We start from the raw sequence: 115,343 nt of genomic DNA on the forward strand, positions 1-115,343 counted from the left end.
ATAGATTTAAGGGCTTCATATGGATTGAATTTGAATTGTTTATCCAATATTTACTCCATAAAATTTTTTATGTATATTATCATAAAATGTTTAACAATAAATAAAAAAAGGCTTAGAAATAACTTCTAAACCTTTTTTTAATAAAAATAATCAATTAATAATTATTATTCCATTGTTCCTGCTGGAACATGAACATTACCTTCCATAATTATTCTTGCACTTCTACTCATAGTTGCTTTATCAACAATAAATTTTCCATTCTCTTCTTTAATAACTGCACCAACTTTTAAAGTTCCTGATGGATGACCAAATTCAACAGCAGTTTTTTCTCCACCACCAGCAGCAAGATTTACTAAAGTTCCTGGAATACAAGCAGCAACACCAATAGCAACTGAAGCAGTTCCCATCATAGCATGGTGTAATTTTTGCATAGATAAAGCACGTACGTGTAAATCTATTTCGTCAGCTTTAACTTCTTTACCACTTGAAGTAGTGAAATCAGATTTAGGTGCAACGAAAGCAATTTTTGGAGTATGTTGTCTTGTTTCTGCTTCTTTTAAATCTGAAATTAATCCCATTTTTAAAGCAGCATAAGATCTAATAACCTCAAATCTAGCAAGTGCTTCAGCGTCATTATTGATATCAACTTGAAGCTCAGTTCCTTTATATCCAATATCAGCAGCGTTTACAAAACAAGTTGGAATTCCAGCAGTAATCATAGTAGCTTTAAATGTACCAATTCCTGGAACTTCTAAATCATCTACTAAGTTTCCAGTTGGAAATAACTCTTCAGAAGGATCAACTGGCTCAGCGAATTCTAAAACGATTTCTTCAGCTGGGAAAGCAACACCATCGATGTAATAATCACCCATTTCTTTAACCATTCCATTTTCCATTTTTACATAACATAGAATAGTTTTTTTGATATTTGCTTGCCAAATTCTCACACAACAAACACCATTTTCAGGTACATTATCAACTAATCCTTCTTTAATAGCAAAAGGACCAACAGCAGAACTTAAGTTTCCACAGTTTCCACTCATATCAACAAAATCTTTATCAATTGCAACTTGGCAGAAGTAGTAATCTACATCATGATTTGGAACAGTTGATTTTCCAACTAAAATAGCTTTAGAAGTCGAAGAAGTAGCTCCTCCCATACCATCCATTTGTTGTTTATAAACATCAGGAGAACCTACGATTCTTTGTAATAATCTATCTCTTTTTTTTGGATCTTCTTGTGCTTCTTTTGGTAAATCTGCAATATTGAAGAATGTTCCTTTAGAAGTTCCACCTCTCATATATGTAGCTTTTACTTTAAATTGTGGTTGATATGCCATTTATTTCCCCTTGTAAAAATTAAATAAAAAAATCTTTGATTTCTCTAGTTAAGTTTTAATACTAAAAAGCATCATTTGATGCTTTTTAGATATTTAATTATTTTGAAGATGCAATAACATCTTTAGCGAATTTTTGTAAGATTCCACCATTTTTGTAAACATCAACTTCAGCAGAAGTATCTAATCTACATAATACGTCGAATTTAACAACTTCACCGTTTGCTCTAGTCATAACAACAGTTAAGTCACATCTTGGAGTGATTTCACCCTCGATATCGAAAGTTTCAGAACCATCGATTGCATAAGTGTGTCTTGTTTCACCATCTTTGAATTGTAATGGTAATACACCCATTCCAACTAAGTTAGTTCTGTGAATTCTTTCAATTGATTCAGCAATTAATACTTCAACACCAGCAAGTCTTACACCTTTTGCTGCCCAGTCTCTAGATGAACCTTGACCGTAGTTAGTTCCAGCAATGATGATTAATGGTTGTTTTCTTTGAGTATAAGTCTCAATTGCTTCCCACATTCTTGACTCAACACCCTCAGGCATAATTTTTGTTAAAGAACCTTGTTTTACTGAACCATCTTCTTTTCTAACCATTTCATTGAATAATTTAGGGTTAGCTAAAGTAGCTCTTGAAGCTGTATGGTGATCCCCTCTATGTGTTGCATAAGAGTTTAAGTCTTCTACTGGTAATCCCATTTTTAAACAATATTCACCAGACGCAGATGTTGGTAAAATTGCATTAGATGGAGATAAGTGGTCAGTAGTGATATTATCTGGGAATACCCCTAATGGTCTCATATTTTTTAATGCTGGCATTTGCATATATTCATCTTCCCAATAAGGAGGTTTGTTAATATATGTTGATTGAGTATTCCATTTATAAAATGGTGAAGCAGATGTTCCAGTTAATCCATTTCTTGCAAACATTGGCTCATAAATAGCGTTATACATTTCTGGTCTAACACACTCTTTCTCAATTGCATCAATTTCAGCATCTGATGGCCATAAATCAGCTAATTTAATATCATTTCCATTAGCATCTTTACCTAAAGAATCATTTTCAATATCAAATCTTACTGTTCCAGCTAATGCATAAGCAACAACTAAAGCAGGAGATGCTAAGAATGCTTCTTTTACGTATGGGTGGATTCTTCCATCAAAGTTTCTGTTTCCAGATAATACAGCTGTTGAATAGATATCTCTATCAATAACTTCTTGTTGGATTTTTGGATCTAAAGCACCTGACATACCGTTACAAGTAGTACATGCAAATCCAACTACACCAAATCCTAATTTTTCTAATTCAGGTAATAATCCAGCTTCTTTTAAATAAACTTCAATTACTTTTGAACCTGGTGCTAATGAAGATTTAACCCATGGTTTTCTTGTTAATCCTAGTTCGTTTGCTTTTTTAGCAACTAAACCAGCAGCGATAACGTTTCTTGGGTTTGAAGTATTTGTACAAGAAGTAATAGCAGCAATTAAGATTCCACCATCTGGAATTAAATCACCCTCTTGAGTCCACTCTTTTACAATTCCTTCAGCTTTTAAAGTAGAAGTTGGAACTAATTTGTGTGGTTTAGAAGGACCTGCTAAAGATCTTGTTACTTTAGATAAATCAAATTGAATTGTTCTAGCATATGTAGCATCAGCAAATGCATCTGCCCATAAACCATTAGCTTTAGCATAAGCTTCAACTAATTTACATTGTTTTTCTTCTCTACCTGTTACTCGCAAATATGAAATAGTTTGATCATCAATAGCGAACATACCAGCAGATGCTCCATATTCAGGAGTCATATTTGCAATAGTTGCTCTATCACCTAAGTTAAGATATTTAATACCAGAACCATAGAATTCTAAGTATGCAGAAATTACGTTGTTTTCTCTTAAGAATGAAGTCATAGCTAATGCAATATCAGTTGCTGTAATACCTTCAGCTCTTGTTCCAATAATTTCAACACCAATAATTTCAGGTACTCTCATATAAGAAGGATTTCCTAACATTACGTTTTCAGCTTCTAATCCACCAACACCAACTGCAATTACACCAAGTGCATCTACGTGAGGAGTATGTGAATCTGTTCCAACTAATGTATCAGGAGATGCAATACCATCATTTAAGTGAACAACTGGAGACATTTTCTCTAAGTTGATTTGGTGCATAATTCCATTACCTGGAGGGATAACATCAACGTTATTAAATGCTTCTTTTGTCCAGTTAATAAAGTGGAATCTATCTGCATTTCTTCTATCTTCGATATCTCTATTTTTTTGGAATGCATCTGGATCAAATCCACCACACTCTACTGCTAATGAGTGGTCAACGATTAATTGAGTAGGAACTACTGGATTTACTTTTTGTGGATCTCCACCTTTATCAGCTACAGCTTCTCTTAATCCTGCTAGGTCAACAAATGCTGTTAATCCTAAAATATCGTGACAAATAACTCTTGATGGGAACCAAGGGAAATCTTTATCTGTTCTTTTTTCAATTAATTGTACTAATGAATCTTTTAAATCTTCAGAAGGACATTTTCTTAATAAGTTTTCTGCTAATACTCTTGATGTATAGTTAAGTTTTGCAAATGAACCTGGAGTAATATCTTCTACTGCAGATTTTACATCATAATACTTAACACCATCAACACCTGGAAGGTCTTTAAGATATTTTTCGTTTGTCATTTTTTATATCCATATAATTTTAGTTTTATGAGAATTTGGCAATTGCCACCAACATTTAAGAAGTCTCAAAATGAGACTTGCTTAAAATCGTTTTTATAAGTTTAATTATTTTCTATCTTCTAAAGATACGAAAGCTCTTGGCTCTGGTCCAGTATACTCAGAACTTGGTCTGATAATTCTATTGTTTGCTCTTTGTTCAAATGCATGTGCAGCCCATCCAGCAGCTCTTGACATAATGAATAATGGAGTATAGTATAATCTTTCGATTTCCATGTAGTGGTAAATTAATCCACCGAAGAAGTCGATATTATCTGGTAAACCTTTTTCAGCTTTTACTTTGTCTCTGATAGCTTTTGCAATATCAAATAATTTAGGGTCAGAAGTTTCTAACTCTTTTAATTCGTTTGCTAATTCAAATCCAACTGGAGATCTAGGGTCTACATTTCTGTATACTCTGTGTCCGAATCCCATGATTTTTTCTTTTCTTGCAAATAATTCATCAACTGATTTTAATGCATGATCAACATCGTCGAATTGTAATACGAATTTAATAGCAACTTCGTTTGCTCCACCATGTAAGTGACCTTTTAAAGTTCCAATACCAGTTGTCATACAAGAGTAAATATCTGATAAAGTTGAAGCTGTAATTCTATTTGCAAAAGTAGATGCATTAAATTCATGCTCAGCATATAAAGTTAACATAGCGTTCATAGCTTTTACTTCAACAGCTAATGGTTTAGTCTCTTTTAATCTTTCTAAAATGAAACCTGCAATTGTAGTTTCTTCAGATTTTAAACAGATTTCTTTACCATTTTTGTGCCAGTGGTGCCAGTAAACTAAAAATGATGGGAAAGCTCCTAATAATCTGATGATTTTAGCCATTTGGTCAGAAAAATCTTCAGCTTCAGGTTCAACACATCCAAGTGCAGAAGTTGCTGTTTTCATAACATCCATTGGATGAGAAGAAGCAGGAATTGCTTTTAATACTTCTTTAACAGAAATTGGTAATTCTCTTCCAGCTATAATTTTTCTAGTGAAATCTTTTAATTGAGCTTTATTTGGTAATTCACCAACTAATAATAAATAAGCAACCTCTTCAAAGTTAGCTTTTAAAGCTAAATCTGCGATATCGTATCCTCTATAGTTAAGACCGTTTCCTAATCCACAAGTACAAATTGCTGATTGTCCAGCTGTAACACCCGCTAATCCACTCATATTTTCTCCTTAGTTTTTATTCAAATGTAGTTTTGTGTAAAGCTAATTACTTAGCTTTACCTTTTGAAAATAATTCATCCATTTTTTGCTCATAAGCATGGTAATTTAACATATCGTATAATTCCATTCTTGTTTGCATTGTATTAAGAACACCTTCTTGTGTACCTTTATCTTTTAATTCTTGGTATACAGCTAAAGCAGCTTTATTCATTGCTCTAAATGCTGATAATGGATATAAAACCATTGCAATACCAACAGATGCTAATTCTTCAGTTGTAAATAATGGAGTTGCACCAAATTCAGTAATGTTTGCTAATACAGGAACACTCATTTGCTCTGTAAATTCTTTGTACTCTTTTAAAGTGTGAACTGCTTCTGCAAAAATAGCATCAGCTCCAGCTTCAACGTAAGCTTTTGCTCTAGCAATTGCTGCTTCTTGACCTTCAGATGCATGTGCATCAGTTCTAGCAATGATGTAGAAATCAGGGTCTAATTGTTTTTTAGCATCAACAGCTGCTCTAATTCTGTCACACATTTCTTCAGTAGATACTAATTCTTTATTTGGTCTGTGTCCACATCTTTTTGCAGCAACTTGATCTTCAATATGCATACCAGCAGCACCAGATCTAATAAATTCTTTAACTGTTCTAGCAACATTAAATGCATGTCCCCAACCAGTATCAGCATCAACGATTAATGGAGTATCACAAATAGAAGTAATTCTTCTAATATCAATACATACATCTTCGATCATTGTCATACCTAAGTCTGGTAAACCGTAAGAAGCATTTGCAATACCTCCACCTGATAAGTAGATAGCTTTATGTCCTACTTTTGTAGCTTGTAATGCTTGGTAAGCATTAATTGTTCCTACGATTTGTAAAGGAGACTCTTCTTTTAAGGCTTCTCTAAATTTTTTTCCTGCGCTCATACACATCCTTTAAATTTAAGTTGAATATCATTATACATAATTTATACATTTAAGTATTGTATGATTTTTGGAAGATAAATCACAATTTATTTAAAAAAAAATAAAAAATGTACAATATTTGTTTTTTTTGTAAAAAATGGTACAATATACAAAAAAACAATTTAAGGTTGCTTATGAATTATAAAAATTCAATAGAAAAATTTATAGAAATTTTTAAACGATCAAATTTAAGTATTTCAAAATTTGCTTCTATGATAAATAAGGATAGAAGAACTGTAACATCGTGGATTGATAATATTACAGATGTTGAGCCAAATAAAGAAATAAAGGATAAAATTTGTCAGCTTTTTAGATATCCTGATTATATTTGGGAAGACGGATGTAATGGAGAAGAGTTTTTAAAATCAATTACTCAAATACCTCAAAAAGAGGTAAGAATTATTGATGAGGATTATTATGGACGATTAAAATATATAATGGAAATGGAAAGAAATAGAAGATTTGTTATTCAAGCACAATTTCCAGGACCTATGTATAGAGATTCTGCTGTACAAAAAGTGTACAAAAGTACAACAAGTCCAGATATAGAAGAATTAAAACAAGCAAGAATTGATCAAATGTTAAGATATGATTATGACACAACTGAATGGTATTCAATAAAATCAATTTTATCTTTTTGTTTTGCTAGTATTGGGAACTTTTATACAAAAGAAGAAAAAATAAAAATATTAGAATTAATATATGAATTATTCAATAATAATTACAATAAAAAGCTTTTTTTATTTGATTCATTTTCAAGAAAAATTTATGGAATGGAAACTACATATATTTCAATAAATGTAAAACAAAAAATTCTATTTTTTAAATCTCCAATTGAATCAGTTTTTATAGAAATTAGAAATAAGTCTTTAGTTGAAAGAATGCATAAATATTATAGTTCTCCTATTGAAGCTCCTTCTCATGTTAATTTTTTAGAATCTGTTAAAATTATAAAAATATTACAAGATGCTTTAAAATATGGAAATGATATAAAGCAAGCTTATGAAGCAATAAATCGTGAGACAAATTATGGAGAACTTTTTTATAATAATCTAAGTATAGATTTACAAAAAGAGGTATCTTCTCCAAAATTTGGACAAAAAAGAAATTAAGGAATAGATATGAAAATAGTTATTTTAGATAGGGCAACTTTGGGATTTGATATAAATATTGATATTTTTTCAAAATTCGGAAAACTTGTATCTTATGATATGACAAAAAATGATGAAACAAAACAAAGAATAAAAGATGCAGATATAGTTCTTACTAATAAAGTCGTTATTGGTAAAGATGAAATGGATAATTCAAAAGTAAAACTTATCTGTATAACTGCAACGGGTATGAATAATGTTGATTTAGAATATGCAAAGCAAAAAAATATTCAGGTTAAAAATGTAGCAGGATATTCAACTTCTAGTGTAGTTCAAGTTGCTTTTTCTATGATTTTTCAAATAGTAACAAAACTAAATTATTACAAAAGTTATGTGGACGAAGGAAGTTGGCAGAAATCAAATATTTTTACTCATATAGATGAACCATTTTATGAACTAGATAATAAAAGAGTTGGAATTATTGGTTTAGGAGAAATTGGTAGAGATTTTGCAAAAAAAGCATCTGCTTTTAATTGCGAAGTTATTTATTATTCAACAAGTGGGAAAAATTCTAATAGTAACTATAAGCAAGTGAGTTTAGATGAGTTATTGAAAACAAGTGATATTATTTCTATTCATGCACCTTTAAATGAAAATACTAAAAATTTATTAAATTATGAAAATATGAAAAATATAAAAGAGGGTGCAATTTTACTAAATCTTGGTCGAGGTGGAATTATAAATGAATCTGATTTAGCAAAAATCATAGATGAAAAAGAGATTTATTGCGGAATTGATGTTGTTTCGGTTGAGCCAATTTTAGAAGAAAATCCACTTTTAAAAGTTTCAAATAAAAACAGACTTTTATTAACTCCACATATTGGTTGGGCAAGTGTTGAAGCTAGAAATAGACTCGTAAAAATGGTTGCTAGAAATATTGAAGAGACTACTTTTTAGTCTCTTTTTTACCAAAGAAAAATCTAAATATTTTTTGAAAAAAAGATAATCTCTTTTTTTCAATTTTTTCTTTTACCTCTTTTGATAAATTTTCCAAATTTTTTGGTCTATAAAGTGTTTCTTCTAAAATTTCCACTATTTTTTCTCACCTAAAAAATTTTGAAGTTCTTTCATGGCTTCTTCATTTTTGATTGTAAATTTAATCTCTATTCTTCGTGAAGCATCTTTATCTTCAACTCCATTTTTATCTAATATTAAATCAGAAGATGACCTTCCACTTGAATTTACATAAGTGCTTAAAAGTTTTCTATCAATAATATTTGATTCATATAAAAACTGCATAACAGCATGAGCTCTTTGTTGTGATAAAGCAAGATTTGAAAGATATGTTCCGTCACTATTTGTATGTCCTTCAATAGTTATGCTTTCAATATATTTTTTTATATCTTTATCTCCAAGAAGAGTAGTTAAATATTTTTTCAAAGTATTACTTAACTCTTTTTTAGACTCTTCTTTTAATTTATACTCATTTTGGTCAAATAAAATATTTGAAGAGAATTTTATAGCTCCACTTTTTTCATCTACGTTTATGGATTTACCAAGTTTTTCTCTTAATTTTGCAATAACATTTAATTTAATTCCTGTTAAGTTTTTGATTTTTAGTTTTGCAACATCAAATTCTTCAACCATTTTTTGATGAATTTGAGTTTGAACAAGTAATTTATCAGCAAGTAATGTTAACTCTTCATCTTTTAAACTTATCATATTTGTTTTATCTAAAAGTTCAGTTGAGAGTTTTTCATTTTTATCTTTTTCATCTTTTATATTTAATTCATACTCTAAAAGAAGTGATTTTAATTTCTCTATCTCTGTAAGATTTAAAGAGAGTTTTTCCTCTTTTTCTTTTAAATCTTTTGAAGTTTTATCTAATTCATTTTTTGTTGTTTCATATAAATTTTTTGCTTTTGCAAGTTCATAAAAAAGTTTTGATTTAGCCTCTTCACTTGAATTTAAAGCTGCTTTTTCTTTTTCTAGTGTATTTTGAGTGTAAATATATTTTATTACAATAGCACCAATAACCAAAATAAAAACAAATAGTAATCCTGCCATTAAATCAGCATAAGATATCCAAAAGTTTTCATCATTTTTTTGTTCTTTATTGTACATTTTTTACTACTTTGATATTTCTTTAAATTCTTTAAAATCTTCTAAGATTTTAGTAGTTTCTTCATCAATCATTTCAAGTGAAGTTTTTAGTTTATTTGTAATATTCTCATCATATTCTTCAATACCTTTTTTAAACTTCCACTCCAGTTTTTCCATATCACTTTTCATAGTTTCAATACTTTTTACAATATTTGAGTATATTGCTTTTAAGTTATCAGAACTTAGATTATGCATATGTGAATTTAATTTCTCAATATTGTTATTTAAAAGTTCAGCATTTAAAGCATATAAATCTTTTTGTTTTTCAAAACTTTTTATAGTTGTATGCATATTTAAAGTCATGTCTTTTAGCATAAGTGATAATTTTTCATTATTGTCTATATTTTCACTAATTTTAGAAGATAAAATAAACTCTTTTTTTAGTATCTCTTCTAATACATCAAATCTTTGTTCAATTGATGAGTTGATATTATCTAAGATATTACTTGAAGTTAATTGATTAAATACTTCGCTCATTTTTGTAAAGTTATCTAAATTACTTTTAATATGAATTGATTCAATATCAACTTTTGTCCAAAAGAAATGTTTAGTTCCCTCTTTTATAATAAATGAATCATGTTCAAATCTACTCATTCCTATTTTTTCAAAAAATGTCCACCAGATTGATAAAAAAATACCATAAATAGAAACATAAAAGGCAGTTCCTACTCCTCCTAAAAGTGTAGAAATCTCTTTTTCTAAATCAGCTGAGTTTCCAGAGTTAAAATCAGGCATACTAAAAGCTATAGATATAAAAGTTCCTAAAATACCAAGAGTTGGAAAAATTCCTGATGCAATAGAAGAGAAATTTGTATTTCTTAAATTACTTGTATAATCTTGTAAAAAGTCATCAACACTTCCATTTGCTTTAGTTGTACCACCAATAGTTAATAAATTTTTATTTATATACTCTTTTAAATCATAAGCTAATTCATAATATTGAGTTTTAAATTTACAAGATACAAAATAGGCATTGTGTTTTACAAAAAATAGATAAATAAAAAATATAAAACCAATTAATATAACACTATGCATTTCTACTTTTAAAGGTAAAACACTTAAATAACATAATAAAATAATTCCAAAAAGTGCTGCTGGAACTGTAAGTAAAATGAAAATTCTCGAAAGAGGTTTACAAGTTGTGTAGAATTTTGAATTTAGTTCAATAAAATCGTCATCTGTGAACATAAAATATTCCTTTTTGTTGTCAATAGTTTAAAAATGGAAGTTTATCATATTATTATCTTAAAAGATAAATTTTAATACGCTCATCTTAGAATATAAATATATTTACAAGAATTAAAGGGTAAAATAAAGATAAAATTAAAAAAAGAGTAAAAAATTATTATGTTTAAAAACTTTTTAATTCTGTTGTTTATTTTATGTAATGTTTCTTTTGTATTTGCTTCTACAAAAAAATATACAATTAGTGTTTGTACAACTTCCAATATGCAAAATGCCTTAACTTGTAAAAAAAGAGTGCTTAAAAGTATGAGTGGTGAAGTTTTTATTGTAAAACAAAATTATAATAGATATTTTACTTATTTAAATCTATATGATAGTTATCAAGAGGCTAAAAATGAGATGAAAAATCTCTCTTCTTATGTAAAAAAACAAAAAGCATATATAAAACAAATAGATTATGAAGAAAAAGAAGAACTTAAAGAAAAAGTTATTGAAACAGTAATGGTGAAAGAAGAGAGCATAGCTGAAGTTAAAGAAGAAAAGATAAAACCAAAAGAGATAATTCCTTTGGCTTCTTCTCTTCCTTTGCTTGAAGATTTGAAATTAGTTAGTTCTTATAGATTTGAGGAAGAAAATACTCAAGAAAATATAAAAGAACAAATAGAAGATAGCGTAAAAATAGAGCAGATGGAAGAGCCAAAAGATTTAATAGTTTCAAAAGAAGAGATTCAATATGTGGAAGAATTAAGACAAATTAGTATGGATGAATTTGATAAAGAGAATGAAAAACAAAAACAAATAATTAAACCTAAAGAAGAAAAAAAGCCAAAAATAACAGTTTCTCAAAATATTCAAAATAATTTAGAATCTAAAAAATATGATGTTTCAGATTATGAGCAGTTGATTATTGAAGTTGATTCAAGCACAAACTATATGACTATAAAAGCAAAAGTTGATGATAAATTAGAAAAAATCAAAAATTATAGAGTTTCTACTGGAAAAGATAGTGTAAAAAAACCTTTTGGTGTAGGAAAAGTATCTCAAATTTCTTTAAATCCTGTTTGGTATCCAACGCAAGAAACTAAAAAAACTTTCAAAAAAAGAGGAATAAACCTTCCTTCAGTTGTTCCTCCGGGACATAAATATAACTATATGGGTGCAGCTAAAATAAATCTTACTCATATTGTTGATGGGAAAAGTACATATAGAATCCATGGAACTTTAAATGAAAAAACAATTGGAACAAATGAATCAGCAGGATGTATTAGAATGAAAAATAGTGAAGTTGTAGAATTAGCAAATTTAATAAATCAATTTTCAAGTATGAGAAGTTTGAGTGATGTTAAAGTTGTTTTGAAATAGATGAATACAAAATACCAAATACTAAAAGATATTTTCGGACACGATAAATTTAGAAGTTTTCAAGAAGAAGTTGTTGATTGCATTCTTAACAAACAAGATATTTTGACAATTTTGCCAACAGGTGGTGGAAAATCACTTTGTTATCAACTGCCAACTCTTCTTATGTCTGGAACTACTGTTGTAATCTCTCCATTAATTGCACTTATGCAAGACCAGATAAAAGCACTAAATGATTTGAATATTAGTGCAGATATGATAAGTTCAGCAACTTCAAATGATGAAAATAGTTTCACTCTTCAAAAGCTTTTAAATGGCGAATTAAAATTTATTTATGTTGCACCTGAAAGGTTCACTTCAAATGAGTTTGTATCAGTATTACAGCGAATAAATATAAACTATTTTGTAATAGATGAAGCCCACTGTGTTTCGGCTTGGGGACATGAGTTTAGAGCTGAGTATAGAAATCTTGATAGATTAAAAAGATTTTTTCCAAATACTGCAATTTGCGCATTTACTGCAACTGCTACAAAAAAAGTTGAAGCTGATATTGCTTCTTCTTTGAATTTGCAAAATCCTAGACACTTTAGAGCAAAAACCATAAGAAATAATCTTGATATAAAAGTTGAGCCACGAATCGCAAATGGGAAAACACAAATATTAAACTTCTTAAAAACTCACAAAGGTTTATGTGGAATTATCTACACTTTTACAAGAAAAGAAGCAGAATCAACAGCAGAGTTTTTGAGTGAAAATGGATATAGTGCAAAAGCTTATCATGCGGGACTTAGTAGTGATAAAAAAGATGAAGTTTTTAATGATTTTGTCTATGAAAAAATAGATATTGTAGTAGCAACCATCGCTTTTGGTATGGGAATTGATAAATCAAATATAAGGTTTGTAATACATACAAGTTTACCTAAAACTTTAGAAAACTACTATCAAGAGATAGGTCGAGCAGGACGAGATGGTGAGATGTCTTATGTTTATATGCTTTATTCAAAATCTGATGAAGTAAAAAGAAAACTACAAATAGAAGAAGCCATAGACAACTCTTATAAACAAACAGCTTTAGATAAATTGGAGTTTATGTATAGATATTGTGTTAGTAATAATTGTCGTCATAAGATGATAGCAGGTTATTTTGAAGATGAGATAGAAGCTTGTAAAACTCTATGTGATAACTGTACAAAAGGTGAAGTTGAACTTATAGATGTAAGTGTTGATGCTCAAAAACTTTTAAGTGCCATTTATCGAACTGAACAAAGATTTGGATTAAATCATATTATTGATATTTTAAGAGGTTCAAAAAATCAAAAGATTTTAGAGTTTGGACATGAAAAACTAAATGTTTATAATCTAGGTGTTGAAAAGAGTAAAAATGAATGGATTGCAATCGCAGATAAACTAATAGATATAGAAGCTCTAAGTTTAGGAGAGTTTAGAGCTTTGAAAATAAGTTCTTTAGGTTTAGAAATTCTAAAAGGTAAAGAGAAACTTTTTATTGATAGTGATAAACTAGGAATTGCTTCAAAAATCCAAGAAGAAGAGACTGAGCTTACTTTTGATGAGTTGATTTATGAAAGATTTAGAACTTTACGAAAAGAGATAGCTTTACAAAGTGAAATTCCAGCTTATGTTATATTTGGTGATAAGACTTTAAAAGAGTTTGCTTTAAAACTTCCAATAACAAAAGATGAAATGTTAAATATAAATGGTGTTGGTCTTGTAAAATATGAAAAATATGGAGAAGATTTTTTGAATTTATCTAAAGAGATAAAAGAAGAATTCAAAGAAAAACTTGAACAAAAAGAGCCATTAAAAAAACTCACAAAAACATATCTTGAAACTTTTGAACTTTTAAATGAAGGAAAAAGTGTAGAGGAAATTGCACAAATTAGAGATTTGGGCTTAACTTCAATTCTGGGGCATATTTCAGTTTTATTTGAGCATGAAAAAATCTCAAAAGAGAAAAAGGAAGAGTTATTAAAACCTCTTGAAATTTCTAAAGAGATTAGAAACTGGATAGAAGAGGGATTAAAATTAGATACACTAAAAGAGTTAAGACAAAAACTTTATTTATATGAATATTTATCAAAGGAGTTGTAAATGAGATTTGAAGATATAGATTTTAATAAACTTTATATAGAACAGAAAGAGGCTTCAACTTTTAAACAAAAAAGTAAAGAAGCTTGGGATATAAAAGCTGATTCTATGAATAAAAGAGTTCACAAATCAATTTATAATGAACAGTTTTTAAAGCTTCTAAATCTTGAGAAAATAGATACTTTACTTGATATTGGCTGTGGAGTTGGAAACATATCTTTAAAACTTGCACCAAAACTTTCAAAAGTATATTGTTTAGATTATTCAACTAAAATGTTGGAATTATTAAATGAAAATGCAAAAAAACAAAACATCAATAATATTACAACAATAAATAAATCTTGGTATGATTCATGGGATGATATTTCTAATGCTGATTTAGTTATAGCTTCACGTTCTATGGAAGTAAAGAATATGAAAGAAGCTTTGGAAAAATTAAATAATAAAGCAAATAAAAAAGTTGTGATTTCATATAAAGTTGGTGGGTCGTTTGTAAGTGATGAGATATTAGATGTTTTACAAAAAGATATTATAAAAAAACCTGATTATATATATGTTTTAAATATTCTTTATAATATGGGAATAAATGCAAGTTTAAATTTTGTTCAAAGTGAAGGAAGAGGAACAATTTATACTTCAAAAGAGAAATTTATCGAATCAGTCTCTTGGAGTATAGGAAGTTTAAGATCTGATGAGATTAAAAAACTTGAAGATTATTATGATAATTTGGATGAAAATAAAAAATTTAAAGAGGACTTTGTTTCTTGGGCTATTATCTCTTGGGATAAATAGCTTTATTTCTCAAACCACTTTTTGTTAAAATCTTTTAAAGATTCGGGATAATATCTATGTTTTGGAATATTATTTATAATTAGTGCAATAATTAATAAAATAAAAGCTCCTGTTGTTACAGGAAATAAAATATATAAAAAACCTAAATCATGAATCTGTTCACTTCCAATAACAGCAATCAATGCTGTAGCTCCCCCTGGAGGATGTAATGTTAGTGTTAATTGCATCATTAAAATTGAAGTAGAAACTGCAACTGCTGAAGCAAAAAGTAAATTAAAAGAAAAAAGTTTAAAACAAATTACACCTATTATTGCAGAAATTAAGTGTCCACCTATTAAATTTCTTGGTTGAGATAGAGGTGAGTTTACTGCTCCATAAACTAAAACAGCACTCGCTCCAAATGAACCTACAAGCAAAGTTAGGTCTTTATCATTTAAAATATCACTATGAAAATATGAGATTGCTAAAATCCCTAAAAATGAACCAATCCACGACCAAATGAGATTTGATTTTTCTAGTGGTTCAGAATTTATTTTTTTGAATTGTTTAAAAAACTTTTGCATAGGGCATATTATCAAAAAATATTTTTTTGATAAATGACCTAAATCAAATTATAAGATATTTAATTGGTGAGCTAAATCAGCTGCTATTCTTTCATAATTTCTAACAGCTAAAAGTCTTTTTTGTCCATTTATTCCCACTTGTGCAACTTCATCTTTTGATAGATTTATGATATATTCTAACTTTTCTTTTATTGAATTTTCATTGAAATCACAAAACCATGCACTAATATTATCTTCAAAAATTGAACTATTATTTTCATTATCACTCATAATACAAGGAACTGCACTTGAATAATAATCCAAAACTTTCATAGGAGTTGAACTATTAAATAAAGCGATATTTGGAAGTACAGCTAAACCTATATCTGAAATAGCTATTAAATTTAGTAATTCCTGTCTTGTTTTTGCGTCATAAACTTCAATATTATCTTTTAATTTTGGAAAATCATCTAAAATAGTCTCTAAATATTCAGGGTCTTTTGTAGAAATCATAAGTTTATAGTTTGTACTTTTGATATTACTAAATGCTTTTAAAACCGTTTCAAATTCTCTTAATTTATCTAAAGTTCCTGCATAAAAAAATCTTTTTTCATCTTTTTCATGTTGAATATTTTCATGTAAATTATCAGGGTCAATTGCAGATGGAATTACAAATGTTCTTGTTTTTACATCTTTAAAATAGTCATTTTTCATTTGAAATGATGTAGGTAAAAAAATGTCACATTCATTTATCAGATTTATTTCTGTATAAGTTTGAATTTTATTTGAAATAATATCAAAAAGGGTTTTTTTATTATTTGCTTCATCTGTTTGAAGTTTTGCAATTCTTTTTGGAAAAGAGAGTCTAAATCCTACTTTGTAGTTATATTTATCTTTTCTTTTTAAAACCTCTTTTAGTAAATTAATATTATTTCTAACAACCACAAAAGAGTATTCACTTATATTTATGCCATTAATAGCAAGTTCATCAAGAAGATTTATTGATAAATTTTCAGGAACAATAATAGTACCATTGTCTTTTTTTTCTATTACTGTTTTTGATTTTGAAAAAAATATTGTATTTATATCAAAATGTTTATTTAAATATTTTTGAAATAAAGGTCCTATAAAACTATGGTCTGTATGTTCATTTTGATCAGTTACATATAAAAATTTATTCATTTTTTGCTCCTTATTATAAAAGAAAATTTTAACTGCAAAATGTTGCAATAAAGAAGCATTTATTTTAAATAATTAATAGAGTTTTCCATATAAGTCAATATGTGTTAAATAGACTCTTAAATCAAATTCAACTTGGTGATAAGAAGGCATCATAAAAGTGCAAAGATTATAAAAAGCTTTATCATGTTCTCTTTCTTTAAAGTGAGCAAGTTCATGAACTACAATCATTTGTAAAAACTCTTCGGGCATATTTTTAAATATGGTTGCAACTCTGATTTCATTTTTTGATTTAAGTTTTCCTCCTTGAACTCTTGAAACTATTGAGTGCATTCCTAAAGCATTATTAATTACATTTATTTTTCCATCGTACATTACTTTTGAAACTTGATATTTTTTAAAGTATTCGTTTTTAAAATCCATCACATAAGAGTATAAAGTTTTGTCATTTGTATAATTATGTGCAATTGGATATTTAGTTTTTATATATGAAGATAATTTTTCTTTTTCTATTAAAACTTTGATTTTATCTTGTAAATCTTTTGGATAGTGGTTTAAATATTTCATAGATAAATTATAAGCTTAATATTTCTAATGGATTTGGTTTATTATTTCGTATTATTTGTGCAATTTTATATTCTCTTTCTTTTTTTATAGAGCTGTAATTTTCCAAAATATCTTCATACCAAGATAATACTTTTTCATAGGTTTTACTTGCTAATGTAGAAACACCATCATCTAAAATATCTTTAAAATATTTTATCTTATCTTTTAGATATTCTTCTATATTATTTTCTTTGATTTTTTTAAAACCAAAAGATTTTCCTTCATCATCAATCTTTTCATCCCATGCAACAACTGATTGAATAGCAAAGGAACCAGTTATTGCAGCCATAAAAAGTACAGTCTCTTTTTCATCTTTTAAGGTTTTTAATTTTTCAAAAATAGCTTTATTAAAATCTTCATTATCACTTATTAAAGAAGTTGCCATAAAACTACTTACTTTGTAGCTAGAACGAATTAATGATGCATCATAAACATTGCCATTTTCATCCTCTTCCATTATAAGTTCTTTGAGTTTTTTTACTTCTTCGTAAGAAAGAGATAGAATCTCTTTTTCTGAAATATATCTATCTTCAACAATAGAAAAGATTTTATTTATTTCTTTTTCATTGAAAGAAACTTCTAGTTTAGATATAAGCTTATCAAAATCATCTCTTTTTATTAAATCAACACTTGATTTATCTGATAACTCTTTTTGACTTATATTTTCAATATTCAAAGCTGATATTAAAATATTATTTTTATCCATGACTTTTTTAGCTCATTTTTAATAATAATCTTAATCTATCGTATTCTTTATTATTATCAAAATCTTGTTTTGTATTTTTAGAACTAGTTTTTATTTCTTGAAGCATATTTGTGATATTGCTAAGTGTAGTATCAAAATTTGAATTTAAATTTGAATTTGATGGAGATGCTGTATCGTCAGATGCTTTTTTTATCACTTCTCCAATTCTATTTTTTTTAGCTTCTAATATCTCCATCTCTAATTGTTTAAGAGCAGCTTCAATATCTTTTATACTTATCTCTTTACCTGAATCTTTATCTTCTTTCATTTTTAGAATCTGTTTTAATCTTTCTTCAAATGCTTTTAATTCACCAACGGTAAAACCTGTTCTAAGAAGCGAAATAATATCTTCATAAAGACTTTGCGTTGAACTTTTATCTACGATTATATCTTTTTCTTCTGTTTTTTGTGTTGTAGTTTCATTTGTCGATTTTGTAGATGAAATTAAACTTTCGAAATCATTATTTTTTGTTTTTTCTAGATTCGATGTTTTATTAGAAGTATTGTAATTATTATTTGTAAAAGATGTTATTTGCATTTTGGTTTCTTTCATTTATTTTAATATAAAAAATTTTAAGAAAAAAAGAGGATTAAATCTCCTCTTTTATTTTCTCTAAATCTTTTATTTTTTCTAAATATTGTTCTTTTCTTGAAGTTACAAAATTTATTCTATCTTCATTTATTTCTAAATATTGTTCTTTTGAATATTTTACAATTTTAAATAAATAGTTTCTTTTAGACATTAAGAAATCTTCAATTTTTTCAAATCCAAAATTTGCTTTTAGTTTTGCAACAATTTCATCTTCTCTTGGATGAGAAACAGAGAATCTTGAAGGCTCTTTTTTATATAACTCTTCTGATTCAAATATTTGTTGCTCAAAATGAGCAATAGTAGCTTGTGTTGTTTGAATATAAGAGTAAGATAATGCACCATTAAAATAAGCAAATTTTTTTCTTAAAGCAGAAATGTTTTCTAAAATTGCCGTATGATATGTTTTTAATACATTTTCATAAACTTTTGCAGCAAAGTGTCTCGTATTTGAAAACTCTAAATCTGAAGCAATTTCTCTGTGTTTTCTTATAAGTTCATAAGGCTCTTGCCATTTAGCAACTTCATTTTTTATGATGTTATATGCATCTCTAAAAGCTTCATCAGAGTTTAGTTCAACATTTTTTAGAAGTTTTATAGATCTTTTAAACATTTTATCTATAGTTTGGTCATCATAAAATAGAGATTTATAAACTGCATCTGAATCAATCCAGAAAGTTTCATATTGGAATTTTTCGATTTTTTCACCTAAAAAACCTTTTGATTCCTCAAATCTAAAAGCTTTTTTCTTTTTGATATTTTTATATGTTTCATGAGCTATTTTTTCCATAATAGACTCTAAAGAATTGTAGATATTAAATAATTCTTTTGAGTATTTTTTATGAATATTTTCAAAATGTTCTAAAACAGAATTTTCACAACCTCTTAATACTTCAATAAGTGCGTCATAAATTTTTGTAATAGTTTCGTACTCTTTGATTAAAATATCACAAATACCTCTTAAATCTTTTTTAATTGCAAACTCTTTTGCCTCTGCTGCTTGTGGTCTTATTGTATTTTGAATGAAATCAAGAACTTCTTGAATATTTGATTCTTCTAAAAGTTTTGTATTTGTAGTTGCATCAGCATCTTGAATAGAGTGAATTTTATTTTTATACTCTTTGAAACTATTTTCAAAAAAATCCAAATCATCAACATTTTTTTCAAGTAAATCTTTTTTGAATTGAGTTACGATTTTTGTATACTCATCTTGGATTAATACATCTTTTTGTAAAGCTCTTGATTCAAGTGCCATTCTTGCAGAGATTGGAACAACTTTAGCAAAGAATTTTGAGAATTTTTCACTTACATATTTTGTTGTGGTTGATACTTGTTCATCAGTTAATTTATCTTTTTGATTTAATACACATAAAGATTTATTTTTAAAGTGTTGCATATACTCTTCTAAAACTTCAGCTTCAGATAGTTTTCCTGCATTATCAATAAGTGTAAGCCAGATAATACCTCCAACATCTCTTAATACTTTTTTTGTAGTATCCGTATCACTTTGAGATTGAGAGTTAAGACCTGGTGTATCAACAAAAGAGATATCTTTTAAAATATCCATAGGAGCATAAAGTGTAAGATATTTTATATCTTTCATTTCATGTTGTCTTTGGTCTGTAAAATCAGCAATTGATTCAATAGGAGCGAATTCTTGAGCACCTGAATAGTAAGTGATTTTTAGTTTATATTCTTCACCATAGTTTATGAAATTTACTTTTGAAGTAACTGGTGTAATTCCAGTTGGTAAAATATTTCTTGAAAGAAGGGCATTTAAAAATGTTGATTTACCAGCAGAAAATTGTCCAGTAATAGCAACTTCCATTGGATATCTAGCACGTCTAATTTGTTTGTTTAAAATACTAATAAGTTGATTTGACGGTAAAAATTTTTCATCAAGTAATTTTACTTGAACCTTTTTTATATCACCAACTAATCCTTCCTCATAAATAACTTCTTGTATAGTATAAGTATCTTTATATTCGTTTACAAAACTTTTTAGGATATTTAAATTTGCACTCATTAGTATAATCCTTTTATATTTGTTGTAATATTTTCAAGTTTTTTAATATTTTTATGAATATCAATAGATATTTGAGCTCTATTTTTATCTGTTTCTTCAAATGAATTGATTTGATTTTGTAAAGTTTCTTCATCGCTTTTAAGTTTTTGCTCAAAGGTTTTTAAAGGAGCATTTAAAGTAGTAAAGAATGATTCAATCAATAAAGTACTTACTTTTTTTGCTTTTGTTTTAATATCTTCTTCAATAGAAGTGAATTGATTTTTAATTGCTTCTTCTATTTCTCTATCTAGTTCATTTATTTTTGACTCTTTTGATTTTGAAACGGCTTCAGTTATTAAAGAGACTAAAACTTCATTATTTGAAGTTAAAAATCCTGATTTAAAATCATCTTGGAAAAATCCTCTTGCATCAAAATTCTCATTTTTATGTCCAATTGTAAATCCCATATCATGATATTTTTGTTCACATTGTTCACCAATAGTTTGAGATTTTTTGATAAATTTATATCTATAATCTCTAATAACATCAATAATCCCATCTTTTATCGCTGTTTCAACAATAACTTTAATCCTGCTATTTTCAGGTCTTTTTTTAGTTTTTTCAAAAGAGTATCTAACATCACTTACAACTCTTTGTTTTATAACTGTTTGTAAGTCAATCAATTCACTTTGTAAGAAAGTTTCAAGTGAATCTATATAAGATTTTGCATCATTTTTATAATAAGTTATATCTTCACTCATAGCTTGGAAAATTCTAGTATTTACAGCTTTTTTCTTATTAAATTCTTCAAGCTCTTTTTCTAATTCATCTTTTGATTTTGATAAAAGTTTTAATTCATAATTGTAAAAAGAGTTTTGTTTTTCAATAATTCTTTGAAGTTGAGTTTTAGAAGATTGAATTACTAGTTCACCTTTTTGTGAGTTTGAGCCAAATAGAGTCTCCGTAAGATATTTTTCAATCTCTAAAATACCTGTATCTTCAAGTGTAAATCCAGCATCTAATGCCTCTTTTGCTCTTCCTGTTCTATGTAACAGTGCCATTCTTCCAGAAATAGGAATGAACTTGATAGTTTTTAAAATATAATCAAGTTGAGAATCTTTATTTTGAGCACGTAACTGTTTTTCAATTGAGTTTTTTGTATATTTTATAACTTCATCAAGTTGCTCTTTTGTAACTGTATCAGCACGTGTAATTACTATCAAAAGTTTTGATATATTTTGATATAAAACAGCATCTATAATAAATTCAACATCTTTTAGGGTAGCACTTTGAGATACATTCATCAGATGTAACATCATATCACAAGCAGATATGTACTCTTTTGTAATCTCTTCTCTTTGAATAACAGGGTCATCAAGTCCTGGAGTATCAACTATTTCAATTCCATCACTTAAAAAATCAAGTTTAGAACCTAATTCTACATATTTCACTAAGTTACATTTTTTACCACTTGCTTCTGCTGAGGTATATGAAGATAAATCTTTTATATCAATTTCATCAAATCTAGAAGTAGGTCTTATATAATTTTTTAGATTCTCTCCAAATATTTTATTTGTTTCATTTACGAACTCTTTCATAGATTCAAGTTGTTCAGCTGATTTTTTTATTCTATCCCACTCTTGAGTATTCCAATAATATACTTTTGCTGTATCTGTAGTATTGTGTTTTACTATTGTTAGGTTTGCAGTTTCAGGAACTACGGCACTTCCAAGAATTTCTTTTCCCATAAGTGCATTTAGCATTGTAGATTTACCTGCGTTCATAACACCTGTAATTCCTATTGAGAATTTTTGGTTATTTAAGTAATTTTTACAAGATTCAATCTCATTTAAAATTTCTTGATTAGAAATATCAGCTTTTAAATCCTCAATTATATCTTCAAGAGTAGCTTTTAAATCTTTAAATGAAGATTTGTTTTCTTCATCAATTTCTTCATGTAAAGTTATCGTATTTTCTTCAATGATATCAAGTTCTTTATAATCAAATAAAGATATAAGTTTATTGAAATTCTCATTATTTATTATGTTTTCAGTTTTTAAATATTCAAAAGATGAATGAATAATAGATATATTTTGTTTTGTTTTATTTTGTAAAATAGTTTCTATAATATTATGTTGTAAATGATTTAATTCATTTAAATTAGAAGGACTTTTCACTTTTAATTGTTGGCATAAAGTTTTAAAAGAGGTAAGTGGTAAATATTTATCAAAATTTTTTCTTGTAGCACTTATAATCAAAGCAAAAATAGTAAAAGTTTCATCATTAATAATAGCATCGATTGGTTCTACATCCAAATTTTGTTCAAAAGTTATACCATGATACAGTAAGAAATAGTCATTTGCTAAACTCATTTTTAAAACCCCCAAAAATATAAAAAGTTAAATATCACTAATGATATTTAACTTTTTATATTTTCTTAGTTACGAAGGAGATTTTCCTTCGTAATTTTTATCTAAGTGCTACTAATTTTCTTCTTAAGTAAGCAATTTTGTTTTGTAATGGTAAATGTTTTGGACAATGGTCTTCACACGCCATTAAAGACATACAACCAAAAATTCCATCATCATCACCAATCAATTCATAGAAATCTTCCGCAGTTCTTTTATCATGTGGATCAACTTCAAATCTTGCAACTCTATTTAATCCAACAGGACCAACAAAGTTTGGTCTCATAAGTGCTGTTCCACAAGAAGCAACACAAATACCACACTCAATACATCTATCTAATTCAAAAGTTTGATCAGCTACATCTGGATCAACTCTTTCTTCCATTTTTGTAATATCAATTTCTTCATTTGTATGAATCCAAGATTCAACTCTTTTAGACATTGCATCCATCCATTTACCAGTATTAACTGATAAATCTTTGATTAATTCAAATGCAGGCATAGGCATTAATTGTAATTTACCTGTTGGGTAATTTGCAATTAATGTTCTACAAGCAAGAGTTGGTTTACCATTTACAACCATACCACAAGAACCACAAATTCCAGCTCTACAAACAAAGTCAAAAGATAAATCCGCATCCATAGTTTCTCTAATTTTCATTAAAGCAATGAAAAGAGTCATTCCTGGAGTCTCTTCTAATTTATATTCAACAAAGTGAGGTTTTGAAACCTTACTTCTTGGATTGAATTTAAGAACTGATATAGTTATTTCTCTACCTTTTTGAGTACTCATTATAAATCTCCTGCTCTTTCGTTTTTCTCTCTATAGTTCATTGGTAAATCAAATGGCATTAAGGCATGTTGAATTTCATGTCTATCTTTACCTTCTGCTTGCATTTTTTCTGTCACTTCATCAACAACAGCTTGTCTTTTTTCTGAATCTGGATGCTCGATAATCATACCTTTTGCTCCATATCCTCTAAATGCAGGAGGTAATTCCATAGTCATAATATCTAATGGCTCATAAGTTATTGTTGGAATAGTTTGGTTTTCATCTGGCCATGAAGTTAATGTTCTATTTAACCAGTTTGCATCATCTCTTTTTAAGAAGTCTTCTCTATAGTGAGCACCTCTAGATTCTGTTCTTTCTAATGCACCTTTAGCAACACAAAGAGCAATTTTTAACATTTTTGGAACTCTATATGCTTCTTCAAGTTCTGGATTTCCAGCTCTCTCTTTAGATTTAACTGTGATTTGTTTTGTTTTTTTCAATAAATCTTCTAATTCATCAACAGCTGCTTTTAAATTTACACCGTCTCTAAAGATACCTACTTTTTCATCCATTAAGTTTTGCATTCTATTTTTAATTTTGAAGATATCTTCATTTCCATTATAAGCTAAGATCTCATTTAAATAAGCATCTTGTTTATCTAGGAATTTTTGAACTGTTGAAGTTGGAATAGTTACGTCATTTGCTAAACAATAATCAGCAAAATAGTTACCAATAATCATACCTGCAACAACAGTTTCAGAAACAGAGTTCCCTCCAAGTCTATTAAATCCATGCATATCCCAACAAGCAGCTTCACCACAAGCAAATAAACCATTTAAATTTTGTGATTCACCAGTTGGTTTAGTTCTAATTCCACCCATAGAATAGTGTTGCATTGGAAGAACTGGTGCCCATCCTTTTTTACCTTCATCAGCTGGATCGATACCGTTGAAAATCATACAAATTTCTTGAACGTCTCTTAAGTTTCTTTCAATATGCTCTCTACCTAAAATAGAAATATCTAACCATACGTGGTATCCATAAGGAGAAGGAACACCTTTACCATTTCTAATATGTTCAATCATTCTTCTTGAAACAACGTCTCTTGAAGCAAGTTCTTTTTTCTCTGGCTCATAATCTGGCATAAATCTGTGACCATCAACGTCTCTTAAGATTCCTCCATCTCCTCTACAACCTTCAGTTAATAAAATACCTGATGGTACGATTGGTGTTGGGTGAAATTGAACAGCTTCCATATTTCCTAAAGTTGCAATTCCAGTCTCAAGTGCAATAGCAGCACCTGTACCTTCACAAATTACAGCATTTGTAGTTTGTTTAAATACTCTTCCATATCCACCAGTTGCAATACATGTACCTTTTGCAACATAAGCTTCTAATTCACCTGTAATTAAATCTCTTACAACTGCTCCATAACATCTTCCATTTTCATGAATTAAAGATAATGCTTCTTTTCTATCTCTAATATCAACATTATGTTTTAAAGCTTCATTAGCAACACCAAATAACATAGTATGTCCTGTTGCATCAGCTGTATAACAAGTTCTCCATTTTTTAGTTCCACCAAAATCTCTTGATGTGATTAATCCATGTCTATCTTGTTCTTCTGTAATAGTTGTTTTTTTAGCATTAATAACAGCTTCTCTTGTTCCAGCTTTAACTCTAGACCAAGGAACCCCCCAAGATGCTAATTCTCTAATGGCTTTTGGAGCAGTGTGTACGAACATTCTTGCAACAACTTGATCACATCCCCAGTCTGAACCTTTTACAGTATCAGCAAAGTGTAAATCTTCATTATCACCATCAGACATTTTAGAGTTACCTAAAGATGCTTGCATACCACCTTGAGCCGCAGCAGAGTGAGATCTTTTAACTGGAACTAAAGATAAAACAGTTGTACTTAAACCTTTCTTTTGTGCAGCAACAGCAGCTCTTAAACCTGCTAATCCTCCACCAATAACTAATGCATCACAGTAATTAATTTTCATTATGCAATTCCTCCAACACTTTTATTTGTAATATTAAATTCCATTACTTTTGCAGTTGGAGTATATTTTTGACCAACCGTTCCATTTTTAGCATTTTCCATACCGATTTTCATGTAAGCTGCTAATGAAGCAAAACCTAATACTAAGAAAAATACTGTTAAAGCCCATTTAACTTTTTTAAGTGCAATTCTTGTTGCTTTAGGATTTTCACCATCAAACCATCCCCATTTTACACATAATCTATATAAACCAATTGTTCCATGGAATTCAACTGCTAATAATAAAAGAATATATAAAGGCCACATCCACTCAGACCAAATTCTATCAGCACTTTCATAAGGACCAATATCAGCTGAATTAGTCATAATAATATATAAGTGAACAGAACCCAAGAAGAACATAGCAAAACCTGTAAATGCTTGGATAAACCAAAGTTTTGTATCATCATGATTCATACTTTTTGCATGAGCTTTCATTACTTGATATTGTTTAAAATTACCAGGTAATTTTCTCATACCAAGTGCAGCATGAACTATAAAAACTACGAAAATTACAGCAGCAGCAATTGTAACTAAGATAGGATTTCCACCTTCAAAAATAAAACTTCCTTCTAAAAGTTTTGTTACAGTGTACATAAAATCTTTAGATACTAATATTGATGCTACCAACAACATATGTGCCCACATAAATAAAGCTAAGAAACCACCAGTAAAACTTTGCATATAGTCAAGTTTTGCAGGTAATCTACTTTTCTTTCCTTCAACTGTTTTCCCCAAATAACCTTCTATTAGGTCACTCATTTGCTATCCTTTCTGCGATTTAGATTTTTTTGAATAATAGCAAAATAATAGCTTAAATCTGCTTCAACGATGTTTATAATTTGAGAAATTTTTTAACAAAAGAGAATGTAAATAAGTAGAAGAAAGCCTAATAAATGGTACTTTCTTCTATGAAGTGGAGATTTAAAAGTTATATTTATTATAAGTAACCATGTTACTTAATAACACAGTCTTATTTTATAAACAAAGATTGAACGGCCATTTGTGTTAAATTGATTATTGTATCTATGTTCATAACAGGAATAAAAAATACAATAGCTGAACCAATACCACCTAAAACTGTTAAAATTGCAACAAATGCAATAGCATAAGTTGAAACTCTTCTATCATTAAATTCTATAGAAATAGCTTCCTCTTTTGCCGAATAAAAATACATAACAGCAATCAATTTAAAATAATAATATACAGAAATTATAGTAGCTACAATAGCAACTATTGTAAGAGCTGTATATCCAGCATTTATAGCTTCTGTGAATACATAAAATTTACCTATAAATCCTATCGTTGATGGAATCCCAGCAAGTGAGAATAAAAATATCGTCATCATAGCTGCTAAAAAAGGTCTCTCTTTTGCTAAACCTTTAAAATCATCATATGTAATTTTTATATTTGTATCAGAAATAATATGTGAAGCTAATCCAAATGCTCCTAAAGCTGATAATAAATAAGCTATTAAATAAAACATTATTGCGTAAGCTGAATCAATATTTAACAGTTCACCATCTTTATAACTTAAAGCAATAAAAGCTAATAGTAAGTAACCTGTGTGAACTATTGATGAAGCAGCTAACATTCTTTTTACAATTTGTTGAGTAATTGCTAGCCATGTTCCAAAGATTAGAGTAAAGATTATAATTATAGAGATAATTTCATCCCAAAAATCAATTATAGGATAGATATAATCTAAAATTGCTCTTAAGAAAAATGAGAAAATAGCAATTTTAAATGTTGAAGCCATATAAGCTGTGATAATCATAGGGGAACCTCTATAAATATCAAGTACCCAAGATTGGAAAGGGAAAGCTGCAATTTTAAATAAGAATGTAAATAAAATTAGAGTTAATCCAATATATACTAAAGCCATATTTTCTTCATTTGCATTAATTATAAAAGATGAAATAGCTGCTAAATTTGTACTTCCTGTTGCTCCATAAACTAAAACAACTCCTAGAAGATAAAATGCACCAATAAATGAACCTAAAACTAAATATTTAAAAATTGCTTCAACTCTTTTTGAATCTTCTGTATTGTATCCAACCATAATATACACAGAAAAAGATGCTATTTCTAAAGCAATATAAGCAGTTACTAACTCATTTGAATGAGCTAAAATCATCATTCCAAATAAAGCAAATAATAAAATACTAAAAAATTCACCTTTAAAATACTCTCTATGTTGGAAGTAATGCTCACCAATTAGTAAAGTTAATAACGTTCCAGCAATTAATAAAATATTAAAAAAGTTTGAATATGTATCAAAAGTTAATACATTATTTAAAAAATGAGGAAAAGGTTGAATAGAATATAAACTGTTTATGCTAATTAATGAAAATACTAATGCAATAATAAGAAAAATTGAAGAAACAACAATAAAGTTTTTTACATTAAATCTTTCATACATACTCATAAACATAAGTACAAGTGCTCCAATTAAAATTGATAGGGCAGGTATTAAGTAAAAAAATTGACTCATTTTGTTGCTCCGATTTGTAAAATATCATTTAAATAATGAGTAACTGTTGGTTCAAATTTATTTATAAAAACTTCTGGATAAAATCCCATCAAAAATACCAAGATTACCCAAGGAATAAGACCAATTATCTCTTTTATTTTTAAGTCTCTCATTACAAGTTCATTTGAACCTTCAGGTCTATCTTGTAAAATGGCTCTTTGGAACATCCATAACATATAAGTAGCTCCAATGATAACTGTTAATGCAGCAACATATCCTAAACCTTTATTAAATTCATAGATTCCAAAAATTATTAAAAGTTCCGATACAAATCCATTTGTTCCAGGAAGTCCAACATTTGCAAATAACATAATTGCGAAAATAAATGTAAAAATAGGTGCTTTTTTAGCAATACCACCTAAGTCTTTTATTGTTTTAAATCCAGTTTGTTCTTGCATTAAACCTACAAGTAAAAATAGTGCTCCTGTTGCAATTGCATGAGCAATTATTAGGTATAAAGCACCATTTATTCCATAAGAATTTAATGAAAAAATTCCAGCAGCTATGAAACTTAGATGAGAAGCTGATGAATATGCAAACATTCTTTTTATATCATCTTGCATAAGAGCAGCAATTCCAAAATAGATTAATCCAAATAAACCAACTGCTACAAACCAAGTTGAAAATTCAATATAAATATCTGGAAAAATAGGAATCATAAATCTAACAATTGCATAAACTCCTAATTTTGCCATAATTGAAGATAATAAAAATACTGCACCAGTTGGAGCATTTTTATATGTTTCCATAATCCAAGTATGAAGAGGAAAAATAGGAATTTTTATAGCAAATGCTGCAAGAAAGGCTAAAAATAACCAAATTTTTGCATTATGGTCAAGAGTTGATATAGTCATTAATTTATCATAAGCAAATGACCAATGACCAAATTCATTATTGTATGAAACCCCTAAATATAAAATAGCTATAAACATAAGAAGTGAACCAGCCATTGTATAAACAGTTACTTTAATTGTTGTAAATACTTTATTTCCAAATCCATAAAGACCAATTAGTAAAAATACAGGTAAAAGCATAACTTCCCAAAAGAAGTAAAATAAAACTACATCTAAAGATAATAAAGTTCCCGTTACTCCTGTTTGAACTAATAGCATATTTATCCAATAACCTTTAGTTTTACCTTCCCATAATAATAAATAAGAACTTGGAATAAGTATTGCAATCATCATTAAAATTGTTAGTGAAAAACCATCTAGCCCAATATAATAATTAATTCCATAAGTTTCAATCCATGGAATATTTGTAACAAATTGCATTCCAGAACTTGGTTCAAATTCAATATATATTTTTAGTACTAAAGCAAGAATAACAGTTGTAGTTAAAAAAGCAATATTTCTAATTGTATTTATATCTCTTGTTGTAAGCATTAATCCAAAAGCAACAACAGCAGGTAAAAATATTATAAATGAAAGTATATCTGAGCTCATACTACAATCCTAATTTGATATATAAATATACAAAAATACAAGTCATTCCAACTAGCATAAATGCAGCATAAAATCTAACATTTGCATTTTGTATCATTGCAACTTTTTTACCTATATTTACAAAAGCATTTGATGAATTCATAATCAAGGCATCAATTATTTTATTATCAAGAATTCTATCTATAAATACAGATAGTGCTTTTGTTGGTTGAACAAATATTGAATCATAAATTTCATCAATATAAAATTTATTACCTATAAATCCAGTTTCATTTTCTGGTTTTGATAAATCAAAATTTGCATATTTTGAATAAGCTGCCATAATTCCAGTTGCTGCAACTATTATTGATAAAGCCATTAAAACATACTCTGTTGTATGGTCCATATGAATTTGTTTTGAGTTTAATTGAGAAAGCCAAGTATCAACAAAATGACTTCCTCCAAAAATTGCAGGAAGATTTAGAAATCCAGCTCCAATAGCACCAACTGCTAAAATCAATAACGGAATAGTAATAGTTTTTGATGTATATACATACTCTTCATTATGATGATTTGGTGCAACAAAAACAATAAAATACATTCTAAACATATAATAAGCTGTTAAAAATGCTGTAAACATAGCAATTGCCCAAATTAAATATTGCTTCTCTTGAAAAGCAGCTGCTAAAATAGCATCTTTAGAGAAGAATCCAGAAAAAGGAGGAATTCCTGAAATTGCAATAACTCCAATTAAAAAAGTTGTTCCAATAATTGGTAAACTTGCACGATGTTGAGCAATTTTAAAGATATTTTGTTCATGGTGCAGGGCAATTATTATTCCTCCAGCTCCCATAAATAACATTGCCTTAAAGAATGCATGTGTGAAAACATGAAATAAACCAGTTGAATAAAATCCAAGACCAACAGCTATAAACATATAACCTAATTGACTCATAGTTGAGTAAGCAAGAATTTTTTTAATATCAGTTTGACGTGTTGCAATGATTGCCGCAAGTAAAGCAGAAAATGCCCCGATATAAGCTATAAATAATCCAATTTCTTCAATTTCACTATATAAAAAGTGAAATCTTGCAACCATATAAACCCCAGCGGTTACCATTGTAGCTGCGTGAATTAAAGCTGAAATTGGAGTAGGTCCTGCCATTGCATCAGGAAGCCAAACATAAAGAGGAATCTGTGCTGATTTTCCCATTGCTCCTACGAATAATAAAAATCCCGAAACAATAAGTAATTCATTTGAAACATTCCCTATATTTGCTTCAATTGTTCCAAAAGATAAATCAACTTGAGCTAATGCAAAAAATAGTGTTACAACTCCAAGTAAAAAACCAAAATCACCAACTCTATTTACTATAAATGCCTTATTTGCGGCAAGTACATTTTGGGCATTTCCATAATGAAATTTGATTAATAAATATGAACAAACTCCAACCCCTTCCCAACCAATAAATAAGATTATTGGATTATCAGCAAGTACCAGAATAAGCATTGAAGCTAAGAATAGGTTAAAATAGGCAAAGAATTTACCAAATCCATTATCTCCTTTCATATAACCAATTGCATAAATATGAATTAACCATCCAACAAAAGTTACGAACATTGACATAAAAATTGAAAGATTATCTCCTAAAAGACTCATTTCAATATTTAATTTATCAACATTTAACCATGTAAAAAGATGTTGTTTGAATATGATATTCTCTTCATTCATTCTTAAAAATAAAGAAAAAGTGATTAAAAAAGAGATAAAAGGAGTAATTGTTCCTATTAATGCAAAATATATATCATCAACTTTATGTTTTTTTATATGATAAAAATATAATAATCCATTAAAAATAGCACCTAATAAAGGAGCTAAAATTATCCAAATTAATAGTGAACTATTCATGATTTTTCCCCTTGTGTAAGAGTTGTGAAAATATCAGTATTTAATGATTTTTTAGATCTATATAATAAAATTATTACGGATAAAAATATAGCAGCTTCAGCAGCAGCAATTGATATAACCATAATAGTTATAATTTGGGGGTCAAGATTAAAATGATATCTTGCAAATGTAACTAAAAATAGATTTACTCCATTTAACATAAGCTCAATTGACATATAGATTACAAAGATATTTTTTCTTGCAATCACACCTACTACACCAATTGAAAAAAGTATCATTGATACAAAAGCATAAGAAGTAAGAGTTAACATTTTTAGTTCTCCTTGCTATTTAGTTTAGATTTTCTTTTTTTAGCAAGAACTACTGAGCCTATAAGTGCTATTAATAATAAAATAGAGATTAATTCAAAAGATATAATCCAATTATTATAAAGTTCTAAACCAACAGGTTTTATATCACCAAAACCAGTATCAACGATTGATAAATCTTTATGTGGAAGATTTGATACAGCTTTCAAAACTAAAACATTTAAAGGAATCATTATTACTGCTGTAATAGCTATAAGTTTATATTTATTAGGTTCTTTTGGTAAATCTTCTTCTTTTATATTTAAGAACATTAAAATAAAAAGAATAAGTGTCATTATTGCACCTGCATAAACAATTATTTGAACAAGGAATAAAAATATTGCATTTAAAAGTGCGAACATTCCAGCAACACTTAACATAGTAATTAAGATACCCAATGCACTATGCATTGGATTTGAAGATATTACCATTGTAATAGCTCCACCAATTGCAAAAATTGCCAAAGCAATAAAAATTAAATCAGCCATCATTTAAATCCTTTGATCTTTCATTTGCCATTAAAGCTTTTTTATTCAAAACAAAATCTTCTCTTTTTGAAGCTGTAAAGGAGAAGATTCCTGTATCCATTCTAATGGCATCACAAGGACAAGCTTCTACGCAATATCCACAAAATACACACTCTAGCAAATCTATTTTAAACTCTTTTGGTCTTTTTTCGTCATGTTCATCAAATCGTTCTTCTGCTTCAATAAAGATACATTCAGCTGGACATGCAGTTGCACACATAAAACAAGCAACACATTTTTCTGTTCCATCATCATGTTTTGTCAGTCTGTGAACACCTCTGTATCTTTCATTTAAGTCAGTTGGTTGAACTTCTGGATATTGCATAGTTTTTAGGTTATTAACATTACTTAAATTTTTCATAAAATGTTTAAGTGTTGTTTTCATACCACCTGCGATAGCTGGAAGATATAATTTATCTTTAAACGATTTTCCGTATCTTGGTACTACTTTTATTCCCATTTTAACTTCCTTTTATTACTACAATAATTGCTGTTATTACGATATTCAAAAGAGCTAAAGGTATAAGAACTTTCCATCCTAACATTTGTAGTTGGTCGTATCTAAATCTTAATACAGTCCATCTAACCCAAATAAATACAAAAGCAACTAAAAAGAACTTAATTAGAAAAGTTGCTATTTGAATAACGGCAGTTATAATATTTATACCATTTGTTCCAAGTCCTGTTACTAAAAACGAAATTAAAACAGCTATTAAAACCAAAGTAATTGACCAAAATGCAATAGTTAAAATTTTAGTCTCTTTCTCTCTTGATTTATTTTCTCCTATTGCTTTATTATTTTTTTTCATCCATCTTGTAAAGAATAAAATTTTTATAGGAAGCAGTATTATAATTGCTAAAATAATATAATTTATATTACTTTGAATTTGATTTGTATCTAACCAAGGAATTTGATAACCACCAAAAAATAAAGTTACAATAATAGCACTAGAGGCACTCATAGCAGCATATTCACCAACTTGGAAAAGTCCAAATCTCATAGCACTATATTCAGTATGATAACCAGCAACTAACTCAGATTCTCCTTCTGCTAAATCAAAAGGTGCTCTATTTGTTTCTGCAAATGCACAAACAATAAAAATAATAGCAGCTAATGGTTGTACAAAAATACCCCACATAGGAATAAATCCTAAGTATGTTCCACTTTGAGCATTTACCATATCTGTTAAATGAATTGAACCATAAGAAATAATCATAGAAATAATAGCAAGTCCCATTGCTGCTTCATAAGAGATAACTTGAGCTGAAGCTCTAATAGAACCTAATAGTCCGTATTTACTTCCAGAAGAGTAACCTCCTAAAATTATTCCATAAACACTAAGTCCTGCAAAGGCAATAAACCACATAATTCCAAGATGATTTGGAATTGCTTGCATAATATGCTCTTTTCCATCAATAACCAAAACATCAGCAAAAGGAACTACTGCAAAAGTAAGAAATGAACATAAAAATACTATTGCAGGAGCTATTGTAAAGAAAAACTTATATCTAATATGAGAAGGAGTAAAATCCTCTTTAAATACAAGTTTTAGCATATCTGCAAAACTTTGAATTAATCCACCTAATCTAAAAGGACCAATATTACATCTATTTGGACCACTTCTATCTTGCATAAATCCAGAAACTCTTCTCTCCCACCATACAAATAAAGGAGTTAATCCAACAGCAAGTAAAGAAGCTATGGCAATATTTATAATGATAATAGTTGTACTACTCATATAGTTCCTTTTTCAATCAGGGATTTTAAATCTTCTATAATTGTTGTTATGTTTTTTTTAGGATAGTTTTTATTCATTTTAGATACTACTTTTTGTTTAATACCATCACAATTTATATATGTTCCTGATTTTTCATAAAAAGAAGCAAGTGCTATTGAAATATTAGAATGCTCAATTGTTGCACAATTGTGTGTAAAAAATGAGATAATTTTTTTATTTTCTAAAAGCTTAATATTAGTATCAAAATAGTTGTTATCAATAATCAAAACTAAAGAAGAGTTATTTAGTTTTTCTTCAAAAAACTCTTTTGTATCATCAATATTTAATTCCTTAAAAGAGGCTCTATTTGATGTTTTATCACTTTTTCTTAGATAATCATCCGCAAAATTTTCATCTATTGTATTAGGTGAATATCCTGAAATATCTAAATTTAATTTTGAGGCTAAATTTTTTAAATTTAACATCTCTTCATAAGAAAGATTTGCACTTAATAAAAGTAGAGTTTTTTTACTAGTAGTTAGTTCTTTAAAAATAGAAGCAATAGCCGTAGTTATATCTGTTTTAGATTTTTCTACTATGATATCTTCAAATCTATTTTCATTTTCGTTATGGTGTGACAATCTTCCTTCATCACACATAAACCAACCATTGATGTTTTTATTAACTCTTGGTCTAAATCTAAAAATTTGGTCATCTTTGTATTTTTCTTTTCTATGGTCAACATATATATTACATCCTTTTGAACAACCACTACAAATTGCATCAAAAGTCTCTAAAAACCAAACTCTTTGTTTAAATCTAAAATCTTTATTAGTTAATGCTCCAACAGGACATAAATCAATAACATTCATCGCATAAGGATTATTTAAAGGTTTTCCTGGAAATGTTCCAATAACCGAATGGTCAGCTCGACTTATAACTCCTAATTCATGTGTTTTAGTTATTGTTGAGCAAAATCTTACACATCTTGTACAAAGTACACATCTTTCTTGGTCAAGCATTACATTAGAGCCTAAATCAACTCTTTTTCTTGCATGATTTTTTGCTTCAAGATTTATTCTTGATTCATAAAATCCTGATTCCATATAATAATCTTGAAGTTTACATTCACCTGCTTGGTCACAAGTTGGACAATCAATAGGATGATTTATAAGTTCAAGTTCTAAAATATCTCGTCTAACTTTTTCAATATTTTCACCCTTAGTTCTTACAATCATTCCATCTTTAACAGGAGTATCACAAGCAATTTGTGGTCTTTTTTGACCTTCGATTTCAACCATACACATTCTACAGTTTCCATCTTTCCCTAATGCTTGATGATAACAAAAGTGAGGGATATGAATGTTCTCATCCAATAATTTATCAATTAACAAGCTTCCTTTAGAAGCTTGCATTTGCATTCCATTTATTGTAATACTTACTAGTTCACCCATATCTTATTCCCTCACCCTTAAGTTAGTTTTTCTTAGTTTCCTGTATATAATTGTCTTGGTCTTGCAATTTTATGTTTTGGATCTTGTTTTAATTCAGACCATTGCGCTAACCATCCTGGAGTTCTACCAATAACAAAGATTGGAGTAAACATTTCAACAGGGATTTTTAAAGCAGTTAAAATTACACCAGAATAGAAGTCAATATTTGGATATAAACCTCTTTGTTTGAAGTAATCATCACTTAATGCAGCTTCTTCAACAGCAGCAGCAATGTCAAGTAATTTAGAGTCAAGTTTTAATTCTTCTCTTAATTTATCTTGTAATCCTTTTAATGTTTCAGCTCTTGGGTCTCTGTTTTTATAAACTCTGTGTCCGAATCCCATCAATCTAAATGGATCATTTTTATCTTTTGCTTTTGCAATATAAGTAGGAACATTTTTAACATCACCAATTAATTTTAATTGATCCATAACTTTTTCATTTGCTCCACCATGTGCACTTCCCCATAATGCAGAAATACCAGATGCGATAGCAACATAAGGGTGAGCTTCTGTTGAACCAACGTTTCTAACTGTTGTTGTAGAAGCATTTTGTTCGTGGTCAGCATGTAAAGTTAAGATTGCATCTAATGCATCAATTTCAACTTGTTTGATTTCATCATTTCTTCCATCACCTAAATATTTCATTCTTCCACCTGGATATGCTCTTAACATATATAAGAAGTTTTCAGTGAAATATCTATTTACATCTGGATAAATTAGTGGAGTACCAATTGAGTTTCTATAAGCCATAGCTGCAATAACTGGCATTTTTGCTAAGATTCTTCTTCTCATCATTTTGAATTGTTCTTCATCTTCTAAATGTAAGTGATCTTTATAAAATGCTGATAATGCCATAGTTGCTGCTCCCATAGTTGCCATTGGGTGCGCACCATCTGGTAAAGCATCAAATAATCTAATAATTCCTTCATTTAAGAAAGATCTATGTCTAATTTCTAAATCAAAGTTTCTTGAAGCTTCAGGAGTTGGAAGTTTTCCTCTCATTAATAAATAAGAAACATCTAAGAAAGAGTGTTTACCAGCAAGTTCTGAAATATCATAACCTCTATATCTTAATTCTGAATTTTCACCATCAATGAATGTAATTTTTGATTCACAAGATGCAGTTGAAGTATAACCTGGGTCATAAGTAAACATACCTGAATCTTTGTAGAAGCTTGAAATATCTACTACACTAGGTCCTCTTGTTCCATCAACAATATTGTATTCATAAGTTTTACCATTTCTGTTGTCAGTAAACGTCATTGTATTTTTTGCCATTGCATTTCTCCTATAATAAATTAAATTTAGTTTTTTAAATATGTTTTAAATTCTTGAGGGAATTTTTTAACAATACTTGAAATAATATCTTTTACTGCTGGTGCAAAAACACAAACAGTTTTCCCATTCATCGTATCACATACATCAAGTATAGTTTTTAAATCCTCGTTTGAAGCATCTCCATTTAAGACTTTTTTTAAAATCTTGTCAATCCAGCCAGTACCCTCTCTACAAGGTGTACATTGTCCGCAAGACTCATGGTGATAAAATTCTATAATATTTTTTGCTACATCAACCATTGATGTATCTTCATCAATAACTATCATTCCTCCTGTACCTAAAGTTGAACCTATATCCCACATTGATTCATAATCCAAAACAGCTTTTTCTACTTCAGAAGCAGTTAATATTGGACAAGATGAACCTCCTGGAATAATTGCTTTTAATTTTTTACCTTCTTTCATTCCACCACCAAGAATGTTTAGAAAATCTATCATTTTATTACCATAGGCCATTTCATAAACACCTGGATTTCTAACAGGTCCTGAAATTGCAAATAGCATTGTTCCTGGTGATTTTTCAGTTCCATATTTAGTGTAACCTTCTGCTCCATTTTCTACAATATTTGGAACAGAAGCGATGGTTTCTACATTATTTACGGTTGCTGGATTATCAAAGAACCATTCACACTCTTTTCCATGTGGTTTAAGTCTTGGATGTCCTCGTTTTCCTTCAAGTGATTCAATAAGTGCAGATTTTTCTCCACAAATATATGCACCACCTCCTCTATGAACTGTAATATCAATTTTAAAATCATATTTGTTCATAATTTTATCACCAATAATAGCAGCTTGGTAGGCTTCTTTTATTGCTTCATTTAATCTATCAATAAAAAATTTGTATTCACCTCTTATATAAATATAAGCATGATGTGCATTTATTGCATAGCAAGTACAAATAATACCTTCTATTAAAAGATGTGGATCGTACTGGAAAATTTGTCTATCTTTAAAAGTTCCAGGTTCACTTTCATCTCCATTTACTATTAAGTAAGCTGGTCTTGGATCATTTTTTGGCATTAGTTCCCATTTTGGTCCACAAGCAGCTCCACCACCACCTTTCCCTCTAAGTCCTGATTTTGTAACTTCAGCTGTTACTTCATCTGGAGTCATAGCAAAAAGTTTATCAATTGAAGAGTATCTTCCATTTGCTAGAGCAACTTCAAGTTTATGTGAATTTGGAATGTCAAAATTTTTGCTTACAATTCTAGTTATCATTTTTGCACTCCTTAATTAATTCATCAACTTTTTCAATAGTAAGTTTTTCATGGTAAACACCATTTAATGCAAACATAGGAGCCCCACCACAAGCTCCCATACACTCAACTTCACTTAGAGTAAATAAACCATCTTGACTTGTTTGACCAGCTTCAATACCAATAGTCTCTTTTATATGTTTTTTTAGCTCACGGCTACCACATAACATACAAGAGAGAGTTTTACAAAGTTCAATATGATACTTTCCGATAGGTTTTAAATTAAACATTGTATAAAAAGTTGCTACTTCATAAACTTGTATTGGAGTTTTTCCAAGTCTATCTGCCACATAAATCATAGCTTCAGGACTTACCCATCCAATTTGTTCTTGAACTAACCAAAGTGCTGGTAACATACAAGAATCTATTTTTGGATATCTTGAAACGTATTCTTGAAATTTTGCTTCATTTTCAGGACTATATTTAAATGTGCTCATTATCTGTCAAACTCCCCTGCAATAAAGTTCATACTAGCCATTGTTACAACTGCATCAGCTAACATGCCACCTTCTACAATTTTTGAGTATGCTGCTAGTGAATAAAAGCAAGGTGGTCTACATTTAACTTTATATGGTTTTCCACTTCCATCACTTACAATAAAAAATCCTAACTCCCCATTTCCAGCTTCAGTAAAACTATAATATTCACCCTTTGGAACTTTAATACCCTCAAAAGTTAGTTTAAACTGATTCATCAAACCTTCTATATTTCCATAAACATCTTTTTTCGAAGGAAGTAAAATTCCAGGAGCATTTACATTTATTGCACCATCAGGAAGATTTTTCATAGCTTGTTTTATAATTCTAATTGATTGTAGCATCTCTTCAAATCTACACATCATTCGGTCATAAACATCTCCATGACTTCCAATTACTACATCAAAATCAAAGTTTTCATAACCATAATATGGTCTATCTTTTCTTAAATCGTGTGCAACTCCAGCTGCTCTTAAATTAGGTCCTGTTATCCCATTTTTTAAAGCAAAATCAGCTTTTATAACTCCTACATCTTGAGTTCTATCATGGAAGATTTTATTATGAGCTATTAGTGATAAAGCATCACTTATTGCAACTTCTACATCTTTTAAAACAGCTGCTAAGTCTTCATCAAAACCTTTATATAAATCAAACTCTAATCCGCCAATTCTTGTATAAGTATTAGTAAGTCTTGCACCTGTTAATTTTGATAATAAATCATAAGCTTTATCTCTTGGTGCAAATAAATACCAAAAGTTTGTAAGTCCACCTAAATCTACCATATTCGCAGCATTACAAACAAGGTGGTCGATAATTCTACTTAGTTCCCCAATAATAACTCTTATCATTTTAGCTCTTGGAGTTATATCAATATTAAGCATCTCTTCAATAGCTTTTGAGTAACCAATATTATTTAAAATTGCACTACAATAATTTAGTCTATCTGTATAAGGAATAATTTGAGAATAAGTATGATTTTCACACGCTTTTTCAAAACCTCTATGTAAATATCCAATTTCAGTTACACAAGCTGTAATTGTTTCACCTTCCATCGCAACAAAATTTCTAATTGTTCCATGTGATGCTGGATGTGATGGTCCAACATTTAAAAGCATTAAATCATTAATTTCTTCATCTGTATAAGCTTTAGATTTTAATAAAGGTAACATTTCATCCATTAAATCTTCAGTATTTGTACAAATTTGACCTTTTGTAGTTTCATAATCTTTTCTTAATGGATGCCCAACAAATTGATGATGATTTAAAACTCTTTTTAAATTAGGATGACCAACGAAATTGATTCCATATTGGTCAAAAGTCTCTCTTTCCGCCCAATTTGCAGATTCATATAAATCACAGATTGAATCAATTTGTAAAGTTTCATCATCTACAAAAGTTTTTATAGTTAAATGTTTCTTAAATGTTAAATCTCTTAAGATGTAAATAACAGCAAATCTTGAAGCTGTAATATCTGGAAATTTTAGATAATCAATAGCTGTTATATCCAATAAAACAGTATAGTTTTCTTCATTTTTTAATTTTGAAATAGTAGATTTTAAATCTTTTGAATCAATTAATATATCACATTTAAGCATCTAATATTCCTTTGTACTCTTTTATTCTGTCTTTAATAATTGATTCATCATTTGCTTTTTCTTGAATTCTCATAATTGCATCTAAAACAGCTTCAGGACGTGGAGGACAACCTGCTATATATTCATCAACTGGAATAATTTGGTCTATTCCTTGTAATGTTGTATAGTTATCATAAAATCCACCGCTACAAGCACATGCACCCATAGAAATTACCCATTTTGGTTCACACATTTGTTCGTAGATTTTTTTTAAAATAGGAGCTTGTTTATATGAAATTGTTCCTGCAACTATTAACAAATCAGCTTGTCTTGGAGAAAATCTTACAACTTCAGCACCAAATCGTGATAAGTCATATTTTGCACCAGCAACACTCATAAATTCTATACCACAACAAGCAGTTCCAAAAACCATTGGCCATAATGAATAAGATCTTCCCCAATTTACAGCATGGTCAAGTCTTGTAGTAACTATTGAGTCACCTAATTTTGATTCAACTCCTAATCCCATAACAATGCCTTTTTCTTGTAGATATAAATTAATCCAGCAAATAATAATCCCATAAAAATAAACATCTTAATAAGACCATAATATCCTAATTCAGCTACATTAACAGCCCAAGGAAACATAAAAATAATTTCCACATCAAATAATAGAAAAGAAATTGCAACAAGATAAAATTTTACTGAAAATCTGATATTTGTATTTCCAACAGGATTAGTAACACCACTCTCATAAACACTATTTTTTATTTTTGAATTTTTATTTTTTGGTCCAACAAACCTAGATAGCATAAAAACTGCAACAAGTATGAAAGCAATTGAGACAAAAATAACAGAAGCCAATATTAATTCAGTTGACATTTTTTTCCCTATTTCTTAGTATTATTATAAGATTGTACACTAATTTATAATACATAATAAAGTTTTTTTCTCAAAACTAACTTATTATAGATAGAGTGAGAAAAAAGGTAATACTTTATTTGAAAAATCAATCTTTTTTAAATATAATCAATTCAGAAAGTGCTATTTCTAGGGCTTTTTGGCTTAGTGCAGTATTTAATCTAAAAAATCCATTTCCATTGTCACCAAAAGAAGCACCATCATTTAAAGCTAATTTTGATTTTGTTAATAAAATATTTTTGATTTCTTTATGTGATTTATTATTTTTTGAAAAATCTAACCATATAAGATAAGTAGCCTCGGGTATAAAAAAATCTATATTAATTTTATTGTTTTTAAAATACTCTTTTGTAAATAAAATATTATTCATAATATATTCTTTTAATTCTTTAACATATAAAGAACCTTTTTCATAAGCTGCTTTTGTTGCAACATATCCAAAAAAGTTAATAGAATGAATTTCTCTTTTAATTGCTATTTTTTTAAATTTTTTTAGAATTTCTTCATTTTTACTTATTGCATAAGCTGTGTTTAATCCAGCAATATTAAAAGTTTTTCCAGCACTATTTAATGTAATAGTTTGATTTGCAATCTCTTTGGAAATAGAAGCCAATGGAGTGAATTTTTTAAAAGTAATATCACTATGAATTTCATCTGAAACTATAATTATATTGTGTTTGATACAAATATTTGCAAGTTTTTCAAGCTCCTCTTTACTCCAAACACGACCAACTGGATTATGAGGAGAACAAAGTGCTAAGATTTTTGTTTTAGAAGTTATTTTTTTTTCTAAATCTTCTAAATCCATTGTGTAATAACCATTTTCATCTTTTTTTAGTTCGTTTACAACTACTTTTCTATTGTTTGCTGTTACACATTTAAAAAGTGGTGGATAAATTGGAGTTTGAACTATTACTTCATCATCAATTTCACTAAAGGCTTCAATACAAGCGCTATAGGCTGGAACTACTCCATTTATTAAAAAAATATCATTTTGTTCTATTTCCCAATTGTGTTCATTTTTTTGCCAGTTAATTATTGAATTATAAAGTTCAGGTGTATCTATACTATAACCATAAATTGAGTTTTTTGCTGATTCTATAATTGCATCGTTTATAAAAGCTGGAGTTTTAAAATCCATATCAGCAACCCAAAGAGGATTTAAATCCTCATATCCAAAATATCTTTTTAGACCATCATATTTTGTACAGTTCGTGTTTTTTCTATTTATTTCTTCATCAAAATTGTATTGAATATTATCAAGCATATTTAAAACCTCTATTATAAACTATTTTTTATAGATAAAATGATATAAGATTTATACTAATTACCTTATTAGAGGTATAATTTGAGGGAAAAATGAAAGAAGCAATAGATTTATTAAAAAAACATGATTTACTAAAAATTATTGATGAAGAGTTAGATATTTATTTAGAAATTCCACATGTTGCATATGTTGAAGTAAAAAAAGAGGATTCAAAAGCAATTTTATTTACAAATGTAGTTGATAGAAAAAACAATAAAAAATTTGATATTCCTGTATTGATGAATGTATTTTGTAATGAAAAAGCAGTAAAACTTTTTATTGGTGATGGAGATAAAATAGGTGCGGAAATAGAAAGTTTATTAAAAATGAAGCCACCTACAACCTTTAGTGAAAAACTTTCAACTTTTGGAAAACTTTTTGCACTTAAAAATACAATTCCTAAAAAATTAAAAGGCAAAGGTGAGTGCCAACAAGTAATAAAACTTGGAAGTGATGCAAAACTTTCTGATTTACCAATTCTTACAACTTGGGAACAAGATGGTGGTCCTTTTATTACTATGGGACAAGTTTATACAACTTCTTTAAATGGGGAATTAAAAAACCTTGGAATGTATAGATTACAAGTTTACCCTGATAATACTTTAGGGCTTCATTGGCAAATTCATAAAGACTCAAATCATTTCTTTCATGAGTATAAAAAAGCAGGAAAAAAAATGCCTGTAAGTATTGGTATTGGTGGTGATCCTATGTATATTTGGTGTGGTCAAGCTCCTTTACCAATAGGAATTTTTGAACTTATGCTTTATGGTTTTGTAAAAAATAAAAATGCTCAACTTGTAAAATGTATTACAAATGATTTGTATGTTCCAAAAGATAATGATTTTGTTATTGAAGGTTTTGTTGACCCTTCACAAATAAGAATTGAAGGACCTTTTGGAGATCATACAGGTTATTACACACTTGAAGAAGAGTATCCATTTATGGAAGTAACGGCAATTACAAGTAAAAAGAATCCTACATATTTAGCAACAGTTGTTGGAAAACCACCACTTGAAGATAAATATATGGGACATGCAACGGAGAGAATATTTTTACCACTTTTAAAAACAACTGCTCCTGATTTAATTGATTATTATATGCCTGAAAATGGTGTTTTCCATAATCTTATAATGGCAAAAATTAAAACTTTATATCCAGGTCATGCAAGCCAGATGATGCATGCATTTTGGGGAGTAGGGCAAATGAGTTTTGTTAAACACGCAATTTTTGTAAATGAAGATGCACCTGATTTAACAAATGATGAAGAGATAACAAAATATATTTTAAATAGAATAAATGTTGAAGATATGTTAATTTCAAAAGGTGTAGTTGATGCACTTGACCATTCATCTCCAAAATTTGCAGTGGGTGGAAAACTAGGACTTGATTGTACTGGTGATGAGGTTGCTGAACTTGGAATTACACTTTTAAAAGATGAGGTATTACTTGAAAAAATGCAGAATATTTCAAGTGATGTAAAAGCTTTAAAACAATATTTCCTTGATACAAAAAATCCAATAACAGTGATAAGTGTAGAAAAAACTAGAAATCAAAAATACCTATTTGAAGAATTAAAACCACTGTTTGAACATATCAAAATTTTGATTATTGTAGATAGTGCTAAAAATGATGTAAATAATCCTTATATGCTTGTTTGGAGAGTTTGTAATAATATTGATTCTAATAGAGATTTATTTATAGACGGACATACAATGTGTTTAGATGCAACAAATAAAAATTCATACGATAATTTCAAACGAAGATGGCCTGATGATGTAGATTGTACAAAAGAGGTCATAGATTCTTTAAGACAGAGAAAAATTATTGATGTAAGTGATGAATTTATACAAAAATTCTATTTATAAAAAAGAGGAGAATTTCTTCTCTTTTTTAAATAACTGGACGATTTAATCTCATAAAATAGAGTGATGGTAAAGCAAGACCAAAACTAATAGCTCCCAAAATAGACACAGCTTTTAATCCATTTTCAATAAAAGATTCTATTAATTCAGGTGTTACTCCATGACTATTCATATCAACTAGACTTATCATAGCTGCAAAAGCATAAGTTCCTGGAATCATAGGGATAATAGATGCAACAGTATAAACAGGTCTTGGAATCAGATATTTTCTTGACCAATAAAGTGCAACAATACCTATAAATGTTGATGCTAAAAATGTTGATATTTCAATTCCTAATCCTAAATGTAAAAATATGGTTCTTACTATATAAGTTATCGCTCCACCAAACGCACAATAAATCAAAGTATGTTTTGGAACATTAAAAACCATTGCAAAACCAACTGAAGCAATACTGGCAAATAATGATTCTATAAGCATTTTTATCACTAATTCAATCATTTACCAACCTTTTATATTTAAAATAGCCATAGCTATAATTATTCCAATTGATGTGGCAATTGTAAGTAAAATTCCTTCCATCCAACGTCCCCAACCCATCATCAAATAACCTTTTAGAGCATCCAAAAATGAGTTTACAAAAGAAAATCCTGGAGCTAATAATAAAACACTTGAAGCTAAGGCAATATTTGGTGTTGAACTAATACCATTTAATTGAGAAATACTTGCAATTAATGTTGCTGTAAAAGCTGTAATTCCAAAAGTAATAATCAACACAAATCTTTTTTTGGCTAATTCTTGTCTAACAAACATAGCAGTTGAAGAAGCTAAAAATGTTATAAAAAATGCACTCCAATCACTTCCTTGTAAGTATGCAAAAGAGGCGCATGCAATTCCAACCATAAAAACAACAAGCCATCTATTATAATAATTTGGATTTAAATTTTTTAGAATTTCATCTAAGTACTTTACATCATGCTCATATTTTTCTATATCAATAACTATTTTTTGAATTTCACAAACAATTGACATGTTTATTGGTTTATGATGAACTCTTCTGGTTGTTGTAACTGATTGATTATTATGTAAAGTTGTTAAAACAATTGCAGATGGAATTAGTGAAATTTCAACTGAATCTACTCCCAAAGCTCGTCCTAGTCTTTGAGCAGTTTGTTCAATCAAAATAGATTCAGCTCCAAATTCTGACATCAAAACAGCAGCTTTTATGATACCTCTTGTGATAATAGTTTGATCTTGATAGGTTAAATTATTCATATTCTCTTTTTTTAATGATATATTTTGTACGAATTATATCAAATAGATATGTCAAAATTGTGATAATTTAAAAGAGTTTATTAGATATAATTTATACAATAAAGGAAAAGATTTGAAAGAACTAACCACATATTACACAAATAAAAATATACTTTTTAAAGAGATTAAACAGATTTTACCAAAAGAGTTGGATTCAAGAAAGAAAATAGATATTTATGCTGCAACTACTATTGATTCAAAATTTTATGCGATATTTATAGTAGATTCGAAAAGTAGATTTATAAGAAAAAATGCCGATGATTTAATGGAACTTTGTGAAAAACTTACAAGTTATTTAGACCATAATTTTAAGAAAAAAGAGTTATTAATAAGTAGTCCACTTTGCTCAAAAGCAAAAGAGTATTTAAAACAAAATGATTGGAGTGTAAGAGTTGATTTTATGTGATATAGGAAATACAACTTATCATTTTTTGATAAAAGGAAAACATAAAAAATATTTTTTAGATGAAAAAGTCCCAAAATTTGAAGATGAGATATATTTTATTTCAGTAAATGAAAAAGCAAGTAAAAAACTACTTAAAAAAAATCCACAATCAAAAAATATAAATAAATTTTTAAACTTTTCTACAGCATATCAAGGTTTAGGAATTGATAGAGCTGTTGCTTGTAGTTTTCAAGATAATTGTGTGATAGTTGATGCTGGAAGTGCGATAACTGTTGATATTATAGAAAATGCTCAACATCAGGGTGGATTTATACTTTTAGGATTGCAAAGATTTAAAAAAAGTTATCCAAAAATATCAAAAAAATTAAAGTTTGATTTTGAAAAAAATATAAATTTAGATAAAATACCGCTTTGCACGAAAAATGCTATACAATATGCTATGCTAAAATCTATCATTTTACCTATCAAAGAAGTAAGTTTGAATAAAAATATAATATTTACTGGTGGTGATGGAGAGTTTTTAAGTAAATATTTTGAAAATAGTGTATATAAAAAAGATTTAATATTTGAAAATATGAAAAGGATAATTGATGCTAACAATTGCATTGCCTAAAGGAAGAATAGCAGAAGAGACACTTGATAAATTTGAAAAAGCTTTTGGTGAAAAGTTTGTTTTTGAAGATAGAAAATTAATACTACAAAAAGCTGGATTTAGATTTTTAAATGTAAGAAATCAAGATGTACCAACTTATGTAATGCACGGAGCTGCTGATTTAGGTGTTGTTGGACTTGATGTATTGGAAGAAAAAGAATACGATTTAATCAAACTTTTGGATTTAGAATTAGGACGTTGTAAAGTTGCTTTTGGTTTAAGAGCAGGTGAAAAACTAAATTTTAATAAAAGTAAAATTACAATTGCTACAAAACATGAAAAAATAGCTAAAAAATATTTTGAAGAAAAAGCAATGGCTGTTGAAATCATCAAACTTTATGGTTCTATTGAATTAGCACCTTTAGTTGGTCTTTGTGATTGTATTGTTGATATTGTGGAAACTGGTGAAACAATGAAACAAAATGGGCTTGAAGTGGGACCTACAATTATGGAAAGTAGTGCACATCTAATAGCAAATAAAAACTCTTTTTATGCTAAAAAAGATTTGATATTAGATTTAAGAGAAAAAATAGAAGTACACTTATAATGGGATTAGATTTATACGCAAGAATTGAACCTTTTTTAGATTTTGAAGAAGAGGTTTATCTTTTACACAAAGAATTTTTACGATTTGTTATGACAAATGACCTTGATAATATTATTGATATTGGATGTGGTCAAGGATATTTTTTAGAAAATTTAAGAATAAATAAGAAAAAATATTTTGGAATAGATTTGAGTATTGAGCAAATCAAAGTTTGCCAAGCAAAAGGTTTAAATGCACAAGCAATTGCTTTAAAAGATGTAAAAGAAAAATTTGATTGTGCAACAGCGATATTTGATGTTTTAAATTATATTTCAAAAGAAGAATTAAAAACATTTTTAAAAGAAACAAATGAAGTTTTAACTCAAGGTGCTTATTTTATTTTTGATGTTAATTCATATTTTGGTTTCGAAGAAGTTGCTCAAGGAACTATAACTATTGATCTTGAAGATAAATTTATTGCAATTGATGCAAATTTTGAAGATGAAAAACTTCAAACAGATATTACACTTTTTGAAGAACAAGAAAATGGACTTTTTAGAAAAGAACAAGATTCAATAATTCAAGAATATCATTCTAAAGAGTTCTTAACAAAGATTCTGAAAGAGACAAATTTTGAAGTAGTAGATATAAAAGAGTTCAATCTTCATACGGATGAAATAGCTGATAAATTGATTTTTATTTGTAAGAAAATGTAATAATGAGTATTTATTACATAATTCTTACATAACTTGGTCTTTTTTATTCCATAAAGTAATAACTTTTTTTCTTCTTTGGTTATAATATTCCCTATTCACAGGGGAAAAAATGAATTCTTTAAAATCAAAACTAATGTTACTTACGATAATACCTTTTATAATAGGTATTTTTATTCTTTCGGGTATAAATTATTATAAAACTCAATCTACTTTAAATGAAACATTACATACGTTTGAAGTTTCTATTGTAAAAGAGAAACAGGCTTTACTAAAACATCAGTTTGAAGTTGTTCAATCTTTAATTAAAACTATTTTAGAAAAAGAAAAAAATATTTTAGTTGCAAAAGAAAAAGTTATTGAGCTTTTAACGGGAATAAGATATTTAGATGATAAAAGTGGATATTTCTTTGCTTATGAAAAAAAAGGTGATGAATATTACTTTGGATTTCATCCAACAAAACCAAATTTAAATAATCAAAAAACAAATATTAAAGCACCTGATATTAAGGGTTATGCTTTTAGAGAAGATTTAATTAAATTTGCAAAAGAACAAAAATATATCACTTATTATTACGAAAAACCTAAAACAAAAGAAATAATCCCAAAAATGGCTTCTTCTATATTTATCCCAGAATTTAATTGGACATTAGTAACAGGAATTTATGTTGATGATATAGAGAATCAAGTAAAAGTTTTGAAAACACAGATTAATAAACAAAGTAATAATTTACTTTTTATTTTGGTTGTAGTTACTATTTTATTGGTAGTTATTTTAATTGTAACTATTCTTCCTTTAGTTAATAATTTGATTTTAAAACCTTTAAATCATTTTCAAAATGGTTTAAATAGCTTTTTTAGATATTTAAATAAAGAGTCAAAATCTGTTGAATTAATTGCTTTAAATTCAAAAGATGAAATAGGTCAAATGGCAAAAACTTTGGATGAAAATATAATAAAAGCTAAAAAAGATATTGAGGAAGATAGAGAACTAATCAATGACACAATAAAAGTTTTAGGTGAGTTTCAAAAAGGAGATTTATCTCAAAGATTGAGCACTGATGTAACAAACCCTGCATTTGTAAAATTTAAATCAGTTGTAAATGATATGGCTAAAAATCTTGAAGAAAATATCGAAAATGTTCTTAAAATTATCGATGAATATAGTAAATATAACTATTTAAATAAAGTAGATACTACAAAGTTTACTCATCATCTTTTAAAGTTAGCAAATGGAGTAAATAATTTAGCTGATTCTATAACTCATATGCTTTTAAAAGAAAAAGAAAATGGGGAAATATTGATTAATAGTTCAACAGTTTTATTAGAAAATGTTCAAAAATTAAATGAAAGTTCAACAAATGCAGCTGCAAATCTTGAAGAAACAGCAGCTTCTATAGAAGAAATGACTTCAAATATAAGAAATAATTCTCAAAATATGGCAAAAATGACTAATCTTACAAATAATGTGACAAGTTCTGTAAATAATGGAGAAAAATTAGCTAATCAAACAGTAAATGCAATGGAAGAGATTAATTTACAAGTTAGTTCAATAAATGAGGCAATTTTAGTTATAGATCAAATAGCTTTTCAAACAAATATACTATCTTTAAATGCTGCTGTTGAAGCTGCAACTGCTGGAGAAGCAGGAAAAGGATTTGCAGTTGTTGCTGCAGAAGTGCGAAATTTAGCTAATAGAAGTGCTGAAGCAGCAAAAGAAATAAAATCAATAGTTGAAACTGCAACATCAAAAGCAAATGATGGAAAAAATATAGCTACAGATATGATAAAAGGTTATGATGAATTAAATTCTAATATATTAAATACAATTGAATTGATAAAAAATATAGAAAATTCAAGTAAAGAGCAATTACAAGGTATTGAACAGATAAATAATGCAATTTCAATTTTAGATCAACAAACACAAAAAAATGCAATTGTTGCTACACAAACTAAAGATATTGCACTTTCTACAGATAAAATTGCTAAATTAATTATAAAAGATGTAAATGAAAAAGAGTTTGAAAAATAACTCTTTTTTGAATTTATTTTTTTAATAAATTGTTTCTCATAAAAAAGAAAAATCTTGTCTTAAATCAATGCATTTATTTTATTTTTGATGTAAACTTCTGAAACTTTTAAGTTAGAGTAAAATGTCAGTATAAAGGTTCAAAATATGACTTATCCACTATTTTTTAATAAAATCCCAACAATAAAACTACAAGATGATTTAGCTTCTTTTCTAGGTGCTTTTGAAGATGGAATAATAGAATTTTCATATTTAGATATAGTAAAGAGTGCGGGGCATAGCTGTCCTACAGTTCTAGGAGCTTATCTTATGACACTTAAGGGATTGGAAGCTTTATATGAAAACGAAATCCCAAAACGAGGAGAGATAATAACTGAGTTTAAAGAAGCTCAAAATATTGGAGTTGCTGGAGTTATTGGAAATGTGATGATGAATATTACAGGTGCAGCAACAACAAATGGTTTTAAAGGATTAAATGGAAAATTTGACAGGAACCATTTAATGAAATTTGAACAGAATATAAATGAAGCAAATGTAAGATTTACAAGAGTTGATACTTTAAAAAGTGTGGATGTTTTTTATGATGCTTCGAGTGTAAAACCTCATGAAGATATGAATTTTTTAATGCAAAAATGTATGCAAGGAAGTGCAACAAAAGATGAAAAAATTGAGTTTGCTAAACTTTGGCAAAAAAGAGTTGAAGATATTTCTTTGAATATTGATAAAGTTATAAAAGTAAAACTTTTATAACTTCATAAAAATATTTAGATTAAACCAACTGCATCTCTAATAATTTCCATTTTAGCAGATGCAATTTTTTTAGCTTTACTTGCTCCAAAATCTAATATTTCTCTTACTTCTTTTATATTATTTGAATAATAAGCTCTTTTTTCTTCATAAGGTGCAAAATATTCATTTATTTTATCAAGTAGAGTCATTTTAAAATGCCCATAACCTTCACCAGGTGTTGCATATCTTTTTTGTAAATCTTTTAACTCATCTTCATTCATAAATAGTTTAGATAAAGCATAAATATTACAATTTCCCCACTCTTTTGGTTCATCTAGCTCTTTTGAATCAGTTACTATTCCCATAACTTGTTTTTTTCTTTGTTTTGGTGTTGTAAACATATCAATTGTATTGTTATATGATTTAGACATTTTAGCTCCATCAGTTCCAGGAACTGTTGCAACTACTTCATCAACTTTTGATTCTGGAAGTATAAAAATCTCTTTTCCATAAGCAAAATTAAATGATGTAGCAATATCTCTTGTCATTTCAACGTGTTGAATTTGGTCTTTTCCAACAGGTACAATATTTGAATCAAATAATAAAATATCAGCTGCCATTAAAACTGGATATGAAAATAGACCGTGATTTGCTTGAATTCCACGTGCTGTTTTATCTTTATATGAGTGAGCTCTTTCTAATAATCCCATAGAAGTATGATTTGATAGTATCCAATATAGTTCAAGAACCTCTTTTACATCGTGTTGAACCCAAAATGTAGATTTCTCTGGGTTCATTCCTAGTGCTAAAAAGTTAATTGCAGCTTCATAAGTATTTTTTTCTAAAGCTTCTTTATCTTTTACAGAAGTTAGTGCATGATATGATGCTAAAAATGCAAAAAGTTCACCTTCATTTTGTGACTCTATCATCTTTTTTATCATACCAAAGTAGTTTCCTATGTGTATTGTTCCTGATGGTTGAATACCTGATAAAATTCTCAAATCATAATCCTTATTTATTTTTTGCGAAATTGTATCTAAACTTAGCAAAATAAATTTAGTGATTAAAACTCATACTTAACACTAAATCTAAAATCTCTACCCATTTCATATCTGTAAACATTTGCTTGATTTTTTGTAGAAATAGTTGTTGCTTTTGCATACTGTTTATCTGTTAAGTTATTAACAGCTGCAAATAAAGTCCATTGTGAATTTAGTTTATATTTCATATTAATATCATGGGTTGTGTATCCGCCTCTTACATTTTCATTGTTACTACTATCTAAAACATTTGTCCCTGCCATTGCATTTAAAGTATAAGCAGCAACTAATTTATTTGTAAGTTCAACTTCTGTATTCCAAACAAACTTTTTACTATCATAAGCACCAACTCTTCTTATGTTTTGATCTTCATTTATGTTTGAAGTATTTGTTATGTCACTTGCTTGATTATTTGTATCTATTTGTGTGTAAGCTAAAGATGTTGAAAAAATATCATAATAGTATGAAGTTTTTAGCTCAAAACCTTTTGATTTAAATTCATCATCTCTGTTGTAAATATCTTGAAGAGTCCATCCACCCTCTCCACTTCCACATTTTCCAGAAGAACAATTTGTGTCTTTTGATACTATGAAGTCATTAATTTTTGTTTGGAATACATTTGCATCAAAAGTTATGTAATCGTCATTTACAAAAGTATCTTTTTTATTGTATTTATAACCTATTTCATATCTGTTTGATTTTTCAGCATTTAAATCATTTGAATAACTTGAATCAATTTTTGTGTTTAAAGCCCAAGTAAAAGGAATAAGTCCACTCATTCTGCTACTTTTCCCATAATTTGCATATATCAAAGAATTATCAGTTAAAGAGTAATCAACTCCAATATTTGGAGAAAAAGTATTATCAGTTTGTTTTCCCAGTCCAGTTTCAAAACTATAATAATCATATCTTAATCCATAATCTATACCCAAAGAGCCAATTTCAGTTCTATTTTGTATAAATAAAGCTTGATTATTTGAATCTAAATCTGAATATTTTGTTATGTTTCTATCAGGTATTTTTAAATCATTTATATAAAAACTTCCTTTTCCATGTTCTTTTTGAAATTCTCCTCCAATAGAAACTCTATTTTTAAATGAAGATATATCAAAATCAAAATGATTTTGTACTTTTAATCCAATATTTCTATTCTCATAAGTTCTATTTCCATTTATATTATTTGCATTTTTTCTTTCAAGAGTTATATCCGTTAAGTTTAAATTAGTATCTAAATTTATTAAGTTACTTGGATTATAGTTATGACTTAAGGCATAATTTGTAGTACTTGAAACAATTTTTTCAAGTTGTGATGCTAATGGTCTGTATTCTGTTCCTGCCCATCTTGAGTCACCACTATTTTCATTTTTATTTATTGTTAGTTTTAAATCATGATTTTTAGTATCTAACATAGAAAGTTTAAATAAATAGTCTCTATCATGATATGCTGTAGCAATTTCTTCATTTCCATTTCCATCTTTGTAATTATTGCTATTTACACCACTTATACTTACATAAGCTCCAATATTTTCATTAAAAACTTGATAGGCTATTACATTACCATGTTTTACATTACCATTTGTGTTATACCCTGTTTTAAAAATAGCACCATAGTTTTTATCGCCTTTTACAAAATCTTGTGCATCTTTAGTAGTCATTTCTATGCTTCCTGCTAAAGCACTACCTTTTGAAGCATCAGGAGATGTTTTTATATCAACAACTTTTAATAAATCAGGATTTATACCTAATTCATTACTTCTATGTTGAAACATATTTTTACCTTGTTTTGCACCATCTAAAGAGATGTTTAAATTTGAACTTTCAATTCCTCTTAAATATACTCTTTGTACATTTATAGCACCACCTCCAACTTCTATTGAAGAATTATTTTTTAACATATCAGTAAAAGAATTTACTTGATTTTGTTCTGCTTTTTCTAAATCAATCTCTATAGAATTTGTTTTTCTTTCAATTTTTTCTTCTATTTTAATACTATCTAAAACTGTAATTTCACCTAAAAGTAAAGCAGGTAAAAACAGAGGTATTATTTTTATAAATTTTTTATGTGTCATAATTTTCTCTTTCTTTAATATGCAACTAAGTTGCGTTGAAATTATATATAATGCAACTTAGTTGCAGTTTAATTCTAATAACAATTATTAATATTTAGTAGATAATAGAATAATATAAATCTAATCTCTTTATGATACAATTGCGAAAATTTTTAAAGGAGAATAATATGGCAAGCGTTATAGTTGAAAGAGCCTGTGGATGTTTTAGAAACTCTAATTTTGAACAAGAAACACATTTTAATACAGTTGAAGAAGCATTGGAAAAGGCAAATGAAATGTGTATTATTATGAATGAAGACTTCTGTCACAAGCATAAATTTAGAAGTGAATACGTTGATGGAAATGTAATTATCAAAATGGAAATGAACGGATAAGTTTAAAAACTCGTCTAATCTCTTTGTAGCTTTTTTTGGTTATAATTCCAAGAAAAATTACAAAGAGTAAATATGATAGATATAAGATTACTTCAAAAAGATTTTGAAAAAGTTGCAACAGCTTTACAAAAAAAAGGTGTTGATAACGAACTTTTAAATAACTTAAAATCTCTTGCAAATACAACAAAACAAAAAAGACAAGAGATGGAAGATGTTACAGCTTCTCAAAACGCACTTTCAAAAGAATTTGGAAGATACAAAAAAGAAAACTTAGATGTGACAGAACTTCAAGAAAATATAAATAATCTAAAAAATAAAAAACAAGAACTAGAAGATGAGGTTAGAGTTTTAGAAGAAGAACTAACTTCAGTTATTTTAGGTGTTCCAAATATGCCTGATGACTGTGTTCCTGTTGGTGCTGATGAAAATGAAAATGTGATTTTAGAAGTAATTGGTGAAAAACCAACTTTTAATTTTGAACCAAAAGAGCATTGGGATTTAAACAATGGTTGGTTAGATTTTGAAAGAGGTGTTAAACTAGCAAAATCTAGATTTAGTGCAATTAAAGGCGATGGAGCAAGGTTAGAGCGAGCTTTAATCAACTATATGCTTGATTTTAATAGACAAAGAGGTTTCGAAGAGTGGTATGTTCCATTTATGGCAAATTCAAATACTCTTCAAGGAACAGGGCAACTTCCAAAATTTGCTGATGATTTATTTAAAATTGAGGGTGAAGATTTATATTTAATCCCAACAGCTGAGGTTAGTTTAACAAATCTTTATAATGATGAAATTATTGATGTATCTGAATTACCATTATTACTTACATCTTATACTCCTTGTTTTAGAAAAGAAGCTGGAAGTGCAGGTCGAGATACAAGAGGATTAATTAGACAACATCAATTTGATAAAGTTGAAATGGTTGCTATTACTTCACAAGAACAATCAGATGAAATTTTCCAAAAAATGGTAAGTTGTGCAAGTGATTTATTAACTTCACTTGGACTTGCTCACCAAAAAGTACAATTATGTACGGGAGATTTAGGATTTAGTGCAGCAGTTACAATTGACTTAGAAGTTTGGTTACCTGGACAAAATAAATATAGAGAAATTTCATCAATCTCAAATACAAGAGATTTTCAAGCAAGAAGGGCAAAAATTAGATATAAAGAAGATAAGAAAAATATCTTAGCTCACACTTTAAATGGTTCAAGTTTAGCTGTTGGAAGAACACTTGTTGCTATTATGGAAAATTATCAAAATGAAGATGGAACAGTTAGAATTCCAGAAGTATTAAAACCATATATTAAATAGTTAAAATAGAAGACAAAAAAAAGGGGAAGTTGGTGAAACTTCCCCTTTTTTATTAGATTTTAATAAAAAAATATTAAAACGATGAAATTAAAATCTAATTACTTAAACAGAACGACCTTTTTGGTTAAATCCAAAATTAAAAAAAGAAGCTTTATCTTAAAAATTTCAGGATGAAAATTTTAACTAAGGAGAGATAAGTAGATAAAACCTCTTAATTTGTAAAATTATACATCTTCTAAACTTAAAGAATGCTATTTTAATGCTACGTTTATAAATTTTATTTTAATATTTATAATTAATTTTAAAAGTTAATTGAATTATTTAATAAAAACTTTTGAATCATAAAGTTTATTATCAATTTTTATTTCAAAATATCCTTTATCCACATTGTAATGAATAAAAGTAATTTCTGTTCCTATTTTGATTTTATTTTTATTATAAATTGGAATTTGATTTTGTATATATCCCAATGAATTTCCTATTTTTACCTCAATTTTTGAATTATTACTTATATTTCCAAAAATTACTATTTTAGAAAAACATATTCCATTATAATCATCTTGAGTAATTTTTTTATGTTGAATATTTTCTCCTGTTCCATTTTCATGAAAAATTCCAATTGCATAAGAGCCTTGTATATTTGAATCAAAAGAGAAAAGATTAGATATTATTAAAAATAAGGTTAAAATAAATTTTTTCATCTTTTATGATACTATTTTTTAGTATATTATTTGTATAAAATATATTTATAATTTAAAAATTTAAAATAGGAAGATTTATGATTATTCCAAATGATGCAAAACAAATAGAAGTAAAAAAAGCTACAGTTCCTTTTTTTGAGAAAGATAATACTATATATTTTGATACAAGCGAAACAGCAATTCCAGAGCCTATGATAAATGCTTTAGCTGGGCTTGAGTTATTAGAAAAGTATTCAAAATTAGTAATGATAAATCATAAAATTCCTTTAGGATTGTTTCCTAAAATAGAAATATTTTTTGATTATGAAGTTGAAGAGTTTGAAGATTTTGTAAAGATAACTTTTTCAAAGAAAAAAGATATTTTAATAAATTTAACTAATATAAATAGTAACTGTCAAGGATAAAATCCTTGAAGTTTTAGTTGTATATTATTTTTCTTATTGGTTCATTGTTCTGTTTTTTTAGTTGGTCATAATAGAGTTGATATTTTACTTTATCTTCAAAAGAAATAGGTGTTCTAATAGATTTGTATTCAATAAGTTCATTGTTTTTATAAACTCCCGAAATCTCTGCATAAACCCAGTAAAATCCTTCATCTTTTCTTAGATTTTTTACAACTCCACTCCATGAACCTTTTGTTTTTAAATCTTCCCAAAGTTTAGAAAAAATTATTTTTGGCATATCTGGATGTCTTACCATATTGTGTGGACGACCTATTAATTCACCCATTTTATAACCTGAAATCAAAGCAAAAGTATCATTTGCATAGGTGATATTTCCTTTTAAGTCTGTTCTTGAAACTATTAATTCTCCACTTGGAACAATAGTTTCACATAAAAAGTTTCCACTTAAAAATTCCATTTTATTTTCCTGTATTATCAAATGTTTTAGCAAAACCTTCTAAATCTTTCTTCTTTAAATCACCATTGTAAACCATATTTGACACATCAATAGTTTTATCATTTAAAACTTTTGGAACGGCATCTGCATTTTTTAAAACTTCCATATGAGAACTTAGTTCTTCTTCACTATATGACATTTGCATATCAGCAGTTATTACATAAGGAATAGATTCAATAACTTTTAGTTTTTTTAACTCTTCTTGAACACCATTTCCTTCTATTGTTATAATTATTCTTCCTTTTTCATCATGCATATGATAATCACAAACACCAGATTTTTTCAAAGATTCAACTACTTCTTCCACATGTTTTGGAAGAGTTTGTATTACGATACTTGAGATATTCATTTTTTTTCCTTTTATTTAGTTAATTTTATAATAGTTTATTTGTTCATGGTCACTTGTAACAAATAATTCTTTTTCATTTATAAACAAAATATTTGTCAAAGTTGCTCTATTTTGTTTTAGTTTAAAAAGTTCTTTTTTTGTATCAACTTCAAAGATTGTTACATTATTTTCTTCATCACTTGCAACTGCTGCTAATTTCCCACTTGGACTTAATCCTGCACTATATATTAAAAAAGGAAAAGTTTTATAATAAGATATCTTTCCATTTAAACTATAAATTGCTGCTTTTCTATCTTGTCCAGCTGTTAATATAATCTCATTTTTTATATCAACTTGAAAAACATTATCAAGATTTTGTCCTTCAAAATTTTTTATTAATTTAAAAGTTTTCGTATCAATCATAGTTAAAATACCACTTTCATCACTTATTAAAACTTTTGTTTTATCTCTTGTAAGTTTGAAATTTGAAAATTTAGACTGAGAGATTTGAGTTTCATTTAAAATTTTTTTATTTTTTATATCATAAAGATAGATTTGATTTGAAAGTAAGGCATAAATTATATGATTTTCATCTAAAAATTTTGCACGAGCTATAAATAATCTATTTTCATCAGAAATTACTCTTTTTAATTTTCCATCAGTATAAATATCGATATTTCTTCCTCCTTTTTCTCCTTGAGAAAGAATCAAAATATTATTAGCTAAAACATCTACACTATAAATTTTAGAGTCAATAGTATCTTGCATAAAATCTTTTATTTGAGGAACTTTTATAGATGATGTTTTTATTTTAGTATTAATATCAAAAATATCTACACTTGAAGCTGTTGTTGCTACATAAAGAAGGTTATTTTTTAGTACTAAATCTGTAACTCCACCACTTGCAATTAGTGAATAGTTTGGTTCTAAATCATAAGCTTTTAGATTTAGTAAAAAAATGAAAGATAAAAATAATATTTTAAAAATTTTCATATTTTCCCTTATTTTATAATTTTTATAGCATCTGTTGGACAAACTTTAATACAAAAGCCACAAGAAGTACAGTTGTTATTTATACTTGGTCTAAACATAGCTAAAAAATCTATAGCTTTATCTAAACATGGGTCTTTACACGAAAAACACATAGTTTGATTCCATGATAAACATGATAATACATCTATTTCTATTTTAATATCAATATTTTTCTTATTTTCTATTTTTAAAACTTCTTTTGGACAAATTTCTGCACATTTATCGCAATATGTACATCCTGAAATTGAAAAATCTAATTTTGGTGTATTATCTTCTTGAATTACTATTATATTTTCTTCACAAACAGTACTACATAAACCTTCACAATCTATACAGTTTGTCAAAAAAAGTGACTCACTATTTTCATTTTCAAAATAAGGAGGTCTAATAATTTTCTCTTGCTTCTCTTTTTTTGAAAAAGGAAAAGCAAGAGAACCAAAAAGTTCTCTTCTTTTCATCATTTTTTCTTTAATGTATCTAAATCTTCTGTTAGAACTTCATGCCAGTTTGATTTTACTTTTCCATCTTTATTTGTAAAATCAGCTTGGAAAGTATTTTCAACAGCTAACTCTCCAGTACTTTGAGGAGCATGACAAGCATTACAATTGAATCTTGCGTTTGAAAGAGTATCAATAGGTTTAATTGAAACTTCATTTTTCATTACATCTGAACTCTTTTCAAATTTATCTCCATCTAACTTATGTTTTGGTCTAAAATCAATATAGTGTGATTTAGGAATAGGAGTTGCTCCCATAGATTCAGCAACAGCTGTATCATGACAACCAATACACGAATTATTTTGAGGAGTAATATCCAACATTCCTTCAACATCATGGGGAATCATAGGTGGTGCATTTTGATAAGCTCTATCTATTTTATATCCACTCATAGGTTGAGATGTTCCATATTTTGTCTCATCAGGAGCAACTTTTTCTTCAGATAATAAATCTACTTTTCTTAAACCAATTGATTCATCATCAATAACATTTTTTGTATTAGCAGCTATTAAAATTGATGCTGCTAATGATACTGCTAAAGTTAATTTACCTAACTTCATTTTGTCTTTCCTTAATTAAATTTTTTATTGAAAAATTAAGAGCATCATCATCACAAACTTCCACACATCTTCCACAGTTTGTACATTCACCACTTAATACAGGCATTGAAATTTTTGTAACCATGTGTAAAACTTGATTTTCAGGACAAACTTCTTTACATTTCATACACGCTGTACAATTAGGTGCATTATGATGAACTCTAATTAAACTAAATCTTCCAACTAGTGAATAAAATCCACCTAATGGACAAATATGTCCACACCAACCATTTTTTAATACAAATAAGTCAAAAAGAAATATCACAACTATTGTTGCCCAAGTAAAACCCATTCCAAAGATGATTCCTCTATGAACCATAGATACAGGAGAAACTAATTCAAAGGCTGCAACTCCCATGAAAAAAGAGATGATTAAACTAATAATAATTATCCAATATCTCATATTTCTTGATGCTGGTTGTTTTTTTTGAATTTGATTAAATCCAAATTTTCTTCTTAAATAGTTTGATAAATCAGTAATAATATTTACAGGACAAACCCAAGAACAAAAAGCTCGACCTCCTATAATCATATAAAAAATTAAGATGAAAAAAGCTCCCAACAATAAATCAAAAGAGATAATAGCCCCTGCAAAAAACATTTGTAAAACAGCATAAGGATCACTTAATGGAATTGTATTTAAAAGTAATGATGAACTTAAATTTCCCATCAAAATATGTATTCCATATACATTTGCAATTACATATAAAACCATGATAGATATTTGTGTGATTCTTCTTGCTATTAAAAATCTATATTTTTTTATCATTTTAATAAATCCTCCATATCTTTAGAGTTATTTAAAGAATCAACAGCACTATCTTTACTAATTTTTGTTTTTGTAGTTTCTCCTAGAGCATTTTCTACTCTTTTTTGGTCTTCTTTATTCCAGCCTTGAACATAATGATCACCAACTTTCCCTAAAGCTATATTTCTAGGAAGTACAAAAATAGCTGCTTTTTGAGTAACACAAGCTTTTTCACATAATCCACAACCAGTACAAGTATCTGCATGTACAACTGGTTTTAAAAAAGCGTGTTTCCCTGTTCTTTCATTTTTTGAATACTCAATACTAATAGCTTCTCCTAAAAGTGGACAAGCTCTATAGCAAGCATCACATTGAATACCCCAAAATGCGATACAAGAGTTATCATCTATAACAGCAACTCCCATTTGAGCTTTTGAAATATCAAGTTTTGCATTTTCATTTTGAACTGATTTTATATTTAGTGCATCTGTTGGACAAACAGGAACACATGGAATATCAGTACACATATAACAAGGAATTTCCCTTGGTATAAAAAATGGCGTTCCAAGAGGTTTATTATCTCCTGGTCTCGCTAGTTTTAAAGTATCAAAAGGGCAGGCTTCAACACACATTCCACATTTGATACACGTTGCTAAAAAATTTTCTTCTTTTAAAGCACCTGGTGGTCTTAAAATCAATGAACTAGCTTTTACTTCATCAACATAAGCACTCCAAGTTAAACCACCAAGAATCGCTAAGCCAGTTGCCCTTGCAATTGTTAAAAAGAATTTTCTTCTTTCATTGGTTGGTAGGTTTTGTTCTGTTTTCATCTTTTCTTCTTTATATTCTCTTTAAAGTTTATGCTTGATAAATTTTTACTGCACATTTTTTAAAGTCAGTTTGACCTGATTGCGGACAAGTGTAATCTGCACAAACTTTATTGATAAATACTTTTTCATCAAACCAAGGAACAAATACTAAACCTCGACTTGGTCTATTTCTACCTCTTGTTTCAACTCTTGCTTTTACTTTTCCTCGTCTACTTTCAACCCAGCAAAGACTACCTTGTTTAACTCCATAAGTTTTTGCATCTTCTGGGTGCATATAACAAAGTGCTTCAGGAACTGCTCGATATAATTCAGGAACTCTCATCGTCATAGTTCCACTATGCCAGTGTTCTAAAACTCTTCCTGTGCTTAACCAAACTGGATACTCATTATCTGGAATTTCCGGTGGATCCATATATGGTCTTGCAAAGATTTTTGCTTTGTTTTTTAGTGATTTTTTAGCTTGGTCTTTAACTCCAAGTAAATCACCTTGAGCTAACTCTTTTGCTAAATGACCATAAAATGCAAAATCACTATTTGGATTTGCTTTTTTAGCATAAGGGTCATAAATAGTATTAAATCTCCATTGTGTCTCTTTTCCATCAACAACTGGCCATTTTAAACCTCTTACTTTATGATAAGTATCAAAATCAGCTAAATCGTGTGCATGACCTCTACCAAAATCAGCATACTCTTCAAATAGATATTTTTGAATAAAGAATCCGTATCCTTTCCATGGTTTCCCATCACTACCAAGAACATTTCTTGAATCTCCAAAACCTTCAGTATTATCATATCCAGCTTGAATAGAATCTTTATGGTCTAATTTATAAGATTTAGCTTTTTCATTTGCAAATAAGATTTCATACATTGTTGTATTTTCATCATAGCCCATAGCCTTTGCTGCTTCAATTACATTTGGAAGTTTAGTTTCACCTTTTGTACTTGCAAGTGTTTGCTCACCCCATAAATCTTTTACTGTAAATCTTTTAGAAAGTTCAACCCATTGCCAAGTATCACTCATTGAATCACCAACAGGAACTACTTGTTGTCTCCAAAGTTGAGTTCTTCTTTCAGCATTTCCATATCCACCCCATTTTTCATAAATCATAGCAGATGGTAAGATAAGATCTGATACTTTTGCTGAAATTCCAGGATATCCATCACTTGTAACAATAAAATTATCCATTTCCCGTGCTGCTTTTACCCAATGTGTTGCACTTGCTGTATCTTGATATGGATTACAAACATTTACCCAAGCAAATTTAATATTTCCATCTTCAATATCTCTATGAATTTTCATAATATGTTGAGTACCTTTTGGATTTATAGTTCCAGCAGGAATATTCCAAGCTTTTTCTGTAACAGCTCTATCTTTTGGGTTTGCAACCATCATATCAGCTGGAAGTCTATGTGTAAATGTTCCAACTTCTCTTGCTGTTCCACAAGCACTAGGTTGTCCTGTAAGTGAAAATGCTCCACTTCCTGGTTTAGCTTGTTTATTTAATAAAAAGTGAACGTTATATGAAAGTGTATTTACCCAAGTTCCACGTGTGTGTTGATTCATACCCATTGTCCAGAAACTTACAACTTTTCTATTTTTTTCAATATACAAATCTGCTAAAGTTTGAAGTTTTTTCTTAAACTCTTCAATATCTTCATCAGGATTTCCTTTTGAAATTTTTGCCACATAATCAAGAGTATAAGGCTCTAAAGATTTTTTATACTCTTCAAAAGAGATTTCCCAGTGTGCTAATCCAGTATTTTTATTTACCATTTTATCACCAGCTTTATATCCATAAGGAGCAAGTGCTGGGGCTTCTGTATCTGAAACAATTTTTTCCATTTCTTTAGAAATAGTTTGCATCTCTAAATCAGAATATTTTCCATCTTTGATAGATTTTTCATCACTTCTTCTCATTCCATAACCAATATTTACAGGACTTGCTGCAAATACAATATGTTCTTTTACGAAATCCCAGTCAATTGATTCTGGATGATTATATACGATTTCTCTTGCTATATAATTCCAAATTGCAAGGTCAGTATTTGGAGTAAAAATAATTTCAATATCAGCTAAATCAGAAGTTCTGTGAGTATATGTTGAAAGATTGATAACTTTTACTTTTTCTGGATCACTTAATTTTCTATCTGTTACTCTTGACCATAAAATAGGGTGCATTTCTGCCATATTCGAACCCCAAGTTACAACTGTATCAGTTAATTCTATATCATCATAACAACCTGATGGTTCATCGATTCCAAAAGTTTGATAGAAACCGACAACTGCAGATGCCATACAGTGTCTTGCATTAGGGTCAATTGCATTACTTCTAAATCCTGCTTTCATCATTTTTAATGCAGCATAACCTTCCATAATTGTATATTGACCTGAAGCAAAAATTCCAATTCCTTCAGGACCTTTTTCTTTAAGTGCTATTTTTATATGTTTTTCCATTTCATCAAAAGCTCTTTGCCAAGAAACAGGTGCAAAATCACCTTTTTTGTCAAATTCACCCTTAGAATTAACTCTTAATAAAGGTTGTTTTAATCTATCAGCTCCATACATAATCTTTGCATTGAAGTAACCTTTTATACAATTAAGTCCTCTATTTACAGGTGCTGCTGGGTCACCTTTTACTGCAACAATTTTACCTTCTTTTGTTGCAAGCATAATTCCACAACCAGTTCCACAAAATCGGCAAGCTGCCTTATCCCATCTCCATCCACCTTCAGCTTGATTTGCTTGTGCTTGTAAGCTTGATGGTACACTCATACCAACAGCTGCTGCTGCACTTGCTGCTGCTGAGCTTTTTAGGAAGTCTCTTCTTGAAAGCGACATAATTTCTCCTTTTATGAAATAAATTCTTTTAACATCAAATTGTAGCTATAAAAAAAAGATTAATAATTGACCTATGTCAAGTAAATTAAGGTTTAATTAAGATAAAAATTATCCTATATAGAGTCTTGAAATTTTGATTTTTTACATAATACCTACATAACTTTCAATTATAATTTCTTAATATCGAAAAATTAAGGAGAAGATGATGAAAAAAATAGTTTTAGGAACAATTGCAGCTGCAATGTTAGCAACAGCAGGATTAGCTGCTGAGTATGTAATGAAAGTTAGTCACGTTGTAAGTGCTAGTACTCCAAAAGGAAAAGCTGCTGATTTTTTTGAAAAAAGAGTTGAAGAATTAAGTGGTGGAAAAATTGATGTTCAAGTATTCCCAAATTCACAATTATACGGTGATGGTGAAGAGATGAAAGCATTAGTTATGAATAATGTTCAATTAATTATGCCAAGTTTATCAAAGTTTACAAGTATTGCTCCACAAATGCAACTTTTTGATTTACCATTTATTTTTAGAGATAAAGCTCACTTATATAATGTAATGGATGGAGAAGTTGGAACTATTTTAAAATCTAAAATAAATGAAAAAAAACAGATGATGGCTATGGATTATTGGGATGCTGGATTTAAACATTTTTCAAGTTCTAAACAACCTATTATTAACCCAGAAGATGCAAAAGGTTTAAAATTTAGAATTCAATCTTCAAAAGTGCTAGAAGCACAATTCAAAGCAGTTGGTGGGAATCCACAAGTTTTACCATTTTCAGAGGTTTATTCAGCATTACAACAAGGTGTAGTTGATGCAACTGAAAATCCTTTATCAAACTTTTATACAAAAAAATTCCATGAAGTTCAATCAAATCTTACTTTAAGTAGCCATGGATACTTAGGGTATTTAGTTGTGATGAACACAAAATTCTGGAATAGTTTACCAAAAGATTTACAAGCAAATATCTCTCAAGCTATGAAAGAAGCAACAGAACTTGAAAGAAAAGAGTCGTCAATTGAAGATGAAAAAATAATGGAAGCATTAAAAACTTATGCTAAGGATACAAATAAACTTGAAATTATAGAGTTAACACCTGAGCAAAAACAACAATGGCAAAAAGTTATGGCTGATGTTTACCCAAAATTCTATGATGTAATAGGTGAAGATTTAATCAAAAAAGCAATTGATACAAAATAGTAAAGTTTTAAAGTATGAAAAAATTTTTTGAAATTACTGATTTAATCGTTGGTACAATAAACCAAACAATGGCAGTCTTAGGATTGTCATTGGGGGTTTTCTTAGCATTTATAAATGTAATATTAAGATATGCATTTGATATGAGTCTTACTTGGGCTGCTGAACTTACAAACTATCTTTTTATTTGGTCTGCACTTTTTGGTGCTGCTTATGGATTTAAAAGAGGTGCTCATATTTCTGTGAGTTTACTTATTGGAAAATTCTCTTTGGCATATCAAAAATTCTTTTTGATTTTTGCAAATTTAATCTCAATTTTATATTTAGGGTTAATATCATATTTTGGATATCAACTAGTTCTTATGTTAGTAGATTTTGGTGAAATGAGTGTTGATTTAAATATTCCTATGTGGATTCCACATCTTGTGCTTCCTATTGCTTTTGCCCTAGCAGCATATAGAGTTTTTGAAAAGTTACTAGAAATTTATAAAACGGACTCAAAAGATATAAAACTTTATAACGAACACGAAGATATTATAAAAGAAATAAAAGGAGAAAAATAATATGGTTATTACTACTTTATTTGTTTTATTATTTGCTTTCATGTTATTTGGAGTACCTGTTGCTGTCGCTTTAGGAACTACTACGTTAATCACATCATTTATCTTTACAGATTTAGACTTAATGGGAGTATCATCTAAAATATTTGATGGTTTAAATAAATATACACTTATGGCTATTCCTATGTTTATTTTAGCTGGGGCTTTATTAGCAAGGGGTTCATCAGCAGGAAGAATAATTGAATTTGCAAAAAGCTTAGTAGGACATCTTCCAGGTGGGCTTCCAATTGCTGCTATTTTAGCATCTATTATTTTTGCAGCTGTTAGTGGAAGTTCACCTGCAACAGTTGCTGCAATTGGTTCTGTTATGTATGGAGCTATTAAACAAGCTGGATATAATGAGCAGTTTGCAATAGGAACAATTGCAACTTCTGGAACATTAGGTATATTAATTCCTCCATCTATTGTATTTATTGTTTATGGGGTAACAGCTGATCAATCTATTGGTAAACTATTTATGGCAGGGGTAATTCCAGGTCTTATGATAGGTGCTATGATGATGGTTACTACTTATTTTCTAGCAAAAAGAAGTGGATTTAAAGCAGCTAAAAGAGCTAGTTTTAAAGAACAATTTAAAGCTTTTAAAGATGCATTTTGGGCATTGATGATTATTGTTATAGTTATTGGTGGAATTTATGGAGGTATTTTTACTCCAACAGAAGCTGGTGCATTTAGTGTTATGTATGCTTTATTTATCTCTATTTTTGTTTATAAAGATACAAAAGTTAAAGATTTATATCAAATAGTTTTAGACTCAGCACAAACAAGTTCGATGATTTTCTTCATCATTGCAAATGCTATGTTATTTGCTCATTTCTTAACAGATGAACAAATTCCACAGCAAATAACACAAATGATAATTGATGCAAATGTTAGTCCTTTAGTATTCTTATTAATTGTAAATATTGTTTTATTATTAATGGGACAATTTATGGAGCCAAGTTCAGTTGTAATGATTACAGTTCCTCTTTTACTTCCTATTGGAGTAGCTTTAGGAATAGATCCTATTCATTTAGGTGTTATTATGGTTGTAAATATGGAAATAGGGATGATAACCCCACCTGTTGGACTTAATCTCTTTGTAGCAAGTGGAATTACTGGACTTAGTTTAAAACAAGTTGTTGTAGCTTCACTTCCTATGACAACTGTATTACTTATTGGATTAATGTTGGTGACTTATATTCCAGCTATTTCATTATGGCTTCCAACTTTAATGTATGGATAAAAAGTAAGAGAGATTTTCTCTTACTTTTTAATTAATCTTAGGAATACAAATATAAAATTTTGCTCCAAGATTTGTATTTTTTACTTTTAAAATACCTTGCATATTTTTTTCTACAATTATTTTAGACATATAAAGTCCAATACCAGTTCCATCACTTTTTGATTTTGTGGTAAAGTATGGTTCAAATATTTTATTTAAAGGTTCTACAAAAACACCACCACCATTATCTTCAATAGTTAAAATAATGTGTGTTTCATCTATTTTTGCTTCCATTTTAATTAGAGGATTTTTTATATTTTTTTCTATCAATATATCTTTTGCATTTTTTAGAATATTTAGAATTACTTGTTGATATTCATTTAAATAGGTTTTTAAAGTAATATTATCATCAATATTAATCTCTACGTTTATATTATTATTCTGCAATCCACTAGAAACAATTGTCATAATACTATTAATAACTTTATTTAAGTAAAACTCCTCTTTGTCTTTTTTGGGCATAAAAAAGTTTCTAAAATCATCAATAGTGTGAGACATATACTCTAAAACTTGGGTGGCTTCTTTGGATTTTTTATCCATTGTTTGACTATCAAGAGCATTTAAATCAAACTTAAATTTTATAAACATTAAAATAGATGAAAGTTCACTTAATGGTTGTCTCCATTGGTGAGCAATATTTGAAATCATTTCACCTAAGGCAATTAATTTTGATTTTTGAATTAAAAGTTGTTCTTTTTCTCTATTTTTTTCAATCTCAATTTTTACTTTTTCTTCTAATGATTGATTTAAAGACTCAAGTTCATTTGCATTTTTTCTAACTTTTTCTTCATAATTTTTTAATATATCATCAATTTTTTGAGAAATTACTATTGAAATTAATATAGCAATAGATAAAAACATCAAGAATAAAACTACATTTTGTACAATTTGTTTTTTTATTCTTTGTTTTAAATCTTCTCTTTTTAGTTGAATTTCATTTTCCATATCATCTGTATAAATACCAACAGCGATAATCCAGTTAAATCTTTCATAATATTTAAAATAAGATAATTTATATTGTGATTTATCAGAATTTGGTTTTTTATAGGCATATAAAGTATAAGATTCACCTTTTTGTCTAATATCTTTCATAAAATCTTCTCTAAACTTTTTACCATCTGTATCTTTATAATTTGTTGAAATTAATCTTCCAACTAAATCAGGTCGGTTTGGATTTACAACTAAAACTGCAAAATCATCTCCTCCTTGCATATTTATTACATCATAAGCAAAAAAATAATTACTTTTGTTCTCTTCAAAATTGATATTATTAAGAAGTTTTATAGCATCTGTTTTTAATTCTTCATCTTCTAAATTTGATTTTGCAATATTATAATTTAAAATATCAATAACTGTATGAACCTCTTTTTTTAGGGTCTTTTTTTTCTCTTGATGAAACTCTTTTACAAATTTATCCATTTCAACTTCAAAATTATCATAGGTATTAGTTACATAAAAGTAAGAGATAGCAAAAATCATTGAGGACATAATAATAATAAATGTAAAAATGATGATTTTTGATAGATTTTTTTCTATACTATAGTTCAAAATAACCCCTTAATTAGCAATGATTTGCTATGATAACATATCTTTTCTAATAGGGATTTTTATAATATGAAAAATAATTCATTAAGTAAACTTTGTGCTTTTACTGTTTTGTATGTTGAAGATGAAGATGGAATTAGAAATAATATTGAAGAGATTCTAAAACATTTGTTTAAAGAAGTTTATAGTGCTAAAAATTGCAGTGAAGCATCTATTAAATATTTACAGTTTAAACCTGATTTAATTATTACTGATATTAGAATGGGAAATGAAACAGGAATAGATTTTATTAAAAAAATTAGACAAACTGATTCAAAAACAAGAGTTATTATAACTTCTGCATATACGGATTTGGAGTATTTATTAAAAGCTACAGAGTTGCATTTAGTAAAATATATCGTAAAACCCATAACAAATGATAATTTGATGGAAGCTTTAGAACTTTTTGTTAAATCTTTTGATGATAATAAAATATATACTTTGACACAAAATTGGTTTTTTGATTACACTAAATCAACGGTTTCAAATGGAAATGAAGATTTTCTTCTTACAAAAAAAGAGGCTATGTTTTTAAAATTACTTGTTAGTAAAAATAGAATAATTACTTATGAAGAGCTTGAAAATTCAATTTGGGATGATGACTCTGTTATGACAGCAAATGCAATGAGGCTTTTTATAAAGAATTTAAGAAAAAAATTGCCAGAAAATTTTTTAAAAAATGTTCAAGGAATAGGATATTATCACGATAGTAAGGCTATTCAAGATTTATAAAATATATTTAGAATACTTAAAAATAAGTATTCTAAAATCTAAAAAAGTTTCTCTTTAGAGATTATAACTCCATCATTATCAGCATAAAGATAATCTCCATTACTAAAACTAATTCCTTCAAAATTTAGTTCAATATCTCTTTTTGAATCAGTTATATCAAAATTTCTAAGTGGACAAGTTCCTATTGCTAAAAGTCCAACATTTATATTTCTAGTATTATCGATATCTCTTACATATCCGTTTACAATAATTGCTCTCCAATTGTTATTTCTAGCATAACTCATTAGTTTATCGCCTACAACACCAAAAAATTCTTGATTATTATCTACAACAACAATCTTCCCTTCACCATTTTCATTTTTTAATATATCAATTAAAAGCCAATTACTTTTGTCCAGTTTTACAGTTACAATTTGCCCATAAAAATTTTTTAATCCACCATAATTTTTGAATTTAGAAGGTAAAACATCTATTTTTTTATCTCTATTATCATCACATAAATCTGCTGTTTGAATATTCATCTTTTTTTCCTTATCTTCCATAAATATAAACTTGATGATATTAAAAACTAATGTATAAAAAGTGTATAAATTAAATAAATATTAAAAAAAAATATTAATTAAACCATTTAATATTTTCTCTTAAATTTACAACTTCTCCAATTATTATCATTACTGGAGTTGGTAGATTTTTTGAATCTTCTACTATGTTTTTAAGTGTAGAAACTACTACTTCTTGGTCTTTTGTTGTCCCTTTTGAAATTACAGCACATGGATAGTTTTCACTTTTTCCAAGTGATATTAACTTTGAAGTAATAATCTCAAGATTATGATAACCCATTAAAAATACAATTGTTTCATCATTTAAAAAAGTTTTCCATTCTATTTGAGATATTTTCTTTTTTGGATTTTCATGACCTGTTACTACTCTAAAAGAAGTTGTTATTCCTCTATGGGTTACTGGAATTCCTGCATACGCTGGAACAGCAATAGCTGAGCTGATTCCTGGGATTATTTCAAATTTTATATCTCTTTGCTGTAAATATAAAGCTTCTTCTCCTCCACGACCAAAAACAAAAGGATCACCACCTTTTAATCTTACTACATTTTCATATTTTAATGTTGCTTGATAAATTAATTCGTTTATTTCATCTTGAGGTAAAGTATGTTTTTTATCTTCTTTTCCAACATAGATTAAATCACAATCTTTTTTTACCATCTCTAAAATCTCTGGATTTACCAATCTATCATAGATTAAAACATCAGCATTTTGAATTACTCTTAAGGCTTTTAAAGTAAGAAGTTCAATATCACCAGGACCAGCTCCTGTTAAATAAACTTTAGACATTGATTAATATTCCTTATATATATTATTTAATTAAATTATATCTAAAATTTTTTATAAGAACTTTATGATGATTTCATAGTATTACAAGTTTGTAAAATTTTATCTAATTCATTTTTTAATTCTTGAAGTCTTTTAGTTGAATTTATTAAATATTCTTGAGATTGAATCACTATATCTTCACTTTTATTCAATTGTTTTGATAAATCATTTGAATTTGTTAATTCATTTATAACCTTATCAAATTCATCTGTTAATTCTTCAAGTTTTAAAGAAGCATTTTTAGAATATTCAATAGCATTTGTTGAATAGCTCATTACTGAATTTATTTTATTTATGAAATGATTTACTGTTTTAGTTGCTTCAACTATTTCATTTTCTCCATCAATTTTTATTGGAGTTAGAGGTTCATTTATATTTTGTTCAATTACTTTTTTTGACTCTTCTAAAAACTTCTTAGCTTGTTCTTCCATAGTTTTTAATTCAAAAAAACTATAAGTTATTAATAAGATTAATAATAAAGCAAAAAAGTATTGAATATATTTTAGTTGCGTACTTTTTTCTTCACTGTGCTTAGTATACATAGATACTAAATTATCTATCTCTTCTAATAAAGTAGGGTTAGTTAGATAAATAGTATCAATTAATTTTTTTAAAGATAAATTTGTAAAAGAGTCATTTTTTTGATTTAACTCTTTAAAATATTCTATATTTTTATGAAAACTTTTCCACAAAATTTCAACTTTCATCAATTGTTTTGCTATTTCATCCGTTGGAGCTTTCATAATACCTGATAATTGATTTCCATCTCTCAAAGAGTTAAGATTATAAATAAATTCTGTAGTTGAATTTTCAAGTTCTGAAAATGAAGCTTCTTTATTTTGATATAAATAAAAAATATTTTTTGTAATATTTTGGCTTAACATTCTTTGTTTTCCTGCAATATTTATAATTAAGGCATCTTTTTCATTTTTGTTATTTAAATATATAGTTGTTGTTATTATACTTGTCATTAAAATAAAAAATAGTATTCCTATTGATTTTATTTTAGTACTTATCCTATTTTTTTTCATACAGCAATTCCTTTGAAAATTGAACTTAAAGCATTTTGATTTATTATTACAATATCACCATTTTCTATATTTATTATCTCTTCTCTTGAGAGTTTTTTTAAAACTCTTGATAATGTTTCTGGCTGAATATGTAACATAAAAGAGACCTCTTGTCTTTTTAGTTTGTTAAACATTTCCAAATCTTGATTTAACATAAAAGCAACTTTTGCAGTTGCATCAAAAACTAACTCTCTGTTTATAATACATTGTAGTTGTTGAGTTTTATTTAATAGATTTTCCATTAACTCTTTAGTTAAAATATTTTTGGATAAAAAGTATTCATAAAGTTTTTCAAAATTCACAGATAATATAGTTGATTCATCTATAAATTCTGCATTAGAGAAACAGTAAATATCATTACTATTTAAAGATGAAAGTTCACTTATCATAGAATTTTTATAAACGTGATATAAAAAAATCTCATTTCCAAATTTATCAAATTTATATATTTTAAGTAATCCATCAACTAAAAAAAGAAGATTTTGATTAACTTCACTTTCGTAAAATAATATAGATTTACTAGAGTATTTAGAAATAGAAGAAAATGAAGCAATTATTGATAGTTGTTCTTCATTTAAATTATTAAAAAAACTTATTTTTTTGATGGTTTCTACTAAGCTCACGTGTTACCTTGTTAATTGTTTTGTTTAAGCTATTGTATATTATGCTTGTAAAATAAGTAATTAAGTATTAAAAAATAAGGTATATAATGAATTTTAAAAAATATATAAAAGCTGTAGGTACAGGTCCAAAAGGAAATAAAGATTTAACTACAGATGAAGTATCAGATGCAATTGAACAAATTTTAACAAATAAAGCAACTCAAGCACAAATAGGAGCATTTTTAATAGCTTGGAGAACAAAACTTGAAACAAATGATGAATTAAAAGGTGCTATTATTGCACTTAGAAAATTTATGAAATTTAAAGAAATAAAAGATTCTATTGAGCTTGGTTATTCATATGATGGAAGATGTGAAAATCCATTTTTATTTCCACTTTTTGAGAATATTTTAGAAGAGTTTTATAAAAAAAATTCAGATATAAGAAGATTAAATTTAGTTATTTCGGGTGATTTTTTACAACCTGCAAAAGTTGGAATCACAACAAAAGAGATTTTTACAAATATTGACAAAGGTCAATATATTCATTTTTTTGATAGGGTAGAATACTTAAAGGAGTTGAGTGATATTACACAAATTCGTCATGAGTTGGGTTTAAGAACAGCTTTTAATACTGTTGAAAAACTTTTAAATCCAAGTCTTAGTGAATATGGAGTAACAACAGCATTTCACAAGCCTTATGTTCAAAAATATTTAGATATTTTTGCTCCATATTTTAAAGAAATTGTTGTTGTAAAAGCAAGTGAAGGAAGTCCTGAAGTATTTAAAGATGGAAAGTTTTGGAAAATGCAAGATGGAAATATAATAGAAGAGAGTTTTTGTTTAAAAGATTATGGAATAACTTATGATAAAGAGTTTGAAAATATAACTTTGGAAGAGTCTTTAAATATAGTTAAAAATCCTGATGAACAGATTTTAAAACTTGCTAGATTTAATGTTGCTTTATATCTTTTATTTTCAAAAAGAGTTGCTTCGTTAGATGAAGCATGGCAAAGACTAAACTAAAAGTTTAGAGAAAAAAGGTAAAAAATGTTAATAGACGGATTTGGAAGAAAACACGATTATCTAAGAGTTTCAGTAACTGAAAGATGTAATTTTAGATGTCAATATTGTATGCCTGAGAAACCTTTTTCGTGGGTACCAAAAGAAAATTTACTTTCTTATGAAGATTTATTTAAATTTATAAAAGCTTCAATTGATGAAGGGATAAAAAAAGTAAGAATAACAGGAGGAGAACCACTTTTAAGAGAGGGACTTGATATTTTTATAAAAATGATATTTGATTATAAGAATGATATAGATTTAGCTTTAACAACGAATGGATATTTATTACCAAAATCAGCACAAAAATTAAAAGATGCTGGACTAAAAAGAATAAATATCTCTCTTGATTCATTAAATCCTGCAACTGCTGCTAAAATGGCACAAAAAGACGTTTTAGATACAGTTTTAGAAGGTATTCAAAAAGCAAGCGATGTTGGACTTAAAATTAAGATAAATTGTGTTCCTGTAAAAGGAGTAAATGATAATGATATATTGGAAGTTTTAGAATTTTGTAAAACAAAAGGATATACAGTAAGATTTATAGAATTTATGGAAAACCATCACGCGAAAGATGGAGCGAAAGGATTAAATTCTGATGAGATAAAAGCAATAATTTCTCAAAAATATCCTAATTTTAAAATGGTTCCAAGAGATACAAGTTCTCCTGCTCAGTATTATGAACTTGAAGATGGTTTCCAATTTGGAATAATAGAACCACATAAAGATGATTTTTGTGCTCAGTGTAATAGAATAAGATTAACAGCTGAAGGATTTTTAATACCATGCCTATATTTTGAAGATGCAATGAGTATAAAAGATGCAGTGCAAAATAATAGAATTGATGAAGCAGTAGAAATATTAAAAAAAGTATTAGCAGGAAAACCAGAAAAAAATAGATGGTCTGTAAAAGATGATAATGAAGTCTCTTCTAGAGCTTTCTATCAAACAGGTGGATAAAAATCAAAGGAAAAAAAAGTTATAATTATGTGTATTTACTAAAAAAAATAGGATTAAAATGGACATAAATTTAATAGCTCAAAATATTTTAAACCCTCCGATTTTGTTCTTTTTCTTAGGAATGTTGGCTGTATTTTTAAAGTCAGATTTGACAATACCACAACCTCTTCCTAAACTTTTTTCTTTATATTTATTAATTGCTATTGGTCTTCATGGTGGATATGAACTATCAAAAAGTGGTTTGAATCTATATATTTTAAAAGCTCTTTCTTTAGCCGTATTCATGGCTTTTCTAGTTCCTATTTATAGTTATTTTATCTTAAGAACTAAGCTTGATACCTATAATTCTGTGGCATTAGCTGCCACTTATGGATCTATTAGTGCTGTTACTTTTATAACAGGAATTACGTATTTACAGACAATTGGTGTGGAATATGGTGGTTATATGGTTGCTGCTATGACTTTAATGGAATCTCCAGCTATTGTAATAGGACTTGTATTTGCAGCACTTTTTGCAAAAAAAAATGAAAATTTTTCTAAAACAAACTGGAGTGAGATATTTAAAGAAGCTTTTTTAAATCCTTCAGTTTTTTTATTGATAGGGGCTTTGATTATAGGAATTTTAACAGGTGAAAAAGGTTGGACTTCAATGGAGCCACTTTTTGGAGCTTTATTTAAAGGAATTCTTGCATTTTTTCTTTTAGATATGGGGATAGTTGCTGCAAAAAGAATATATGAATCAAAAAAACTAGGCTTTTTTTTAATTGCATTTGCGATAGTGATGCCAATATTTAATGCTCTTGTAGCAATGGGATTAGGATATTATTTTGGAATCTCAAAAGGCGATGCTTTCTTATTAGCACTTTTAAGTGGAAGTGCGTCGTATATAGCAGTTCCAGCAGCTATGAGGTTATCTGTTCCTGAAGCTAATCCAGGAATTTATTTGCCTTTAAGTTTAGCAATAACTTTTCCATTTAATATCTCAATAGGAATACCTTTATACTACTTTTTAATAAATCTTTTATGGGGTTAAAATATGAAAAATATGAAAAAAATTGAAGTAATAGTTGAAACAGTCTATTTAAATAGATTATTAGATTTATTAAAACAAAAAGGAATAACAGGATATACAATTATACGAGATATTCAAGGTTGTGGAGGACATGGACTAAAGATGGCAGATGAAATAACTGATGTATTTAGTAATAATTATATATTTACTGTTTGTGATGAAGAAAAATTTCTTTTTATGATAGAAGATATTAGAACTTTTATCAAAAAATATGGTGGTAAGTGCATTATCACTGATGTTATGTTATTGCAATAAATAAAAATAGGAGAAAATGATTTAATGGATAAAAACTTTAACTACTCAAGTTTAAAACTTGGTATTATTGGTGGTGGACAATTAGGTAAAATAATGTCACAAAAAGCAAAGAAAATGGGATTTCACGTAACTATTTTAGATCCAACAGTAAATTGTCCTGCTGCACAAGTTTCAGATAGACAAATTGTTGGTGGATTTTACGATAAAGAAAAATTAACTCAACTTGTAAAAGAGTGTGATGTTACTACTTTTGAGTTAGAACATATTGATACACAAGTTTTAAAAGAGTTGTATGATGCTGATTATAGAATTTTTCCATCTCCTTATGTTATGGAATTAATTCAAGATAAATATGAACAAAAAAAACTTCTTCATGAAAAAGGAATACCAGTTCCAAAATATAAAAATGTAGAGACAAAAGAAGATTTACAAAGCTTTGGTTTACCAGTTATTCAAAAAACTAAAAAAGGTGGATATGACGGTAAAGGTGTAATGCTTCTAAAAACTAAAGAAGATTTAGAAAACTGTATTAAAGTTGAATCATTTATTGAAGAACTAGTTGATATTGATAAAGAGTTAGCAATAATAGTTGCTAGAAACATTGAAGGTGAGATAGCAGCTTATCCAGTTGTTGAAATGCTTTTTGATGAGAGAGTAAATATTTGTGATATTGTTATGGCTCCTGCAAAAATAGATGAAACTTTAAATGAAAAAGTAAAAGAAATTGCAATTAAATCTATAGAAGTTTTAGATGGAGTAGGAATTTTTGGAGTAGAGTTGTTTTTAACAAAACAAGGTGAAGTTTTTGTAAATGAAATCGCTCCTCGTCCACATAATTCAGGTCATTATACTGTTGAGTCATGTGCTACTTCACAGTTTGAACAAATTATTCGTGCTGTTACAAATTTACCTTTAGGCTCGACAAAACTTATCTCACCATCAGTTATGGTGAATCTTTTAGGTGAAGAAGGATATGAAGGAGAACCTTTTATTGAAGGAATACACGATGCTTTAGAAATACCTGAACTATCTTTTCACTTTTATGGTAAAAAAGAGACTAAACCATTTAGAAAAATGGGACATATTACAGTTTTAGATGAGAATTTAAATGAAGCACTAAAAAAAGCTTTAAAAGCAAAAGATATATTAAAAATAAAAGGGAGCAAAAAAATATGAAAAAACCATTAGTTGGAATTATTATGGGAAGTGATTCTGATCTTCCAGTTATGAGTGCAGCTGCACAAATGTGTGAATATTTTGGAATTGATTATGAAGTTACGGTTGTTTCAGCGCATAGAACTCCTGAGAGATTATTTAAATATGCAAAAGAGGCTGATAAGAGAGGTTTAAAAGTAATTATTGCTGGTGCTGGTGGAGCAGCACATTTACCAGGAATGGTAGCTTCAATTACACCACTTCCAGTTATTGGTGTTCCTGTTAAAACTTCATCTTTAGAAGGAATGGACTCTTTATTATCAATAGTTCAAATGCCAGGAGGAGTTCCTGTTGCAACTGTTGCAATTAATAATTCTAAAAATGCAGGGATTTTAGCAGCTCAGATTATTGGAATAAAACATAAAGAGATAAAATACAAAGTTAAAGATTATAAAAAACAGATGCAAGAAGAAGTTGAAAAAAAAGCAGAAAAATTAGAAGAGTTAGAATATCAAGATTATTTAAAATTTATGGGTAAATAATTAAACAAAACTAAAGTAAAAATAAACTATAATCCGCGTTCATTTTATTGTAAGTGAAAAATTAACATATACCTATTAGGAGGTCAAAATGGCTTTAGATCAGGAACTAAAAGCATCTATAATTGCAAAATACGGAAAAAAAGATGGTGATACAGGTTCATCAGAAGTTCAAATTGCTTTATTAACAGAGCAAATTAAAATATTAACAGAACACTTAAAAGTTTTCAAAAAAGATCACTCTTCAAGATTAGGTCTATTAAAAATGGTTGGTAAAAGAAAAAGATTATTAGCATATTTAAGAAGAACAAACTACGCTTCATTTGTTGAGTTAGTTGCATCTTTAGGAATTAGAGCTAAATAATTTTAGTTTTTTTTCTACGAAAAAAGGGTTGAGATTTATTCTCAACCCTTTTTTTTTGCTATTAAATTTATTTTAATAACGAATATTAATAATACTTCTTGTAAAATATATACAAATTTATATAAATATTGGAAAATTATAATATGTTATTAACAAAAAAGAGTGAATATGCACTATTGTCTTTGATTTCAATTGCAAAAAGCGATGAAGCAAAGAATGTGGATGTATTATCAAAAGAATTAAATATTTCAAAATCATTTTTAGCAAAAATAATGCAAAATCTAGCAAAACAAGGTTTAGTTATCTCTCACCGAGGTGTAAACGGAGGCTTTTCCTTAAATAAAGATTGGGATAAAATTACAATATTAGAAATTGTAATGGCAGCAGAAGAGAAGCTTCCTTCTGTTTTTGAATGCTCTCCATCTGTTGAGAGTTGCCCTAATCAAGTTGCAATGCTTTGTACTATTTGGCCTTTATTAAATAATCTTCAAATGAAGATTAATGATTTCCTTAAAGAATTAACATTGAAAGATATTGCTTAATGAAACTATTTCATATATCACATACAGATTTAGATGGTTTTACATGTCAATTAATTACAAAAGAGTTTTTTAAAGAGGGATATTTTTATAATGCTAATTATGGTTTAGAAGTAAAATTATCTATCAAAAAAGCTTTAGAAGATATGCTTGAATTTAAAGATGAAGAGATTCTATTTTTAATTACAGATTTAAATTTAACTTTTCAAGAATCAAAGGATTTGGATTTAGACATATCTAAAATGAATGAAAATGGATATAAAATCAAATTACAGCTATTAGATCATCATGTAAGTGGTAAAAAAAGTGCAGATAGTTTTTATTGGTACTATTTAGATGATAAACGATGTGCTACAAAAATTGTTTATGATTATATGTTTGAAGAATATGAAGGTTTCGATTGTAATACAAGTGCTTGGCTTAAGCCTTTAGTTGATGCTGTGAATGCTGTAGATATTTGGCTTGAACATGAGAAAAAAAACTTTGAATTTGGAAAAGTTTTAATGTCAATGGTAACAAAAGTAAAAGAAATAAACAATATTTTATTTGCGGATTTAAGTAGAGAATTCAAATTTTATTTATTAAAAGAGGCATCAAAATATTTAGATGAAGTTGATGGGCATATAAAACTTGATAACGAAGTACACTTTATAAAAAAAGAGTTTTTGAAATTAAATAATAAAGATGATACTTTAGATAACTTAAGTGCAATTTATTTGGTGAAAACTTTAGATGATATAAAAGAGCAATTAACTGTAACATATCAAGAACACAAAGGACTTTTGACTTATTGCTTAGGTTCTATCTCTATTCCAGCAAATGCTTTTTTAAAGGCAAATCCTGATTATGATTTTTTTATTGATATAAATAAAAAAGGAAGTGCTTCTTTTAGAGCAGATGGAAAACTTGATGTTTCTATATTAGCTGCAAAATTAGCTAATGGTGGTGGACATGTAAATGCAAGTGGTGGAAAATTTGAAGATTTTAAAGAGACAATAAATTTTTCAGATGTTAAAAACTATATACAAAATAAACTTAATAAAATTTAGTTTATTTTTAAATATTTTACTTATAATAGAACAATTTTTTATAAAGGATATAAAATGGAGTGTGAATTTCCAACTATTAATTCAAAAAGTGAAGAGATTATAGAGATTTTTAAAAATACAAAAACAATAGCAATTGCAGGATTATCACCTGATCCATCAAAAGCTTCTAATATGGTTGCAGCTTATTTACAAAGCGCTGGATTTAAAATAGTTCCTGTATATCCAAAAGAGGAGTTTATTTTAGGAGAAAAAGTTTATAGAACGATTTCTGAAATACCTTTTAAAATTGATATGGTGGATATTTTTAGAAAACCTGATGCAATAGCACAAATTGTAGATGAATCAATATCAAGAGGAGATGTTGATTGTGTATGGTTTCAATTAGGGCTTGCAAATAATGAAGCTGCATTAAAAGCAAAAGAAGCAGGTTTAAAAGTTGTACAAAATAAATGTACGAAAATTGAGCATAGAAATTTATTCTAATCTAAATTAGATGGGTTGTTAAGAACTAACTTAGCAACACATCCAGTTTTCCCATCTGTTCTATTTGTAAGTGTTACTTTTGCTCTTAACGCATCAGCTGCATTTTTAGCTAAAAAGAGCCCAAGACCTACACCACTTTGGTTTCCTACTCTTTTAAATGGAGCAAATAAATCAACAGATTCATCTATTCCTATTCCTTCATCCGTAACTGTTATGATGATTTCATCTTTTGTTTTTCTAAGTTTTATAGCAATTGATTTTTCATTTGGAGTAAATTTGATTGCATTTTGAACAAAGTTTTGAATAATTTGATTAAATAAAGTTAATTGAATAGAAGTATTCAAATGATTTACATTTGAGAAAAATGTGATAATTATATTTTTCTGAGCACTTAACATTCTATAATCATTTGTTTTTCTTTTCATATAATCAACTAAATCAATATCTGTTGTTTGTTCAAATTGAGCTCCTTCAGTTCTTCCTATATCTAAAATTGAAGATATCATTTTATTCATTTCGTCAATCTGTTTAACAGTTAATTTTAAAGCTTCTTCATATTGTTCAATTTCTCTTTTTTTCTTTAGTGTTACTTCATTTTTTAATTTCATAACTGCAAGAGGAGTTTTTAACTCATGAGCAGCTCCTATAAAAAGCTCTTTTTTGAATTTAACATAAGTTTCTATTCTGTTTGTAAGAGAATTTATAGAGTTTGCTAATGAGTGAAATTCTATTGGTAAATCTTTTTTATCAATTTGAGTCAATGAGTTTTCATCCATATTTGCAAGTTTTTTATTTATTTGTATAATTGGTTTTAGCAAAGATTTTGAAACAACTAAAGAGTATAAAAGCATTAAAATGAATCCAGGGATTGCTAAAATAAAAAGATTTTTAAATATTACAGAGTATAAAAGTTCTCTCTCAAAACTAATATTTCTTACAATTTGTAGAAATATTTTATTCTCTAAATCAAAAGGATAGAGAAGTTTTATATAATAACTACCACCCTTTTGATAATTAAAAAATTTTAATTCTTTTAATTCAATATTTTTAATTAAATCAATAGTTTGATATTGGGATTTTACTGGAGCAAATTTTTCAAATGATATGTATCCTTTTTCTATTTGTTTGGATTGTTTAAGCATATCATTTTGAATATCATCATAAATAGTTGCTCTTGCATATTCATAAAAAATAAATGAGAGAGTAATGATAAAAAGTGAAGTAGCTATAATCAATTTATTATAAAATTGTCTATAAATACTTTTACTTTTCATCTTTATAATTCCTAAAGAGAATTAATTATTTTTTAGCATCTTCCGCTACATTTGGGTAACAGAATCTGTATCCTCTTCTTCTGATTGTTTCAATTGTAGAGATATTTAATGGTTTATCCATTTTTTGTCTAATTTGGTTAATCGCAACTTCAATAACATTTGGTGTTACTAATTCAGGTTCTTCCCAAATAGCATCTAATAATTGTTCTTTAGAAACAATTTGATCTCTATGACGTGCAAGGTGAGTTAAAACTTCAAAAGGTTTACCTTTTAATTCAATTTCTTCACCAGCATATTCAATTTTTTCTTCATCAGGGTTGATAATTAAATCATCAATTTCTATGATGTTTGTTCCACCAAATCTTAATCTAGCTTCAATTCTAGCAAGTAAAATATCAAAATCAAATGGTTTTTTAATAAAATCATCAGCACCAGATTTAAGTGCTTCAATTTCAGATTCTTTATCATCTCTTGCTGAGATAATAACAACTGCTGTTCTTGAACTTCTATTTTTTACAATTTTACAAAGTTCAATACCATCACCGTCTGGTAACATCCAATCTGTTAATACTAAATCATAGTTTCTAATATCAATAAAATATTCTGCATCTTTATAGTTTTCTGCAGTATCAACTTGGTAACCAAAGTCTGTAAGACCCTCTTGTAATGTTCTATTTAGTGTAATTTCGTCTTCAATAATCAAAATTCTCATATAATTCCTTAAATTTAAGTTAAGTTTAAATTTTGCGGAATTGTATCATAAAATTTGAAAAATTTAAAGCTTTTTTAAGCTAAATTTTAAAATTTTTAAATTATGAAAAAATTTCTTTTATAAAAATGCTAATTATTAATAAAAATCAACTATTTATTAACTATGAAAAGATAAAATACGGCAAATATATATTCAAGGAATAAAATGAAAAAAATAGTTTCAAGTTTCGTTGCTTCAATTGCTTTAATGACAACATTAAATGCAACTGACTTTTATGCTACAGTTGATGGTGATAAAATCACTAAACAAGATATCTCTATGGTTTTACAAGATCCAAGAGTAGATTTTGATAAATTACCTCAAACAGCAAAAAATCAAATTTTAGAACAAATTATTAATAGAAAATTATTAGCTAAAAAAGCTATTGAAGATGGTATTGAAAAAGATGCTCAATATCTTGAAGCTATTAATAAAATAAAAGAAGATTTAGCATTCCAAGTATGGCAAAAAAATCAAATTGATAAAATTAAATTTACAGACGCAGAAAAAAAAGATTTCTTTGAAAAAAATAAAGATAAGTTTGTAATGCCAGAAGCTATAGAAGCTAGCCATATTTTAGTAAAAACTGAAAAAGAAGCTTTTGATATTATCAAACAATTAGATAAATCAACAAAAAAAGAAGAAAAATTTAAAGAGTTAGCAAAAGCTAAAACTGAAGATCCAACAGGAAAACAAAATGGTGGTTATTTAGGTAAATTCACAGAAGATCAAATGGTTCCGGAGTTTTTTACAGGTGCAAAAAATTTAGCAAAAGGTGCTTATTCTAAAGTTCCAACTAAAAGTGAATTTGGTTATCATGTAATTTATGTAAAAGATAAAATCCCTTCAAAAACTTTAACTTTTAATGAAGTTGAAGGAAATATTTCTCAAATTTTATTAGGAAATGCTTATAACAAAAAAGTTAAAGAATTAACAGACGAATTAAGAAAAGACGCAAAAATAGTAATTAAATAAGGAGTATAAGTTGGGTGTATTAGATATTGTAAATGCAGGTGTTTTAACAGGTAGCGAAGCTAAAAAACTTTTTTCTTATGCTAAAGAGAATAATTTTGCAATTCCTGCTGTTAATGTTGTGGGAACTGACTCTGTTAATGCTGTTTTAGAAGCTGCAGCTAAAGTAAACTCTCCTATTATTATTCAGTTTTCAAATGGTGGAGCTGGATTTTATGCAGGAAAAGGTTTAAAAACTTCAGATGCTGCAGTTTTAGGTGGAATAAGTGGAGCAAATCATGTTCATACTATGGCAAAAGCTTATGGAATCCCTGTAATTTTACATACAGACCATGCAGCTAAAAAACTTTTACCTTGGATTGATGGATTATTAGATGCAGGTAAAAAACATTTTGAACAAACAGGAAGACCTTTATTTACTTCTCATATGCTTGATTTAAGTGAAGAGAGTTTAGAAGAGAACATTGAAATTTGTGTTGAGTATTTCAAAAAGATGAATGAACTTGATATGATGATTGAAATAGAGCTTGGAATTACAGGTGGAGAAGAAGATGGTGTCGACAACTCTGATGTTGATAATGCTTTACTTTATACTCAACCAGAAGAGGTTTGTTATGCTTATGAAAAATTAAGTGAAGTTGGAGCTAATTTTACAATAGCAGCAAGCTTTGGAAATGTTCATGGTGTTTACAAGCCAGGAAATGTTGTATTAAGTCCAAAAATTTTAGATAACTCTCAAAAATATATTCAAGAAAAACTAGGGACATCAACTCAACCAGTTGATTTTGTATTCCATGGTGGTTCTGGTTCTTTACTTGAAGAAATTAGAGAAGCAATCTCTTATGGTGTTATTAAAATGAATATAGATACAGATACACAATGGGCAACTTGGGATGGTGTTAGAGCTTATGAAGCTAAATATCATGGATATTTACAAGGACAAATCGGAAACCCTGAAGGTGAAGACAAACCTAATAAAAACTACTATGACCCAAGAAAATGGATTAGATCTGGGCAAGAAAGTATGATTGCTAGACTTGAAGTTGCATTTTCTGATCTTTGTGCTTTAAATAAAAACTAATATTTTAGAGAGTTTTCTCTCTAAAATATTCATTCTTATGAATATTATTCTCTCACATTTAATAACAATATAATTACAAAGTAAAAAGTCAACATTAATTATATTTATGTTAATCTCGAAAAAATTATTTTAGGACTCAAATGATATGAATAATGGCTTGTTTTCTTTAAAAGGCTTATGTAAAAATTATAAAAATACTCCTATTTTGAAAAATATAGATTTAGATATATTTGAAGGAGAATTCTTAACTCTTTTAGGTCCTAGTGGTTGTGGTAAAACGACAATTATAAGACTTTTAGCTGGATTTGAAAATCCAGATTCTGGTGAAATTCTTTTAAAAAATAAAAATATTAATAATCTTCCTCCTGAACAAAGAGCTGTAAATACAGTTTTTCAAAGTTATGCTCTTTTTCCTCATATGAATATTTTTGACAATGTTGCTTTTGGTTTAAAAATGAAAAAAATACCAAAAGAACAAATTAAAATTGAAGTAGAAAATGCCCTTTCTATGGTTAAATTATCTCAACATATATATAAAAAACCAAATGAACTAAGTGGTGGACAACAACAACGTGTGGCAATTGCAAGAGCTGTTGTAAATAAACCTTTGATTTTGCTTCTTGATGAGTCTTTAAGTGCTTTAGATTATAAACTTAGAAAAGAGATGCAAATTGAGCTCAAAATGTTACAAAGAAAACTTGGAATTACTTTTTTATTTGTAACACATGACCAAGAAGAAGCTCTTTCTATGTCTGATAGAATTGTTGTAATGAATAAAGGGAATATTGAACAAATAGGAACACCAAAAGAGATTTATGAAGATCCAAAAAATCTTTTTGTTGCACAATTTATTGGAGAAGCTAATTGTTTTGAAACAAAAGTGATAGAACAAAAAGATGAAGCAATAACTTTGAAATATAATGAAAAAGTATTTAATCTAAAATCAAAAAAGAGATTTAATAAAACTTGTACTATTCTTATTCGACCTGAAGATTTTAGAGTTGAAAAAAATCTTGAAGATGTAAAATCAAATAATTATTTTATAGGTGAGTTAGAAAACATAATTTATAAAGGAACAACTATCGATCTTTTAGTAAAACTTGAAGATGGAAAAGAAGTAATTGCAAGTGAATTTTATAATGAAGATAGTGATGCTTTAGGTTATAAGGTTGGTTCTAAACTATTTCTTTATTGGGTTGATGGTTGGGAGGTTTTATTAAATAATGAATAAACTCTCTTTATTTGCAAAAATTTCTGTATTTACTGTGGTTTTTTGGCTTATGCTATTTGCTTTTTTGCCAAATTTACTTGTAATAATTAGTAGTTTTTTAACAAAAGGAACAGATGAATTTTTGATATTTTCAGGTTCATTGGAAAGTTATAGAAAACTTTTTAATCCTATTTATTTTTCTATATTTTTAGATTCATTATATATAGCATTAATTACAACAATTATAACACTTGTTTTAGCTTATCCTTTTGCGTATATAATTGCAACAGCACCAAAAAAATATAAATTTTTGCTTTTATTGCTTGTAATTATTCCTTTTTGGACAAGCTCTTTAGTTAGAACTTATGCCTTAATTGCTATTTTAAAGACTAAAGGTTTATTAAATGGCTTTTTACTTTGGTTGGGAATTATTGAACAACCACTTGAGATTATGTATACCCAAACGGCTGTTTTTATAGGGATGGTTTATACTTTATTGCCTTTTATGATTTTACCTTTATATGTCTCTATTGAAAAAATAGATTTTAGATTAGTGGAAGCTGCAAGAGATTTAGGTGCTTCAAAAATCAATACTTTTAAAAGTATAATTATTCCTTTATCTTTACCTGGAATTATTGCTGGAAGTACCTTGGTATTTTTACCTGCTCTTGGAATGTTTTTTATTCCTGATATTTTAGGTGGAGCAAAAGAGTTAATAATTGGAAGTTTTATTAGAAATCAATTTTTACAATTTAGAGATTGGCCATTTGGTTCTGCTGCTAGTGTTATCTTATTGATAATTATGTTTATAATGCTTGCTTTATTAGCAAAAGTGCAAAGGAATACTAAATGAGAAAGTTATACGCTAGTTTTATTTATATTCTTTTATATTTGCCAATAACTGTACTAATAGTTTATTCATTTAATAATTCTAAATATAGTATTGAATGGAAAGGATTTACTACTATTTGGTATGAAAATTTAATCTCTTTTGATTCTTTGCTTGAAGCAGCATGGCATTCTGTAAGTGTGGCTTTTGTTTCTGCATCTATTGCTACAGTTTTAGGAACTTTAGGTGCTTTAGCACTTTTTAGATACGATTTTTCAGGAAAAAAATTGATGCAATCATTGGTATATGTTTTGATTATGTCACCTGAAATTGTAATGGGAATATCATTTTTAATGTTGTTTGTTTTTATCTCTTTACCTTTAGGATTTACTACACTTTTAATCGCTCATGTGACTTTTTGTTTACCATTTGTGATTGTAACAGTGATGGCAAGATTAAATGGTTTTGATAAAAATATTATTGAAGCTGCTAAAGATTTGGGAGCTAGTGAATTTGTAACATTTATTAATATAATATTACCAAATATAATTCCAGCAATTGTTGCTGGATTTTTACTTAGTTTAACTCTATCATTTGATGATGTGATAATTAGCTTTTTTGTAACAGGTCCTGATTATGAGATTTTGCCTTTAAAAATATATTCAATGGTAAAATTAGGGGTAAAACCTGAAATAAACGCCCTATGTACAATCATGTTTATTTTCACATTGCTTATGGTATTATTTACTCAATTTTTAATTAAGGAGAAAAAATGAAATTTATTTTTGTTTTGTTTGCACTTGTTTTAAGCCTATTTGGAAATGAAAAAGTGCTTTATGTTTATAACTGGTCTGAATATATGCCTGATTCTGTATTAAAAAACTTTACAAAAGAGACAGGTATAAAAGTTAAATACTCAACTTATGATTCAAATGAAGCAATGTACGCAAAAGTTAAAACTATAGGTACTTCAAGTTATGATATTATTGTTCCTTCAACTTATTTTGTAAATAAAATGAGTAGAGAAAAATTATTAGTAAAATTAGATAAATCAAAACTTCCAAATTATAAAAACCTTGATACAAAGCTTTTATCAAAACCTTTTGATCCAAATAATGATTATTCTATTCCTTATTTATGGGGAAGTACAGGGATTAGTTATAATGCTGATTTAGTAAAAGAACCTATTGATTCTTGGAAAAACTTATGGAATCCTGAGTATAAAAATTCTGTTTTATTAAACGATGATATGAGAGAAGTTTTTGGTGTTGCTCTTAAAGTTTTAGGATATTCTTCTAATTCTACTAATCCAAAAGAGATAGAAGAGGCTTATTTAAAATTAAAAGAACTTTTACCAAATGTAAAGATGTTTTATTCAGAATCACAAAAACAAGTATATTTAAATGAAGAAGTAAAACTTGGGATGAACTTTAATGGTGAAGGTTTTATGGCAAATGAAGAGAATGAAGCTATAAAATATATCTATCCAAAAGAGGGAACACTTTTATGGATTGATTCTTTAGTTATTCCAAAAGGTGCAAAAAATATTGATAATGCTCATATTTTTATTAATTATTTATTAAAACCTGAAGTATCAAAAATAATTAGTGAAGAGATTGGATATCCATCTCCAAATGCTAAAACATTAGAACTTTTAGATGAAAAAACAAGAAATAATAGAACTATTTATCCAAATGAAGATGATTTATTAAATAGTGAATTTCAAATAGATGTTGGAGAAGTTTTACCAACTTATGAGAAATATTGGGAGAAATTAAAAACTAATTAATTTAAAAAAATATTTTTTATTTGAAAGACCTCACTCAGGTCTTTCAATCATATATCCACTTCCTCTTATATTTTTAATAAAATCCTCTTTTAAAACAGTTTTTACTCTATTTACTTCTGCTCTAATAGTTGCATTATCAATATAATCATCATTCCAAACATATTCTCTGAACATATCATACTGAACTACAAGGCTTCTATTTTGAGCTAAAAGTTCAATTATTTGTAGTTGTCTTTTTGGTAAAATATGTGGTTCATTATTAAATAAAAGAGTAGAATTTTCAGAATCAAAACTATAATTTTTTGATAATCTTTTATGTCTTTGGGGAACTATTCTTGTTTTTAAAATTTTATTGATTCGTAAAGTTAGTTCTTTTAGATGAAAAGGTTTTTTTAAATAATCAAAACATCCTAAATCAAATGCTCTTGAAATATCTTCAATATCAATAAGTGCAGAGATATAAATTGTAGGTATAACTTTTTTTTCTTTGTGCATATTCTCTAATATTGTAAATCCATCAATATCAGGAAGATTAATATCTAAAATTAATAGATCAAATTTTTCATTTTTTAAAATTTCTAAAGATTCATTACCTGATTTCACACTTTTTATAATGTGTCCTGTTGATTGAATATATTCTGTTATCATTTCATTTAACATACTATCATCTTCAACTAATAAAATTTTCATAATACTCCTTTGAATGTATATGTAAATGAAGCCCAATTTTCCCCAGATTCTAATTTAATACCAACATTTTCTTCATTACATATTCTTTTTACTAGATTTAAACCCAATCCAAATCCATCTTTTGAAACCTCTTCTCTATAATATTCTTCAAATATTTTTTGAGGGTCTAAAATTTGGACAGAACGACTCTCTATTATAAAATCACACTCATTATTGTTTATTTCAAGTTTAACATTTATTATTTCATTTGGAAGAGTATATTTTATAGCATTAGTTAAATTATTATCCACGATTCTTTGAAGTTTTATTTCATTAAAATTTAAAATAATTTTATTTTTTGAAGATTTAAATATTAATTTTGATTTTGCTTTTAAAGCACTTGAAGAGAAAAAATCAATTCTACTTCTTATAAAATCAACAATATCGATATCATGTGTTGCTTGATTTACTTGGTCTTTTTTTACTAAGTAACTTAAATCATCGTAAATACTAAAGATATTTTTCATTGCAACTTCAATATTTGAAAGATATTTATTTTTACCATATTCCATTTCAAACATCTCAATATTTCCCATAATAATTGATAAGGGAGTATTTGTTTCATGAACTGCATGTTTTAAAAATTGTTTTTGTGATGCTATTAGATTTTGAGCATAAATATTACCATTTTCTAACTCTTTTGATTGTTTGTTATAATCTTTTGAAGATTGTTGAATTAAATGAGTTAAAGCTTGCAAACTTTTTGCATGGTCGCTTAATTTTGTATCTTCTATATGTTCAATAGTTTTTTCTTCATAATTTACACCATCTTTTTCACTTAAAGCTAAAATAGTTAAAGTTTGATTTAAAAGTTCATTATTTCCACTATTATGATAGAACTCTCCATAGGTAAAAAATCCAGCAGTTGGTGCTATTTTTGAAAAAGGTTTTATTTCAATATCAATTAAATTAGGCATATATCTTCGTCTTGCCATACAAGCATAAATAAAAAATGTTTCAGTATCTTTTACACAACATTTTGAAAATAGTGATTTAAGAGGATTACTCATAATAAGTTCAACATTACCAAAACCTAGTTTTACCACGTCTCCTTTATGAAGATTCCCTGCAAAACTTAAACTTCTATCTTCATGTTTAGCAATAACTGCACGTGCTAACGGGATGTTGTTTTTTTGTACTATTAAAGGAAATTCGATACCAGTTGCTGGAAGTGATTTGGCTACGTATTCACCCAAATATTTTTCATAAAAATCTAAAGGAGTAAGTCCTGAGATTTTATAAACACGATTTTGTTCCACTTCATCAATAGTATGTTCAATTCCAATTGGTGACCAATTGAAATTATAAGCATTACAAACTTTTAAATTTGAAGAACTAAGTGAGACACCAACTGCACCACTTGTTAGTATTTCATTTTGGCAAGAGATAAAAGTTTGAGTAAAGTATGCATTATCTCCCGCCATTCCACCACTTACAATAACTTTATTATTAATTGAACTGATACCATTTAAAAACTCTTCACCATTTGTTTTTGCACCATCTGTAAATGTTATAAGAAGTTTTGTATCTTCTTTACATAAAAGAGTTGCTAATTTTTTTCCATTTGAATAAGAATCATCTTCATTTACTTTTGCTATTTTTAGTTTAGTTTTTTCAAATACACTTATAGTTATAACAGTATTTAAAGTTGAAATCTTATCATTATTAATTTCTCCATCTGTAGAGGAACCAATACAAATGGCATTTGGTAATTCTTTTAAAATCGTATTTAATATATTTTCTAAAATATCTTTTGCTTCTCCACAAAATATTTGAATTAATATATTTTTTTCATTTTTAAATAAAGAAAAATCAATTAATGATTTTAAATGTTCTTTATTTATTGTGTAATTATATGTTTTCATAAAAAAATTGTAGCAGATAAATAAAAAAATAAAAGAAAAAAAATCCTAAAAGGCTCGTGACTATCGTATTTTGTAACAAAAATTAGCACTGCTATATTTATGCTATACTAAGGCTAAACTCACGCTATAAATCTTATGTAGAATTTCACTAAGTGAAAAAGAAAAGTTAATAAGATGACAAATTTTTCCAATAACTTTTAATAAAAAAGGATTAAAAATGATTTATACAAAACCAACATATAAACCTCAATATGAGAACTTCATTGGTGGAGAATGGGTTGCTCCAACAAGTGGTGAATATTTTGATAATATTTCTCCTGTTGATGGTGAATTATTAACTAGAATTCCAAGATCAAATGAAGCAGATGTTGAAGCTGCAATTTTGGCTGCAAATAAAGCATTTCAATCATTTAAACATACATCAGTTGTTGAAAGAAGTACTTTATTAAATAAAATCGCAGATGCAATTGAAGCAAATCTTGAAAATATAGCAGTTGCAGAAACTTTAGATAATGGTAAAACTATTAGAGAAACTTTGGCAGCTGACGTTCCTTTGGTTGTTGACCATTTTAGATATTTTGCATCTGTAATTAGAGCAGAATCAGGTACAGTTTCTGATTTAGATGAAAATACAATTTCTCAAGAAATTTATGAGCCTTATGGAGTAGTTGCACAAATTATTCCTTGGAATTTCCCATTATTGATGGCTGCTTGGAAATTAGCTCCTGCAATTGCTGCTGGAAATTGTATTGTTATGAAACCAGCAAGTGCTACTCCTATGTCAATTTTATTATTAATGGAAGCTATTCAAGATGTTTTACCAAAAGGTGTTGTAAATATCATCAATGGTGCTGGAGGAAAAATTGGTAAATTCCTTTCAACTCATCCTTTAGTTAAAAAAGTTGGATTTACTGGTGAAACTACAACTGGTCAATTAATTATGCAATATGCAACAGAAAATATTATTCCTTCAACGCTAGAGTTAGGTGGAAAATCACCAAATGTATTCTTTGAATCAATCATGGATGCTGATGATGAATTCTTTGACAAAGCAATCGAAGGTTTAGTATTATTTGCATTTAACTCTGGTGAAGTTTGTACTTGTCCTTCACGTGCTTTAATTCAAGAATCAATTTATGAGCCATTTATGGCAAGAGTACTTGAAAGAGTTAAAGCAATTAAATTAGGAAATCCTTTAGATACTGAGTGTATGATGGGTGCTCAATGTTCACTTAACCAAAAAGAAAAGATTATGGAATATATTAAAATTGGTAAAGAAGAAGGAGCAGAATTATTAATTGGTGGTGATGTTTATAAATCAGAAACAAATCCAAATGGATTTTATATTCAACCAACATTATTTAAAGGTCACAATAAAATGAGAATCTTCCAAGAAGAGATTTTTGGACCAGTTCTTGCTGTTACAACATTTAAAGATGAAGCTGAAGCATTAGAAATTGCAAATGATACAATTTATGGTTTAGGTTCAGGTGTATGGTCAAGAGATGCACACCAATTACATAGAATGAGTAGAGGTATAGAAGCTGGAAGAGTTTGGGTAAATTGTTATCACTTATATCCATCTCATGCATCATTTGGTGGATATAAAAAATCAGGAATTGGAAGAGAAACACATATGATGATGCTAAATTCATATAGACATACAAAAAATATTTTAACTTCATACAACAAAAATAAATTAGGATTCTTCTAGGATTTTAGATAAAATCATAAACTTATTAAGCCTGTAGAATTTTTCTATGGGCTTTTTTCTTTTAATAAGGAGAAAAAATGAAAAGACTAGATGTAACACCAGCTGCTGCTGAAGTAATAGAAAGATTAAAAAAAGAGCATGGTGAATTGGTTTTTAATCAAAGCGGAGGATGTTGTGATGGAACAGCTCCTATGTGCTATGAAAAAGGCGATTTTTATGTTCCTAGTCGTAATGTAAAATTAGGTGAAATTTGTGGATGCGAATTTTTTATAGATAAAGACCAATTTGAATATTTCAAACACTCTTTTATTACGATTGATGTAAGGGAAGAGAAAGCTGCCTTTGGAAATTCATTTTCATTAGAGATAGATTTAGGTTATCAGTTTATTACAAAATCAAGAATTTTTACAGATGAAGAGTATAAACAGTTATTAAAAGAAGAGGAAAAATAGATTAAAAAAAGGGAAAAGAGATAAACTCTTTCCCCTTTTTAAATAGTAAAGCTAAAATTATAAAGCAGTTACGTTTTCTGCTTGTAAACCTTTTTCACCTTGAGTAACTTCAAAACTAACTTTTTGACCGTCATTTAATGAAACTCTTCCATATCCAGTGCTGTTAATGTTTCTATAATGTACGAATACATCTTTTCCACCATTTTCTTGTTCGATAAATCCGAAACCTTTTTCACTGTTAAACCATTTTACTGTACCGTTTACTAATGTTGCCATTGTAACTCCTTTTTTTGTTAAAATACTTCATTTCTAAAGTGTGTTGAAGATATAAAATTGAGAATTCTTTAGATTGATTGTGTACTAAAACTCGCGTTACAAGAAAAACATAAACTATAGATGAACTCTGAACCATCTTTCAATGGATAACATTATATTATAAAAAGAGAAAAATGCGTCTATTTTTGTAAGAAATTTAAAAATTTATGGTTTATTTATTATTTTTTACTATTTTCATTGGTTACTAAAGCTAAATTAGTTAGGTTATATTTTTGAAGCAAATCTAAAACTTTAACAACTCTTTCGTACTCTACTTTTTTATCTATTCTTACTATTACAGCATTTTCTTTATTTTTTATTGCTTTTAAATTATCTTCTAATGAATCAAAAGATACTTCAATTCCTCTTATCGCAAGTTTATTTTGACTTAATTCAATAAAAACTTGTTCTTGTTTTACTTCTATCTCTTTTGCATTTGAAGTTGGTAAATCTAACATTAAAGCTAATTCATCTTTTTTAAAGACACTTGTTACAATAAAAAATATTAAAAGTATAAAAACAACATCAATAACAGGAGTTAAATCTAAGCCTAAAGCTTCTCTTCTTTTCATTATTCGCTCACTAGCTCTTTTTTAGCTTTTAATTCAATAGAATCAATTAATGAAATAAAATGATTATAAGCTATTTGATGAGGAATAGCAACAATAAGACCAGCAATTGTTGTAATAAGCGCTATTCCAATGCCATTTGAAAATATAGTTGGGTCACCTAAACCATTTAAAGTAATAGCTTCAAAAGATTTATAAACACCAATAACAGTTCCTAAAAGTCCTAATAAAGGAGCAACTGTTGCAATATTTTTAATTATTGTAAGCCCTGATTCTAATTTTTTTACTTCATACTCTATTTGAGAATTAATAGTAGAGTTATTTGTGATTTTTTGTTTAATTTGACTAATAATAGTTCTTTTTCTAGGAAGTGTAAAAAATTTCCATAATATAATTGTAAATCCAATTATATTTAAAGCTATCAAAATATAAACAATAATTCCACCTTTATCAATATAACTCATTAAATCCATTTTAATTCCTAATAATTTTTCAGTATTGTACAAAAAATTTTGTTAATAGATGGTACAATTTCACCTATGAATTACATAAATTCCCCTATTGAACAAATAAGCTTTAATAATCAAAAATATTTTGTAAAAAGAGATGATTTATTAAACAAAGATTTTTCAGGAAATAAGGCTAGAAAGTTTTACTATTTTTTGAAAAATGATTTTCCTGAAGTAAAAAAAGTTATATCCTTTGGTTCTGCACAATCAAATGCAATGTATTCTCTTTCTGTATTATGTAAAATCAAAGGTTGGAAATTTGATTATTATGTTGATCATATTGCTTCATATTTAAAAGAAAATCCAGTAGGAAATTATAAATTTGCTAAAGAGTTTGGAATGAATATTATTGAAGCTGAAGTTCCAAAAAGTTTCAAAGAAGATGAACTTTTTATTAGCGAAGGTGGAGCTGTAAAAGAGGCTTCTTTTGGAATAGAGATTTTAGCAAATGAGATAAAAACTTGGGCAGAAGAAAATCAAATAAAAAATCTAAAAGTTTTTTTACCAAGTGGTACAGGAACAACATCACTTTATTTACAAAAATTTCTTCCTTTTGAAGTTTTGACTTGTTCTTGTGTTGGTGATGATGAATATTTAGAAAAACAGTTTTTAGAACTTGAAAAATCTAATTTTCCAATAATTTTAAAAAAAGAGAAAAAATATCATTTTGGGAAACTTTATAAAGAGTTATATGAAATTCATAATGAATTATTAAAGCAAACAAATATTGAATTTGATTTACTTTATGATAGTTTAGGTTGGATCTGTTTAGATAAATATACAAAAAATTTACGAAATAGAGATTTTGAGATTTTATATATTCATCAAGGTGGACTTTTGGGAAATATTTCTATGAAAGAGAGATACTCTTTTAAATTTGATAAAAAAGAAGAAAACAGATTATGCTAAGTAAAAAAGAGATAAAACTTATTAATTTTATAAAATATACACCTATTTTGATAGTGATTTTTATTTGTATATCTATTACTTTTCTTTTATATATTGATAAAAATATAGTTTTACAAAAAGATTTAAAAATTTTGCAAAAAGAGTATTTAGATAAAAATAAAGAGATGATTAAAGATGAAGTAAATAAAGTTTATGACTATATCTCTCACAAAAAACTAAATAGTGAAGAAGAATTAAAAAAAGATATAAAAAATAGAGTTTTAGAAGCACACTCTGTGATGACATATATATATGAAAAATATAAAAATATTGAAACAAAAGAGCAAATAACAAATCGTATCAAAGATTCTTTGAGAGAATTAAAGTTTAATGATAATAGGGGTTATTTTTATATATATTCAATGGATGGATATAATATTTTACATCCACTCTTACCAAATCTAGAAAATAGAAATATTTTAAATTTTAAAAATGAAAAAGTAAAAGAGGTATTTCTTAATATAAAAAAAGATTTAGAGATAAAAGATGAATCTTATACAAATTTATTTTGGGAAAAACCTGAAGATTTAAGTAAAGAATATAAAAAAATCACTTTTAATAAAATATTTGAACCTTATAACTGGCATATAGGAACAGGTGAATATGTGGAAGATTTTGAAAATAAATTAAAAGAGGAAATTTTAGATTATTTAAATAGTATCAGGTATTCTAAAAATGGATATATTTTAGTGGTAGATTCAAAAGGTACTTATTTATCACATATACAAAAAACATATATTAAAGCTAATCGTATAGATTTAAAAGATGAAAATGGTTTTATGATTACAAAAGAGATTATAAAATTAGGACAAATAGGTGAGGGTTTTTTAAAGTACGTGGGCACTATAAAACCTGAAACAAATTTACCAGCAGAAAAAATTACTTATGTAAAAGGTTTTAAAGATTGGGACTGGGCAATAGGAACAGGTTTTTATACAGATGAATTAGATGAACAAATAAAAGTAAAAGAACAAGAGTTTAAAGAGGAATATTTTAATAATTTGATTAATTTATTAGTAATGAGTTCAATATTAACTCTTGTTTTTTTATTTTTATCTTTTTATCTTTCTAAGAAATTACAAAAGAGATTTTATAAATATAAACAACAAGTTTTAACTCATATAAAAAAAGATAAACAAAAGGATGTGATTTTAGCAAATCAATCTAAAATGGCTTCAATGGGTGAAATGCTTGCAAATATTGCTCATCAATGGAGGCAACCACTTAGTTCAATCTCAACAATTTCAACAGGTCTGAAAGTAAAACTTGAATATTCTGATGTTGAAAAACAAGAAATAATTTCTTCAATGGATATGATTTCAACCACAACAAAATATTTATCTCAAACAATTGATGATTTTAGAGATTATTTTAATCCAAATAAAGAATTAAGTAATTTTAATTTAAAAAATTTATTTATAAATGTTTTTGATTTGGTAGAAAAACAGTTAAATAAAAATGAAATTATTTTAATAAAAAATCTTCAAGATGTTTATATTAATGGATATAAAAATGAGTTATTACAAGTAATTATAAATATTTTAAATAATTCAAAAGATCAACTAGAAAAAAACCAAAATCAAAATAAATATATTTTTATAGAGATAAAAAAAGAAGAAAATAGAGTTAAACTTTTTATAAAAGATAATGCAGGAGGAATTCCTGAAAATATTATTGATAAGATTTTTGAACCATATTTTACAACAAAATTCAAATCAAAAGGTACAGGAATAGGACTTTATATGTCAAAAGAGATTATTGAAAAACATATGAAAGGTGAAATTATTGCTTATAATAAAAGTTTTATTCATGAAAATATCTCTTACGAAGGAGCTGTTTTTGAAATAACACTTTTTATAGAATTAGAAAAGAGTTAATTAAATTCTTTTACTAATTTTATAAAATCTTCTTCTTTTAAAGCTTTAGAATAAAACCATCCTTGAATTTCATCACAATTTTCTTTTTCTAAGAACTCTTTTTGTTCAAGAGTTTCCACACCTTCAGCAATAACTTTTACTTCTAAGCCTTTACCTAAAGCTATTATACTTCTTGTAATTGCCACATCTTTTTTATCATTTGGCAAAGAGCTTGAAAAAGATTTGTCTATTTTTAATTTATCAATTGGAAATAGTTTTAAATAACTAAGAGAAGAATAACCTGTCCCAAAATCATCAATAGATAGTTTTACCCCTAAGTTTTTTAACTCATTTAAAATCAAAATAGATTCTTGAATATTTTCCATTATATATGTTTCTGTTAATTCTATATCTAAATTAGCAGGATTTAATTTAGATACTTTAAGTTCTTCAGTGACTTTATTTAGTAAATTTCCATGTTTTATCTGAATACTTGAAATATTAACTGAGATAATACCTTTTTCTAAAATTTTTGATTCATTTAATTTTTTCATAAAAGCACACGCTTCTTTTAAAACAAATTCACCAATAGGAATAATCTGTTTTGTTTCTTCAGCATGAGATATAAAATCACTTGGATAAACAACACCTAAACTTTTATGATTCCATCTTACAAGAGCTTCAGCACCTATTATTTTATTTGTTTTTAAATCAATTTGAGGTTGATAATATACTTCAAATTCATTATTTTGAATAGCATCATTTAACTCTTGTTTCATAATAACTTTTTCATAAATTTCACTAGTCATTTCATTTTTATAAAAATGAAATTGATTTTTTCCTGCATTTTTTGCACTATACATTGCTGTATCTGCATGTTTTATTAAATCTTCTACATCAAAACCATTATTTGGAAAAATAGAAATACCAATACTTATTGTCACATCAAACAAATACTCTTCCATTTTTATTGGTTCTTTAAAATCAAAAAGAATTTTTTTTGCTATTGATTCAATATCACTTATTTCTAAAATATCTTCAATTACAATAATAAATTCATCTCCACCAATTCTTGAAATAGTGTCATTTTTTCTAATATTTTTTGAAAGTCTAGTTGCAACTAAATTTATTATATTATCCCCTATAGAATGACCATACGTGTCATTTATTATTTTAAAATTATCAATATCTATAAAAAATACAGCAAGTCTTTGTTGTAATTCATTTGCTTTTTCAATAGATTTATTTAATCTAGCTTTTAATAAAAGTCTATTTGGTAGATTTGTAAGTGGGTCATGATGTGCTAAAAATTCAATTTTTGCACTAGAATTTTTGATTTTACTAATATCTGAAAATAGTGCAACATAGTTTAAAATATTTCCATTTGTATCTTTTACAATACTTAAATTTAGCCATTCAGGATAAATTTCACCATTTTTCTTTCTATTCCAAATTTCACATTTGTAGGAATCATTTTTCAATAAATTTTCCCAAAGATTTTTATAAAAATCCTTACTATGTTTTCCTGATTTTAAAATTTTAGGATTTTTATTTTTTACCTCTTCAAATTCATAACCAGTGATTTTTGTAAAAGCATTATTAACTGAGATAATTTCACCTTTTTCATTGGTAATGATAATGCCTTCAGTTGTATTTTCAAAAACTATATCTGAAAGTTTTAGTTTTTTTTGGATTTTTTCTTCTAAAGTGATATCTTTAAAAACACAATGAGTTTTAATATTTCCATTTACACTTGAGATATTTCCTGTAAAGCTAGCTATTAATGTCTCACCATTTTTCTTTTTTATTTTAATTCGTTCATCTTTTATAGTTTTATTTTTTAAAAATATTGAAAACAAACCTTTTAAAGTTTCATGAGTTTCATCTGTGAATTTACTAAATTTTTGATTTATAACTTCATCTTTACTATAGCCTGTAAGTTCAAGCCATTTATTATTTACATTTGTAATTTGACCTAAATGATTTAAAGATTGATAAGGATAAGGCATTTGTTCATATAAAAGTTTAAAAGAATTTTCTATTTGTATATTTGTATTTGCTATTTCTGAGATATTTGTAAAAAGAAGTTTTATAATAGAATTATCTAAAATTTTTGTAACAATAACTGTTAATTGAAAGATATTATCACCAATTTCTATTATTTCATTTTCATTAAAATTATTATTTTTTATTTTTTTATAAATATAATCCCATTTTTGAAAAGGAATAATTGAGTCTATATTTTGGTCTATTCTTATATCAAATAATTTTTTTGCTTTATCATTAAACCAATAAATTATCTGTTCTTCTTCATTGTCAAAAAGTTCAATTACTGCTTCATTTAAAGAGTTGAATGTATTTTTTACATCTTTTAATTTAGATTCTAAGAATAGATTGTAGTTTCCTTTTATATTATTTAAAATATCTTTAGATGTGATAATAAAATATTCTTTTTTTTCATCATCAAAAATTACAGCCCTTCTAATATCTTTTTCTTTTAAAATTTTTACTATTTCAAATAGAGGTTTTTTACTATCAAAAACGATTAGGTTTTTATGACTATATTCATCTATTTTTAATGAAGTATCTATATGTTTTTGTGCGAGATTTATAATATCACTTTCAGTCAAAATACCAATAGGAATTAAATCATCAAAAACTAAAATTGAACCTATATTATGCTTATTCATAATATTTAAAGCATCTTGAATAGAAGAATCTTTATTTACAAAAATTGCTTTTTGTTTGTTTTTTACTAAATCTATAGCCTTTATATTTGTTTTAAAAATATCTTGTTCAAATTCATAAATAATTTTTTCTTGTAAAATTGAACCAATGTAATTATTTTCATTATCTGTAACAATAATTCTTCTAATTTTATGATTTAGCATAAGTCCTAAAATATAATTTGTTTTTCGATTTGATTTTGCACTTATTAGGTTTTTTTTTGCGTAATTTATAGCTTTTAAATTTAAATTAACATGATTTGTATATAAAAGTAAAATATCTCTTTCTGTAATTATTCCAACTGGTTTTTTATTTTCAATCAAAACAAAATGTTTTGTATGATTTTCTATCATTGCATCTAGAATATCTTGTAAAGTTGCTTTACAATTAATAGAATCTTTTATTGGGGAAATAAGATTATTTAAGGACATATTTTTTCCATTAGAATAAGTATAAAATTGGCTTGAATTCTATCAAAATAATACATAATAAAAACTAATAGCTTTTTATGTAATCTATAAATTTACTATAAATTAGATATAATCCGCAACTATGAAAGATACAAATATTATACTAATTGGTTTTATGGGTGTTGGAAAAGGCACAGTTGCTAGAGCTATTGTTGAAGAATCAGGAATGTACGCTATTGATACAGATGATTTAATTGAAAGTATGGAAAATCGAAAGATTAAAAAGATATTTGAAAAAGAGGGTGAGCCTTATTTTAGAGAACTTGAGAAGAAAACTGCTTTGTGGTTAGAAAATAATGTAAAAGGAACATTGATTTCAACAGGTGGTGGGTTTTACAAACAAGAAAATCTAAAAAAGATTGGAAAAGTTGTATATCTAAAATCATCATTTAAAGGGATATTAGATAGGATAAACAGCGCACCAAATGCAAAAAATAAATTAAGAAAAAGACCTCTTTTAAAAGATTTAAAAGCAGCAACAAAACTTTTTAATGAACGAGCACCTTTGTATGAAAGTGTTGCAGATATAGTTGTTGATGTTGAAAAAAAAGATATAAAATTAATTGTTAAAGAGATTTTAGGACAAATATAAAATGAAAATAATAAATACTAAAGATACAAATTTTAATGAAGAGTTTGAAAATATATTAGCAAGAGCTAAAAGTGATATAAAAGGTGTTTCTTCTATTGTTATGAATATCATTGATGAGATTGTAACAGATGGAAATGAAGCACTAAAAAGACATATATCAAAGTTTGATAAATGGGAAGTTGGAAGTGATGAAAATCTTTTAATTTCTTTAGAAGATATGAAAAAAGCGTATGAAAATATTGATGATAACTTAAAGAAATCTTTACATATAGCTTATGATAGAATAAAAGCTTATCATGAAAAACAACTTCCAAAATCTTGGCTTGATTTTGAAGAAAATGGAACTATCTTAGGACAAAAAGTAACAGCTGTTGATAGAGCTGGACTTTACATTCCAGGAGGAAAAGCTGCATATCCTAGTTCACTTTTAATGAATGCAATTCCAGCTATTGTTGCAGGTGTTAAAGAGATAGTTGTATGTACACCAACTCCAAATAATGAGGTAAATGAACTTTTACTTGCGGCTTGTTATTTATGCAAAGTTTCAAAAGTTTATAAAGTAGGTGGAGCTTCAGCAATTGCAGCTATGGCTTATGGAACAAAAACTATTCCAAAAGTTGATGTTATAACAGGTCCTGGGAATATTTTTGTAGCAACAGCTAAAAAGTTAGTTTTTGGAGAAGTTAATATCGATATGATAGCTGGTCCTTCTGAAATAGGAATTTTAGCTGACGAAACAGCAAAACCTCATTATTTAGCAATTGACCTTTTATCACAAGCTGAACACGATGAAATGGCAAGTTCAATTATGATTACAACTTGTGATGAGGTAGCAACTCTTACAAGTAATGAAGTTGAAGAGTATTTAAAAAATTTAAGTAGAGAAGAAATTGCTAGAAAATCTATAGAAGAAAGAGGGGCTATTATTGTAGCTTCATCTATGGAAGAAGCAATTGAACTTATGAATGAAATAGCACCTGAACACTTAGAAGTTATGACTAAAAATCCTTTTGAGTTGTTACCTTATATAAAACATGCAGGTGCAATTTTCTTAGGTGAAAATACACCTGAACCAATAGGTGATTATATAGCAGGACCAAATCATACTCTTCCAACAGGAAGTACTGCTAAGTTTTATAGTCCTTTAAATGTGGAAAATTTTATGAAAAAAAGTTCAATTATTAGTTTTTCAAAAAATGCTATAAATGAACTTGGAGAAGCATGTGCAATTTTAGCTGATACAGAAGGTTTAACAGCCCACGCAAAATCTGTAAGAGTTAGATTAGAAAAATAGATATGAATAGGCTTTATCTTTAAAGCCCTTTAGGTTTTTGCTACTTTTTTTAAGGATTTTGCAAAATCCTGCTAAAAAAGTAGAAATTAAATGAAATAGGTTCCCTTTATAAAGGGACGATTTAAAAGGAATAAATTATGTCAATGTTTGGTGATTGGTTTAGTGAAGATGAAGATGATATTTTTATGGGAAGTCCTAAATCGAAATTTTTTGATGTGAGTAGAGAAGCTTCTAAAGATATTGTAGAAGAAGAAATTGATAAAATTATCGAAAAATTAGCTGTTTTAGAGATGATAGTATCTCAAGATAAAGATGAGAATTTTGATATAAATGAATATATTAAAGAGTACACTTTAGAAAATCATGAAAAAGTAAAAGCTATGAAAAAAGGTCTTTATGTTGAATTCACAGGTGAAATTATTTGTAGATTAGATTCATAAGGTTATTTTTGTGGAAGAGTTAGAAGAAGTAAAAAATAAAATAGTAGAGTTCGTAAAAGTTTGTAATCATGAAAAAAGTTTAGAACTTTTAGATAAATTAGCAACAGGTAAAATGCTAAGGTCTAAACTTATTCTAAAAATTGCAGGAATAAATGAAGAAAGTATTAAGCTTTGTGCAGTTGTGGAGATGATTCATGCTGCATCACTTTTACATGATGATGTTATTGATGAAGCTGATACAAGACGAGGTCAACCTAGTGTAAATGCTCTTTATGATAATAAAACCTCTATAATGTTTGGAGATATTTTATATTCAAGAGCTTTTAATGAACTTTCTCAAATGGATAAAAAAGTTGCTTATCATGTTTCAAATGCGGTTACTCTTTTAAGTATAGGAGAGATGTTAGATGTGGATTTAACAAATTCTTTTAATACTTCTTATGAAAAATACTTTGATATGATTTATAAAAAAACAGCTTCATTAATTGAAGCAAGTGCAAGAAGTGCTGCAATAATTGCAGGTCTAGATGTTGATAAATATGCTTTATATGGAAAAAATCTTGGACTTGCATTTCAAATGATAGATGATATTTTAGATATTACTCAAGACTCAGCAACACTTGGAAAACCAGCAATGTTAGATTTTGTGGAAGGTAAAGTAACTATTCCATATTTATTACTTCATGAAAGAGTTGAAGATAAAGCTAAGTTAGAATCTTTATATAAAAAAGAGTTGACTCAAGAAGAGAGTTCTTGGATTAAAGAGCAAATGATTAAAACAAATGCCTTAAATGATTCTGTCTTACAAGCAAAAACTATAGGAAATGAAGCAATTCAAGCTGTTAAAGATGAAGAAAATAGCCAAAGTTTAGTGATGATTATGAAAGCTATGATAGAAAGAGAGTTTTAATGAGTTACTTAATAATAAGTTTTTCTCATAAAAATATTGATTTAAAAATGAGAGAAAAACTTGCATTTAATAGTTTTGAAGATAAAGAGAGATTTATAAAATTAATTTTAGAAAATGAAACTACAAAAGAGGCTGTTTTATTATCAACCTGTAATAGAGTTGAGATAATTACTAGGTCTTCAAATATAAAACAAAGTTCAAAAGATATTATTGAAAAATTAGCAACCTATTCAGGTTTAGATTTTGATATTTTATATAAAAGAGCTGATATTTATGATAATGATGGGGCTGTTCATCATCTTTTTTCAGTAGCTTCAGCACTTGATTCTTTAGTTATTGGAGAAACACAAATAGTTGGACAATTAAAAGATGCTTTTAGATTTTCTCAAGCAAAAGGTTACTGTGCTACAAATATTACAAGAGTTATGCATTATGCTTTTAAATGTGCTGCAAATGTAAGAAATGCTACGAGTTTAGGAACAGGTTCCGTTTCTGTGGCTTCTACAGCAGTTGCTAAAGCTAAAGATATTATTGGAAATACAAAAGGTGTAAAAGCTTTAGTTATTGGTGCTGGTGAAATGAGTGAATTGACTGTTAAGCATCTTATATCATCAGGATTTGATGTAACAATTACAAGTAGAGATATGAAAAAAGCTCAAAATCTTGCATCTACTTTTGAAGTTCACGTAAATGTAGAACCATATAGTGAGTTATCAAAATTACTTGAGAAAACTCCTATTATGATAACGGCTACTTCAGCACCTTATCCAATTATAACAAAAGAAAATTCGCCAAGTTCTAGTATTGATAGATATTGGTTTGATATAGCGGTTCCAAGGGATATTGATGAGGATATCTCTTTATCAAATTTAGAGATTTATTCAGTTGATGACTTACAAGATATAGTAAATGAAAATATGAGTTTAAGAGCAGAACAAGCAAAAACAGCTTATGGAATAGTAAGTCGAATGTCTATGGAGTTTTTTGAGTGGTTAAAATCTCTTGAAATCGAACCTCTTGTAAAAAATCTTTACGTAAAAGGTGAAGAAATAATTGATAAAAAAGTAAGAAATGCTATTAAAAAAGGTTTTATTAGTTCAAAAGATGAAGAAAATATAAGAAAATTATGTCAAACAGTAATTACTGAATATTTACACACTCCTTCAAAACAACTCAAAGATATTTCAAAAAATATTGAGTGTGATGTTGTAATTGGAACAGTTCAAAATATGTTTGGATTATCAAATGATTCAAATTTGTCTAATAAATATAAATGCGACCATTTAACAAAAAATTAATAATTATAGGAAAATAGTTTATGAAATTCAGTAAGTTTTTTATGCCAACAACAAAAGAAGCACCAAAAGATGCAACATTACCATCACATCAGTATTTAATAAGAGGTGGATTTATAGCTCAAACAGGAGCTGGAATCTATGATTTTATGCCTTTGGGAAAAATTGTTTTAGAAAAAATTAGAGCTATTGTAAAAGAAGAGATGGACAATGCAGGTGCAAATGAAGTTCAATTAGGATTTGTCACACCACTATCTTTATGGGAAGAATCTGGTAGGTCAAATACTATGGGAGCAGAAATGCTTAGATTTAAAGATAGAAAAAATAGTGATTTTGTTTTAAGTCCAACAAACGAAGAAGCAGTTGTAAATATGGTAAAAAACAGAATTACATCATATAAAGATTTACCTGTTCATCTTTATCAAATAAACACAAAATTTAGAGATGAAGCAAGACCTAGATTTGGTCTTATGAGAGGAAGAGAGTTTTTAATGAAAGATGGATACTCTTTTCATTCAAGTGAAGAGGATTTAATTAGAGAATTTAATCTTATGGAAGCTACTTATAAAAAAATTTACACAAGACTTGGTTTGGAGTTTAGGGTTGTAAATGCAGATAGTGGAGCTATTGGAGGAAGTGGTTCTAAAGAATTCCATGTTCTTGCAAATAGTGGAGAAGATACTATTGTTGTTTGTGATTCATGTGATTATGGTGCAAATATTGAAGCAGCGGTTAGAAAACCTAATAAAAAAGAGAAATTACAAACTATTACATTAGAAAAAGTAGAAACACCAAATCAAAAAAGTATTGAAGAGGTGAATAACTTTTTAGGAACAGATTCTTACTATTCAATGAAAGCTGTTATAAAAAAGGCTATTTATGAAGATAAAACAAAAATTGCAGTCTTTTTTGTAAGAGGTTGTGATGAACTTGAAGAGACAAAAGCTGTAAATGCTGTTGGAGCTATAGATTTAGAAGATGCAAGTGAAGATGAAATAGAAAAAGTGGGATTAGTTGCAGGATATTGTGGAATTTTAAATATTACTTCAAATGTTCTAGTTGTTGTTGATAGAGAACTTGAAGGTGAAAACAACCTTGTAATTGGTGCTAATGAAGAGAATTGTCACTATAAAGGTTTTGATTTAACTACTTTAGAAGATGTTACTTATAAAGATTTAGTAGCAGTTCAAGAGGGTGATATTTGTGATTGTTGTGGTGGAAAACTTTCATATACAAAAGGAATTGAAGCAGGGCATATTTTCCAATTAGGAACAAAATATTCTGCGGCTATGAATGCAAATTTTTTAGATGAAAATGGAAAAGCAAAACCATTTGTAATGGGATGTTATGGTATTGGAGTTTCAAGATTAGTTGCAGCTGTGATTGAACAAAATCACGATGAAAAAGGTTGTATTTGGACAAAAGAGACAGCACCTTTTATGGTTGATATTATTGTTTCTAACTCTAAAAAAGAGGAAGAAGCACAAATTGGTGAAAAAATCTATAAAGAATTAAAAGAAGCTGGAATAGAAGCTATCTTAGATGATAGATTAAATGCTAGATTTGGATTTAAAATGAGTGATTTTGAATTAATTGGTTTTCCATTTGCTGTTGTAATTGGAAAAAAATTAGAAGATGGAATGGTTGAAATAGTAAATAGAAAAACATTGGAAAAAATTGAAGTAGAAGTTGAAAATGTTACTAAAAAGATAATTGAATTATTATAATAAAATTTTTAAGGAGCAAAAATGGAAAAAGAGATAGAAAAAGGTATTGAAACTATTACAAAAGATATAAGCTCTTATATTCCAGATAATATAGCTGAAATATTAAGTGGATATGCTTTTTCTTTATTAATGGCTTTATTGATTTTTATTATTGGTAAGTGGATAGTAAATAAAATAGTTGCTGTTTTTGGAAAAGTTTTGAGAAAAGTAAAAGGTGTTGAGGAGACTTTGATAAAGTTTCTGGAAAACATCGTTTATTATGCTTTGATGATAGTTGTACTTTTAACTGCTTTAGGAAAATTAGGAGTTGAAACTACTTCTTTTTTAGCAATTCTTGGAGCTGCTGGTTTAGCTATTGGTTTAGCTTTAAAAGATTCTTTAAGTAATTTTGCTTCGGGTGTTATGATTATTTTATTTAAGCCTTTTAAAGTTGGTGATTTTGTAACTGCTGGTGGAGTTACTGGAAGTGTAACAGAGGTTGGTATTTTTAATTCAGTTTTTACAACAGGAGATAATCAAAAAGTTATTGTTCCAAATGGAACAATAACAAGTGGTTCAATAGTTAATGTAAATGCGAATGACACAAGAAGAGTTGATTTAGTTGTTGGTATTTCATACGATGATGATATTAAAAAAACTAAAGATGTCCTAAATGAAATTATCAAATCAAATGATAAAGTATTAATGGATAAAGGAGTTACAGTTGCAGTATCAGAATTAGCTGATTCTTCTGTTAATTTTGTGGTTAGAGTTTGGGTTAATACTCCTAACTATTGGGATGTAAAATTTGATTTAACAGAAAAAATAAAAATAACTTTCGACAAAGAAGGAATTTGCATTCCATTCCCACAACAAGATGTACACCACTACAACAAAATTTAGTATACCTTTAGTACTAAAAGAGATATTACATAGCCTACAAGAATTAAAAGCAAAACCTATTCTTGTGGGTGGATGTGTTAGAGACTTTTTTTTAAATATTCCCGTAAAAGATTATGATGTTGAGATTTTTGGAATAGACTCTTTAGATATTATTGAAAAATCATTAAGTAAATTTGGAAATGTAAAACTTGTAGGAAAATCTTTTGGTGTTTTAACTTTAAAAATTGATGAGTATGATTTTGATTTTGCACTTCCAAGAATTGAAAAAAAAATAGGAAAATCTCATCAAGATTTTGAAGTTATTACAAATCCAAAACTCTCTTTTAAAGAAGCAGCTATTAGAAGAGACTTTACAATAAATGCAATCGGATATGATTATTTTAAAGATAAATTTTTAGATCCTTTTGATGGCATAAAAGATTTAAAAGATAAAACAATAAAACACATAAATGATAAAACTTTTTGTGAAGATAGTTTAAGAGTTTATAGAGCAGTTCAATTTGCTTCTCGATTTGATTTTAAAATTGCAGAAGAAACAAAAGAGTTATGTAAACAAATAGTTTTAAGTGATGAACTTTTATATTTACCTAAAGAGAGAATTTTTGAAGAGTTTAAAAAACTATTTCTAAAATCAGTAAAACCTTCAATAGGTTTTGAATTATTAAAAGAGTTGGGGATTTTGAAATATTTTTCTGAATTAAAAGCTTTGATAAATTGTGTTCAAGAAAAAGAGTATCATCCTGAAGGTGATGTTTGGATTCATACTTTAATGGCTTTAGATGAATTATCAAAGATATTAAAAGAACAACAAATAGAAAATGAATATAGAAAATTATATTTATTTTATGGGATATTATGCCATGACTTTGGAAAACCTTTTTGTACAAAAGAGATAAATAGGAAAATTACTTCATATAAACATGAAAGTTTGGGAGTAGAACCAACTATATCTTTTTTAGAGAAATTTACAAATGAAAAAAAATTTATTGAGATAGTTTGTTCATTAGTAAAAAATCATCTAGCCCCTTTTCAACTCTATCTTGCTGATTCATCACATAAAGCGATAAAAAGATTATCATTAAAAGTAAATATTGAAGATTTATGTTTGGTTTGTTTGGCTGACTGTTTAGGACGGGATATAAAAGATAAAGATAAATGTCCAAAAGCAATAAATTGGGTTTTAGAAAAAGCAAAAGAGTTAAATATTCATCAAGAACCTATAAAAGCTTTGGTTCAAGGAAGAGATTTGATAAAACTTGGTTTGAAACCATCAAAAGAGTTTAAAGAGATTTTAGAATTTGCTTTTGATTTACAAATTGATGAAGAATTATTAAAAGAAGAAATAATTAATAAAATAATAAATAGATATATTAGTCCTATTATATTAAGATAATATTTACTTTATAAATAATAGAATCAACAAATTTTTTAAGGAGTTTATATGAAAAAAATCATGAGTTTATTAGTATCAACAGCATTAGCATCATCGCTTTATGCAATAAATAATGAAAATACAGGATGTGGATTAGGTTCAATTGTTATTAAAGACCAAAGTACAGTATTTTTACAAGTAATAGCTGCAACTACAAATGGAACATCAGGTAGTCAAACTCTTGGTATTACAAGTGGAACTTCAAATTGTGATAAACCAACAAACTTTGTTTCAAATGATAAATTAAACCAATTTGTTGGAGAAAATATGGATGAATTAGCAATGGATATTTCATCAGGTAAAGGTGAAACTTTAAATACAGTTGCAAAACTTATGAATGTTGAAAATACGCAGGAATTTTCAGCTAAACTGCAAGCAAATTTTTCAGAAATATATACAAGTGAAAATGTAACTTCAGCACAAGTTATTGATTCAATTGCTAAATATATGTAATTTTTTTATTAGAAAGTTAAAGTATTTATTACTTTACTTTCTATGTTTTAACTTCTCTTACTCTTCAGAAATTTTAGATTATGTAGAAAATACTAAACTTTATGAAAATACTTATTGGGCTAAATTATTACACTTTAGAGATGGAATAAGTGAAATAGATTCAGATAACTTTTTTATATCAAAAGATGGAAAAAAAGATTTAAAAAAAGAGTTATTTGAAACTATACAATCTCTACAAAATGGACAAAATAATGTTTTATGTAGATTTCCACTAAGAGTTGAATGGCTTAAACAAAATATTCCATCTTTAGAAAAAACAATTGTTAATTATTCTTGTGAAGAATTAGATAAATATATCTCTATACTCGATGCAAAATATGTAACTATGGTATTTCCAACAGCACATATAAACTCTCCTGCATCAATGTATGGACATACATTTTTAAGACTTAGTTCAAATAATCAAACGCCTCTTATTTCAAATGCAATAAATTATGCAGCAGTAACAAATGAAACAAATGGCTTCCTCTTTGCATATAAAGGTTTATTTGGACATTATGAAGGAAGATATTCGATTTTACCATATTATGAAAAAATAAAAGAGTATAACAATCTTGAACAAAGAGATATATGGGAGTATGATTTAGATTTAAATCAAGAAGAAATAAATAGATTAGTTTTACATACTTTTGAGTTAAAGGATTCATATTCAGATTATTTTTTCTTTAAAGAGAATTGTTCTTATAATATTTTATGGCTTTTAGAAATTGCACGCCCTAGTTTAGATTTAGTAAGTAATTTTGATTTCAAAACAGTTCCTCTTGATAGTATAAAAATTTTACAAAATTATGATTTGATTAAAAATACAAATTTTAGATACTCATCAATGGGAAAAATGAAACATATTTTAAATGAAAAGATAGAAAATAAAGAGTATTTAAAAGAGTTTGTAAATGAAGATGAACCTTTAAATGAAAGTTTAAGTACAAAAGATAAAATTTCTTATTTAGATTTTAAAATATCTTATTTACAATATCAAAGAGCAAATAACAAATATGAGAAGAATGAGTATTTAAAAAAATATTTGCAACTTTTAAAACAAAGAAGTTCTTTTAAGGAGGTTTCAAATTATGAAATAGAAACGCCTTTTGATCCCCTTTATTCTCATGATTCTGCAAGAATTTCTTTTTTTTATGATTCAAATGAGAGTTTTGAGTTAAGTGCAAAACCTGTTTACAATGATATTTATGATATTTCAGATGGCTATTTACAAGGAGCTTTCATAGATTTTTTTGAATTAAATCTAAAAAAACAAAAAGATAAAGATTTAAAACTTGATAGATTTACTCTACTAAAAATAAAATCTTTAGCTCCTAGAGATATGTTTTTTAAACCTATTTCATGGGGAATAGATTTAGGGTATGAGCATTTTAAAGAAGAAAATGATTATCTTAAAATAAAACCAGAAATAGGTCTTAGTTTTGGACAAAATAAAGAGTATATTTATACTATGCTTTCTTCAAATATTTATTATAAAGCAAATGAACAGTTAGCTTCAATAGGAACAAATATAGGTTTTGTTACAAATAGATTTAAAGATTTTAAAATAGGTTTAAATTACTCTTATGATAAATATAATAAGAACTTTGAAAATAAGCAGTTTGAAGGATTTATAACTTATAAATTAAATAGAAATGCGAGTTTAAATCTAAGATATTTAAATGATAATTTATATGAAAAACAAGATATTTTAAAAGTAGGAGTTTCCTACTACTTTTAGGGTCTATATATTCTGTTAGGACTTCCATTTGCCACATGAAAAATAGTAACTCCATATTTTTTAGAGTAATATTTCAATAATAAATGCTGAAGAGTTGGCTCAATTGATGGAGTAAACCAAGCATTATTTGTAATCATAATCATATATCTTGTATCTCCTAGATTTTCAAAAATTTTATCAGTTGTTCCTTCATAACAAATAGCATTTCTAAATTTTTCACCTTTAATTACAAAATCTGTAGGAGTTGAAGCTTTTGAATAATCACTAGCACCATTATAAAACAGTTTATTTATTAAATCTACAAAATATTTAGGAAGAGGAATCTCTTCTCCAAAAGGAACTAAAACTACTTTTTTAGCTACTTGTATCTCACCTTTTGTAAAAAAATATGAAGCATTATAAATTTGATTATTTTCAACATATAAAGCTCCTGTTAATATATCTATTTCATTTGATAAATAAATAAGTCTTTCTAAGAGTTCTGCGTTTTTATTTAAAACATTTGTAAAAGCTGTTTCAGGTAAGACTACTAAATCTTTTTTTGATTCTATTGCTTTACTTATTTCTTCAAAATTTTTTTCAATGAGTGTTGTTTGATACTCTTTTTGCCATTTTAAACTTTGTTCTATATTCATTTGAGACATATAAATATTAGCTTTTGGATTATCTATAAATTCACCTTTACCAAAATCTAAGATAAATAAAAGAGGAATTAAACCTAAAATTTTGTGTCTTTTTAATTTGATTATAAAATAAAAAGAGATTAAAATTAACGCAAAATCAATTTTTGAAGTTCCAATATATGAATCAATAAAGATTAGTTCAAATTTCATCCAATTAAAACCAAATGGAGCAAAAAAAGTAAAGGCAAAAATCATTGCAATTCTAATAGTTAATCTATCATAAAAAGCAAAGAGATAAAAAATAATCGCATAAACTAAACCAATTCCTATTATAACAACTGGCGTTAAATAAATTAAATCATAGTATTGAAGACTAACAGCCATCCAATAACACCATAAAATTCCAGTTAAAAAGCCTGTAATTGGTAAAGAGTTTTTAGGAATTATTAGTAAAAAATAAATAGCAAAAAGACCCAAAAAAGTATTTAATAATTTTATTTCAATATTGAAATGACTTAAGTAAATAAAAGAACTCAACAAAATTGCTGTAATGAAGCCTTTTATTATAAAGTTTTTGTTAGAATAATCGCGTTTTAGTAAAAACATAATAAACTACTTTTTAAAAGGAAATTTGATGGAAGGTTCAAGCGCAGATTTATTAAGTTCATTGTTACCTCTAGTTGCATTGTTTGCAATTTTTTACTTTTTGATTATCAGACCACAACAAAAACAAGCGAAAGCTCACAAAGAAATGGTTGCTAATTTAAAAAAAGGTGACAAAATTGTAACAAATGGTGGCTTAATTGTTGAGGTTACAAAAGTAGAAGATACTTATTTTGTAGTAAAAAACAGTGACAACACTGAAATGAAGCTTATTAAAGAGTTTGTAGCAAAACTTTTAGAAGACTAATTCTTCATATTTTAAGATATGTAGTTTTACATATCTTATAACTTCAAATTCAAAACCTAACAAGGAAAAAAGTTGAAAATATTCAATTATAGACTCATAATATTTACACTCAGTATTATTTTTGGTGTTGTTTTTTCAATCCCTTCAATATTGCAAACAGATACAGGTAAAAAAATCTCATTGGGATTAGATTTACAAGGTGGATTACATATGCTTTTAGGTGTAAATACACATGAAGCAGTAACTTCAAAAATTAAAACAATAGCAACATCAGTAAAATATTTTTCAGATGATGAAGAGTTATTAATAGATGGATTATCAATAGAGAATGAAAGTGTTATTTTTACAGTATTAGATGCAGATGAAATACCAAAAATGGATGAGATGTTAAAACAAATCAAAGGTTTAGATATTTCAAAAGATGAATTAAAATATACTTTAAAATTAACAGCAGAAGATATAGAAAAAACGAAAGATTTAGCTGTAGCACAAGCTGTTGAAACAATAAGAAATAGGCTTGACCAATTTGGATTATCTGAACCAACAGTTGTAAGACAAGGTTTAACAGATATTGTTGTAGAACTTCCAGGTATAAAAACACAAGAAGATGAAAAAGCAGCACGTGAACTTATCTCAAAACCTGCAAACTTAGAATTAATGGCAGTTGATGAGGAAAGAAACGATCAAGTAAATTCTATGACAACAGCGCAAGCAGCAGCTTATGGAAATATAATCCTAGAAGATACAAAAAATCCAAATATAAAATATTTAGTAAAAGAGATACCAATTTTAAATGGTTCACAAGTAATTGATGCACAAGTTGCATTTGATATGTCAAATCAGCCAATAATCAATTTTACTCTAAATTCAACAGGTGCTAGAATATTTGGTGAATTTACAGGTAAAAATATAGGAAAAAGATTAGCTGTTGTTTTAGATGGGAAAGTTTATTCAGCACCAAATATAAGAGAGAGAATTGGTGGTGGAAGTGGACAAATTTCAGGTGGTTTTACAGTAAATGAAGCTGGGAATGTAGCAATTGCATTAAGAAGTGGAGCATTACCTGCAACTGTGGTATTACTTGAAAAAAGAAGTGTAGGACCATCTTTGGGAGCTGATTCTATAAAAGCTTCTATGATAGCACTTATTTCAGGATTTTTAGTAGTATTTATATTTATGGTTATATATTATAGAAGAGCTGGAATTATTGCAAATATTGCACTGATTACAAATATCTTTATAATAATAGCTGTAATGGCAATGTTTGGAGCAACATTAACGCTTCCTGGAATGGCTGGAATTGTTCTTACAGTTGGTATGGCCGTTGATGCAAATGTTATTATTACTGAAAGAATAAGAGAACTATTAAGAGAAGGCGTTTCTATGGCAAAAGCGATAGAAGATGGATATTCAAATGCAATGAGAGCAATTTTAGATGCAAATATTACAACTCTTCTTGTAGCAATTATTTTATATGCTTATGGAACAGGTCCTATAAAAGGATTTGCAATAACTATTTCTATTGGTATTTTAGCTTCAATGTTAACAGCAATTTTAGGAACACATGGTATTTATGAAGCATTATTATCAAAAATGTCAAAAGATAAAGATAGTAAAAAATGGTTTGGAGTTAAATAATGGAATTTTTTAAAACAGATAAAATATTTGATTTTATGGGTAAACGACTTCCTTTTTTAGGATTGTCTTCAATTTTAGTTATTGCTTCTATTATCATACTTTTTACAAAAGGGTTAAATTTTGGTATTGATTTTGCAGGAGGAACAATAGTTCAAGTAAAATATGAGCAAGTTGCACCAATAAGCCAAATAAGAGAAACTTTAAAATCAACAAAATATGCAAACTCTTCAATCACAAAATTTGGAAGTGATGAAGAAGTGGTTATTAGAATCACAGGAAGCAGTTCTGATTTGACAAATGATATAAGTGATGAAATGCATAAAATATTAGATTCAACTGGAAAATTTGAAATCAGAAGAGTTGATATGGTAGGTCCAAAAGTTGGAGGAGAGTTAAGAGAAAAAGGTCTTATGGCGTTAGGATTATCTTTAATTGTAATGTTAGCTTATGTTTCATATAGATTTGAATGGAGATTTGCAGTTGCTTCAATTTTAGGATTAGCACATGATGTTACTATAGCTCTTGGAGCAATAGCACTGTTTAATGTGGAAGTAAATCTTGATATTTTAGCGGCAATTTTAACTCTTTTAGGATATTCAATCAATGATACAATAATAGTATTTGATAGAATAAGAGAGAACATACAAACATCAAAAGAGGATGAATTAAAAGAGTTAATAAATCAATCAGTAAGTAAAACTTTATCAAGAACTACTTTGACTTCTTTAACTACTTTATTTGTTGTTTTAACACTTTATTTCTTTGGTGGAGAGATTATAAATGGATTCTCATTTACCTTACTTGTAGGAATTATAGTAGGAACTTATTCTTCTATTTTTATAGCTGCAACACTACTTGTTCAATTAAAGTTTTCAATTGGAGATTTTAGAGCAAAAGAGGCTGAAAAATTAAAAAGTAAAAGAGAAAAAGAGAAACTAAGAGCTATGTACGAGCAAGGTACAGTTTAATAAATTTTTTTAGTAAACTACATTTTTATAAAGGTAAGAGTTTTGACTCTTACCTTTTTTTATTTATTAATTTTTTATAAAATGAATTTTATGAAGCTTTTGAGTTTATTTGAAAAAATGGCAGAAAGCAATTTTTTATCATTTTTTAGCTAACATAATTACCTTAATTAAAAGCAAAAATTTAAAGGATAAAAATGGATTGGGGTAAAGTAACCTATATTTTCTTTTCACTAATGTCTTTAACTACAACAGCAGGTTTTTTATATGAACCAAATGCAAT

Annotated in this window: 113 protein-coding genes (2 of these 113 cut by a window edge); 53 read left to right on the plus strand and 60 right to left on the minus strand. The window is 27.5% G+C overall.

Annotation, left to right across the window (positions count from 1 at the left end; genetic code table 11):
* The 5 genes from AAQM_RS01740 to prpB all read right to left on the minus strand — a co-directional run.
* Positions 1 to 47, minus strand: the start of a protein-coding gene (locus AAQM_RS01740) for a GGDEF domain-containing protein (protein WP_129094424.1). It extends 958 nt beyond the left edge of the window; the window shows 47 of its 1,005 coding nt (coding positions 1-47); the start codon lies at positions 45 to 47; the stop codon falls past the left edge of the window.
* A 117-nt stretch (positions 48 to 164) separates the two neighbouring features.
* On the minus strand, positions 165 to 1,340 hold the full coding sequence (gene prpF / locus AAQM_RS01745) for a 2-methylaconitate cis-trans isomerase PrpF (protein WP_129094423.1): 1,176 nt from the start codon (positions 1,338 to 1,340) through the stop codon (positions 165 to 167).
* 97 nt (positions 1,341 to 1,437) lie between these two features.
* Positions 1,438 to 4,035 (minus strand): Fe/S-dependent 2-methylisocitrate dehydratase AcnD, encoded by a 2,598-nt coding sequence (gene acnD, locus AAQM_RS01750; RefSeq protein ID WP_129094422.1) that lies wholly within the window; start codon positions 4,033 to 4,035, stop codon positions 1,438 to 1,440.
* A 105-nt stretch (positions 4,036 to 4,140) separates the two neighbouring features.
* Complete coding sequence (locus tag AAQM_RS01755) at positions 4,141 to 5,250, minus strand: citrate/2-methylcitrate synthase (RefSeq protein ID WP_129094421.1); 1,110 nt, start codon at positions 5,248 to 5,250, stop codon at positions 4,141 to 4,143.
* A 46-nt stretch (positions 5,251 to 5,296) separates the two neighbouring features.
* Positions 5,297 to 6,181, minus strand: a complete 885-nt coding sequence (prpB, locus tag AAQM_RS01760; protein WP_129094420.1) for a methylisocitrate lyase — start codon at positions 6,179 to 6,181, stop codon at positions 5,297 to 5,299.
* A 173-nt stretch (positions 6,182 to 6,354) separates the two neighbouring features.
* Between prpB and AAQM_RS01765 the strand changes: the two genes are divergently transcribed.
* Together AAQM_RS01765 and AAQM_RS01770 are read left to right on the plus strand one after the other, a co-directional pair.
* Positions 6,355 to 7,332, plus strand: a complete 978-nt coding sequence (locus tag AAQM_RS01765; protein WP_129094419.1) for a hypothetical protein — start codon at positions 6,355 to 6,357, stop codon at positions 7,330 to 7,332.
* Between the two features lie 9 nt (positions 7,333 to 7,341).
* Positions 7,342 to 8,268, plus strand: a complete 927-nt coding sequence (locus AAQM_RS01770) for a D-2-hydroxyacid dehydrogenase (RefSeq protein ID WP_129094418.1) — start codon at positions 7,342 to 7,344, stop codon at positions 8,266 to 8,268.
* Here the strand turns inward: AAQM_RS01770 and AAQM_RS01775 are convergent.
* Genes AAQM_RS01775 through AAQM_RS01785 form a run of 3 tightly spaced genes read right to left on the minus strand, consistent with a single transcriptional unit; the run spans position 8,258 to position 10,662 of the window.
* Complete coding sequence (locus AAQM_RS01775; RefSeq protein ID WP_164967021.1) at positions 8,258 to 8,404, minus strand: hypothetical protein; 147 nt, start codon at positions 8,402 to 8,404, stop codon at positions 8,258 to 8,260. The genes AAQM_RS01770 and AAQM_RS01775 overlap by 11 nt on opposite strands.
* Positions 8,404 to 9,435, minus strand: a complete 1,032-nt coding sequence (locus AAQM_RS01780; protein ID WP_129094417.1) for an OmpA family protein — start codon at positions 9,433 to 9,435, stop codon at positions 8,404 to 8,406. Before AAQM_RS01780 ends, AAQM_RS01775 begins: the two co-directional genes overlap by 1 nt.
* 6 nt (positions 9,436 to 9,441) lie before the next feature.
* Positions 9,442 to 10,662 carry a MotA/TolQ/ExbB proton channel family protein gene (locus tag AAQM_RS01785; protein WP_129094416.1) on the minus strand — a complete coding sequence of 407 codons (1,221 nt, stop codon included), beginning with the start codon at positions 10,660 to 10,662 and terminating at the stop codon, positions 9,442 to 9,444.
* A 159-nt stretch (positions 10,663 to 10,821) separates the two neighbouring features.
* Here AAQM_RS01785 and AAQM_RS01790 point away from each other — a divergent pair, with 159 nt between their 5' ends.
* From AAQM_RS01790 to AAQM_RS01800, 3 genes are read left to right on the plus strand one after another with little or no spacing between them, the layout of a single operon-like run.
* The gene (locus AAQM_RS01790) at positions 10,822 to 12,021 is read left to right on the plus strand and encodes a L,D-transpeptidase (protein WP_129094415.1); all 1,200 of its coding nucleotides are present in this window, start codon (positions 10,822 to 10,824) and stop codon (positions 12,019 to 12,021) included.
* Positions 12,022 to 14,127 carry a DNA helicase RecQ gene (recQ, locus tag AAQM_RS01795; RefSeq protein WP_129094414.1) on the plus strand — a complete coding sequence of 702 codons (2,106 nt, stop codon included), beginning with the start codon at positions 12,022 to 12,024 and terminating at the stop codon, positions 14,125 to 14,127. It abuts the gene before it with no gap.
* Positions 14,128 to 14,916, plus strand: coding sequence for a class I SAM-dependent methyltransferase (locus AAQM_RS01800; RefSeq protein ID WP_129094413.1), 789 nt, complete (start codon positions 14,128 to 14,130; stop codon positions 14,914 to 14,916).
* A 2-nt stretch (positions 14,917 to 14,918) separates the two neighbouring features.
* Here the strand turns inward: AAQM_RS01800 and AAQM_RS01805 are convergent, their stop codons facing one another.
* The 25 genes from AAQM_RS01805 to AAQM_RS01925 form a co-directional block, all read right to left on the minus strand.
* Entirely contained in the window at positions 14,919 to 15,479 is a 561-nt protein-coding gene (locus AAQM_RS01805) for an HPP family protein (RefSeq protein WP_129094412.1), read from the minus strand.
* A 48-nt stretch (positions 15,480 to 15,527) separates the two neighbouring features.
* On the minus strand, positions 15,528 to 16,640 hold the full coding sequence (locus AAQM_RS01810) for a glycosyltransferase (protein ID WP_129094411.1): 1,113 nt from the start codon (positions 16,638 to 16,640) through the stop codon (positions 15,528 to 15,530).
* Between the two features lie 72 nt (positions 16,641 to 16,712).
* A complete protein-coding gene (locus AAQM_RS01815) occupies positions 16,713 to 17,204 on the minus strand; it encodes a YgjP-like metallopeptidase domain-containing protein (protein WP_129094410.1) in 492 nt (163 codons plus the stop codon).
* Between the two features lie 7 nt (positions 17,205 to 17,211).
* Entirely contained in the window at positions 17,212 to 17,949 is a 738-nt protein-coding gene (locus tag AAQM_RS01820) for a hypothetical protein (protein WP_129094409.1), read from the minus strand.
* 7 nt (positions 17,950 to 17,956) lie between these two features.
* Positions 17,957 to 18,526: a hypothetical protein gene (locus AAQM_RS01825; RefSeq protein ID WP_129094408.1), complete on the minus strand. Its 570-nt coding sequence runs from the start codon at positions 18,524 to 18,526 to the stop codon at positions 17,957 to 17,959.
* A 52-nt stretch (positions 18,527 to 18,578) separates the two neighbouring features.
* Positions 18,579 to 20,603 (minus strand): dynamin family protein, encoded by a 2,025-nt coding sequence (locus AAQM_RS01830; RefSeq protein ID WP_129094407.1) that lies wholly within the window; start codon positions 20,601 to 20,603, stop codon positions 18,579 to 18,581.
* Entirely contained in the window at positions 20,603 to 22,954 is a 2,352-nt protein-coding gene (locus AAQM_RS01835; protein WP_129094406.1) for a dynamin family protein, read from the minus strand. The genes AAQM_RS01830 and AAQM_RS01835 overlap by 1 nt, the downstream gene beginning before the upstream one ends.
* 97 nt (positions 22,955 to 23,051) lie before the next feature.
* On the minus strand, positions 23,052 to 23,783 hold the full coding sequence (locus AAQM_RS01840) for a fumarate reductase iron-sulfur subunit (protein WP_129094405.1): 732 nt from the start codon (positions 23,781 to 23,783) through the stop codon (positions 23,052 to 23,054).
* The gene (locus tag AAQM_RS01845) at positions 23,783 to 25,768 is read right to left on the minus strand and encodes a fumarate reductase flavoprotein subunit (RefSeq protein WP_129094404.1); all 1,986 of its coding nucleotides are present in this window, start codon (positions 25,766 to 25,768) and stop codon (positions 23,783 to 23,785) included. The genes AAQM_RS01840 and AAQM_RS01845 overlap by 1 nt, the downstream gene beginning before the upstream one ends.
* Positions 25,768 to 26,568 (minus strand): fumarate reductase cytochrome b subunit, encoded by an 801-nt coding sequence (locus AAQM_RS01850; protein ID WP_128985251.1) that lies wholly within the window; start codon positions 26,566 to 26,568, stop codon positions 25,768 to 25,770. The genes AAQM_RS01845 and AAQM_RS01850 overlap by 1 nt, the downstream gene beginning before the upstream one ends.
* Before the next feature lie 211 nt (positions 26,569 to 26,779).
* Positions 26,780 to 28,300, minus strand: coding sequence for an NADH-quinone oxidoreductase subunit N (locus AAQM_RS01855; protein WP_129094403.1), 1,521 nt, complete (start codon positions 28,298 to 28,300; stop codon positions 26,780 to 26,782).
* The gene (locus AAQM_RS01860; RefSeq protein WP_129094402.1) at positions 28,297 to 29,784 is read right to left on the minus strand and encodes a complex I subunit 4 family protein; all 1,488 of its coding nucleotides are present in this window, start codon (positions 29,782 to 29,784) and stop codon (positions 28,297 to 28,299) included. Before AAQM_RS01860 ends, AAQM_RS01855 begins: the two co-directional genes overlap by 4 nt.
* 1 nt (position 29,785) lies before the next feature.
* The gene (gene nuoL, locus AAQM_RS01865) at positions 29,786 to 31,672 is read right to left on the minus strand and encodes an NADH-quinone oxidoreductase subunit L (protein ID WP_129094401.1); all 1,887 of its coding nucleotides are present in this window, start codon (positions 31,670 to 31,672) and stop codon (positions 29,786 to 29,788) included.
* Positions 31,669 to 31,983 carry an NADH-quinone oxidoreductase subunit NuoK gene (gene nuoK / locus AAQM_RS01870; protein WP_129094400.1) on the minus strand — a complete coding sequence of 105 codons (315 nt, stop codon included), beginning with the start codon at positions 31,981 to 31,983 and terminating at the stop codon, positions 31,669 to 31,671. Before nuoK ends, nuoL begins: the two co-directional genes overlap by 4 nt.
* A gap of 2 nt (positions 31,984 to 31,985) precedes the next feature.
* Positions 31,986 to 32,510: an NADH-quinone oxidoreductase subunit J family protein gene (locus AAQM_RS01875; protein ID WP_228722698.1), complete on the minus strand. Its 525-nt coding sequence runs from the start codon at positions 32,508 to 32,510 to the stop codon at positions 31,986 to 31,988.
* Entirely contained in the window at positions 32,500 to 33,006 is a 507-nt protein-coding gene (locus AAQM_RS01880) for a NuoI/complex I 23 kDa subunit family protein (protein ID WP_129094398.1), read from the minus strand. Before AAQM_RS01880 ends, AAQM_RS01875 begins: the two co-directional genes overlap by 11 nt.
* A gap of 1 nt (position 33,007) precedes the next feature.
* Positions 33,008 to 34,285 (minus strand): complex I subunit 1/NuoH family protein, encoded by a 1,278-nt coding sequence (locus AAQM_RS01885; RefSeq protein WP_129094397.1) that lies wholly within the window; start codon positions 34,283 to 34,285, stop codon positions 33,008 to 33,010.
* A complete protein-coding gene (locus AAQM_RS01890; RefSeq protein WP_129094396.1) occupies positions 34,282 to 35,718 on the minus strand; it encodes an NADH-quinone oxidoreductase subunit G in 1,437 nt (478 codons plus the stop codon). Before AAQM_RS01890 ends, AAQM_RS01885 begins: the two co-directional genes overlap by 4 nt.
* A 32-nt stretch (positions 35,719 to 35,750) precedes the next feature.
* Positions 35,751 to 37,037 (minus strand): citrate synthase, encoded by a 1,287-nt coding sequence (locus tag AAQM_RS01895; RefSeq protein WP_129094395.1) that lies wholly within the window; start codon positions 37,035 to 37,037, stop codon positions 35,751 to 35,753.
* A gap of 26 nt (positions 37,038 to 37,063) precedes the next feature.
* Positions 37,064 to 38,314, minus strand: coding sequence for an NADH-quinone oxidoreductase subunit NuoF (gene nuoF, locus AAQM_RS01900; protein ID WP_129094394.1), 1,251 nt, complete (start codon positions 38,312 to 38,314; stop codon positions 37,064 to 37,066).
* Positions 38,304 to 38,789, minus strand: a complete 486-nt coding sequence (locus AAQM_RS01905) for an NADH-quinone oxidoreductase subunit NuoE family protein (protein WP_129094393.1) — start codon at positions 38,787 to 38,789, stop codon at positions 38,304 to 38,306. The genes nuoF and AAQM_RS01905 overlap by 11 nt, the downstream gene beginning before the upstream one ends.
* Positions 38,789 to 40,423, minus strand: coding sequence for an NADH-quinone oxidoreductase subunit D (locus AAQM_RS01910; protein WP_129094392.1), 1,635 nt, complete (start codon positions 40,421 to 40,423; stop codon positions 38,789 to 38,791). Before AAQM_RS01910 ends, AAQM_RS01905 begins: the two co-directional genes overlap by 1 nt.
* A complete protein-coding gene (locus tag AAQM_RS01915) occupies positions 40,416 to 40,931 on the minus strand; it encodes an NADH-quinone oxidoreductase subunit B (RefSeq protein ID WP_128985264.1) in 516 nt (171 codons plus the stop codon). Before AAQM_RS01915 ends, AAQM_RS01910 begins: the two co-directional genes overlap by 8 nt.
* Positions 40,922 to 41,284: an NADH-quinone oxidoreductase subunit A gene (locus AAQM_RS01920; RefSeq protein WP_129094391.1), complete on the minus strand. Its 363-nt coding sequence runs from the start codon at positions 41,282 to 41,284 to the stop codon at positions 40,922 to 40,924. Before AAQM_RS01920 ends, AAQM_RS01915 begins: the two co-directional genes overlap by 10 nt.
* Before the next feature lie 127 nt (positions 41,285 to 41,411).
* Entirely contained in the window at positions 41,412 to 42,590 is a 1,179-nt protein-coding gene (locus tag AAQM_RS01925) for a MalY/PatB family protein (RefSeq protein WP_228254491.1), read from the minus strand.
* Positions 42,591 to 42,682: 92 nt separating this feature from the next.
* Here AAQM_RS01925 and AAQM_RS01930 point away from each other — a divergent pair, with 92 nt between their 5' ends.
* Positions 42,683 to 44,494 carry a menaquinone biosynthesis decarboxylase gene (locus AAQM_RS01930; RefSeq protein WP_129094390.1) on the plus strand — a complete coding sequence of 604 codons (1,812 nt, stop codon included), beginning with the start codon at positions 42,683 to 42,685 and terminating at the stop codon, positions 44,492 to 44,494.
* A gap of 25 nt (positions 44,495 to 44,519) precedes the next feature.
* Here AAQM_RS01930 and AAQM_RS01935 read toward each other — a convergent pair whose 3' ends face one another.
* Both AAQM_RS01935 and AAQM_RS01940 read right to left on the minus strand, forming a co-directional pair.
* The gene (locus tag AAQM_RS01935; RefSeq protein ID WP_171920638.1) at positions 44,520 to 44,990 is read right to left on the minus strand and encodes a threonine/serine exporter family protein; all 471 of its coding nucleotides are present in this window, start codon (positions 44,988 to 44,990) and stop codon (positions 44,520 to 44,522) included.
* A complete protein-coding gene (locus tag AAQM_RS01940) occupies positions 44,991 to 45,764 on the minus strand; it encodes a threonine/serine exporter family protein (RefSeq protein WP_129094389.1) in 774 nt (257 codons plus the stop codon).
* Between the two features lie 112 nt (positions 45,765 to 45,876).
* Here AAQM_RS01940 and AAQM_RS01945 point away from each other — a divergent pair, with 112 nt between their 5' ends.
* From AAQM_RS01945 to AAQM_RS01970, 6 genes are all read left to right on the plus strand, one after another.
* Positions 45,877 to 46,209: a hypothetical protein gene (locus tag AAQM_RS01945; RefSeq protein WP_129094388.1), complete on the plus strand. Its 333-nt coding sequence runs from the start codon at positions 45,877 to 45,879 to the stop codon at positions 46,207 to 46,209.
* Positions 46,196 to 46,822: a type III pantothenate kinase gene (locus tag AAQM_RS01950; protein WP_129094387.1), complete on the plus strand. Its 627-nt coding sequence runs from the start codon at positions 46,196 to 46,198 to the stop codon at positions 46,820 to 46,822. Before AAQM_RS01945 ends, AAQM_RS01950 begins: the two co-directional genes overlap by 14 nt.
* Positions 46,800 to 47,408: an ATP phosphoribosyltransferase gene (gene hisG, locus AAQM_RS01955; RefSeq protein ID WP_129094386.1), complete on the plus strand. Its 609-nt coding sequence runs from the start codon at positions 46,800 to 46,802 to the stop codon at positions 47,406 to 47,408. Before AAQM_RS01950 ends, hisG begins: the two co-directional genes overlap by 23 nt.
* The gene (locus AAQM_RS01960; RefSeq protein WP_129094385.1) at positions 47,408 to 48,103 is read left to right on the plus strand and encodes a class I SAM-dependent DNA methyltransferase; all 696 of its coding nucleotides are present in this window, start codon (positions 47,408 to 47,410) and stop codon (positions 48,101 to 48,103) included. Before hisG ends, AAQM_RS01960 begins: the two co-directional genes overlap by 1 nt.
* 109 nt (positions 48,104 to 48,212) lie before the next feature.
* Entirely contained in the window at positions 48,213 to 50,132 is a 1,920-nt protein-coding gene (locus AAQM_RS01965) for a methyl-accepting chemotaxis protein (RefSeq protein WP_129094384.1), read from the plus strand.
* 144 nt (positions 50,133 to 50,276) lie between these two features.
* Entirely contained in the window at positions 50,277 to 50,879 is a 603-nt protein-coding gene (locus AAQM_RS01970) for a hypothetical protein (RefSeq protein WP_129094383.1), read from the plus strand.
* Positions 50,880 to 50,893: 14 nt separating this feature from the next.
* On the opposite strand, the gene trpS is transcribed toward AAQM_RS01970, so the two are convergent.
* Both trpS and AAQM_RS01980 read right to left on the minus strand, forming a co-directional pair.
* Complete coding sequence (gene trpS, locus AAQM_RS01975; protein ID WP_129094382.1) at positions 50,894 to 51,859, minus strand: tryptophan--tRNA ligase; 966 nt, start codon at positions 51,857 to 51,859, stop codon at positions 50,894 to 50,896.
* 62 nt (positions 51,860 to 51,921) lie between these two features.
* The gene (locus AAQM_RS01980) at positions 51,922 to 53,967 is read right to left on the minus strand and encodes a TonB-dependent receptor domain-containing protein (protein WP_129094381.1); all 2,046 of its coding nucleotides are present in this window, start codon (positions 53,965 to 53,967) and stop codon (positions 51,922 to 51,924) included.
* 167 nt (positions 53,968 to 54,134) lie between these two features.
* Here AAQM_RS01980 and AAQM_RS01985 point away from each other — a divergent pair, with 167 nt between their 5' ends.
* Together AAQM_RS01985 and serS are read left to right on the plus strand one after the other, a co-directional pair.
* A complete protein-coding gene (locus AAQM_RS01985; RefSeq protein WP_129094380.1) occupies positions 54,135 to 54,341 on the plus strand; it encodes a hypothetical protein in 207 nt (68 codons plus the stop codon).
* Positions 54,342 to 54,413: 72 nt separating this feature from the next.
* A complete protein-coding gene (serS, locus tag AAQM_RS01990) occupies positions 54,414 to 55,655 on the plus strand; it encodes a serine--tRNA ligase (protein WP_129094379.1) in 1,242 nt (413 codons plus the stop codon).
* Positions 55,656 to 55,972: 317 nt separating this feature from the next.
* On the opposite strand, the gene AAQM_RS01995 is transcribed toward serS, so the two are convergent.
* Positions 55,973 to 56,356: a hypothetical protein gene (locus AAQM_RS01995; protein ID WP_129094378.1), complete on the minus strand. Its 384-nt coding sequence runs from the start codon at positions 56,354 to 56,356 to the stop codon at positions 55,973 to 55,975.
* Between the two features lie 77 nt (positions 56,357 to 56,433).
* Here AAQM_RS01995 and AAQM_RS02000 point away from each other — a divergent pair, with 77 nt between their 5' ends.
* Positions 56,434 to 56,760 carry a hypothetical protein gene (locus AAQM_RS02000; RefSeq protein WP_129094377.1) on the plus strand — a complete coding sequence of 109 codons (327 nt, stop codon included), beginning with the start codon at positions 56,434 to 56,436 and terminating at the stop codon, positions 56,758 to 56,760.
* Positions 56,761 to 56,773: 13 nt separating this feature from the next.
* Here the strand turns inward: AAQM_RS02000 and AAQM_RS02005 are convergent, their stop codons facing one another.
* From AAQM_RS02005 to napA, 8 genes are read right to left on the minus strand one after another with little or no spacing between them, the layout of a single operon-like run.
* A complete protein-coding gene (locus tag AAQM_RS02005) occupies positions 56,774 to 57,217 on the minus strand; it encodes a PAS domain-containing protein (RefSeq protein WP_129094376.1) in 444 nt (147 codons plus the stop codon).
* Between the two features lies 1 nt (position 57,218).
* Positions 57,219 to 57,605: a chaperone NapD gene (locus AAQM_RS02010; protein ID WP_129094375.1), complete on the minus strand. Its 387-nt coding sequence runs from the start codon at positions 57,603 to 57,605 to the stop codon at positions 57,219 to 57,221.
* Positions 57,606 to 57,620: 15 nt separating this feature from the next.
* On the minus strand, positions 57,621 to 58,577 hold the full coding sequence (locus AAQM_RS02015) for a WD40 repeat domain-containing protein (RefSeq protein ID WP_129094374.1): 957 nt from the start codon (positions 58,575 to 58,577) through the stop codon (positions 57,621 to 57,623).
* Between the two features lie 8 nt (positions 58,578 to 58,585).
* A complete protein-coding gene (locus AAQM_RS02020; protein ID WP_129094523.1) occupies positions 58,586 to 59,074 on the minus strand; it encodes a ferredoxin-type protein NapF in 489 nt (162 codons plus the stop codon).
* Entirely contained in the window at positions 59,074 to 59,673 is a 600-nt protein-coding gene (locus AAQM_RS02025) for a nitrate reductase cytochrome c-type subunit (RefSeq protein ID WP_129094373.1), read from the minus strand. The genes AAQM_RS02020 and AAQM_RS02025 overlap by 1 nt, the downstream gene beginning before the upstream one ends.
* On the minus strand, positions 59,660 to 60,481 hold the full coding sequence (gene napH, locus AAQM_RS02030) for a quinol dehydrogenase ferredoxin subunit NapH (RefSeq protein ID WP_129094372.1): 822 nt from the start codon (positions 60,479 to 60,481) through the stop codon (positions 59,660 to 59,662). The genes AAQM_RS02025 and napH overlap by 14 nt, the downstream gene beginning before the upstream one ends.
* Positions 60,478 to 61,290: a ferredoxin-type protein NapG gene (gene napG / locus AAQM_RS02035; RefSeq protein ID WP_129094371.1), complete on the minus strand. Its 813-nt coding sequence runs from the start codon at positions 61,288 to 61,290 to the stop codon at positions 60,478 to 60,480. Before napG ends, napH begins: the two co-directional genes overlap by 4 nt.
* Positions 61,291 to 61,318: 28 nt before the next feature.
* On the minus strand, positions 61,319 to 64,129 hold the full coding sequence (gene napA / locus AAQM_RS02040) for a nitrate reductase catalytic subunit NapA (protein ID WP_129094370.1): 2,811 nt from the start codon (positions 64,127 to 64,129) through the stop codon (positions 61,319 to 61,321).
* Between the two features lie 205 nt (positions 64,130 to 64,334).
* Between napA and AAQM_RS02045 the strand changes: the two genes are divergently transcribed.
* Genes AAQM_RS02045 through AAQM_RS02055 form a run of 3 tightly spaced genes read left to right on the plus strand, consistent with a single transcriptional unit; the run spans position 64,335 to position 67,169 of the window.
* On the plus strand, positions 64,335 to 65,327 hold the full coding sequence (locus AAQM_RS02045; RefSeq protein WP_129094369.1) for a DctP family TRAP transporter solute-binding subunit: 993 nt from the start codon (positions 64,335 to 64,337) through the stop codon (positions 65,325 to 65,327).
* A gap of 14 nt (positions 65,328 to 65,341) precedes the next feature.
* Positions 65,342 to 65,887 carry a TRAP transporter small permease gene (locus tag AAQM_RS02050; protein WP_129094368.1) on the plus strand — a complete coding sequence of 182 codons (546 nt, stop codon included), beginning with the start codon at positions 65,342 to 65,344 and terminating at the stop codon, positions 65,885 to 65,887.
* Between the two features lies 1 nt (position 65,888).
* Positions 65,889 to 67,169, plus strand: coding sequence for a TRAP transporter large permease (locus AAQM_RS02055; RefSeq protein ID WP_129094367.1), 1,281 nt, complete (start codon positions 65,889 to 65,891; stop codon positions 67,167 to 67,169).
* Positions 67,170 to 67,196: 27 nt separating this feature from the next.
* Here AAQM_RS02055 and AAQM_RS02060 read toward each other — a convergent pair whose 3' ends face one another.
* The gene (locus AAQM_RS02060; RefSeq protein WP_129094366.1) at positions 67,197 to 68,756 is read right to left on the minus strand and encodes a cache domain-containing protein; all 1,560 of its coding nucleotides are present in this window, start codon (positions 68,754 to 68,756) and stop codon (positions 67,197 to 67,199) included.
* Positions 68,757 to 68,822: 66 nt separating this feature from the next.
* On the opposite strand from AAQM_RS02060, the gene AAQM_RS02065 reads away from it, so the two are divergent.
* Complete coding sequence (locus AAQM_RS02065) at positions 68,823 to 69,524, plus strand: response regulator transcription factor (RefSeq protein WP_129094365.1); 702 nt, start codon at positions 68,823 to 68,825, stop codon at positions 69,522 to 69,524.
* A 38-nt stretch (positions 69,525 to 69,562) separates the two neighbouring features.
* Here the strand turns inward: AAQM_RS02065 and rraA are convergent, their stop codons facing one another.
* From rraA to AAQM_RS02085, 4 genes are all read right to left on the minus strand, one after another.
* Positions 69,563 to 70,045 carry a ribonuclease E activity regulator RraA gene (gene rraA, locus AAQM_RS02070; RefSeq protein WP_129094364.1) on the minus strand — a complete coding sequence of 161 codons (483 nt, stop codon included), beginning with the start codon at positions 70,043 to 70,045 and terminating at the stop codon, positions 69,563 to 69,565.
* A 94-nt stretch (positions 70,046 to 70,139) separates the two neighbouring features.
* Positions 70,140 to 70,871 carry a uroporphyrinogen-III C-methyltransferase gene (cobA, locus tag AAQM_RS02075; protein ID WP_129094363.1) on the minus strand — a complete coding sequence of 244 codons (732 nt, stop codon included), beginning with the start codon at positions 70,869 to 70,871 and terminating at the stop codon, positions 70,140 to 70,142.
* A gap of 62 nt (positions 70,872 to 70,933) precedes the next feature.
* On the minus strand, positions 70,934 to 71,941 hold the full coding sequence (locus AAQM_RS02080) for a type IV pili methyl-accepting chemotaxis transducer N-terminal domain-containing protein (protein WP_129094362.1): 1,008 nt from the start codon (positions 71,939 to 71,941) through the stop codon (positions 70,934 to 70,936).
* The gene (locus AAQM_RS02085; protein WP_129094361.1) at positions 71,938 to 72,603 is read right to left on the minus strand and encodes a Crp/Fnr family transcriptional regulator; all 666 of its coding nucleotides are present in this window, start codon (positions 72,601 to 72,603) and stop codon (positions 71,938 to 71,940) included. Before AAQM_RS02085 ends, AAQM_RS02080 begins: the two co-directional genes overlap by 4 nt.
* An 86-nt stretch (positions 72,604 to 72,689) precedes the next feature.
* Here AAQM_RS02085 and AAQM_RS02090 point away from each other — a divergent pair, with 86 nt between their 5' ends.
* The 10 genes from AAQM_RS02090 (at position 72,690) to AAQM_RS02135 (ending at position 80,059) form a co-directional block, all read left to right on the plus strand.
* Complete coding sequence (locus tag AAQM_RS02090; RefSeq protein ID WP_129094360.1) at positions 72,690 to 73,607, plus strand: glycosyl transferase; 918 nt, start codon at positions 72,690 to 72,692, stop codon at positions 73,605 to 73,607.
* A 24-nt stretch (positions 73,608 to 73,631) separates the two neighbouring features.
* Entirely contained in the window at positions 73,632 to 74,603 is a 972-nt protein-coding gene (gene moaA / locus AAQM_RS02095) for a GTP 3',8-cyclase MoaA (protein WP_129094359.1), read from the plus strand.
* A gap of 58 nt (positions 74,604 to 74,661) precedes the next feature.
* Positions 74,662 to 75,636 carry a sodium-dependent bicarbonate transport family permease gene (locus AAQM_RS02100; protein WP_129094358.1) on the plus strand — a complete coding sequence of 325 codons (975 nt, stop codon included), beginning with the start codon at positions 74,662 to 74,664 and terminating at the stop codon, positions 75,634 to 75,636.
* Positions 75,637 to 75,639: 3 nt separating this feature from the next.
* Entirely contained in the window at positions 75,640 to 75,930 is a 291-nt protein-coding gene (locus AAQM_RS02105) for a P-II family nitrogen regulator (RefSeq protein ID WP_129094357.1), read from the plus strand.
* 24 nt (positions 75,931 to 75,954) lie between these two features.
* Positions 75,955 to 77,106, plus strand: coding sequence for a 5-(carboxyamino)imidazole ribonucleotide synthase (locus AAQM_RS02110; protein ID WP_129094356.1), 1,152 nt, complete (start codon positions 75,955 to 75,957; stop codon positions 77,104 to 77,106).
* Positions 77,103 to 77,627 (plus strand): 5-(carboxyamino)imidazole ribonucleotide mutase, encoded by a 525-nt coding sequence (purE, locus tag AAQM_RS02115; RefSeq protein ID WP_129094355.1) that lies wholly within the window; start codon positions 77,103 to 77,105, stop codon positions 77,625 to 77,627. Before AAQM_RS02110 ends, purE begins: the two co-directional genes overlap by 4 nt.
* 88 nt (positions 77,628 to 77,715) lie before the next feature.
* On the plus strand, positions 77,716 to 77,988 hold the full coding sequence (gene rpsO / locus AAQM_RS02120; RefSeq protein ID WP_129094354.1) for a 30S ribosomal protein S15: 273 nt from the start codon (positions 77,716 to 77,718) through the stop codon (positions 77,986 to 77,988).
* Positions 77,989 to 78,131: 143 nt separating this feature from the next.
* Positions 78,132 to 78,530 carry an RrF2 family transcriptional regulator gene (locus AAQM_RS02125; RefSeq protein ID WP_128985305.1) on the plus strand — a complete coding sequence of 133 codons (399 nt, stop codon included), beginning with the start codon at positions 78,132 to 78,134 and terminating at the stop codon, positions 78,528 to 78,530.
* Complete coding sequence (locus AAQM_RS02130) at positions 78,530 to 79,576, plus strand: DHH family phosphoesterase (protein ID WP_129094353.1); 1,047 nt, start codon at positions 78,530 to 78,532, stop codon at positions 79,574 to 79,576. The genes AAQM_RS02125 and AAQM_RS02130 overlap by 1 nt, the downstream gene beginning before the upstream one ends.
* 54 nt (positions 79,577 to 79,630) lie before the next feature.
* On the plus strand, positions 79,631 to 80,059 hold the full coding sequence (locus AAQM_RS02135) for a CoA-binding protein (RefSeq protein WP_129094352.1): 429 nt from the start codon (positions 79,631 to 79,633) through the stop codon (positions 80,057 to 80,059).
* On the opposite strand, the gene AAQM_RS02140 is transcribed toward AAQM_RS02135, so the two are convergent.
* Positions 80,056 to 81,333: a sensor histidine kinase gene (locus tag AAQM_RS02140; RefSeq protein WP_129094351.1), complete on the minus strand. Its 1,278-nt coding sequence runs from the start codon at positions 81,331 to 81,333 to the stop codon at positions 80,056 to 80,058. The genes AAQM_RS02135 and AAQM_RS02140 overlap by 4 nt on opposite strands.
* A gap of 25 nt (positions 81,334 to 81,358) precedes the next feature.
* Positions 81,359 to 82,045: a homeostatic response regulator transcription factor HsrA gene (gene hsrA, locus AAQM_RS02145; RefSeq protein WP_128985309.1), complete on the minus strand. Its 687-nt coding sequence runs from the start codon at positions 82,043 to 82,045 to the stop codon at positions 81,359 to 81,361.
* Between the two features lie 204 nt (positions 82,046 to 82,249).
* On the opposite strand from hsrA, the gene AAQM_RS02150 reads away from it, so the two are divergent.
* The 6 genes from AAQM_RS02150 (at position 82,250) to AAQM_RS02175 (ending at position 87,965) form a co-directional block, all read left to right on the plus strand.
* Positions 82,250 to 83,059, plus strand: coding sequence for a peptidylprolyl isomerase (locus AAQM_RS02150; RefSeq protein ID WP_129094350.1), 810 nt, complete (start codon positions 82,250 to 82,252; stop codon positions 83,057 to 83,059).
* Between the two features lie 10 nt (positions 83,060 to 83,069).
* Positions 83,070 to 84,137 carry a class II fructose-bisphosphate aldolase gene (fbaA, locus tag AAQM_RS02155; protein ID WP_129094349.1) on the plus strand — a complete coding sequence of 356 codons (1,068 nt, stop codon included), beginning with the start codon at positions 83,070 to 83,072 and terminating at the stop codon, positions 84,135 to 84,137.
* Positions 84,138 to 84,282: 145 nt separating this feature from the next.
* The gene (gene potA / locus AAQM_RS02160; protein ID WP_129094348.1) at positions 84,283 to 85,368 is read left to right on the plus strand and encodes a spermidine/putrescine ABC transporter ATP-binding protein PotA; all 1,086 of its coding nucleotides are present in this window, start codon (positions 84,283 to 84,285) and stop codon (positions 85,366 to 85,368) included.
* Complete coding sequence (gene potB / locus AAQM_RS02165; protein ID WP_129094347.1) at positions 85,361 to 86,200, plus strand: spermidine/putrescine ABC transporter permease PotB; 840 nt, start codon at positions 85,361 to 85,363, stop codon at positions 86,198 to 86,200. Before potA ends, potB begins: the two co-directional genes overlap by 8 nt.
* Positions 86,197 to 86,952, plus strand: a complete 756-nt coding sequence (gene potC / locus AAQM_RS02170; RefSeq protein ID WP_129094346.1) for a spermidine/putrescine ABC transporter permease PotC — start codon at positions 86,197 to 86,199, stop codon at positions 86,950 to 86,952. Before potB ends, potC begins: the two co-directional genes overlap by 4 nt.
* Positions 86,949 to 87,965: an ABC transporter substrate-binding protein gene (locus AAQM_RS02175; RefSeq protein WP_129094345.1), complete on the plus strand. Its 1,017-nt coding sequence runs from the start codon at positions 86,949 to 86,951 to the stop codon at positions 87,963 to 87,965. Before potC ends, AAQM_RS02175 begins: the two co-directional genes overlap by 4 nt.
* A gap of 30 nt (positions 87,966 to 87,995) precedes the next feature.
* On the opposite strand, the gene AAQM_RS02180 is transcribed toward AAQM_RS02175, so the two are convergent.
* Together AAQM_RS02180 and AAQM_RS02185 are read right to left on the minus strand one after the other, a co-directional pair.
* Positions 87,996 to 88,655, minus strand: a complete 660-nt coding sequence (locus AAQM_RS02180; RefSeq protein WP_129094344.1) for a response regulator transcription factor — start codon at positions 88,653 to 88,655, stop codon at positions 87,996 to 87,998.
* A complete protein-coding gene (locus AAQM_RS02185) occupies positions 88,652 to 90,559 on the minus strand; it encodes an FIST N-terminal domain-containing protein (protein ID WP_129094343.1) in 1,908 nt (635 codons plus the stop codon). The genes AAQM_RS02180 and AAQM_RS02185 overlap by 4 nt, the downstream gene beginning before the upstream one ends.
* 217 nt (positions 90,560 to 90,776) lie before the next feature.
* Between AAQM_RS02185 and AAQM_RS02190 the strand changes: the two genes are divergently transcribed.
* Both AAQM_RS02190 and AAQM_RS02195 read left to right on the plus strand, forming a co-directional pair.
* The gene (locus tag AAQM_RS02190; RefSeq protein WP_129094342.1) at positions 90,777 to 92,273 is read left to right on the plus strand and encodes an aldehyde dehydrogenase family protein; all 1,497 of its coding nucleotides are present in this window, start codon (positions 90,777 to 90,779) and stop codon (positions 92,271 to 92,273) included.
* Between the two features lie 77 nt (positions 92,274 to 92,350).
* The gene (locus AAQM_RS02195; protein WP_129094341.1) at positions 92,351 to 92,725 is read left to right on the plus strand and encodes a DUF779 domain-containing protein; all 375 of its coding nucleotides are present in this window, start codon (positions 92,351 to 92,353) and stop codon (positions 92,723 to 92,725) included.
* Positions 92,726 to 92,782: 57 nt separating this feature from the next.
* Here the strand turns inward: AAQM_RS02195 and AAQM_RS02200 are convergent, their stop codons facing one another.
* The 3 genes from AAQM_RS02200 to AAQM_RS02210 all read right to left on the minus strand — a co-directional run bounded on the left by AAQM_RS02200 (position 92,783) and on the right by AAQM_RS02210 (position 94,082).
* Positions 92,783 to 93,001, minus strand: coding sequence for a cold-shock protein (locus AAQM_RS02200; RefSeq protein ID WP_129094340.1), 219 nt, complete (start codon positions 92,999 to 93,001; stop codon positions 92,783 to 92,785).
* 218 nt (positions 93,002 to 93,219) lie between these two features.
* Positions 93,220 to 93,612, minus strand: coding sequence for an ExbD/TolR family protein (locus AAQM_RS02205; protein ID WP_129094339.1), 393 nt, complete (start codon positions 93,610 to 93,612; stop codon positions 93,220 to 93,222).
* A complete protein-coding gene (locus AAQM_RS02210; RefSeq protein ID WP_129094338.1) occupies positions 93,612 to 94,082 on the minus strand; it encodes a MotA/TolQ/ExbB proton channel family protein in 471 nt (156 codons plus the stop codon). The genes AAQM_RS02205 and AAQM_RS02210 overlap by 1 nt, the downstream gene beginning before the upstream one ends.
* Before the next feature lie 66 nt (positions 94,083 to 94,148).
* Here AAQM_RS02210 and AAQM_RS02215 point away from each other — a divergent pair, with 66 nt between their 5' ends.
* On the plus strand, positions 94,149 to 95,027 hold the full coding sequence (locus AAQM_RS02215; RefSeq protein ID WP_129094522.1) for a 1-aminocyclopropane-1-carboxylate deaminase: 879 nt from the start codon (positions 94,149 to 94,151) through the stop codon (positions 95,025 to 95,027).
* Entirely contained in the window at positions 95,021 to 96,943 is a 1,923-nt protein-coding gene (locus AAQM_RS02220; protein ID WP_129094337.1) for a sensor histidine kinase, read from the plus strand. The genes AAQM_RS02215 and AAQM_RS02220 overlap by 7 nt, the downstream gene beginning before the upstream one ends.
* Here AAQM_RS02220 and AAQM_RS02225 read toward each other — a convergent pair.
* Positions 96,940 to 100,080, minus strand: coding sequence for an EAL domain-containing protein (locus AAQM_RS02225; RefSeq protein WP_129094336.1), 3,141 nt, complete (start codon positions 100,078 to 100,080; stop codon positions 96,940 to 96,942). The genes AAQM_RS02220 and AAQM_RS02225 overlap by 4 nt on opposite strands.
* 121 nt (positions 100,081 to 100,201) lie before the next feature.
* Between AAQM_RS02225 and AAQM_RS02230 the strand changes: the two genes are divergently transcribed.
* The 10 genes from AAQM_RS02230 (at position 100,202) to AAQM_RS02275 (ending at position 110,924) form a co-directional block, all read left to right on the plus strand.
* On the plus strand, positions 100,202 to 100,711 hold the full coding sequence (locus AAQM_RS02230) for a shikimate kinase (protein WP_171920639.1): 510 nt from the start codon (positions 100,202 to 100,204) through the stop codon (positions 100,709 to 100,711).
* Between the two features lies 1 nt (position 100,712).
* Positions 100,713 to 102,005, plus strand: a complete 1,293-nt coding sequence (gene hisD / locus AAQM_RS02235) for a histidinol dehydrogenase (protein ID WP_129094335.1) — start codon at positions 100,713 to 100,715, stop codon at positions 102,003 to 102,005.
* A gap of 137 nt (positions 102,006 to 102,142) precedes the next feature.
* Positions 102,143 to 102,445: a DUF2018 family protein gene (locus AAQM_RS02240; RefSeq protein ID WP_129014270.1), complete on the plus strand. Its 303-nt coding sequence runs from the start codon at positions 102,143 to 102,145 to the stop codon at positions 102,443 to 102,445.
* 10 nt (positions 102,446 to 102,455) lie between these two features.
* The gene (locus AAQM_RS02245; RefSeq protein ID WP_129094334.1) at positions 102,456 to 103,355 is read left to right on the plus strand and encodes a polyprenyl synthetase family protein; all 900 of its coding nucleotides are present in this window, start codon (positions 102,456 to 102,458) and stop codon (positions 103,353 to 103,355) included.
* Positions 103,355 to 104,653 (plus strand): glutamyl-tRNA reductase, encoded by a 1,299-nt coding sequence (gene hemA / locus AAQM_RS02250; RefSeq protein WP_129094333.1) that lies wholly within the window; start codon positions 103,355 to 103,357, stop codon positions 104,651 to 104,653. The genes AAQM_RS02245 and hemA overlap by 1 nt, the downstream gene beginning before the upstream one ends.
* A gap of 20 nt (positions 104,654 to 104,673) precedes the next feature.
* Positions 104,674 to 106,377 carry a proline--tRNA ligase gene (locus AAQM_RS02255; protein ID WP_129094332.1) on the plus strand — a complete coding sequence of 568 codons (1,704 nt, stop codon included), beginning with the start codon at positions 104,674 to 104,676 and terminating at the stop codon, positions 106,375 to 106,377.
* Between the two features lie 21 nt (positions 106,378 to 106,398).
* Positions 106,399 to 107,259, plus strand: a complete 861-nt coding sequence (locus tag AAQM_RS02260) for a mechanosensitive ion channel family protein (protein WP_129094331.1) — start codon at positions 106,399 to 106,401, stop codon at positions 107,257 to 107,259.
* Positions 107,234 to 108,652 carry a CCA tRNA nucleotidyltransferase gene (locus AAQM_RS02265; RefSeq protein WP_129094330.1) on the plus strand — a complete coding sequence of 473 codons (1,419 nt, stop codon included), beginning with the start codon at positions 107,234 to 107,236 and terminating at the stop codon, positions 108,650 to 108,652. The genes AAQM_RS02260 and AAQM_RS02265 overlap by 26 nt, the downstream gene beginning before the upstream one ends.
* A 48-nt stretch (positions 108,653 to 108,700) precedes the next feature.
* On the plus strand, positions 108,701 to 109,144 hold the full coding sequence (locus tag AAQM_RS02270; protein ID WP_129094329.1) for a DUF3015 family protein: 444 nt from the start codon (positions 108,701 to 108,703) through the stop codon (positions 109,142 to 109,144).
* The gene (locus tag AAQM_RS02275) at positions 109,128 to 110,924 is read left to right on the plus strand and encodes an Lnb N-terminal periplasmic domain-containing protein (RefSeq protein ID WP_129094328.1); all 1,797 of its coding nucleotides are present in this window, start codon (positions 109,128 to 109,130) and stop codon (positions 110,922 to 110,924) included. The genes AAQM_RS02270 and AAQM_RS02275 overlap by 17 nt, the downstream gene beginning before the upstream one ends.
* Here AAQM_RS02275 and AAQM_RS02280 read toward each other — a convergent pair.
* Entirely contained in the window at positions 110,921 to 112,153 is a 1,233-nt protein-coding gene (locus tag AAQM_RS02280; protein ID WP_129094327.1) for an apolipoprotein N-acyltransferase, read from the minus strand. The two genes, AAQM_RS02275 and AAQM_RS02280, sit on opposite strands and share 4 nt — an antisense overlap.
* A 28-nt stretch (positions 112,154 to 112,181) precedes the next feature.
* On the opposite strand from AAQM_RS02280, the gene yajC reads away from it, so the two are divergent.
* The 4 genes from yajC to AAQM_RS02300 all read left to right on the plus strand — a co-directional run.
* Positions 112,182 to 112,457, plus strand: coding sequence for a preprotein translocase subunit YajC (gene yajC, locus AAQM_RS02285; protein WP_129094326.1), 276 nt, complete (start codon positions 112,182 to 112,184; stop codon positions 112,455 to 112,457).
* Positions 112,458 to 112,529: 72 nt separating this feature from the next.
* Entirely contained in the window at positions 112,530 to 114,095 is a 1,566-nt protein-coding gene (gene secD / locus AAQM_RS02290) for a protein translocase subunit SecD (protein ID WP_129094325.1), read from the plus strand.
* Positions 114,095 to 115,063: a protein translocase subunit SecF gene (gene secF, locus AAQM_RS02295; protein WP_129094324.1), complete on the plus strand. Its 969-nt coding sequence runs from the start codon at positions 114,095 to 114,097 to the stop codon at positions 115,061 to 115,063. Before secD ends, secF begins: the two co-directional genes overlap by 1 nt.
* Before the next feature lie 194 nt (positions 115,064 to 115,257).
* Positions 115,258 to 115,343: the beginning of a DUF6394 family protein gene (locus AAQM_RS02300; RefSeq protein ID WP_128985355.1), read on the plus strand. 259 nt of this gene lie beyond the right edge of the window; 86 of the gene's 345 nt are visible here — the first part of the coding sequence; the start codon lies at positions 115,258 to 115,260; its stop codon lies off the right edge, out of view.

It is taken from the genome of Arcobacter aquimarinus, from assembly GCF_013177635.1.
Classification (GTDB): domain Bacteria; phylum Campylobacterota; class Campylobacteria; order Campylobacterales; family Arcobacteraceae; genus Aliarcobacter; species Aliarcobacter aquimarinus.

Coding starts and splice junctions, on each gene's coding strand:
- prpF (WP_129094423.1), bottom strand. CDS start 1,340: ATGGCATATCAACCACAATTTAAAGTAAAAGCTACATATATGAGAGGT.
- acnD (WP_129094422.1), bottom strand. CDS start 4,035: ATGACAAACGAAAAATATCTTAAAGACCTTCCAGGTGTTGATGGTGTT.
- AAQM_RS01755 (WP_129094421.1), bottom strand. CDS start 5,250: ATGAGTGGATTAGCGGGTGTTACAGCTGGACAATCAGCAATTTGTACT.
- prpB (WP_129094420.1), bottom strand. CDS start 6,181: ATGAGCGCAGGAAAAAAATTTAGAGAAGCCTTAAAAGAAGAGTCTCCT.
- AAQM_RS01765 (WP_129094419.1), top strand. CDS start 6,355: ATGAATTATAAAAATTCAATAGAAAAATTTATAGAAATTTTTAAACGA.
- AAQM_RS01770 (WP_129094418.1), top strand. CDS start 7,342: ATGAAAATAGTTATTTTAGATAGGGCAACTTTGGGATTTGATATAAAT.
- AAQM_RS01780 (WP_129094417.1), bottom strand. CDS start 9,435: ATGTACAATAAAGAACAAAAAAATGATGAAAACTTTTGGATATCTTAT.
- AAQM_RS01785 (WP_129094416.1), bottom strand. CDS start 10,662: ATGTTCACAGATGACGATTTTATTGAACTAAATTCAAAATTCTACACA.
- AAQM_RS01790 (WP_129094415.1), top strand. CDS start 10,822: ATGTTTAAAAACTTTTTAATTCTGTTGTTTATTTTATGTAATGTTTCT.
- recQ (WP_129094414.1), top strand. CDS start 12,022: ATGAATACAAAATACCAAATACTAAAAGATATTTTCGGACACGATAAA.
- AAQM_RS01800 (WP_129094413.1), top strand. CDS start 14,128: ATGAGATTTGAAGATATAGATTTTAATAAACTTTATATAGAACAGAAA.
- AAQM_RS01805 (WP_129094412.1), bottom strand. CDS start 15,479: ATGCAAAAGTTTTTTAAACAATTCAAAAAAATAAATTCTGAACCACTA.
- AAQM_RS01810 (WP_129094411.1), bottom strand. CDS start 16,640: ATGAATAAATTTTTATATGTAACTGATCAAAATGAACATACAGACCAT.
- AAQM_RS01815 (WP_129094410.1), bottom strand. CDS start 17,204: ATGAAATATTTAAACCACTATCCAAAAGATTTACAAGATAAAATCAAA.
- AAQM_RS01820 (WP_129094409.1), bottom strand. CDS start 17,949: ATGGATAAAAATAATATTTTAATATCAGCTTTGAATATTGAAAATATA.
- AAQM_RS01825 (WP_129094408.1), bottom strand. CDS start 18,526: ATGCAAATAACATCTTTTACAAATAATAATTACAATACTTCTAATAAA.
- AAQM_RS01830 (WP_129094407.1), bottom strand. CDS start 20,603: ATGAGTGCAAATTTAAATATCCTAAAAAGTTTTGTAAACGAATATAAA.
- AAQM_RS01835 (WP_129094406.1), bottom strand. CDS start 22,954: ATGAGTTTAGCAAATGACTATTTCTTACTGTATCATGGTATAACTTTT.
- AAQM_RS01840 (WP_129094405.1), bottom strand. CDS start 23,783: ATGAGTACTCAAAAAGGTAGAGAAATAACTATATCAGTTCTTAAATTC.
- AAQM_RS01845 (WP_129094404.1), bottom strand. CDS start 25,768: ATGAAAATTAATTACTGTGATGCATTAGTTATTGGTGGAGGATTAGCA.
- AAQM_RS01850 (WP_128985251.1), bottom strand. CDS start 26,568: ATGAGTGACCTAATAGAAGGTTATTTGGGGAAAACAGTTGAAGGAAAG.
- AAQM_RS01855 (WP_129094403.1), bottom strand. CDS start 28,300: ATGAGTCAATTTTTTTACTTAATACCTGCCCTATCAATTTTAATTGGA.
- AAQM_RS01860 (WP_129094402.1), bottom strand. CDS start 29,784: ATGAGCTCAGATATACTTTCATTTATAATATTTTTACCTGCTGTTGTT.
- nuoL (WP_129094401.1), bottom strand. CDS start 31,672: ATGAATAGTTCACTATTAATTTGGATAATTTTAGCTCCTTTATTAGGT.
- nuoK (WP_129094400.1), bottom strand. CDS start 31,983: ATGTTAACTCTTACTTCTTATGCTTTTGTATCAATGATACTTTTTTCA.
- AAQM_RS01875 (WP_228722698.1), bottom strand. CDS start 32,510: ATGATGGCTGATTTAATTTTTATTGCTTTGGCAATTTTTGCAATTGGT.
- AAQM_RS01880 (WP_129094398.1), bottom strand. CDS start 33,006: ATGGGAATAAAAGTAGTACCAAGATACGGAAAATCGTTTAAAGATAAA.
- AAQM_RS01885 (WP_129094397.1), bottom strand. CDS start 34,285: ATGAGTAGTACAACTATTATCATTATAAATATTGCCATAGCTTCTTTA.
- AAQM_RS01890 (WP_129094396.1), bottom strand. CDS start 35,718: ATGGGTGAACTAGTAAGTATTACAATAAATGGAATGCAAATGCAAGCT.
- AAQM_RS01895 (WP_129094395.1), bottom strand. CDS start 37,037: ATGGCAAAAAATACAATGACGTTTACTGACAACAGAAATGGTAAAACT.
- nuoF (WP_129094394.1), bottom strand. CDS start 38,314: ATGATAACTAGAATTGTAAGCAAAAATTTTGACATTCCAAATTCACAT.
- AAQM_RS01905 (WP_129094393.1), bottom strand. CDS start 38,789: ATGAGCACATTTAAATATAGTCCTGAAAATGAAGCAAAATTTCAAGAA.
- AAQM_RS01910 (WP_129094392.1), bottom strand. CDS start 40,423: ATGCTTAAATGTGATATATTAATTGATTCAAAAGATTTAAAATCTACT.
- AAQM_RS01915 (WP_128985264.1), bottom strand. CDS start 40,931: ATGGGATTAGGAGTTGAATCAAAATTAGGTGACTCAATAGTTACTACA.
- AAQM_RS01920 (WP_129094391.1), bottom strand. CDS start 41,284: ATGTCAACTGAATTAATATTGGCTTCTGTTATTTTTGTCTCAATTGCT.
- AAQM_RS01925 (WP_228254491.1), bottom strand. CDS start 42,590: ATGCTTGATAATATTCAATACAATTTTGATGAAGAAATAAATAGAAAA.
- AAQM_RS01930 (WP_129094390.1), top strand. CDS start 42,683: ATGAAAGAAGCAATAGATTTATTAAAAAAACATGATTTACTAAAAATT.
- AAQM_RS01935 (WP_171920638.1), bottom strand. CDS start 44,990: ATGATTGAATTAGTGATAAAAATGCTTATAGAATCATTATTTGCCAGT.
- AAQM_RS01940 (WP_129094389.1), bottom strand. CDS start 45,764: ATGAATAATTTAACCTATCAAGATCAAACTATTATCACAAGAGGTATC.
- hisG (WP_129094386.1), top strand. CDS start 46,800: ATGCTAACAATTGCATTGCCTAAAGGAAGAATAGCAGAAGAGACACTT.
- AAQM_RS01960 (WP_129094385.1), top strand. CDS start 47,408: ATGGGATTAGATTTATACGCAAGAATTGAACCTTTTTTAGATTTTGAA.
- AAQM_RS01965 (WP_129094384.1), top strand. CDS start 48,213: ATGAATTCTTTAAAATCAAAACTAATGTTACTTACGATAATACCTTTT.
- AAQM_RS01970 (WP_129094383.1), top strand. CDS start 50,277: ATGACTTATCCACTATTTTTTAATAAAATCCCAACAATAAAACTACAA.
- AAQM_RS01980 (WP_129094381.1), bottom strand. CDS start 53,967: ATGACACATAAAAAATTTATAAAAATAATACCTCTGTTTTTACCTGCT.
- AAQM_RS01985 (WP_129094380.1), top strand. CDS start 54,135: ATGGCAAGCGTTATAGTTGAAAGAGCCTGTGGATGTTTTAGAAACTCT.
- serS (WP_129094379.1), top strand. CDS start 54,414: ATGATAGATATAAGATTACTTCAAAAAGATTTTGAAAAAGTTGCAACA.
- AAQM_RS01995 (WP_129094378.1), bottom strand. CDS start 56,356: ATGAAAAAATTTATTTTAACCTTATTTTTAATAATATCTAATCTTTTC.
- AAQM_RS02000 (WP_129094377.1), top strand. CDS start 56,434: ATGATTATTCCAAATGATGCAAAACAAATAGAAGTAAAAAAAGCTACA.
- AAQM_RS02005 (WP_129094376.1), bottom strand. CDS start 57,217: ATGGAATTTTTAAGTGGAAACTTTTTATGTGAAACTATTGTTCCAAGT.
- AAQM_RS02010 (WP_129094375.1), bottom strand. CDS start 57,605: ATGAATATCTCAAGTATCGTAATACAAACTCTTCCAAAACATGTGGAA.
- AAQM_RS02015 (WP_129094374.1), bottom strand. CDS start 58,577: ATGAAAATTTTTAAAATATTATTTTTATCTTTCATTTTTTTACTAAAT.
- AAQM_RS02020 (WP_129094523.1), bottom strand. CDS start 59,074: ATGAAAAGAAGAGAACTTTTTGGTTCTCTTGCTTTTCCTTTTTCAAAA.
- AAQM_RS02025 (WP_129094373.1), bottom strand. CDS start 59,673: ATGAAGTTAGGTAAATTAACTTTAGCAGTATCATTAGCAGCATCAATT.
- napH (WP_129094372.1), bottom strand. CDS start 60,481: ATGATAAAAAAATATAGATTTTTAATAGCAAGAAGAATCACACAAATA.
- napG (WP_129094371.1), bottom strand. CDS start 61,290: ATGAAAACAGAACAAAACCTACCAACCAATGAAAGAAGAAAATTCTTT.
- napA (WP_129094370.1), bottom strand. CDS start 64,129: ATGTCGCTTTCAAGAAGAGACTTCCTAAAAAGCTCAGCAGCAGCAAGT.
- AAQM_RS02045 (WP_129094369.1), top strand. CDS start 64,335: ATGAAAAAAATAGTTTTAGGAACAATTGCAGCTGCAATGTTAGCAACA.
- AAQM_RS02050 (WP_129094368.1), top strand. CDS start 65,342: ATGAAAAAATTTTTTGAAATTACTGATTTAATCGTTGGTACAATAAAC.
- AAQM_RS02055 (WP_129094367.1), top strand. CDS start 65,889: ATGGTTATTACTACTTTATTTGTTTTATTATTTGCTTTCATGTTATTT.
- AAQM_RS02065 (WP_129094365.1), top strand. CDS start 68,823: ATGAAAAATAATTCATTAAGTAAACTTTGTGCTTTTACTGTTTTGTAT.
- rraA (WP_129094364.1), bottom strand. CDS start 70,045: ATGAATATTCAAACAGCAGATTTATGTGATGATAATAGAGATAAAAAA.
- cobA (WP_129094363.1), bottom strand. CDS start 70,871: ATGTCTAAAGTTTATTTAACAGGAGCTGGTCCTGGTGATATTGAACTT.
- AAQM_RS02080 (WP_129094362.1), bottom strand. CDS start 71,941: ATGAAAAAAAATAGGATAAGTACTAAAATAAAATCAATAGGAATACTA.
- AAQM_RS02090 (WP_129094360.1), top strand. CDS start 72,690: ATGAATTTTAAAAAATATATAAAAGCTGTAGGTACAGGTCCAAAAGGA.
- moaA (WP_129094359.1), top strand. CDS start 73,632: ATGTTAATAGACGGATTTGGAAGAAAACACGATTATCTAAGAGTTTCA.
- AAQM_RS02100 (WP_129094358.1), top strand. CDS start 74,662: ATGGACATAAATTTAATAGCTCAAAATATTTTAAACCCTCCGATTTTG.
- AAQM_RS02105 (WP_129094357.1), top strand. CDS start 75,640: ATGAAAAATATGAAAAAAATTGAAGTAATAGTTGAAACAGTCTATTTA.
- AAQM_RS02110 (WP_129094356.1), top strand. CDS start 75,955: ATGGATAAAAACTTTAACTACTCAAGTTTAAAACTTGGTATTATTGGT.
- purE (WP_129094355.1), top strand. CDS start 77,103: ATGAAAAAACCATTAGTTGGAATTATTATGGGAAGTGATTCTGATCTT.
- rpsO (WP_129094354.1), top strand. CDS start 77,716: ATGGCTTTAGATCAGGAACTAAAAGCATCTATAATTGCAAAATACGGA.
- AAQM_RS02125 (WP_128985305.1), top strand. CDS start 78,132: ATGTTATTAACAAAAAAGAGTGAATATGCACTATTGTCTTTGATTTCA.
- AAQM_RS02130 (WP_129094353.1), top strand. CDS start 78,530: ATGAAACTATTTCATATATCACATACAGATTTAGATGGTTTTACATGT.
- AAQM_RS02135 (WP_129094352.1), top strand. CDS start 79,631: ATGGAGTGTGAATTTCCAACTATTAATTCAAAAAGTGAAGAGATTATA.
- AAQM_RS02140 (WP_129094351.1), bottom strand. CDS start 81,333: ATGAAAAGTAAAAGTATTTATAGACAATTTTATAATAAATTGATTATA.
- hsrA (WP_128985309.1), bottom strand. CDS start 82,045: ATGAGAATTTTGATTATTGAAGACGAAATTACACTAAATAGAACATTA.
- AAQM_RS02150 (WP_129094350.1), top strand. CDS start 82,250: ATGAAAAAAATAGTTTCAAGTTTCGTTGCTTCAATTGCTTTAATGACA.
- potA (WP_129094348.1), top strand. CDS start 84,283: ATGAATAATGGCTTGTTTTCTTTAAAAGGCTTATGTAAAAATTATAAA.
- potB (WP_129094347.1), top strand. CDS start 85,361: ATGAATAAACTCTCTTTATTTGCAAAAATTTCTGTATTTACTGTGGTT.
- potC (WP_129094346.1), top strand. CDS start 86,197: ATGAGAAAGTTATACGCTAGTTTTATTTATATTCTTTTATATTTGCCA.
- AAQM_RS02175 (WP_129094345.1), top strand. CDS start 86,949: ATGAAATTTATTTTTGTTTTGTTTGCACTTGTTTTAAGCCTATTTGGA.
- AAQM_RS02180 (WP_129094344.1), bottom strand. CDS start 88,655: ATGAAAATTTTATTAGTTGAAGATGATAGTATGTTAAATGAAATGATA.
- AAQM_RS02185 (WP_129094343.1), bottom strand. CDS start 90,559: ATGAAAACATATAATTACACAATAAATAAAGAACATTTAAAATCATTA.
- AAQM_RS02190 (WP_129094342.1), top strand. CDS start 90,777: ATGATTTATACAAAACCAACATATAAACCTCAATATGAGAACTTCATT.
- AAQM_RS02195 (WP_129094341.1), top strand. CDS start 92,351: ATGAAAAGACTAGATGTAACACCAGCTGCTGCTGAAGTAATAGAAAGA.
- AAQM_RS02200 (WP_129094340.1), bottom strand. CDS start 93,001: ATGGCAACATTAGTAAACGGTACAGTAAAATGGTTTAACAGTGAAAAA.
- AAQM_RS02205 (WP_129094339.1), bottom strand. CDS start 93,612: ATGAAAAGAAGAGAAGCTTTAGGCTTAGATTTAACTCCTGTTATTGAT.
- AAQM_RS02210 (WP_129094338.1), bottom strand. CDS start 94,082: ATGGATTTAATGAGTTATATTGATAAAGGTGGAATTATTGTTTATATT.
- AAQM_RS02215 (WP_129094522.1), top strand. CDS start 94,149: ATGAATTACATAAATTCCCCTATTGAACAAATAAGCTTTAATAATCAA.
- AAQM_RS02220 (WP_129094337.1), top strand. CDS start 95,021: ATGCTAAGTAAAAAAGAGATAAAACTTATTAATTTTATAAAATATACA.
- AAQM_RS02225 (WP_129094336.1), bottom strand. CDS start 100,080: ATGTCCTTAAATAATCTTATTTCCCCAATAAAAGATTCTATTAATTGT.
- AAQM_RS02230 (WP_171920639.1), top strand. CDS start 100,202: ATGAAAGATACAAATATTATACTAATTGGTTTTATGGGTGTTGGAAAA.
- hisD (WP_129094335.1), top strand. CDS start 100,713: ATGAAAATAATAAATACTAAAGATACAAATTTTAATGAAGAGTTTGAA.
- AAQM_RS02240 (WP_129014270.1), top strand. CDS start 102,143: ATGTCAATGTTTGGTGATTGGTTTAGTGAAGATGAAGATGATATTTTT.
- hemA (WP_129094333.1), top strand. CDS start 103,355: ATGAGTTACTTAATAATAAGTTTTTCTCATAAAAATATTGATTTAAAA.
- AAQM_RS02255 (WP_129094332.1), top strand. CDS start 104,674: ATGAAATTCAGTAAGTTTTTTATGCCAACAACAAAAGAAGCACCAAAA.
- AAQM_RS02260 (WP_129094331.1), top strand. CDS start 106,399: ATGGAAAAAGAGATAGAAAAAGGTATTGAAACTATTACAAAAGATATA.
- AAQM_RS02265 (WP_129094330.1), top strand. CDS start 107,234: ATGTACACCACTACAACAAAATTTAGTATACCTTTAGTACTAAAAGAG.
- AAQM_RS02270 (WP_129094329.1), top strand. CDS start 108,701: ATGAAAAAAATCATGAGTTTATTAGTATCAACAGCATTAGCATCATCG.
- AAQM_RS02280 (WP_129094327.1), bottom strand. CDS start 112,153: ATGTTTTTACTAAAACGCGATTATTCTAACAAAAACTTTATAATAAAA.
- yajC (WP_129094326.1), top strand. CDS start 112,182: ATGGAAGGTTCAAGCGCAGATTTATTAAGTTCATTGTTACCTCTAGTT.
- secF (WP_129094324.1), top strand. CDS start 114,095: ATGGAATTTTTTAAAACAGATAAAATATTTGATTTTATGGGTAAACGA.